This is a genomic window from Nocardia sp. NPDC058658 (assembly GCF_042716665.1).
Lineage (GTDB): Bacteria > Actinomycetota > Actinomycetes > Mycobacteriales > Mycobacteriaceae > Nocardia.
In genome coordinates this window covers 1-115,343 of record NZ_JBHXRR010000019.1, presented here as the reverse complement: position 1 = coordinate 115,343, position 115,343 = coordinate 1, and the positions used below count along the sequence as shown (strand labels likewise).

The window sequence follows — 115,343 nt, the reverse complement described above, 5'->3', positions numbered from 1 at the left end:
AGTTGCGGTCGGTCAGGTACTTGCGTGCGGTTTCGGCCTCGGGTTCGTGCAGCATCGCCGCGTAGAACTCCTGCGCGGCGGCATTGGCGGCGACCAGGCGCGAGCGGGTGCCGCGATCGCGCTGCACCGAGGTGCCGCCACCCTCGTAGTTGATCTGGTAGCCGATGCGGTCGGCCATCTGCTCCACGGCCTCGACGAACCCGATGTGTTCCATCTGCTGCAGGAACTTGTAGACGTCGCCGCCCTCACCACAGCCGAAGCAGTGAAAAAGCCCATGGTTGGGTCGCACATGGAACGAGGGTGACTTCTCGTCGTGGAACGGGCACAGACCTTTGATCGAGTCAGCGCCCGCGCGCTTGAGCGCCACGTACTCACCGACTACATCTTCGATCCGGACACGTTCACGGATCGCCGCGATATCGCGATCTGGGATTCGTCCGGCCACGGGGCGAGTCTAGTCGGGTCTGCTCAGCGGCAGTCCAGCGAGGCGGCGACGCGTTCGAAGCGGCTCTCGGTGTAGGAGGCGATCTGGTCGATCACCACGCGCACACGGGCGGCCTCGGTGGTGGCGGCGTTGAACCAGGGCAGCATCTGATCGTCGAGGTGGGCGGGCGCGGTGGTGAGCAGGCGGTCGGCGACGGCCTGCACGCGCTCGCGCTGGGTCTGCTGGCGGGCGAGGTGGCCGGGGTCGGAGCGCACGTAGCGCAACGCCATGGTTTTGAGCACGGCGACCTCGGCGGCCACGATCGGCGGCACGATCAGATCGGCCTCGTAGCGGCTGAGCGGGCCTTCGCCGTAGCGCTCGTGGGTGGCCGAGATGGCGGCGGTGGCGAAGCGGCCGACCAGTTCGCTGGTGAGTCGTTTCAGGGCCACCGAGGCGGTGAAGCTGCCGTCGTAGTCGGCGGCGTCGCGCACGATGTCGAGTTCGGACAGGCGTTGCGCGGCGGCGGCGAGCGCGTCGATCGACTGGTCGGGGTGCTGGCCGTGGCCCTGTTCGGCCAGGGCGGCCTGTTCGGCGGGGTCGGCCAGGGAGCGCAGGTCCAGGCGGCCGACGATCACGCCGTCCTCCACGTCGTGCACCGAGTAGGCGACATCGTCGGACCAGTCCATGATCTGGCATTCCAGGCTCTGTTTGCGGTCGGGCGCGTCTTTGCGCACCCAGGCCAGCCGCTCGAGGTCGTCGTCATAGGCGCCGAACTTGGTGCCGGAACCGCTTCTGCCCCACGGGTATTTGAGGGTGGCGTCCAGGGCCGCGCGAGTCAGGTTGAGCCCGAAGCTCTCTCCATCGGGGCCGAGGATCTTGGGTTCGAGGCGGGTCAGGATGCGCAGGTTCTGCGCGTTGCCTTCGAAACCGCCGTAGGCGTCGGCGAATTCGTCGAGGGCGCGTTCGCCGTTGTGGCCGTAGGGCGGGTGGCCGATGTCGTGGGCAAGTCCGGCCAGGTCGACGAGATCGGGGTCGGCACCGACGCCGTCGGCGATGCTGCGCCCGATCTGGGCCACTTCGAGGGAATGAGTCAGGCGGGTGCGCGGGGTGTCGCCTTCGCGCGGGCCCATGACCTGGGTCTTGTCGGCGAGGCGGCGGAGTGCGGCGGAGTGCAGCACGCGGGCACGATCGCGGGAGAACTCACTGCGATGGCCCTTGCCCGCGGCACCCGGCCATGCGGTCTTGCCGGGCTCGTGGACCATGCGTTCCTGGTCGTGCGCGGTGTAGGTCTCTGTCATCTCACTGTCCCGCCTCATAAGGGAAATCCGCCGAGAAATGAGTGAGCTGGTACCAGAGCAGCGCGCCGGTTTCGCGGGCGATGCCGTGGAATTGCGACTCCCTCGTGTAGACGGCCGGTCCGGTGCGGGTGGGTGCGGTCCACGCCTGGAGGCCGGCGTCTCTGGCCATCGTTCTGGTTCGCAGTGAATGCCACGGATCGCTCACGAGTACGGCCGATGACATGTCGCGCTCCCCCATCGCCGCGGCGACGGCCTCGATGCTGCGCAGGGTGTCGGAGCCGGTTTCCACGGCGAGGATGTTCTCGCTCGGAACGCCTTTGCCCTCCAAATACGCTTTGCCCGAAGCGGCTTCGGTATAGAGATCGCCTTCCTGCTTGCCGCCGACGGTGATCACCATCGGCGCCACCCCGGCTTCGTAGAGCCGCCACGCCTGATACAGCCGCGCCTCGAACACCGACGACGGCGTCCCCGAATACTGCGCGGCACCGAGCACCACGATCGCGTTCGCCGGGGTGTAGTCGTCGATCCGCGCCACCTGCCACACCCGGAACGCCGTCCCGGCGACCAGCACCACCCCCATCAGCACCGCGCCGACGACCAACCGGACGAACCACACCGAGACCGTCGACACCAGCCCGCGCGGATGCCTGACATCCGGGGCGGGCGCAGCCGTTCGCGAGTAACCCGATTTCACCTTCGTCAGTCTGCCAGGTCGGTCCGACGTGTCGCGTGGTCAGCGGTCACCACCGGATTCCGTTCCGGTGAACGTGCGGTCGGGACGACTGGGCTGGACGGACTCCCTTTGTCGGCGCCGAGGTCGACGTGCGACGGGCCAGGACGAGGTTCGCCGCCCGCTGAGCTACCAGCCGCGCGCACGCCATTCGGGCAGGTTCGCGCGGTCGGCGCCGAGGGTGGTGTCGTCGCCGTGGCCCGGGTGGACGGTGGTGTCGTCGGGGTAGGCGTCGAAGAGTTTGGTGGTGACGTCGGTGAGGAGGGTGTCGAAGTCGGCGGGGCTGTGCGTTTTGCCCACCCCACCTGGGAAGAGGGAGTCGCCGGTGAAGAGGTGGGTGTGGCCTTCGTTGTCGGTGAGGGCGAGGGCGATCGAGCCGGGGGTGTGGCCGCGTAGGTGGATGACGTGGAGGGTGAGGTCGCCCACTTCGATGGTGTCGCCGTCTTCGAGGAGGCGGTCGGGGCGGACCGGGATGTGGTCGGCGTCGAGGGTGTGGGCGGCGGTGGGGGCGTCGAGGGTTTTGGTTACCTCGGTCAGGGCCTGCCAGTGGTCGGGGTGGCGGTGGGTGGTGACGATCTGTTCGACCTGGCCGGGGGTCTCGAGGGCGGTGAGTTCGATGATGCGGTCGGCGTCGTTGGCGGCGTCGATCAGGACGGTGGCGCCGGTGGTGGTGCTCTGGATCAGGTAGGTGTTGTTGTCCATCGGGCCGACGGACATCTTCACGATGCGGGCGCCGGGGACGTCGCGCTGCTGGGCGTCGCCGCCCGGGGTGACGTGGCCGGTGTAGTGGCGATCGACTGAGACCATGCCCCGATCGTAGAAGCCGCTCGTCGTGCTGTCGTGTTCTTGTCGGTCGCGACGGTTAGATTCGACACATGCCGCTGTCGAGGAAGCGATCGGCCGAACTCCGCGCGTTGACCGAGCGTCTGCGCATCGCGCGGCACAGCGGTGCGCCGGGCGGCCACCGAACGCACGCCGAGCAACACCCGCGTCGGCCGGGTCGGGGTGGTCAGCGGGGACTTGCGCTGATCGCCGCGATGATCACCGCGCTCGTCGTGCTGTGCGCGCCGAGTGCGGTCGCGGAGCCGCCGTCGCGGATGGGTCCGCAGGTGGTCGACTCCGCCGCGGTGCTGAGTGCGGCCGACGAGCGTCAGGTGCTTGAGGCGGCCGACACGTTGTATCGCGATCACCAGGTGAAACTGTGGGTCATCTATGTGCGCGACTTCGCCGGGATGGCACCGCAGGACTGGGCCGACCGCACCTCCGCCCTGTCCGGCTTCAGCGAGCGTGACCTGCTGCTGGCGATAGCCGTCGACGACCGCGGGTACTGGCTCGACGGCACCCTGCCCGAGGGGGTGAGCGATTCCGAACTGGACTCGTTGCTCGCCGGTTCGGTGGAACCCGATCTGCGCGACCAGAAGTGGGCGCAGGCTGCGGTCGACACAGCTGAGGGCCTCGGGTCGGCGATGCGCGGTGGTGGGGTGCCGTGGGGTGTGCTGGTTCTTATCGCGCTGGCCGTGATCGTGGTGGCCGGTGGTCTGGTGTTGTTCTCGCGCAAACGACGTGGCGACCGGAACCGTGCCGAACTGACCACCGCGCGCGAGCTGGACCCGACCGATTCGGCCGCACTGGCGCGACTGTCGCTGCCGACCCTGCACGCGCTCTCGCGAGAACGACTGGTCGAGATCGACGATGCCATACGCACCAGCACCGAGGAATTGACCTTGGCCACCAGCGAATTCGGTGACACCGCGGTGACCCCGTTCCGTACCGCGCTCGACGCCGCCCGAGCCGCCACCGCGAAGGCATTCACGATTCGCCAGCAACTCGACGATGCCATCCCGGAGACCCCGGACCAGCAGCGCGCCATGCTCATCGAACTCCTCGCCACCGCGGGCAAGGCCGATCGCGAACTCGACGCGCAGGTCGCCGATTTCGACGCGATGCGTGATCTGCTCATCGACGCGCCCGCCCGGCTCGACGCCCTCACCCGCGACATCATCGAACTCACCGCGCGCATGCCGGGTTCCGAAACCGAACTGGCCCGGCTCAATTCGACCTACCCGCCTTCGGTCATCGCGCCGATCCACGACAACGTGCGCATGGCGCTGGAACGAATCACCTTCGCCCAGACCAATATCGACAGCGCCCACACCGCGCTCACCCAACCCGTCGGGCAGCAGGGTGGGGCGGTCGCGGCGATCCGTGCGGCGGAGGGCGCGATCGGGCAGGCCAGGACCTTGCTCGATGCCGTCGACCAGGCCGCGACGAACATCCAGCAGGCGCGCGACGGTCTGCCTGCCGCCCTCGACGAACTGCGCACCGACCTGAGCGCGGCCACGAGTCTCACCGAGTTCGGCGGCGCTGACCTCACCGCCGCGGTCGCGTCCGCCACCGCGGCCCTGAACAGCCCGAACGCCGAGACCGATCCCCTCGGCACGTTCCACACGGCGGTCACCGCCGACGCCGAACTGGACCGGGCGATCGCGGCGGCCTCGGATCGCAAACTGGCCGTGGAGGATCTACGCCGTCGGCTCGATCGCACCCTCACCGACGCGGCTGCCCGGATCGATGCGGCGTCATCGTTCATCACGACCCGGCGAGGCGGTGTCGACGCCGAGTCGCGCACCCGGCTCTCGGAGGCGCAACGTCACCTCGCCGAAGCACGCGGGCTCGCGGGCAGTGACCCCGAACGAGCACTCGTCAGCGCGCAGACCGCAGCCGAGCTCGGCGGTCGGGCCATGCAGCAGGCGCAGGCCAGCGTGCGGGCATGGGAGACACGTCAGCCGATGTCGGGCGGTTCGCAGTCCGGTGCGGTGCTGGGTGGAATCCTCCTGGACGGGCTTCTCCGCGGTGCGATGAGTGGCGGTTCGCGGCGCGGAGGTTACGGCGGAGGTGGCGGTGGATATCGGCCGGGCTCCTACGGCGGCTCGTCGGGATCGCGACGAGTCAGCCGGGGCGGCAGGTTCTGATCCCGGTCGCGGGACGTCCTGGCGTCCGTCGCGGCGGGTGGCCGGTGGCCGGTGGCCGGTGGCCGGTGGCCGGTGGCCGGTGGCCGGTGGCCGGGACATGATCACCACCGATGTGACAGCACGACAGGTTGCGCTTGACCCTCTCACTGTGTGAGGCCGTACACCGGAAGGCGTCATGTTCAGTATCGGAGATTTCGCCAGACACGGTCAGGTGTCGGTGCGCATGCTGCGTCACTACGACGCGGTGGGTTTGTTGCGACCTGCCAAGGTCGACGCCGCCACCGGGTACCGGTTCTATACGGCGCCGCAGTTGGCGCGGCTCAATCGGCTCGTCGCTCTCAAAGAGCTCGGGTTCACCCTGGAACAGGTAGGCAGGCTGCTCGAGCCGGGGCCCGACGCCGCGGAACTGCGCGGCATGCTCACCCTGCGCCGGGCAGAGTTGGAACAGCGGATCGCGGCCGACCGTTCGCGGTTGACCGAAGTCGAAGCGAGACTCCGAATCATCGAGAAGGAGGGTGTCATGTCCGCTAGAGATGTGGTGGTCAAGTCGGTGCCTGCGGTGCGGGTGGCCGAATCATCCAGTTGGGCCGCGGGTTTCGGGCCCGAGGCGATCAGCCCGGTGATCGGGCCGCTGTTCAGCGAGCTGTCGGATCGGCTGGCGAAGGCCGGTATCCCGATCGCCGGGCCCGCTATCGCCTATTACGACCCGCGCGACGACGGGACGGTCGGCGTACACGCGTGCGTGCCCGTGAACGTGGAACCCGATGCAGCGCCGGACTTTTCGATCGTCGACCTGCCCCCGCTCGAACAGGTGGCCTCGACCGTCTTCCACGGGAATGTTTCCGGGATCGGGGAAGCCTGGCAGTCGTTGGGCCAATGGGTGGAGGACAACGGCTACCGCACCGGCGCGCCCTGTCGCGAGGTCACCCTGGCGTGGACACCCGACCCCAACGGTTGGGTTACCGAGCTGCAGGAGCCGCTCGCCCCGCGCTGATCCCGTAGCGACGACACAACCGCACCCCGCTGAAGCCACGGCGACGGCACAAACGCACCGCTGATCCCACGGCACCGGCACAAACGCACCGCGCTGATGCTGCGGCGGCAGGGTGCCGGCGGTCGGGGTCCGTGACGACCCAGTGTTCAGTGGGCGGGTGACTGCAGGCGAGTCCGGCAGCGGACCCGATGCTCGGCGGCGGCCGGCGAAACTCAGGCGGTTGCAGCTTCCCGATCTGCGGGTGCCCAGGACAGTTCCGCGGCGACGGCATCCAGGAGCTCGGCGGCGAGTGCACCGCCGCCCAGCCGGCCGATGTTCAGTTTGCCGAGGTAGGTGTAGACGAGGAAGGTGACGGCCGCGGACGCCCCCGTCGACGGGCGGGGGTGTGCGGAGAGGTAGACGATTTCGTAGTCGTCGAGGATCAGGCCGGCGGGGGCGCGGAAGGTGGGGACCGTTCCGGTGTTGGTGAGGGCGATGTGGCCTGCGTTGGAGTGGATTCGACTCGGGCCGTAGAAGTCCGGGAAGTGCAGAACGGACTGTTCGATCACGCCGTCGGCCAGGTCGTTGTGCAGGCTGGTGCCGATCCGGCGGGCGAGGACGATGAGGTCCTCGGTGTCGGCGGCCGTCGCGGCGAAGGCGGCCAGGCCGGACACATTGGTGCCCGCTTCCGCCGCCACCGGCGGGTCGAGGCGTCTGCGCAGGTCGACGGGATACACGCACGTGACGCGATCGGCGCCGGAGAGATCGGCGTAGGCCCGCAACACCGCGGCGGTGACCAACCCGTTCACGCTCACCGCATGCGCGCGTGCCAGCTCGAGTACGCGCGCGGTCGCGACAGGATCGAGCTGTACTCGCGCGGGCCGAGCGAGCGTGGGCATCGCCGGATCGGTTCGCTCGGCGCGAGCTTGCTCGGCGACCACGAGCGGCCTGGTCACCAGCTCCAGCCCCGACCGTTCCCCACGCTCGATCCCCCGCTGGGCCAGTAACGCTTCCAGCGACGCCGGATACTCCGGGGCCGTGCCCGGTCGAGTCTGTTCCTGAGCCGCAGTCGTTTCCATCGCCGTCACGTCCGCGCGGGTCACGATCGCGCCGGTCTCGACATAGTCGGTGTAGTACCCCCACAACCGCGCGAACAACTCGACGCAATGCCCCGCGTCGGCCACGCTGTGGTGCACGAACAACGTGACCCGGGCCCGATCCTCTTCGGCGAGAACCACATCCAGATAGGCCAGCTGATCACCGGGGTCCACCGATTCGGCGGGGATCGGCACCTCGTCGGGATCACCGAAACTCACCCAGGCACCCACGGCGTCGATGTCCCCGGGCCGCAACAGGATCCCGTTGCCGTCGTCGTCCTCGACGATCCGGCACACCAGAATCGGAAACGCCCGCTGCAGTGCCGCGAACGCCGCCCCGAGGGCAGCCGCGTCGAGTTCACCGAGCACCGTGACCGACCGTCCCGTATAGGTCGCGTGCCGCACGAATCGTTGTTCCGACGGATCAAGCGCCCGCACCACATCATCGGTTTCCCACAGCACAACGAAAATCGTGAGCCAAACGCCCACCCAACGCAAACCGTCAGCTACGCAGTGTGATCAACGCAGCTCGATCAAGATCAACATGCACTCACGCAGGTGCCCACTCGACCGATGCTCGCACGGTTACATGGTGATCAACCGTCCAGACCGTGTATGCGAAGGAACCCGCATCGGGTGGTCGATGCGGGTTCCTTCGCGCTGGTTGGTCAGGCGCCGATGAGGCGGGCTGCCAGGTAGGACTCGACCTTGTCCAGGGCGATGCGCTCCTGCGCCATCGAGTCGCGCTCGCGGATCGTCACCGCGTGGTCGTCGATGGTGTCGAAGTCGACCGTGATGCAGAACGGGGTGCCGATCTCGTCCTGACGACGGTAGCGACGGCCGATGGCACCCGCGTCGTCGAATTCCACGTTCCAGTTGCGGCGCAGCTGGGCGGCGAGGTCCTTGGCCTTCGGGGTCAGGTCGGCGTTGCGCGAGAGCGGCAGCACCGCGGCCTTGACCGGCGCCAGGCGCGGGTCGAGGCGCAGGCTGATGCGCTCTTCGGTGGTGCCCTTGGCGGTCGGCACCTGGTCGACGGTGTAGGCGTCGACCAGGAAGGCCATCAGCGAGCGGGTCAGACCGGCGGCAGGCTCGATGACGTAGGGCGTGTAGCGCTCACCCGAGGCCTGGTCGCGGTAGCTCAGGTCGACGTTGGAGTGCTCCGAGTGCGTCTTGAGGTCGTAGTCGGTGCGGTTGGCGATGCCCTCGAGCTCGCCCCATTCGCTGCCCTGGAAGCGGAAGCGGTACTCGATGTCGGTGGTGCCCGCCGAGTAGTGCGACAGCTTTTCCTTCGGGTGCTCGAACAGGCGCAGGTTCTCCGGGTCGATGCCGAGATCGGTGTACCAGGACAGACGCGTGTCGATCCAGTACTTGTGCCACTCCACGTCCTCGCCGGGCTTGACGAAGAACTCCATCTCCATCTGCTCGAACTCGCGGGTCCGGAAGATGAAGTTGCCGGGGGTGATCTCGTTGCGGAAGCTCTTGCCGATCTGGGCGATGCCGAACGGCGGCTTCTTACGCGCGGTCTCCTGCACGTTCTTGAAGTTGACGAAGATGCCCTGCGCGGTTTCCGGGCGCAGGTAGTGCATGCCCTCTTCGTCGTCGACCGGGCCCAGGTAGGTCTTGAGCAGGCCGGAGAAGTTGCGCGGCTCGGTCCACTTGCCGGGCTGGCCGGTGTCGGGATCGTTGATGTCGGCCAGGCCGTTGGCGGGCGGGTGGCCGTGCTTGGCCTCGTAGGCCTCGATGAGATGGTCTGCGCGGTAACGCTTGTGCGTGTGCAGCGACTCGACCAGCGGATCGGAGAAGGTGGCCACGTGGCCCGACGCTTCCCAGACCTGGCGCGGCAGGATCACCGACGAGTCGAGGCCGACGACATCGTCGCGGCTGGTGACCATGGTCCGCCACCACTGCCGCTTGATGTTGTCCTTCAGTTCGACGCCGAGTGGACCGTAGTCCCACGCCGACTTGGTGCCTCCGTAGATCTCACCGCACGGGTAGACCAGACCCCGGCGCTTGGCGAGGTTGGCAACGGTGTCCACCTTCGACTTGGGTGCCACGCGAGATTTCTCCATCCACTGCGAGTCGGAATTGTGCGGTAGGTCGTGCCCGCATTCGACGCGGCCTACCGTACGTAAGTGGGTCCAGCGTATCGGGACGGGTCCAGTGGGTTTGCAGCAGCCGAGCTGTCCGCGCGGCGCGTCATTTGACATGCGCAATTATGCATATCAAAATGGAATCTGTTTCCATTAAGGAGTTGGTTCATGACCACCGAGGCTGCGCCCGCGCATCCGCACAACCCGTACCACTCCCCCGCCCCCGCCGCCGTGCCCTCGCGCACGGTCCTCGAGGACGCGGGCGAACTGCTGCGGGCACTGGCCGCGCCGGTCCGCATCGCCATCGTGCTGCAGTTGCGTGAGTCGCCGCGTTGCGTGCACGAGCTGGTCGACGCGCTCGGCGTCACCCAGCCGCTGGTCAGCCAGCACCTGCGCATTCTCAAATCGGCGGGCGTCGTGCACGGCGAACGCTCGGGTCGCGAGGTGCTCTACGAACTCGTCGACGATCATCTGGCGCATATCGTGGTCGATGCCGTCGCCCATGCCGAGGAAGGGTAAACCGTTGGCAGACAACGCCTCCGCGAAGCAGGTCGGTGTTCGCAGCACCCGTCAGCGCAGTGCCATCTCGGCGCTGCTCAGCGATATCGACGAGTTCCGCTCGGCGCAGGAACTGCACGACGAACTGCGCAAACGCGGCGAGAACATCGGCCTGACCACCGTCTACCGCACCCTGCAGTCCCTCGCGGACGCGAGCATGGTCGACGTGTTGCGCACCGACACCGGTGAATCCGTCTACCGCCAGTGCTCGAGCGGTCACCATCACCACCTGGTCTGCCGCCAGTGCGGACGCACCGTCGAGGTCGAGGGCCCGACGGTCGAGGCATGGGCCGAGTCCATCGCCAGCGACCACGGCTTCACCGAGGTCAGCCACACCCTCGAGATCTTCGGCACCTGCCGCGAATGCGTGCGCAACCGAGCCGATATCGAATCCGCTTCCGTGTGACTCACATCACATGATGGAACCTTCGCTACGCGAGCCCCGTCCAACCTTCACGAAGGGACCGGTCCGCACGGACGCGTAGTCCTTCGGCATCGAAGGAGGGGCATCGTGAGTGGAACTCTGGGCGTCGAGCCCGATCAGTTGAAGACCATGGCGACGACGTGGCGTCGAGAGGCAGGCGAGGTCGACGCGCTGAGCTGGGCGACTTCGGCCGAGGCGACCGGCGACGGCAGTGACGTGCTCGCCGCCGTGCGCGGACTTTCCGACCCCGCTTCGCAGGCGATGGACTCGATCGCGACCCGCTACACCACGCTGGCCGACCTCGTCGACAAGTTCTCGGCCGACATCCAGGCGCGCGACGTCGAGACCGCGGGTGAAATCGGGAAGCTCGGTGCCCGCTGATGCGCCCCACGATCCCCCAACTCGACACCTGGAATCTCGAGGGTCTGCAGCGCGCCGCCGAAGCCGCTCGCGCCAATGCCGATGTTCTCTCGGCCTCGGTCGACGACTGCTCGCGGGCTGTTTCCGCGGCTGGTGGCTGGCACGGGCAGACCAAGGACGCGGCCGCACGGCGCATCGACGAGGAAGTCGATCACGGGTACGAGGTGCGCACCGTGCTGCTGCGGATCGCCGACGACGCGGCGGACGCCTACGCGGGCTTGAAGCACTCCAAAACCTATGTGCTGGACCAGAAGAACCTCGCAGTCGCGCAAGGGTTCGCGGTCGCGGACGATGGTCGGGTTACTCATCCCGATCCCGAAAAGGAAGGCGACGCAGGGGTTTTCCAGCTCAATCTGATGAGCGGGTTGGACGAACTCGACCGTCTCGACACGCTGTTCGGTGCGCGCCTGCGCGAGTCTGTCGGCGACCTCGGCGCGATGCGGGATGGACAACCCGACATCACGCTCGCCGACGGTTCGGTCCAGGATCCGGATGCGGTGGCGATCCAGTTGGCATCGATGTCGGGCGACGATCGGGCGACGTTCCTGGCCGGGTTGAGTCCCGAAGCGCAACGTCAGTTGGTGATCGCGGCGCCGGAGAAGCTGGGCAACCTGAACGGGGTGCCGTTCGTGATGCGGATCGATGCCAACGAGATCAATATCCGCAATGCGCTGACGTCGGAGAAGGCCAAGCCGAATCGGGACGAATCCCGGGTCAAGCAGTTGGAGGCGATGTTGTCGCCGGTGCCGAATCCCGAAGTCGCTGATGCTCATACGCATACGGCCACCGCGACCGGCCAGAACGCGACACCGCAACTGGGCATGGTCGACCGCAAGTTCGTCATGTTCAGCACCGAAGGCAACGGTCGGATGATCGAGATGATCGGCGACATCAAGTCCGGCGCGCCTGGTGTCGGCGTCTATGTGCCCGGCACCAGTACGAACCTGAACGGTTCCGGTTCCAATCATGTGGCCGCCTGGAACCTGGCGGACAAATCCGGGAGCCCGGTATTCCTGTACATGGAAGGTGACTTCCCACAGAGTCTGACCGGTCTTTCCGATGGTGCGCCGAGCCCGCGTTTCGCGGCCGATATGGCGCCTCGACTTGTCGAGTTCGGTCGCGAAATCGATCGGGAAGTCGCGGCATCGGCGCCGGGAACACCGGTTTCCTATGTCGGCCATTCCTACGGCGGTTCGATCGTCGGGTCGGCCGAGCAGTTGGGCCTGCGGGCCGACCGGGTGCTGCATGCGTCATCGGCGGGAACCGGTGTGTTCGACGGTGGTTGGAACAATCCGAACCCGAACGTTCAGCGTTATTCGATGACAGCGCCCGGCGATCTGATCGGCGTCGTGCAGTCCTATCCGGAGGGCGGACTGACCATTCCCGGTGGGATTCATCTGCCCGGCAACCCGCATGCGTCGGAGGTTCTCGGTGGTGATCCGGATGAGGTACCCGGCGTGACCCGCCTTGACACCGGCTTCTACGGCGACAAATTCGAGGAGCACCCCAGCGAGGTCGTCTTCGGATCCGATGGGCACGGCAAATACTGGGACGATCCGACCTCGACAGCGTTCGAGAATATCGTCGGAGTCATCAATGGATCGGACGCAACAGCCTACGTCGAGCGCGGGATCGAAACACGGTATGTCGATATCGGTTTGGGCGATAACGGCGACGGTCGCAACGAAGGATTCGATGCCTCGAAGGCCGCCGCAGCAGCGGCTCTCGCGGACGCATTCGGCAACCCGAACCTCGACCCGTACGCGAACCCTCGCATCACCGACAACCCTCGACTCGGCGAAAAGATCGACATCAAATGAGGATCATGACCGTGCTCGCAGTGCTCGCCATCGCGACACTGACCGGATGTAGCGGCCTCGTCGACCGAGGTCCGACCAACCAGGAAATCAAGGACACCACCGGGCTGACCGTCGACGAGGCGACTCCGATTGTCGAGCGCAATCTCGAACTCGTCTGGCCGGAACAGGTGACGGTCAAACGAGCCCAGCTGCCCTATTCCGGCCTCGGCTGTCGGACCAACGACGAGATGATGTCGGACGGGCCGCCGTGGCATATCCGCGTCACGCTGGAGGAGGTGAACCCGTCCCAGGAGTTCATCGACCGTGCGGTGGCCAACCTCGAGGCGATGACCACACGGGGATTCACTCTCAAACCGAACCAGCGGCCGGATGCCGACCCGGCGGATCGGTTCTACCGCGATTCGCGCGGCTACACCGTCTCGTCGTCCCTCGACATCGCTGATGGGCCGAAAAAGGAAGTGCGGTTCTCGATGACCGCGACCTCACCCTGCGCGGCGGAGTAGGACGGACCTGTCGCGATGGGCATTGCAGTGACTACGATCTCGGGAGCGGGGACACCATGAACGAGCACCGGTTCTGTGGGAGGGACGAAGGTATGGCAGTTCGAGGCAGCGTGGTTCGGATGGTCGGTGCGGTCGTGGCGGTGGGGTTGGCCGTCGCGGGGTGTGGGGGTGGGGAGCAGGGGACGGCTGGGCCGCAGACGAGTGCGGTGAGTGTGGCGGCTAGTCCTACTTCGGTGGATCCTGAGGCGAAGGTGTGGGATCCGTGTTCGTTGCCGGATTCGGCTATTGGCGACGTTGGGCTCAAAACCAGCAGCAAGGAGCCCGGCGCAGCAGGCGTCGACTTCGCCGGCTGGAAGGTCTGCAACTGGACGGATCAAGCGAAGCAGTACGGCCTCGCCGTCATGTCGTCGGAGAACACCCTGTCGTCTGTCAGGCAGCGCACCGACTACAGCGAATGGAACACGCTCACAATCGGCGGTCGCGCCGCCCTCGAGTTCCGCCCTACCGGTGCCACTCATGATCAGACGTGCTTCGTCGTGGTAGAGGTCCCGGCCGGAACGGTCGCTTTCAAGGTCCAGAACCGCTACAGCGCCACAGCTGCTCCGCCACCGTGCGCTGAGGCGCAACGTGTCAGTACGGCAATGTCCAGCTTCCTGCCTGCGGCATGAGGGGTTCACATGCCATTGGGAGTTAACCCTTCTGAGTGGAGCCAGCTACTTGCCCAAGCAGAGGCCGGCGAGCTGTCGCTCGACCCTGCGGTCGGCAAAGACCTCGACAGCGTGTGCGACCACCACCTCGACAACCTCGAGGAAATCCTCGGCAAGATCGGTACCGTGAACTTCATTTCCGGGTTCGGCACCTTGAACTCGGGCATCACGTTGGAGAAGAAGTTCTCGCTTACCGCATCCGGCGGCGAACGAGCCCTCGACATCGTCATCCAGCAGCACATCGAGGCTGTCAAAACAGCGAAAGAGGTTGTCGCAAAAGCGATTGCGAACTTCGTCGCTCAGGACGAAGCGACCGGCGCCAAGATCTCCGCGACAGGAGAGCAGCTGTGACGTACGAGGATTACAAGGCGAAGGTGATCGCCGCGCAGGAGCAGTGGAACGCCGAGCGGACCAAGATCTACGACCGCCAGCGTGCGGGAAACTACTCCACGATCTTCGACGGCGATACCCAACCGCCTCACATCACCACACCCGACAGCTACGACAACATGAACCTCGAGCAGATGCAGGCAGCGGTCGCGGCGATGAAACCGCAGCTCGTCGATGACGCGGTCACCGCGTGGGCGAATATCGGCGGCGCGTTGATGGGCACGTTCGTCGGGTTCAACCAGCAGTTCGCGCGCACCGTCACCGGCGCCAACGGCCACAGCGGCTGGACCGGCGCGGCTGCCTCCGCAGCTGTCGCCGCCGTGAACAACTATGCGCAGCAATCGCTTCCGCTATCCCAGGCTGCCACCGCGATCAGTCTGAAGCTGAACGAGATGCGCACCGGAATCGAACAGACCCAGGCGTTGATGCCCGGGCTCACCGAACGTACCAACGTCACCGGCAAGACGCTGCCCGCCGACGGCGTGATGAAGGTCGACGATCACAATCGTAACGAAGCCACCGAGGAAGGCAGGCGAATCCTGCGCACCGTGTACGCACAGGTCGCAGGCCAAACCGACAACGGTGTCCCATTCCTTCCGACCGCCCCGACCATTACCGGCGGCGACGGCAGCCAAGGGGTCAACGGCGATACGAATTCCGGTGGCACCCAAGGTGGTTCGACCGACGGCGGCACCAGCACCGACGATCAGTCAGCGGGCACACCGGGAGACGGCACCACCGCCGAGGATCCGGGCACCGAAACCCCCTCGACCACACCGACTTCCACCGACCCGAGCTCGACCACGCCCCAGAGCACGACACCGCAATCCACGACACCGACCGCCGCAACACCGACCGCCACCACGCCGACCAGCCCAGGTTCGGGGACTCCCGGCAGTCCTGGCGTCGGCAGCCCCACCGTCGGCGCACCCGGTGGCGGCGGCCGGGGGGGAAGCGGTCAGGGCGGGAGCGGCACTCCTCGCGGAACGGGCGCTCCGACCGGCGCAACACCGGGCAAAGCCGTTCCAGGAAGCCAGTCCCCCGCAGCGGCGGCAGCGGCCGGAACCCGTTCGGGCACAACAGCTTCAAGTGCGGGACGCGGTGCGGCGGGCATGGGTGGTATGGGCGCACCGGGCGCACGGGGCGGCTCGGATGACGAACGCACCAAAGGCATCCCGGACTACCTGATCACCCAGGAAAACGGCGACCTCCTGCTCGGCACCAACGAGATCCGAACCGTACCCCCAGTGATCGGCGGAGACGACGACAGTGCACCGAGCTGAATTCACCGGCACCGAATTCGACATCCTGTGGTCCGGTTACGGCCGCGACCGCCTCCCCTACCCGCTCCAATACCGCACCGACATAGTCGAATTCGACGAACTGAAGCGGCATCGTGAGGCAGCCGTGGAGAGCCTGCTCGGCAAATACGATCCGGCGATCGAACGCGCCATCGCCGTGCTGCTCGACCCCGAAGCCAGAGTCGAATCCAAAGGCTATGTCGGCCAGGACAATTCGAACGTCGTGCGATTCCACGGCGCGATCCGCGGCGAAGCGGGCGCCACCTTGCAGCAGGAACCCGGCCTCGATGACGACACCGGCGGCAACGTCACCCTCACCTACTGCACCCCCGCCCAGGTAGCCGCCCTCACCGTCGCCGCCCTCCCCCGCACCCAGCCTGGCACGAAACCACCGATCGAGGTCCGCCGAGACCAACTCGCCGAAGAGGAAGTCCACTTCGAATACCGAGCAGGCCGCCTGAGCTCCGCCGACCAACTCAACCGCATCTTCCACCGCCCTCGCCGAGCCTTCGGCGAGATCTCCGCCCACTCCGGCCCCGCGACCGACGCCCGCCCCACCACCCCCACCCGCTCCTTCTGGTGGATGGACTACCCCGACGGCCGCTACTACGTGAAAACCGGCGACCCCATCATCGCCGAGCCCCTCCCCACCGACCGCATGATCGCCGGCATCCACCGCATGCTCACCCGAGCCCAGCGCTACCACCAGGAGTTCCCCTCCTGAACCCTAGCCAGAGACGGAGGATTCAGATAATCTGATTTCATGACCACGATGTCTGCCGCCGAGGCATCCAGAAACTTCTCCGCAGTTCTACGCCGGGCCGAACACGGTGAGACGATCCAGATCGTCCGCCACGGGCGGACGGTAGCGACCATCTCTCCGCCGACGAAGAAGACCGGACTAGCACTTCGGCGCGCGCTGGAGGCCTCTGACGCACCACCCTTCGACGACGACTTCGCTTCTGACATCAACGAGGCGCTCGCCATGGTCACCGACGATCTGGAGGACCCGTGGGGCGACGACTGATCCTCGATACCGGTGTGTTGATCGCCTATGAACGTGGAACCATCGATCGCACAGCGTACGACGAAGACGAATTGGCAATAGCTGCAGTGACAGTCGCCGAGTTCCGTGTCGGTATCGAACTCGCTGATACAGCGGAGCGTGCTGCACAGCGTTCCCGTCGGCTAGCCGTACTCCTCGACGACATAGACACCCTCGAGTACACCGAGCAGACGGCGAATCGTCACGCACAGCTACTCGCGCACGTCCGCCGATCCGGCAGACCACGTGGTGCCCACGATCTGATCATCGCGGCACACGCGGCGGAGTCGGGTCGAACTGTCGTGTCCCTCGACACGAAGGCCAAGTTCGGCGACCTGCCCGGAGTCACCGCGATCACTCCGTAAAACCTACTCGTCGGCCGGTGGATGCAGCGATCGTCCGCTATTCGCTTCATATTGTGCAGCGAATAGCGGGTGTTATCCAGCACCGAGTTGTCCAGCAATGAAGGTGTCCGAGGCAGACAGCAAAACGCTCCGCGCGAAAGTTGTTCGCGCGGAGCGTCTTTTCGTCGAACGTCAGGCAGGAACGGCAACCGGTTCAGCCGTGGCTACCGGTTCGATCGCGCCGCGCGACCGCACCGCGCCGACGCCGAGCAGGGCGAGACCTGTTGCGGCCCAGACGAGGAGCACCGTGAGGGGCCCTGCCGCGCCCGCGCCGTTGAAGTAGGCGGCGGAGCGCAGGAGGGAAGCTGCTGCGCCGGGCGGGAGGAGTTGGCCGATGGTTCCCCAGGGCTGGGGCAGGAGTTCGGGGGCGGAGGTGGCGGCGGAGAACGGGTTGCCGATCAACAGCATGGTGAGGGTGCCGAGGCCGATGCCGGGGCGGCCGATGGCGGCGGCGAGGCCGACGATTGTTGCCGCGACGGCGAAGGAGGCGAGGCCGGCGATGGCGGCCAGTTCGAGGTAGGAGCCGGGCAGGATCGAGAGCCAGGTGTGGGAGACCAGGGTGCTGAGCAGGCCGCCTGCGACGGCGAAGGTGGCCAGGCCGGCGAGACGGGCGCCGAAGGAGGAGACGAGGAGGGTGAGCAGGACGCCCGCGGCGATGCCGGACATGACCAGCGGCAGGACCATCGAGCCGAAGCCTGCGCCGCGCGGGTCGTCGGGGTCGGTGGCGATCACGTCCTGGGGCGTGACGGCGGGGACGCCGCTGAGCTGTTGGGCGACGGCGGTGAGTTGCTGGGCGACGGCGGGTGCGGCGGCGGAGGCGACGAGGACCTGCGGTGCGCCGTTGCCGGTGACGATGGCGCCGTAGATCTCCCTGTCGGCCAACGCGTTTCGTGCCGCGGATGCGTCGGGGAGGGTGGTGATCTCGAAGGCTTCGGGATCACGCTGCTGGAGTTGCTGGGTGAGTTGGGCGGAGGCAGGGCCCGCGACGGCGATCGGTAGGTCGCGCGGGGCCAGGTTGACGGCGGGCCAGGCGAAGGCGATCAGCATCAGGGCCTGGATCGCGGTGGCCGCGAGACCGAGAGCGACTGCTCGGCGGGTGATCGTCATGGCGGTTTCCCCTTAAAGCGAATGTTCGTTCTTTTTGGTGGTTCTACGGTGACACCATCGAGCCTCGCTTGTCAAGAACGGATATTCGTTTTACGTTTGACCCATGCCCCGAGTCAGCGAAGAACACCTGGAACGCCGCAGGCAGCAGATCCTCGACGCCGCGCAACTGTGCTTCGCCAGGAAGGGCTTCCACGAGACCTCGATGCAGGATGTGTTCGCCGAGTCCGGGATGTCGGCGGGCGCGGTGTATCGGTACTTCACCAGCAAGAACGAGATCATCGGCGCGCTCGTGAACCGCACGATGGGGCCACTGCGCGAGCGGCTCGCCGACATCATCCGCACCGAGCCCCTGCCTCCCCCTTCGGAAGTCGTCCGGTTACTGACCACCGAGATCGTCAAGCGCAGTGGACCCGACGGGCCGCTGCGGCTTGCCCCGCAAGCGTGGGCACTGGCGCTGGTCTCGACCGAGACGGCGGTCCCGGTGAGCGGCGCCATCGCGGCGATGCGCGAGCTGTGGTTCGAGTACGCGGACCGGCTGTGCGAAACCGGCTGGCTACCTCCCGGCACCGATTCCGAGGCGATGGCCAAGACACTGATCGGGTTGCTGCCGGGGTTCATCCTGCAGCACCTGCTGCTCGGTGACGTCGATCCCGATGACTTCGCCCGCGGTCTCGAGATCATGCTGCCAGGACCACCGCACCATCCGCGGTGAGCAATCCCACTGTTGCCACCGACTCCCAACGGGTAGGTTCGGGTGCGGCACCGGAGGGGGTCCCGAGCGCCGGACATCGCTGAATACCGATCCGACCAGGGAGTTTCCTGTGACACATCACCGTCGAACACGCTTGGCCGTCCTCGCGGCCGCTACCGTCGCGGTCATCGCGCCCGCAGCCATCGCAGGCACCGCGCAGGCCAGGATGATCGGCGGATTCGAGGTGGGCGGCGCGATCGAGATCGAATACGACCAGGCGGGCGGCCCGGCACTGGGCGAGCCCACCTCCCCCGAATCCGACGCGGCGGCCGGTGGCAAGTACCAGACCTTCGCCAACAACGTGGCCATCTACTGGCATCCCGACACCAACGCCAACACCGTCGCGGGCCAGATCCGGGACAAGTTCGCTCAACTCGGCAACGAATCCGGCCAGCTCGGCTATCCGGTCACTCGCGAGCTACCCGTGGCAGGCGGTCGCTTCAACCACTTCCAGAAGGGCTCGATCTACTGGTCCGTCGGCACCGGCGCGCACCAGATCAGCGGCCCGATCCGCGACAAGTGGGCCGCGCTGGGCTGGGAGTCGAGCCCGCTCGGCTTCCCGCTCACCGACGTGTCCGCGGCGGGCAAGGGCGACGGCCAGTTCACCATGTTCCCGACCGGCGCCATCTACTGGTCGTCGAAGACCGGCGCGCACGCGGTGTGGGGAAGCATCCAGGCCGACTGGATCCGCGCAGGCGCCGAGGGCGGCCGCTACGGCTACCCGACCAGCGACGAATACGACTTCCAGGGCGGCAAGGCCCAGGACTTCCAGGGCGGCAAGATCACCTGGAAGCCCTGACACGTCACGGCGCGAGCAAACCCTGCCGGGCCTTGTTCGCGCCGGACAGCGCCAGCAGCAACATGGTGGTCAGCGCCGAATCGTCGAGACCTTCGGCAGGGAACGTGTAGCGCAGGATGACGTCGCCGAGCTTGCCGCGCGCGATCAGGGTGACCGAGCCGAACTGGATCTCGTTGTTGCGTTCGGCGACGCGCTTGTGCAGTTGCGGCTTGAGCGGGCGATCCCAGGCCAGCACGCTGGTCAGCGACAGGACGGTGAGTCCCGGCGCCAGGGTGACGGCGCGGATCGAGCACAGGGCGCCGTTGTATTCGAAGCCGAGCGAGCCGTCGGCGTCGACTCGGACGTCGATGTCCTGCATCTGCAGGCAGGCACCGGTGCGGGCTTGCAGGTCCAACTCGGGGGTGACCACGTCGGCTCCATCACTCATTTGGCACCGCCGAAGCGGCGATCGCGCTTGGCGTATTCCAGGCAGGCGTCCCACAGGTTACGCCGGTCGAAGTCGGGGAAAAGCGTGTCCTGGTAAACGAATTCGGCGTAGGCGGCCTGCCAGATCAGGAAGTTCGAGCTGCGGAACTCACCGGACGGGCGAAGGAACAGGTCGACGTCGGGCATGTCGGGTTCGTCGAGGTACTTCGCGACGGTGGCCTCGTCGACCTTCTCCGGGTCGATCTCGCCCGCGGCCACCCGGCGCGCGATTTCCCTTGCGGCGTCGGCGATTTCGGCACGACCACCGTAGTTGACGCACATGGTCAGCGTCATCACGTCGTTGTCCTTGGTGAGCTCCTCGGCCACCTCGAGTTCCTTGATCACGCTGCGCCACAGGCGCGGTCGGCGCCCGGCCCAGCGCACGCGCACACCCATCTCGTGCATCTCGTCGCGGCGGCGGCGGATCACGTCGCGGTTGAAGCCCATCAGGAAGCGCACCTCGTCGGGGCTGCGGCGCCAGTTCTCGGTGGAGAAGGCGTAGGCCGACAGCCACTTGACGCCGATCTCGATGCAGCCTTCGACCGAGTCCATGAGCACGGCCTCGCCGCGCTCGTGTCCGGCGGTGCGCGGCAGGCCACGCTCCTGGGCCCAGCGGCCGTTGCCGTCCATCACCAGTGCGACGTGGTTGGGCACGAGCTCCGGTGGGATCGCGGGTGGGCGCGCGCCGGAGGGATGCCGGGACGGCGGGCGCACGGTGCGGCCGGCCTTGCTCGCGGGGGCGGGGTCACGACGCAGGATCACGGCGTCCATCCTGCCTGATCGCCGGTGCGGGCCGGAGGGCGGTCCAAGACCGGCGTAATCACGCAATTCGCGGCCGAATAATCAATATTTCGACCGAACGCGTCCAGAGTGCGTGATTACGCCGGGACCTGTGCGTCCGGCCGCGATCAGCTGGCGACGACAGGCTGGGCGGCGGACCGTTCGATCATCGACAGCGTGCGCAGTTGCCGTTCCAGGTGCCACTGCAGGTGGGCGGCGACCAGACCACTGGCCTGGCGGCGGACATTGTCGGGGACGCTGTCGATGTAGGCCCACTCCCCCTTCAACAGTGCGACCAGCAGATCGAGCACCCCGGTGACCGGCGTACTCGAGCCCGGCGGGCGACAGTGCACACACACTGCGCCGCCCGCTGCCACGTGGAAGGCGCGGTGCGGGCCGGGGGTGGCGCAGCGAGCGCATTCGTCGAGCGCGGGTGCCCAACCGGCGAAACCCATGGCGCGCAACAGGTATGCGTCGAGGATGAGTTCGTGGGGGCGTTGTTTGGCGGCGATGGCGCGCAGGGCGCCCGCGGTGAGGACGTGCAGTTTCGGGGCGGGTGCGCGTTCTTCGCCCGCGAGGCGTTCGGCGGTTTCGAGGATCGCGCACGCGGTGGTGTAGCGGCCGTAGTCGTCGATGATGTCGGACGCGAACGCCTCGACGGTGATGACCTGGGTGACGATGTCGAGCGTGCGGCCCGGGTGCAGCTGCACGTCGATGTAGGAGAACGGCTCCAGCCGCGCGCCGAACTTCGATTTGGTGCGGCGCACCCCCTTCGCCACTGCACGGACGAGGCCGTGTTGCCTGGTCAGGAGCGTGACGATGCGATCGGCCTCGCCCAGCTTGTGCTGGCGAACCACCACCGCCTCATCCCGATACAAACGCACGGGGCCAGTCTTCCATGCGGGCCCGACAGTGCGGTCGCGACCCGCGTGCGCGGTCGTTGCCATCAAGTCCCGCACGAGCGCGCAAACGGTCAGTCCTGGCGGAGTAGTCCGCCGATCAACAGCAGCAGGGATTGCTGGGTTTCGGCGCGGGCGCGGTCGGGGTCGGCGGCATGGGCGACGATCAGCGACGCTTCGGTGATGGCGCTGAGCAGCAGTTGCGCGAGCACCGGAACGGGGGCGACCGGGATCAGGCCCGCGTCGGTGGCGCGTTGCAGTTCGGCGGTGATCAGGCCGAGGCCGTGGCGGGCCTCGAACTCGCGGAAGGCAGGCCAGCCGAGCACGGTGGGGGCGTCCATCAGCACGATACGCACCATTTCCGGGCGGCCGCAGAGCTCGAGGAAACGCGCCAGACCCGCGGTCATGCCCCCGATGACGTCGGCACGGTCGACAGCGGCGACAGCGGCCTCGATCTCCGCGGTGGCCTCTGTTTCGATCTGTTCGAGGACGGCGAGGAACAATCCGCGCTTGTCGCCGTAGTGATGGTGCAGGGCGCCGCGGGTGACCCCGGCGGCAGCTACCAACTGCTCGGCCGACGTACCCGCGAAGCCGCGCTCGGCGAACAGGGTGCGACCTGCCAGCTCGAGCGCGGCTCGGGTGGTGCGGGAGCGATCCTCCTGACTACGGCGCTGCATGCAGCCGAGTGAACTCCACGATCAGTTCGGTGAGCAACTCCGGGCGGTCCTCGGACAGGAAGGTGTAGGAGTTGTCGACGGTGCGCAGGGTCGCCCGGGGTAGCTCGGCGACCAGCCGTTCGGCCAGGCTCATCGGGAACAGTTTGTCCTCGGTCGACCAGACGACGAGCACCGGGAGGTCGACCTCGGCGAAGTGTTCGGCGGCGGACAGGGTGCATCCCTTGTCGGCGGTGGCGGCGAAGCGGCGCAGGTCCGCGCGGATCGCGGCGCTACGCCGAGCCGGCTGGAGAAAAGACTCCACGATCTCTTGCGGCAGATCATGTTTGGTCAGCCAGCCGAAGCCGAGCGGCAACCGCTGCGCGAACCGCCACCGCATCGGAGCCAGTAGCGGGGCGATCGTGCCCGGGATCTTCGCGATCTTCAGCAGGGTCGTGAAAGGCTGCGGCCAGATCTCATAGCAATCGACGGCGGCCAGGACGACGCGGCCGATCCGTTCCGGTCTGCGCGTCATCAGGATCTGGGTGAGCGCACCGCCGGTGTCGTTGGCGACGATCGTGACATCGGTGAGGTCGAGTGCGTCGAGGAACTCGGCGATGAGGTCGGCGAGGCCGGTGGGCGTGAGGTCCGCGTCGGGTACTGGGATCGAATGCGAACCGAGCGGCCAGTCCGGTGTGAGGCAGCGATGTCCGGCCGCGGCGACGCCGGGCACCACACCACGCCACAGATCGGCGTTGACGAGCAAGCCGTGCACGAACACGACCGGCGATCCCGTGCCGGTGTCGTGATAGCGGATCCGGCCGGATGACAGGGCGATTTCGTGCGCCGGGCCGAGTGCTGAGCTGATTCCCATGGGGTCCTCCCCTGGTCGAATGCTGGGCCCATTCACTGTTACATACATGCCGTATGTATGTCTATACCCACCCTAGGGGATGTGGACGAGTGACCAGTTTCGCGTTACGGTCGAGCCAACCACCTGCAGAGACGGAGCTCACATGTCCGCGCCCGACCCCATCGCGCCGAATTCCCCGGCCGATCTCGGACTCACCGAACTGTCCGCTGCCCTCGCTGGGCGCAGCGTTTCCTCGGTTGCGGCCGTGACCGACGCGCTCGACCGGATCGAGGCGTCGCAGCCGACGCTCAACGCGTTTCGGGTCGTGCGTCGCGCGGCGGCGCTGAAGGAGGCCACCGAGGCCGATGCCAGGTTGGCCGCGGGTGTGCGACTGCCGCTGCTCGGCGTGCCGATCGCGGTCAAGGACGACACCGACATCACCGGCGAGGTCACCGCGTTCGGCTGTGGCGGGGAGTTCGCGCCGAAAACCACCGACGCCGAATCGGTGCGCCGGTTGCGGGCGGCGGGCGCGGTGATCGTGGGCAAGGCCAATACCTGCGAACTGGGGCAGTTGCCGTTCACCAGCGGCGATGCGTTCGGGTATACGCGCAATCCATGGGATCGGGCATATACGCCGGGGGGATCATCGGGCGGGTCGGCGGCGGCGGTCGCGGCCGGATTGGTCCCTGCCGCACTGGGTTCCGACGGTGCGGGGTCGGTGCGCATTCCGGCGGCGTGGACGAATCTGGTCGGGATCAAACCGCAGCGTGGGCGGATTTCCACCTGGCCGCTGGCGGAGTCGTTCAACGGGCTCACCGTCAACGGACCACTCGCGCGCACCGTGCGCGACGCGGCACTGCTGCTCGACATCGCCGCCGGACCGCACGACGGCGACCGGCACAAGCCCGCGCCGATCGACGCGAGCGCGGCCGTCGGGCGCGACCCCGGCAAGCTCAGAATCGCGCTCTCCCTGACCATTCCGTACACCGCGACCAAGACCGCGCTCGATCCACAGATCGCGGCGGCGGTACACGCGCTCGCCACCACCCTTCGCTCGCTCGGCCATAGCGTCACCGTGACGGACCTGCACTACGGGCTGATGATCGGCGCGTCCTTCCTGCCGCGCTCGCTGGCGGGCATCAGCCGGGTGCACCGGAACATGCCGGGGTCCGTCGTCGACCCGCGGACCACGGCCAACGCACGCATCGGCCGCGTTCTCGGCGGGCCCGTTCTCGCCGCGGCACGGCGCGCGGAACCGTTGCTGCACAAGCGGATCGGTTCGTTCTTCGACGACTACGACCTGGTGCTGGCGCCCACCACCGCGACCCCTCCCCCACGCGTGGAGGAGATCGACGGAATCGGTGCCGGTGCGACCAACAACCTGATCACCGCGGCGTGCCCGTACACCTGGCCGTGGAACGTGCTGGGCTGGCCGAGTGTGAACGTACCTGCCGGATTCACCGACACCGGACTGCCGATCGGCGCGCAACTGATGGGCACGGCGAACACCGAGCCGCTGCTGATTTCGCTTGCCGCGCAACTGGAATCGGCGTTGCACTGGGATCGGGAACGACCCGCGCAGTGGTGGTGAGTCACAGCGGTGCGTTCGGCCACCAGCGGCGAATTCCGCGCCTTCGGTAATACTCACCCGCCGGTCTCCCACAGTCCAACGCGCCGCCGGGACCCTTCCGGCGGCGGCCGGAAATCGCTGCTCCCGGCCGCTTTCGAGCGACTATTACAGCACGAATCAGGCTGTGCGGTGGGCAAATTGCGAGGTTCGAGCCCTACCGCCCCGGTTCGGTCCACCCTTCGAGGTTGCTCTTCGTGCCCGACGGACAGCCGTCCTGGCCGGGCTGCCGGGGGAACATCATCAGGCAGCGCTGTGGACCACCGCCGCCGACCGCGGTGGTGACCAGGACCGCGATCGAGGAGCCGTCGGCGACGCGACTGGTCGAGAAGCCGAGGGTGCCGGTGATGCCGCGGAAGTCCGACTCGCGCAATTGGACTGCGATGGCGGTGCGGTTCGGCTCGGCGAGGACGCCGCGGCTGTTGCGCACGGCTTGCAGGAACAAGCCGCTCACGTCGAAAGCCAGGCCGGTGCGGTCGCCTGCCCAGGTGGGCCGGTAGTCGGTGAGGCCGGGGTAGCCGCGGAGATCTTGGATCAGCCTGGCCAGTTCGGTGCACAGCTGTTCGTGTTCGAACGGCACCGGCTGGTCGCCGAGTTTGCCGATGCCGTTGACGCAGTCGGCGCCGCCGAGCATCACCGTCGACGCCTTGGACACGTAGCGAACGGTGAGGTTGGCGGGCAGCGCGCCGGTGGCCTTCGGGTCGGTGATCAGCCGGGTCACCGCGTCGTTGCCGAGGATCGCCGGGCCCGCGCCGCTCACGCAGCCGCGACTCACCGATTTGGCGAAGGTCGGGAAGTCGTCGTTGCGGCCTGCGAAGAACAGCAGGGTGTTGCGGTCGAATTCGGCGGTCTCGCAGGGCGCGGGGAAACGGTAGAGCTGCTGTTGTTCGCGCCAGCTCTTACTCTCCTGTGCCACACCGCGTTTGGTGAGTTCTTTCTGCAGGTCCTCGACCAGCGTGGTCACATACAGGTCGCCCGGGGCCTCGGGGTGATAAATCGCCACCTTGTCGTAGCGGGGCGCGCCGTTGAGATCGCGAGCACCCTGGACGTAGTCGGCGACTAGGCGGGCCTGCACGCTATTGCTCGGTGCCGCTTGGAAATACAGCGGCGACGCCTGCTCTAGTCCGTCGGCGGACAGGGTCGTCGCCACCGCGGGAACGCCGAGCTCGCCGAGACGGGTGATGGCACTGCGGGTTTCGTCGTTGCTGCGATCGATCCCCACCACGCCCAGCACGCTGGGGTCATCGGCAATGAGCTTGCGCAGCGGGTTGTCGACCACCCAACCGGCATGGCGCATATCGGAACCACCGTTGGCGATGATGATGCGCAGCAACGGTTCCGACTTGTCGGAGGCCAGCAATGCGCTGCGCTGCTGCACCGCCAGTCCGGCCAGTTCCTCGACCTGGGCGTGCGGGTAGCGCACATTGGTGTCGACGTAGCTCAGGCCCGCGAAATAGACCAGCGAGATCAACGGGCGGTTCGGGTTGCTCTCCCGTGCCCGGACCGCATCGGCGTTGAGCCGGAACACTTCTCGCTGCATCGCCGAGAGTTCGGGGTCGTCGGCGAAGGTCTGGCGGGGGTTGTCGCTGTAGCCGACGCATTCGCCGTCACGCAGACTCACCGAGACACCGCCGGTCCACGGCCAGTGCGAACATGCGACGCCCCGCAGCGGCGGGAAGTAGACCAGTGTCGCGGCGACGGCGAGCGCGATCGGGATCAGCACACACAGGCCGACAAACCAGCTGCGCGCGGCCAGCGGCGGTGCGGGCGGTAATGCGAGACCACGGAATCGGCCATCGGACACCAGCGGCGTGCTACCGGGCGGGATGATGGCGCGCAACGGCAGGAACCAGGCGTCGGCGCGGCGGTGGGTGCGCCGGTTGTCGATCTCGCGGACCCACTCCTGCAGCGGGTCGTGCGGCTGCGGAGTCGGGGCGTCGGCGAGACTTTCCAGGGTACGGAAGTGGCGCAGCTCGCCGATGTGGGAGAGCTCGCCCACCTCGCGGTTCGGCCCTTCCTCGCGCAACGCCAACACCACCAGCGGATCGAAAAGGCCGGTCTCGTTGCGTATTTCGTTGATCCAGGTGAGGATGCGGGCGCCGTCACTGCCCTCGGTCAGACCGCCGATCAAGGCCACCGGGTAGGCGGTGCGCCGCCAGCTCGACGGACGCCAGATCCGGCGCTTGTAGGCATCGCGCAGGTCCTCGAGAAAGGCGTGCACGAGGAGCTTGCCGACCTGATCCTCGTTCTCGTCGACCCGGTGCGGCAGGGTGAGCCGGGACGCGAAACCCAGGAAACTGCCCGATAATTCGGGTGCCAGGTAGCGCTGATGCAGAAACCACCGGGTCACCTTCGACATCCCGGGAATGCGCCCGGACACCCACAGCCACAACCGCAGCACCGGCCACAGCGCCAGCACAGCGAAGACCACGCTCGAGAACATGCCGCCCGCAACGCCTTCGGTGGCGTCGGAGCGGTTGGTCGACGAACCGCTGCGGAGCAGCTTGGGGAGCCTGCGGCGCAGTTCGTCGGCCGCCTCGGACTCGTCGGAGGTCACCCGCTGACGGGTGAGCCAATCGGCGGTGCGGTAGCGCGGAAACTTGATCGCGCCCATCGCGGTGTCATCGGCGGCGAAATTCGCCACCAGATGCTGAACGATCGGCAGACAGTGGCCTGCGATCTCCGAGTCACCGGCGGTCGGGCCCGAGTCGATCGCGGCGAGATCGGGGGTGAGCACCATGGGTGGCAGGGCGTGCGGGTCGATCCTGGCACGCGGCGCCGCGCGGCTACCACCCGTTTCGCTGAGCCAGTTGTAGATCTCGCCGACCAGCGCCGTGTTCCCGGCCACACCGACCACCTCGACGATCGGGCGTGGCAGCGCGCGCCGCCCGTGTACCAAGGTGCGCAGCACGCGCGGGCGGGTGTCGGGAATCTCGAGCGCCCGCAACAGCTCCAGCAGCTTGCCGACATCATTGGCATCGGGCACTTGCACGGCCTCCCCGGGCGATCAGCGAAGCACGCCGAATGAACCGACGTGTTCGCCGAACGATACCCCGACGGACCGACAGTCAAACGGTCAAAAGCCCAGCTTCCCCATCTGTTTCGGGTCGCGCTGCCAATCCTTGGCTATCTTCACGTGCAGGTTCAAGTAGATGCGGGTGCCCAGGATCTTCTCGATCTGCGCGCGGGCGTTGGTGCCGACCTCCTTGAGGCGGGCCCCGTTCTTGCCGATGATGATCGCCTTCTGACTCGGGCGCTCCACATACAGCAGGGCATGCACTTCGAGCATGTCCTCGTTGGCCGCATACGGCTCGATGTCGTCGATGACCACGGCCAGCGAGTGCGGCAGTTCGTCGCGCACGCCTTCGAGCGCGGCCTCGCGGATCAGCTCGGCCATGAGGGTTTCCTCGGGCTCGTCGGTGATCTCGCCGTCGGGGTAGAACGCCGGGCCCTCTGGCAGCTGCGAGGCGATCAGGTCGACGAGCACCTCGACCTGTTCGCCCTTCACGGCCGAGACCGGAATGACCTCGGACTCGGGGCCGAGCAGCTTCGACAGCGCCATCAGCTGGTGGGCGATCTCGTCGCGGCCAACCTTGTCGATCTTGGTGACCACGCCCAGGATCCTGGTCTTGGGCGCCATCATCCGGATCTGCTCGACGATCCAGCGGTCGCCGGGGCCGATCTTCTCGTCGGCCGGAATGCACAGCGCGATCAGGTCGACCTCGGAGTAGGTGTCGCGCACCAGGTCGTTGAGGCGTTGGCCGAGCAGGGTGCGCGGGCGGTGCAGGCCGGGGGTGTCGACCAGGATCAGCTGGGCGTCCTCGCGGTGCACGATGCCGCGAATGGTGTGGCGGGTGGTCTGCGGGCGCGAGGAGGTGATCGCGATCTTGGTGCCGACCAGGGCGTTGGTCAGCGTCGACTTGCCGGTGTTGGGGCGGCCGACGAAACAGACGAAGCCGGAATGGAATTCCTTGCCGGAGTCAGCCACCGTGCACCTCGCTCAGGACGGCGCCGGTGCGGTCGGTACGAACGATCGAGGCCGAAGGTGAGACCTCGCGGACCGCTTCGATACCCGCGTCATCGGAGTCACCGCCGACGACGACTGCCGCCTCGAAACCCTCTGCGCCGCTCGAGATCGCGGCGGCCACGGCGGCCTGCAGTGCGGTCAGGCGCAACGCGGTCAGCGTCACCTCGCCTGCGGCGTAGGTGCGGCCGTCGGTGTCGCGGATCGCGGCGCCGCTCGCGCCCCCGGTGCGGCCCAGCGCACCACGCGCCAGTACCAGCAGTTTGTTGTCCTCGGCGTCCAGTTCACTCATGGTTTTCTCCGTTGTCGTCAGGCACGCGCACCTGGTCGGTGTCGGCGGTTGCCTCGTCGGTAGTGCCCTTGCGGGGCTTGTCGGTCTTCTTGTCGGCTTTGTCGGAGGCTCGGCGCACCAGCACGGTGTTGACCCGCATGCGACCGCGTGCGTCGGCGCCGCCTTCGCCGCGCAGCACCAGCCCGTGGACGGTCACCTTGGAGCCGGGCAGTGGGACGCGGCCCAGTTCGTGCGCGAGCAGCCCGCCGACGGTGTCGACGTCGTCGTCCTCGATCTCGAGGCCGTACAGCTCGCCCAGGTCTTCCACCGACAGCCGCGCGGAGACCCGGTAGCGGCCCTCGCCCAGGTCCTCCACGGGTGGGGTTTCGTCGGTGTCGTACTCGTCGTTGATCTCGCCGACGATCTCCTCGAGCACGTCCTCGATGGTCACCAGACCCGCGATGCCGCCGTATTCGTCGACCAGCAGCGCCATGTGGTTGCGGCGGCGCTGCATTTCGTCGAGGAGTGCATCAAGGGGTTTGGAATCGGGGATGAAGATCGCGGGTCGCATGACATCGCGCACCGACACCTTGCGGGCTCGATCGGCGTAGGGCACAAGGTCTTTCAGGTAGACCACGCCGCGCACGTCGTCGACGTTCTCGCCGATCACCGGGATGCGGGAATGGCCCGAACGCACAGCTAGGGACATCGCCTGGGCGGCGGTCTTGTCGTCTTCGATCCACACCATCTCGGTGCGCGGCACCATCACCGCGCGGGCCGGGGTGTCGCCGAGTTCGAAGACCGACTGGATCATCCGGCGTTCGTCGTCGGCCACCACGCCGCGCTCGCGGGCCATGTCGACCACCTCGCGCAGCTCGATCTCGGAAGCGAAGGGGCCGTTGCGAAATCCCTTACCGGGCGTGATCGCGTTGCCGAGCAGAATCAGCAGCCGGCTGACCGGGCTGAGTACCGCGCCGATGATCTGCAGCGGCACGGCGGCGGCGAGGGCGATCGAGTACGCGTGCTGACGGCCGAGGGTACGCGGGCCGACGCCGATCACGACATAGGAGACAAGGACCATCAGCGTGGCGGTGACCAGCAGCGCCGTGCTCTCGGACCACAGTTCCAAAGTCGCGGCGGCCAGCAGAACTGTGGCGGTGATCTCGCACAGAATGCGCAGCAGGACAACGAGATTCACATAGCGCGGACGGTCGTCGACGATCTTGCGCAGGCGCGCGGCACCGGGACGCTCCTCGCGGACCATGTCGTCGAGCCTGGCTCGTGACACCGTGTTCAGTGCCGAGTCCACGCCCGCGAACACCCCGCCGATACCGATCAACACGATCGCCAGCGGGATCAGGGTCAGTGCGCTCACGCGGGTCCTTCACCGGGTGCGGTGAAACCTGCCTTGCCGAGTAGTCGGTCGTCGCGCTCGGCCAGCTCGGCGAGGCGCTGCTGTTCGCTCAGGCTCACATACCACTCCTCGAGCAGCTGGCCCTGCAGCGCGAACATCTCCTTCTCCTCCTCCGGCTCGGCATGGTCGTAGCCGAGCAGGTGGAGCACGCCGTGCACGGTGAGCAGGGCCAGCTCGTGATCGAGCGAGTGCTCGGCCTTCTGTGCCTGACCCATCGCGAACTCCGGGCACAGCACGATGTCGCCGAGCATGGACGGGCCGGGCTCCGGGCTGTCGGGGCGACCGCCGGGCTCTAGCTCGTCCATCGGGAACGACATCACGTCGGTGGGGCCGGGCAGGTCCATCCAGCGCACGTGCAGATCGGCCATGGTGTCGAGATCGACGAGCACCATCGACAGTTCGGCGGCCGGATGCACATCCATCCGGGCGATCACGAAACGTGCGACGCTGACCAGGTCTTCTTCGGGAATGTCCATACCCGATTCGTTGGCGATCTCGATGCTCACCTGTTCAGGGTACGTACCATCCTCGGTACCGACGAAACCGCCGTCGCTCCAGCGTGGCGGGGGTATCGCGTGGACCACTGAGTCTGCGGAGTTTCATGCATGAAACTCCACGTCGCATGCATGAAACTCCACGGAAAGCTCTACCGACGATCCGCTCGGTCCGCGGCGCGCCGCTGAGCCCGGTTGCCCGGGTAGTGCGGGCCGGGGAGCGCGCGAGTCTCGGATTCGAAGCGGTCGTAGGCGTCGACGATGTCGGAGACGAGCCGGTGGCGGACCACATCGGCGCTGGTGAGCTCCGAGAAGTGGATGTCGTCGATGTCGGTGAGGATCTCCGCGGCCGCCCGCAGACCCGAGCGCTGCCCGTTGGGCAGGTCGACCTGCGAGATGTCACCGGTGACCACCATTCGCGAGCCGAAGCCGAGGCGGGTGAGGAACATCTTCATCTGCTCGGCCGTGGTGTTCTGCGCCTCGTCGAGAATGATGAACGAATCGTTGAGGCTCCTACCCCGCATGTACGCCAGCGGCGCGACTTCGATGACGCCCGAGGCCATCAGCTTGGGAATGGCTTCGGGGTCCATCATGTCGTGCAGGGCGTCGTAGAGCGGGCGCAGGTACGGGTCGATCTTGTCGTTGAGCGTGCCGGGCAGGAAGCCGAGCCGCTCGCCCGCCTCGACCGCCGGCCTGGTCAGGATGATGCGGGTGACCTGCTTGGATTGCAGGGCCTGCACCGCCTTGGCCATGGCCAGGTAGGTCTTGCCGGTGCCTGCGGGGCCGATGCCGAACACGATGGTGTTGGCGTCGATCGCGTCGACATAGCGCTTCTGGTTCAGCGTCTTGGGGCGGATGGTCTTGCCGCGCCGCGACAGGATGTCCAGGCTCAGCACCTCGGCCGGCGATTCGGAGATGCCCTCGTCGGTGAGCATCGAGATGGTGTGGCGCACCGTCTCCGGGGTGAGCACCCGGCTGCGGCCGGTCATCGCCACGAGCTGCTCGATCACGCGCTCGGCCAGCGCCACATCGCCCGCTTTACCGGTGATGGTGACGGTGTTGCCGCGCACGTGGATGTCGGCGGGGAGGAGTTTCTCCAGCTGACGCAGGTTCTGGTCGGCCGAGCCGAGGAAGCCGAACACCGACTCGGGGGCGAGTTCGATGCTGGAACGCACGGAACGCGGCGCGGGACCAGCACTGTTACCGCCTGCGCCGATGTCTGTTACGGGGTTGGTGGGGTTGCCGATCTCGCCTGAGTTCTTCAAAAGTGGCTACAGCCTGCTTCCGGTTTCGACCTGGTGTTCGATGAGATCAGTTTACCGCTGGGTACCGACACCGCACAGCGGTTAAAAATCGGCCCGTGGTATGCCGTTCGCGACCCCGTGGGAATACCCGATCCCGGAAGGTCCACTCCTGCTCACCAGCGTGTGGTCAACGCTCCCAGCGCACCGAGCGCGACCGCGGCCGCGGTCGAGGTGCGCAGTACCGTCGGGCCCAGGAGCACGATGTCGGCACCGGCCTCGGCCAGCGCGGCCAGTTCGGCGTCGTCGAGGCCACCCTCGGGGCCGACGATCAGGACCACTTCGCTCGCCTTGTCGAGGGGAAGTTCGGTGAACTTGCCCGCGCCGGATTCGTGTAGGGCGGCGACAACCGAGCCGTCGGCCTTGGCTTTTCGCACCAGTTCCACCAGGTCGCGAGTGCGATGCAGTCCCGCGATCTCCGGGATGTAGGCGCGACGGGACTGGCGAGCCGCGGACTTGGCCGCCGCACGCCATTTCTCGATCCCCTTGGCGGCCTTGGCTTCCCAGTTGGCGACGCACCGCGCTGCCTGCCACGGGACGATCAGGTCCGCGCCCGCCTCGGTCATCAACTCCACGGCCAGCTCGGAGCGATCCGATTTCGGCAAGGCCTGCACCACGGTCACCTGTGGGGTGGGTGGTGTGGCGGTACGACGGTTGCGCACCGCCAGCTCCAAGCGGTCTTTCTGGGCCGCGACGACCTCGGAGTCGGCGAGCACACCGTGTCCGTCGGACAGCGTGATCGGCTCGCCGACCTTGATCCGGCGCACGGTCGCGGCATGGCGACCTTCCGGACCGTCGAGCACCGCGATGGCGCCCGGCTCTGGCACCTCGTCGAGGTAGAAGACCGTCGCGGCCACGGGCTCAGCGTCCGCTGAACGACGCGCGCAGCCGGGCGAACAGGCCGCTGTTGTGCTCGGACTGGGTCGACATCACCTCGGCGCGATCCTTGTCACGCAGGCCCTTGAACTTGCGCAGCAGGTCGGTCTGCTTGCCGTCGAGCTTGCTCGGCACGACGATGTCGAGGTGGGCGAGCAGGTCGCCGCGCGCACCCGAACGCAGCCGCGGCATGCCGTGCGCGCGCAGCTGGATGACCTCGCCGGGCTGGGTGCCCGCCGCGATGGTGAGTTCGGTGGGGCCGTCGAGGATGGTGTCGACGACGACGGTGGTGCCCAGGATCGCGTCGACCATCGGCACCCGGACGGTGCAGTGCAGGTCGTCGCCGTCGCGCACGAAGGTGTCGTGGGGCTGCTCGACGACCTCCACGTAGAGGTCACCGGCGTGGCCGCCACCGGGGCCGACCTCGCCCTGCGCGGCAAGGCGAACCCGCATGCCACTGGCGACACCGGCCGGGATGGGCGCGGCGATCTCGCGACGAGCGCGCACCCGGCCGTCGCCGCCGCACTTGCCGCAGGGGTCGGGGATGGTCTCGCCCGCGCCACGGCAGGTGGGGCAGGGCCGCGAGGTGAGTACCTGGCCGAGGAACGAGCGCTGCACCGACTGCACTTCACCGGCGCCGTCGCAGGTCTCGCAGCGGACCGGCTTGGAGTTGCCGTTGGTGCCAGAGCCGACGCAGACATCGCACAGGATCGCGGTGTCGACGGTCAGGTGCTTGGTGACACCGACCGCGCATTCGGCCAGGCTCAGCCGGGTGCGGATCAGCGAGTCGGCGCCGGGCTGCACGCGGCCGCGCGGCTTGCGCTGGCCACCGCCCTGGCCGCTCATCCCGCCGAAGAAGGCTTCGAAGACATCGCCGAGACCGCCGAAGCCCGCGCCGTTGAATCCTGCTCCGCCGCCGCCGTTTTCGAGCGGGTCTCCCCCGAGGTCCACGATCCGGCGCTTCTCGGGATCGGTCAGCACCTCGTAGGCGGTGGAGACTTCCTTGAAGCGGGTCTGCGCACCCTCGTCCGGGTTCACATCGGGGTGCAGTTCGCGTGCCAGCTTGCGGTAAGCGCGCTTGAGCTCCTGGTCGGTGGCGTTCTTGCCGACGCCGAGCAGTCCGTAGTAATCCCGTGCCACGTGAGTTCTCTAGTCCTTGGTCGGTGTGGGCCGGCCGAGCGCCGGGCGCATCCTTTAGTCGAATCCACTCAACTTTACCGGCCGAAGTCTCGACCTTAACAGTCCGGTACCCGTGGTTCCCGAGCTGGCTTCACCTTTCGGCGAGCACCTCGCCGATATAGCGGGCGACGGTCGCGACCGACGCCATGGTGCCGGGGTAGTCCATGCGGGTGGGGCCGAGCACGCCCATACCGCCCAGTACGGCACCGGCCGCGCCGTAACCGGTGGAGACCACCGAGGCACCACGGATCTGCTCGACCTGGGTCTCCTCGCCGATCTGCACCATCACCTGGCCCGGCTGCTGCGCGGCAGCCAGCAGTTTGAGCACGATGACCTGCTCTTCCAGGGCTTCCAGCACGCTGCGCAGGGAGCCTGGGAAACCGAAATCGGCGACATTGCGGGTGAGGTTGGCGGTGCCGCCGAGCACCAGACGTTCTTCGGGGTGTTCGACCAGCGTCTCCACCAGCACGGTGGAAACGCGGACCAGCACGTCGCGGATCTTGGCCGGTGCGCGTTCGGGCACACCCGCCACCGAGGCGCTGGCCACCGACAGCAGTTTGCCGTCCATCGCGTTGCCGAGCACGCCGCGTACAGCCGCGAGATCCTCTTCGGAGATCACCGCGCCCAGGTCGACGATGCGCTGGTCGACGCGACCGGTGTCGGTGATCACCACCAGCAGCAGCTTGGCCGGATTCAGCGCGACGACCTCGATGTGGCGCACGATCGACGCCGAGACCGTGGGGTACTGCACGACGGCGACCTGGCGGGTGAGCTGGGCCAGCAGGCGCACACCACGGCGCAGGACATCGTCGAGGTCGACGCCGGATTCTAGGAATTCCATGATCGCCCGCCGCTCGGCGCCGGAGAGCGGCTTCACCTCGGCGATCCGGTCGACGAACTCGCGATAGCCCTTGTCGGTGGGAATGCGGCCCGAACTCGTATGCGGCTGGGTGATGTAGCCCTCGGCCTCGAGCACCGCCATGTCGTTGCGGATGGTGGCGCTGGAAACACCCAGGTTGTGCCGCTCCACGAGAGACTTGGAGCCGATCGGTTCCTTGGTGGCGACGTAATCCGCGACGATCGCTCGCAGGACCTCGAAACGCCGATCCTCGGTACTCGACGCCATCGACCCCACCTTCCTCGCTCGTGCCTGAATGTCATGCCTACCCGTTGGCACAGGGTCGCACGCCGACGCTCTGGGCGTCGTGTTGTCCAGTCTAATTGTCTTGATCCTGATCGCCGGACCGCAAGGTCGTCCGGCATCGAACTGTCATGCGGGGGAAATCCGGCTTCGGGGGCGGTGTTCGGACCGTCGGCACAGTGCGGCTCGGCGAAAAGTTATCCACAGGCCCGAGTTATCCACAGGTGGGATTTCGGGGGTTGTCGCGCTCGGGTGGTCGGCGTAGGTTCGGAATCGAATCAGGGGGTTTACCAGCACTTTTCAAGCATCGAGGGGGAACTGTGGCGCATTCGAGTGGCGAAACGTGGAATCTCGGGTCGGGTGCACTCGCGGTGCGGCCGGCGGAGTTCGCGGGGATCGATGATGCGTGTGACGAATTCCTGCGGGCGATCACGCGGATTCGGGCGCTGGCCGTCGGGATCGGCGATCACACGCAGTGGGGGCTCGGTGAGGGCAATGCGCGGCTGATATCCGCTGCCACGTTGGTGACGCGATTGCGTTGTCTGGCAGGGGCGCAGGAGAACAGCATCGCTGCCACCCTGGACGCGCATTCGCGGATTGTCGAGGATATTCGGCAGATGTTGCGCGGCGCGCGTGATCGGATCGTGCATGCCGACGAGGAGTGGGGATTTCAGTTCGATTCGGTGGAATCAACTGCGGGACAATCCTTTTCATTCGCATTGGGGTCGATATGACCGGACGTGAGACGCCGAGACCGCCGCAATGGAGTGTTGCCGGCGGTGGGGAGAACACTCACTCGTGGCGACACAAGGAGATCGTCGCGGCATTCACGCCGCTCGAGGTGACCGGCGCGGTAGCGCAGGCTGAGGTGTTCGAACAGATCGTGCGGTGGTGGGACGAGGGTCTGCGCGCCTTCCAGTACGCGGTGGGCGAGTCACTCGCGCAGGCTTGGTCGAGTGCGGGTGGCGTGGCGGCGAGTTCGGCTGTCGACGCTTACGTGGCGCAGGCGCGCGAGCTGGGTGTGGTGCTGGAGAAGCTCCCGGAGGTCGTTCGGTCGGCGGCGGAAGCAATCGTGGCTACCAAGTACGCGATTCCGCCGCTGGTTGCGACCGAGGTGGGTACGTCGACGCGGGTGGTCGACGCGGCGCGTGCGGCCGGGCAAGGGACGGCGTTGCCGACGGGCGGCTTGGCGCATGAGGCGCGGTCGGTGTCGTCGGCGGGCGGCATGGCGCTGGACGCGGGCTCGGCCGCTTTCCACGGTGCGGCTGCGACCACGGAGGAGGACGCGCGGGCAGAAATGCGGCGGCGATATGTCGTGCCATTCGGTGAGCTGATCGACCGAATTCCTTTGCTGCCCATGCCGACTCGACGTTTCGATGCAGTGGGCGAATCCGGCGATCGACAGATGCTCGGCGACAAGGTCGGGCAGCTGCCGGGCGAAAGGCGTGGACCGGCAGCGATCGATGCGGACGACTCCACAGAGATCGGGCCGAACGGGTCCGTCACGGGTGGGGAGGTCTCGACACTCGCCGAATCGGCAGGCGACGCAGTATCGGCAGGTGTCGGCGTGCACGGCACTGAAGATCCGCCGCCTGGCACGGATACGTTCGCCGACGATGCAGCCGAAACTGACCGCGAGCCCGGGCCGATGGAACCTGACCACGAGTCGACGGAATCTGACGGTGATGCATCGGAGCCCGACGGCGACGCGACAGCCTTCGATGACGACGCGGCAGCTCGGTCGACGGGCCTTGACGGTGGTGCGGTGGGTGAGGCCGGCCAGCACAATGGTGGCACGGTGGCCGCGTCGGTGGCACCGGATCGCGTTATGGCCGGCGGGGCGCAGCCGGGCAGCGCTTCGGCTTTCACCCCAGCGCCCATGGGTGCGACCAGTGGGATGGCGGCGCCGGGTGGCACAGGGATTTCGGTGCCGGGCGGCGTAGGGATTTCGGCGCCGGGCGGCGCAGGTTCGGTCACACCACCGTGGGGCAATTCCGCTGCGGCTGCCGATCCGTCTACCGCCTCCGCCGGGCGCACTTCACCGACGAACCCGCCGTACACCGGACTCTCGTCGCCTACAGAGAGCGTCGGATATCGGACGCCGGACGGTCGCTCGCGCTACCAGCTGCCCGGTCCGAACGACGCGCAACGGCCAGGGATTGGGCACAGTGTCGCCGGCACGGCGGGGTCGGCTATCGGTGCGAATCCGTCAACCACGCACGCCGCGAGCCGGTTGGTAGAGCGCTACTTCCACTGCGCAGGCGCAGCACCGACAACATGCGCGGCGGGCGAGGATGCCGCGCGAGATCTACCGGAGTACTTGATCACGCTGGCCAACGGCGAGGAACTGCTCGGCCGACAGCGACCGGCGGTAGCCGGCGGGGTGATCGGGGGTGAAGATTATGGCTTGCCCGGCGCGTAGCACTCGACGGCGACCCGGGCTGACGGTGAGGTCAGCGGGTCGGCGAAGGGATCGGCGGTGGCCGCCCGTGACGGGCGGCCGGTGCCGGATCAGACGCGGGCAGCCGCGCCACAGCGGGCGGCGGAGTCGGGGGCGCCGACTTCCTTGCCCGCGAGGGCGTCGAGACCGAGCATCGCCAGCAGCGACGTGCAGTCTTCGGCGTCGTTCGAGTGCGAGGCGACCGTCCGCGCGGCGACCGCGCACTGACGAGCGTTCTCCGCCTTCTCGGCAGAGCGCGCTTCGGCGAATTCGCTCTGCTCGTGGACGAGGGTGATGTGCCGTTCGGTGGACATATAACTCCCTAGGATCGAATCGAAGCCTACGCCCCTAATCGTTATCTTCCACCCCGAACCCACCGAACATACCCTTAGAGCACCCCACTGCTCCAAGGCTCTCACCAGGTGTGCATAGGTCGAATACACCACAATGACCGGGCATTCTTTGTTTCCGATCCCAAGCCGAAAAAGCCTCGAAATTCAGATCACGATGACATCACCGCCCGCGCGATTCGAACGCGTCCACGCCCGTGGTGTTCACCGAACACGTGCGCCGGGGGTCAGGTCAACAGATCGCGGACAATGCCGTCGGCGAGGAGGCGGCCTCGGTCGGTGAGGACCAGGTTGTTGTCGGTGATGTGGGCGAGGCCGTCGGCGAGGGCGCGGTCGAGCGCGGGGGTGGCCGACGGGGCCAGGTCGGCGAGGGGAAGGCCGGTGCGCAGGCGGACGGTGAGCATGAGGTGTTCGGTGTAGCGCTCGTCGTCGGTGAGGGCTTCCCAGCCCGCGGCGGGTAGGCCGCCGAGGGCGACGCGGTCGGCGTAGCGGGCGGGGTGTTTGACGTTCCACCAGCGGACGCCGCCGACGTGGCTGTGGGCGCCGGGGCCCGCGCCGAGCCAGTCGCCGCCGTCCCAGTAGCCGAGGTTGTGGCGGCAGCGCGCGGAATCGTCGGCGGCCCAGTTCGACACCTCGTACCAGGACAGACCGGCATCGGCGAGACGGGCGTCGATGCGCTCGTAGCGGGTGGCCAGCACATCGTCGTCGGGAGCGGGGAGCTCACCGCGACGGACCTTGCGCGCCAAGGCAGTTCCATCTTCGACGATCAGAGAGTAGGCGGACACATGATCGACACCGGCGTCCAGCACGGCGTCCAGGCTCAGATCGAGATCGGCATCGGTCTCGCCGGGCGTGCCGTAGATCAGATCGAGGTTCACGTGCTCGAACCCCGCCGCGCGCGCTTCTTTCGCCGCGGCGACCGCGCGGCCGGGGGTATGCGTGCGGTCGAGCACCTTCAACACATGCTGCGCGGCGGACTGCATGCCGAGCGAGATCCGGGTGTAGCCGGCCGCGCGCAACCGCTCGAAGAACTCCGGCGAGGTCGATTCCGGATTCGATTCGGTGGTCACCTCGGCATCGACGGCCAGGGTGAAGTTCGCGCGCACGGCGTCGAGCACCGAGGCCAACCCGTCCCCACCGAGCAGCGACGGGGTTCCGCCGCCGACGAAGATCGTCGACACCTCGGGGGTCGCGCTCGGCAGCGCACCGAACTCCGTCGCGGCGGTCGCGAGCTCACCGCGCAACGCCTCGAGCCACGACTGGGGCGAGGCCGAAGTCCCCAACTCCCCCGCCGTATAGGTGTTGAAATCGCAGTAACCGCAGCGGGTCGCACAGAACGGCACGTGCACGTACACGCCGAACGCACCGCCTCCGAAATCGCGCAGCACCGGCCGATCGGCGTCGGCCGGTGTCACGCCGGAAGCCCCGGAAGCAGCGCTGGTAGTCACCCCTCCAGTCTCCCCGGGCACGGTGCGCCCGCCCCGCCCGGCCCCTTCACCGACTCCGACATGCCCGATTCGCCGGCTCGCCCGCGCTCACGCCGCGGGTCCGGCGATCGGTGGCACCTCACGAGCAGTCACGTCCGCGGGCCAGTCGCACCCGTCCGCATCGACCCCGGCGCGCACGCGGGTCCACTGACGTCGGACTGGGTGCGCGGCCGCTGGTGGCCGAACGCGTCAATCCGTCACTACGGGTGTGTTCTGGTTGGCGGTGAGTACCCACACGCCGTGTTCCTTGGTCATCACGTACATCGGCGTGCCCTGGCCGGACAATTCGCCGTCGAGGGTGAAGTAGCTCTGCCGGATCTTCACCGCGGCGACATCGGGCCGGAGGAACAGCACGTGTTCGACCTCGTAGGTCGCCGAACCGTGGGTCGTGGCGCCGGGCAGTACCTGTGCGGTGAACTCGGCGATGGCCGGGCGGCCGAACAGGCGCTTGCCGTGGCCGGTGGTCCAGATCGCGTCTTCGCGGAAGACCGCGACGAATTCCTCGGCCAGTTCGTTGGCCTGGGCGTGTGCGATGGTGTCGACAACCGCACGGATGGCCGCGAGTTCGGTGTCGAGATCGGCAGGGGTTTGACCGGTGACGGTGGCGTCGTTGCTCATGGCACCACTGTGCAACCTCAACAACAATCGAGGTCAATCGGCTGTGCCGTACCGCACACGCGCGCCAGCGTGCGTATCACGGGTCGCTTTCGTACGGCGTCCTATGACCCCCGTCACAGAACGGGACGACCGTCCAGGGAATTTCCCCCAAAAGTGCGGGAAATATCTCCTTGCGGTCGGAACGACCCGGTTGACGTGGCACAATAGGCACATGCACGCAACTGGAGTACGACTCGTGGCCCGTCGCCACGTCGACTTCCAGCGTGTCTGTAGCGCCTGTTGTCGGCCCGGTTTCCACCGGTAGCGCAGCGGCGTCCACGCCCGGGTATCCCCCGGTGCCTTCGACTTTCCTCGGCCCGCTGACTCCCTGACGCGAGCCAGCCCCTCGCGCCTTCAGTACGGACCCACCACCCCGCAGGAGCGACCCCACATGACGTCGAGCACCGACGCCGGTTCGACCGAGCAGGCCGGCGCAGCCAAGCGCCCCGTCCGGCCAAGCGCCGAGGCGCCGGTCGCGCCGCGCGCCCGCACCGGCAAGCCGGTCCGCCGCCGTTCCGAAGGCCAGTGGGCCCTCGGCTACCGCGAGCCGCTGAACCCCAACGAGCAGTCCAAGAAGGACGACAACCCGCTCAACGTGCGTTCGCGCATCGAGAACATCTATTCCAAGGGCGGCTTCGACTCGATCGACAAGGCCGACCTGCGTGGCCGTTTCCGCTGGTGGGGTCTCTACACCCAGCGTGAAGAGGGCTACGACGGCACCTACACCGACGACGACAACATCGACCTGCTCGAAGCCAAGTACTTCATGATGCGGGTCCGCTGCGACGCCGGTGCGCTGAGCGCCGCGCAGCTGCGCACGATCGGCCAGATCTCCACCGAGTTCGGCCGCGACACCGCTGACCTGTCCGACCGCGAGAACGTCCAGTACCACTGGATCGAGGTCGAGAACGTCCCGGAGATCTGGCGCCGGCTCGAGTCGGTCGGTCTGCACACCACGGAGGCGTGCGGCGACTGCCCGCGCGTGATCCTCGGTTCGCCGCTGGCCGGTGAGTCCCTGGATGAGATCATCGACCCGACTCCGGCGATCGACGAGATCGTCAAGCGCTACATCGGGAAGAAGGAGTACTCCAACCTTCCCCGCAAGTTCAAGACCGCGATCTCGGGCCAGCAGGACGTGGTGCACGAGATCAACGACATCGCCTTCGTCGGCGTGAACCATCCTGAGCACGGTCCCGGTCTGGACCTGTGGGTCGGTGGCGGCCTGTCGACCAACCCGATGCTGGCCCAGCGCGTCGGCGCGTTCGTGCCGCTCGACGAGGTGCCCGATGTGTGGGAAGCGGTCGTCGCGCTCTACCGCGATTACGGCTACCGCCGCCTGCGCACCAAGGCTCGCCTGAAGTTCCTGATCAAGGACTGGGGCATCGAGAAGTTCCGTGAAGTGCTCGAGACCGAGTACCTGAAGCGCAAGCTCATCGACGGCCCTGCCCCCGAACAGCCCGCCAAGCCGATCGACCACGTCGGCGTGCAGAAGCTGCGCAACGGTCTGAACTCCGTGGGCTTCTCCCCCATCGCCGGTCGTGTCTCGGGCACCATCCTGAGCAAGGTCGCCGACGCTGCAGAGAAGTACGGCTCCGATCGCATCCGCTTCACCCCGTACCAGAAGCTGATCGTGCTCGACATCGCCGACGACCAGGTCGACGCGCTGATCGACGAGCTCGAACCGCTCGGCCTGCAGGCCCGTCCGTCGGTGTGGCGCCGAAACCTCCTCGCCTGCAGCGGGATCGAGTTCTGCAAGCTCTCCTTCGTCGAGACCCGCAAGCGTTCACAGGTGCTCGCACCCGAACTCGAGCAGCGCCTCGCCGACATCAACGCGGAACTCGATGTGCCGATCACCATCAACATCAACGGGTGCCCGAACTCGTGCGGCCGGTCCCAGATCGCCGATATCGGCTTCAAGGGCCAGCTCGTCGACGACGGCACCGGGAATCAGGTGGAGGGTTTCCAGGTTCACCTGGGAGGCAGCCTCGGTCTGGACAGTGCGTTCGGCCGGAAGTTGCGCCAGCACAAGGTGACCAGTGTCGAGCTCGGTGACTACATCGAGCGCGTGGTGCGCAACTTCGTCAAGAACCGGGAATCCGGTGAACGTTTCGCGGTGTGGGCTGTTCGCGCCGATGAAGCCGACCTCCGATAGTCGATGAGGAGATCCCCACTGTGACAACGAATCTCGCGGCGAAACTGTCCGAAGACGAACTGCGCGCGCTCGCCGAGCAGGGCGCGGCCGAACTCGGCCCCGACGCCTCGCCCGCCGACCTGATCGCCTGGACGGACCGCACTTTCGGCAACAACTACATCGTCGCGTCGAACATGCAGGACGGTGCGCTGGTCCACCTGGCCGCGCAGACCCGCCCCGGCGTGGACGTGCTGTTCCTCGACACCGGCTATCACTTCGCCGAGACCATCGGCACCCGCGACGCGGTCGAGGCCGTGTACGGCGTGAACGTGATCAACGTGCGTCCCGAGGCCAGTGTCGCCGAGCAGGACGAACTGCTCGGCAAGGATCTGTTCGCCCGTGACGCCGCCGAATGCTGCCGGCTGCGCAAGGTCGTACCGCTGAAGAAGTCGCTGAGCGGCTACAACGCGTGGATCACCGGCATCCGCCGCGTCGAGGCGCCCACCCGCGCCAACGCGCCGCTGATCTCGTTCGACGAAGCCTTCGGCCTGGTGAAGATCAACCCGATCGCACCGTGGTCCGACGAGGAGATGGCCGCCTACATCGAGGCCAACGGCATCCTCGTCAATCCCCTGGTGGAGGAGGGTTACCCGTCCATCGGCTGCGCACCGTGCACGCGCAAGCCCGAGCCGGGGTCCGATCCGCGCAGCGGCCGCTGGGCCGGTATCGCCAAGACCGAGTGCGGATTGCACCAATCATGACCATCACCACCACTGGGAGTGAGCCTGTGAGTACCAACACCACCGAACGCGAACTCGGCCTGTCCGAGTTCGACACCCTCGCGGCGCTGGAATCCGAGGCGATCCACATCTTCCGTGAGGTCGCGGGCGAATTCGAGCGCCCCGTGATCCTGTTCTCCGGCGGCAAGGACTCCACCGTCCTGCTGCACTTGGCGCTCAAGGCCTTCTGGCCGGCGCCGCTGCCTTTCACGCTGCTGCACGTGGACACCGGCCACAACCTCGACGAGGTGCTCGAGTTCCGCGACAAGGTCGTGGAACGGTACGGCCTGCGCCTGCACGTGGCTTCGGTCGAGGAGTACCTGGCCGACGGTCGCCTGACCGAGCGTCCCGACGGCATCCGTAACCCGTTGCAGACCGTGCCGCTGCTCGACGCCATCACCGAGCACCGCTTCGACGCGGTCTTCGGCGGCGGCCGTCGCGACGAGGAGCGTTCGCGCGCCAAGGAGCGGATCTTCTCGCTGCGCAACGCCTTCGGACAGTGGGACCCGAAGCGTCAGCGTCCCGAGCTGTGGAACCTCTACAACGGCAAGCACGCTCCCGGTGAGCACGTGCGCGTGTTCCCGCTGAGCAACTGGACCGAGCTCGACATCTGGCGCTACATCGCCCGCGAGGACATCGACCTGGCGTCGATCTACTACGCGCACGAGCGTCCGGTGTACTCGCGTGATGGCATGTGGATGACGCCGGGCGTGTGGGGTGGCCCGAACGAGAACGAGGTCCTCGAGACCCGTTCGGTGCGCTACCGCACCGTCGGCGACGGTTCCACCACCGGCGCCATCATCTCCGACGCCGCCGACAACCAGGCCATCCTGGCCGAGGTCGCGGCATCCCGACTTACTGAGCGTGGCGCCACTCGCGGCGACGACCGTGTCTCGGAAGCCGCCATGGAAGACCGCAAGCGAGAGGGTTATTTCTGATGTCCGACCTATTGAGGCTGGCCACCGCCGGTTCTGTCGACGACGGCAAGTCAACGCTGGTCGGACGGTTGCTCTACGACACGAAGTCCGTGCTGGCCGATCAGATCGACGCGGTCACCCGCGCCTCGGTCGACCGTGGGCTGTCCACGCCGGACCTGTCGCTGCTCGTCGACGGCCTGCGCGCCGAGCGTGAGCAGGGCATCACCATCGACGTGGCCTACCGCTACTTCGCTACGCCCAAGCGGTCTTTCGTGCTCGCCGATACGCCGGGGCACGTGCAGTACACGCGCAACACGGTGTCGGGTGCGTCCACCGCGCAGCTGGTGATCCTGCTGACCGACGCGCGCAAGGGCGTCATCGAGCAGACCCGTCGGCATGCCGCGGTGCTCGCGCTGCTCGGTGTGCCACGGCTGGTGCTCGCGGTGAACAAGATCGACCTCGTCGACAATCCGGCCGAGGTGTTCGCCGAGATCTCCGCCGAGTTCAACGAGCTCACCTCGAAGCTGGGCTGGGCCACCGAGGACGTCATCGAGATCCCGGTCTCGGCGCTGCACGGCGACAATATCGCCAGCCGCTCCGAGAACACCCCGTACTACGACGGCCCCTCGCTGATCGAGCACCTGGAATCGGTTCCGACCGATGCTGACTCGACCGGCACGCACGCGCTGGGTCTGCGCTTCCCCGTGCAGTACGTGATCCGTCCGCGCACCGCCGAATACCCCGACTACCGGGGTTACGCTGGTCAGATCGCGGCCGGTTCGGTCTCCCCCGGTGACGAGATCGTGGTGCTGCCCTCGGGCAAGAAGACCACCGTCGAGCGCATCGACACCCCCGACGGTGAACTGGCCGTCGCGCAGGTCGGGCGCAGCGTGACGCTGATTTTGGCCGACGAGGTCGACATCTCGCGCGGCGACATCATCGCCTCGGTGCACGACGCACCGGAGTCGATCGACACCTTCGACGCGACCGTGTGCTGGCTCGGCGACAAGGGCCTGCGTCCCGGCGCTCGCCTGCTGCTCAAGCACGGCGCCAAGACCACCCAGGCCATCGTCGGCGCGCTCGTGGAGCGGTTCGACGAGCAGACGCTGACCGCGCAGCCGAGCCCGGAGTCGTTGGAGCTCAACGACATCGGTCGCGTCTCGCTGCGGCTGGCCGAGCCGATCCCGGCCGACGACTACCGCACCAACCGGCACACCGGTTCGTTCCTGCTGATCGACCCCGCCGGTGGCAACACCCTCGCGGCCGGCCTGGTCGGCGACGTGCTGACCTCGGTCGAGGTCGGTACCGCGGTCTGATGTATCGCCTGCCCGCCCCGCCGCGTGGTGCCGTTTCGGTGCCGCGCGGCGGTGGTGGGCCCGCGTTGATCGCGGTCGCGCACGGCAGTCGTGATCCGCGCTCGGCCGCGACAATGGCGGCGGTAGTCGACGAAGTGGCCGCTGCTCGGCCGGACAGCTGTGTCCGTCTCGCATTTCTGGATTTGAGCGAACCCTCTGTCGACGAGGTGGTCGACGAACTCGCCGCCCAGGGTCACGTCGACGTGATCGTCGTTCCCCTGTTGCTGGGCAACGCTTTCCACGCCCGCGTCGACCTGCCCGCCCTGCTGGCCGACGCCACCCGCCGCCATCCTCACCTGCGCCTCACCCAAGCAGCGGTACTCGGCCCCGATCCTCTACTCATCTCGGCCCTCGCCGACCGAGTCGCGACGGCCCGCCCAGCCCCGCTGATCGCTTCTGATTTCGACCTTCTGAGTGGCCCCGGGACTGCATCCGATTCCCTGACGCCAGTTCCTTCCGGTCTCGCACCGCTGAGCGTGGTGACACCTGCGAGTAGATCGTCGGGCGATCCGCTGCTGGGAATCGCCGTCGCCGCTGTCGGTTCCCGCGATGCCGCGGCCAATCGACGGACCGCGGTGGTGGCGCGACGACTGGCGACCCTGACCGGTTGCCCCACCGAAATCTGCTTCACCACAGTCGAACCCGGTGTTTCGCGGGCCGTCGAGCGTCTACTGACGCGCGGAGCCGAACGCATCGTGGTCGCGCCGTGGTTCCTGGCGCCGGGGCTGCTCACCGACCGGTTGGTCGCCGCCGCCCCCGAGGTCGTCCATGCCGACGTCGTCGGGGCGCACGCCGCGCTGGTCGACGTGATCTGGGCGCGGTACGACAACTCCGTCGCGACGGATCTCGAACTCTCCGCCTGATCCTGTTCAACCAGGTAGATCACCCCTGCTCGGCTCGCGGGCGGACAGATTCTCCGCGCCGTCCATCAGAGATATCAGTGATGTAGCTCACGCGGACCTTCCTCTTTACTGAATACCCCCTAGGGGTATATGTTCGCATCAGCGCAGAGCGATCCGAGAGAGGCGAACCGATGACCACCAACGCCCACGCCCACCACACCACCGACACGGTCGAGCACACGGCCACCGACAATCACCTGAACCACGCCGCCACCGGATTCGATGCCAATGGGCATGCGGCACACCAGGATCACGAGCGTCATCACGCCACCGGCAGCGTCACCACGCTCGAGGCGCACGCAGGTCACGCCGAACACGGCGGCGCACATGCAGGCCACGCTGGACACAGTGCCGCGCACGCAGATCACTCCGAACACGGCACCGCACACGCAGGTCACGACGAACACGGCGGTGCGCATGCCGGGCACGGGGCGGGTTTGCCTGGGGGCCTGCAGATTTCGCAGGACGGGTACACCCTCGACCTCGACACCACGATCGCCGAGCCCGGCCGGATCGACTTCCGGTTCCGAATCCTCGGACCGGACGGGTCGGCGGTGACCGAGTTCGACGCGATTCACGACCGGGAACTGCACCTGATCGTGGCGCGGCGCGAGTTGACCGGCTTCTGGCACGTACACCCGCGACTAGAATCGGACGGCACGTGGGTGATCCAGCTGGATCTGCCCGAAGCCGGGGCCTACCGGGTCTTCACCGACATCGCCCCCCGCGCACTCGGCCGCACCGTCACCCTCGGCGCCGATCTGGCGATCTCGGGACACTATGCGCCACAACCGGTTCCGCCAGTGAACCGCGCGACCGAGGTGGACGGCTACGAGGTGACCGTGGACGGCGAATTGCGCGCCGAGGGAGATCTACTGACGCTCACCGTACGCAAAGACGGCGAGCCGGTGACAGATCTACAGCCCTACCTGGCAGCTTTCGGCCACCTCGTGATCCTGCGCGCCGGAGACCTCGCCTACGTCCACGTCCACCCCAACGGCGAACCCGGCGACGGAATCACGCCCGCGGGCCCCGAAATCACCTTCCACACAGCGGTTCCCGGCCCCGGAACTTACCGCCTGTTCCTCGACTTCGAACACAACGCAGTAGTGCGAACCGCAGCATTCACCCTCACCGCTCCCCAGCCCGGCCACGGCCGTCATCACTGATCCGAGGGGAATCACCTCGACCCCGACCTCACACCTCGGCGCCGCTACCCATACCTGGTAGCGGCGCCGTTCTTGCCCCAACCACCGGGCAGCTGAACCACCGCAAGATTCGGCCGCCGACGACGTGCCGTCCCGCCGGGACGTCCCAGCTAAGCCTCAGTCGGTGTGTCCGACAACAACCGCCGCACGATCGTCTGAGCCGCTTCCACGCGGGCCGAATCACCAGTCTGATAGGCGATATTGGCCGCACTCACGATCGCGTCGAGTTCGAATACCAACAGGTCAGCCTCGGAATCGGCGAGTTCGCCCATCGCTTGCGCCTTGCGGACCTCCCCCGCGAGGAAGGTCAGCCAGCCGTCGTGGTCGGCGACGACAGCGTCGCGCACGGGGCCCGGTTTGCTGCTGAATTCGGTGAGGGTGGCGACCCGGAAGCAACCGCCAGGGAAGGGCGGATTCTCGATATGGGCGAACCAGCCGTCGACCATCGCGCGAACCCGGGCGCCGCCGCGTGGAACGCGCAGGCCAGGGGCGATCACTCGTTCGATGAAGATATCGCGGCCCGCTTGGACGGCGGCGAGCTGCAGGGCCTCCTTCGTACCGAACAGGGTGGCGATGCCGCTCTTGCTGATGCCGAGGTCGGTGGCGAGTCGGCCGATGCTCAGACCGTCGAGACCTTCGACGGAGGCGAGTTCGGCGGCGCGACGGGCGATGGTGGCGCGGGCACGGGCACCCTTGGCCAACCGTTGGTCGCTCGGCTCCGTCAGCTGGGTCATGTGAATCATTGTTCCACCTCCGGGTTGCCAAGGCGAACGATCGGTCGTACTTTAATTTACGAACGATCGTACGTTCTTATTTCTGCTCCCGAAGGAACCTCGCATGACCGATGTGTCAGCTCGGCCCGAAGATCCACTCAGCACAGCCGACTCCGGCGCCGCGGGTCGCACCCTCGCGGTGGCCGCGGGCGCGGCATTCATCGCCTTCCTCGACCTCTCCGTCGTCAATATCGCGTTCCCGACGATCGCCGAGAGCTATCCCGGCACCGCCACCGGCACCCTGACCTGGATCGTCAGCGGCTACGCCATCGCGTTCGCGGCGCTGCTCACCCCGGCCGGGCGCATCGCCGACGCCTGGGGACGTCGTCGTCTGTTCGCCGTGGCGCTGGCCGGATTCGCCGTCACCTCACTGCTGTGCGGGCTCGCACCCAGCGCGGACTGGCTCATCGCGGGACGTGTCCTGCAGGGCATCGCGGCGGCGTTCATGGTGCCCGCGGCGCTCGGTTTGGTGCTGGCGGCCACACCACGGGCGAAAATCGGTGCCGCCGTCGGCGCCTGGTCCGCGGCCGGCGGGTTCGCGGCGGTGGTCGGCCCGGCACTCGGCGGGGCGCTGGTCGAGGCGTTCGGCTGGCGGGCGGTATTCCTGATCAATGTGCCGATCGCGGTGGCGCTGATCGTGCCGGGCCTGCGGCTGCCCGGCGGCGACAAGGCCACCGGTGACACCGCACTGCCCGATCCGCTCGGCACGCTGGCTGTCGCGATCGGCCTCGGGGCGATCGTCGCCGCCGTCACCGAAGGTCAGTCCTGGGGTTGGACCGCGCCCGGCACACTCGTCGCGTTGTTCGGCGGCATCGCGCTGACGGTGTTCGCGCTGGTTCGCTCGCGACGGCACGCCAACCCGGCGGTCGCGGTCTCGCTGTGGCGTGAACGGCAATTCGCGCTCGCGAACGCGGGGTCTTTCCTGTTCGGTGCGTCGATGTTCGCGTGGCTGCTGGCCGGGCCGCTGTTCCTGAATGCGATCTGGGAATACTCCGTGCTCGAGTCGGCGGCGGCGTTGACCGTCGGCGCGGTGGCGTCGATGGTGACCGCCGTTGTCGCCGGCCGGATCACGACACCGAACGGGCAACGGTGGGTGGGCGTGCTCGGTGGACTGATGTCGACCGCGGCCCTGGTCTGGATGAGTACCAGCGCCTTCGGTCCCGAACCCGCGCTATGGACGGCCTGGGTGCCTGCCGGTCTGCTCGGCGGGGGCGGGATCGGCATCATCGTCACCGTCCTCGGCACCGCGGCGGCGAGTTCTGTTCCGCCACAACAGTTCGCGGCGGGCATCGGCATGAATCTCACCGCCCGACAGGTGGGTGGCGCACTCGGCATCGCCGTGCTGGCGGCGCTGTTCTCCGCGATCTCCGACGACCCGCTGCGCGCGTTTCACACTCTGTTCGCGGTGTGCGCGGGGATCAATATCGCCGTCACCCTGCTGCTCGCACTGCCCCGTTCGACCGACTGAATCAGGAGCGACATGTCTTCCAGCACACCACTTTCCGTGGACTTCCCGACGGAAGCCGACGATCCGCTGGTACTGCCACCGGAGCAGCTCACCGCACTGCTCGCCGGGGCGCCGTGGCACCGTTTCGCGGTGCTCGGTGACTCCATCGCCGCAGGCACCGGCGATCCGAGTCCCGGTTACGCCCCGACCGGCTGGGCCGACCGCGTCGCGGCGAACCTTCGCTCGGTGAATCCCGCACTCGCCTACCGCAATACGGGCCGGATCGGTGCGACCAGCGCGCAGGTGATCGACCGGCAGCTCGCCGAAATCCTGGAATTCGAACCGGATCTCGTGCACGTCAGCTGCGGTGGCAACGACCTGTTCACGGCGGGCGGTGATGTCGATCGACTCCACGCGAATCTGTCGACCATCCTCACCGCCCTGACCGCCGCCGGAGCACAGCTGTCGATTTTCACGATGGCCGACGTGTGGTCCGTCGAACGGATGGCGCCGATGCGGGCCATGCGGCCGCGGATGATCGAACTCAACGAGGTGCTGCGGGCGGTCGCCACCGAGTTCGACGCGGCACTCACCGAGCTCTGGGACCACCCGCTGCAGTCGCGACGCGAGTTGATGAGCGCGGACCTCATCCACTTCACCACGAGCGGACAGGCGGTGCTGGCCGGCGAGGTGGTCCGGACGCTGGCCGAGCTGATCGACAGGTCGTAGTGAGTGCGGGGCGGTCGAAGGGGGATCGCCCCGCACTCAGCTGTTATTCCGCACCAAGGCAGTACCGAGTGCTACCAATTCGGATCTGATCTCGGCAGGGCCGACGACCTCGACGTCAGCGCCCCAGCCCGCCAGTTGCCTGGCGAGCATCTTCGCGGTGTCGGCGGTGATCTGTGCGTGTACCCGGCCGTCCGGGGACGGGCCGAGCAGGGTGCAGTTGCGGCCCTGTTGGTCGGCCAGGATGGGGGCCAGTTGCGGGGAGACCACGACCGTTGCGGCGATGGCGGCGCGGCGACCCTCCATCTGCTCGACGATCTGCGACCACTCGGCGTGGAGGTCGAAATCTGTTGGTCTGTCGAATGTTTCATTCAGGATTTCGACATCTACGATGCGGTCGAGGCGGAAGGTTCGCTGGCCTCGGTCGGTTCCCGCGATGAGGTACCAGGCCGTTTCCTTTTCGACCAGGCCCCATGGATCGATCGTGCGAACGGTGCGGGCACCCTTGCTCGAATAGTCGATGCGGACGCGGCGGCGATCCACTACCGCCCGCTGGACTGCCTCGAGTACCGCGGGTGCTTGTGGATCCGGGCGGCCCCAGCGGGCCGGATCGACGACGACGGCGTCGGCCGCGGCGGCCGCATCCGCGCGGAAGGTGTGCGGCAGGGCCCGAACCAGTTTGCGCAGCGCCGACTTCAGTTCGGGGGCGGCTTGGGCCGCAGGGCCCGCGAGCAGGAACAGCGCCCTGGTCTCCCCCGCCGTGAGGCCGGACAGGTCGGTGCGGGCGCCGCCGATCAGCGACCATCCGCCACCGCGACCCGACTGCGGGTAGACCGGGATGCCCGCGGCCGACAAGGCCTCGAGGTCGCGCCGGGCCGTCGCCACCGACACCTCGAGTTCGGCGGCGACCTGGGCGGCGGTCACGCGCCCGCGCGCCTGCATCAACAGCAGGGTGGCTACCAATCTGTCCGCTCGCATACTCGGTGATTCTGCCGAACAAAGTGCTCATTCGGTGAGCACTTTGGCTGGCATCGTCGTTCTCGACACCATCGACCGACCTTCAGGAGCTGACATGCTGCGCGGAATGGCAACCACCACCTACTACGCCGACGATCTGACCGCCGCCAAGGACTGGTACAGCGAATTTCTCGGCATCGCACCGTATTACGAGGTGCCGGGCGGGTACTACGAGTTCCGGGTCGGTCCGATGCAGGCCGAGCTGGGGATCATCAACCGCGCCTATGCCCCGTTGGGGGCACGGAACGCGCCGGGCGGAGGCGGAGTGGTTTTCTGGCAGGTCGACGATCTGGCGGCGACCTTCGCCCGGCTGCTCGAGCTGGGCGCGAGCGAGTACGAGCCGATCACCGAACGCGGGGAGGGTGCGGGTTTCGCGACGGCGGCGGTAGTGGATCCGTTCGGCAATGTGCTCGGGATCATGTCGAACCCGCATTTCGTGGCGATGACGGCGCGGGTGTCGGCCTAGGCGTTCCGCGCGGTCTCGGGTGCCGACACCGGCGAGGCGGCGGTGAGCGGCGTTGGGGTCTAGGCGAACCAGCGTTCGAGGACGGTGGCGACGCCGTCCTCGCTGACGTGGCCGGTCACCTCGTCGGCCAGTGCGAGGACGTCTTCGGGCGAGCCTGCCATGGCGACCGAGTGTGCTGCCCAGCGCAACATTTCGCGATCGTTGAAGCCGTCGCCGATGGCCAGGGTCGACTCGGGTTCGACGCCGAGCAGGAGCCGGAGTTGTTCCAGCGCCCAGCCTTTGGAGACGCCGCGGCGGGAGACGGTGAGCCAGGGGCCGTACTCGCCGTGCACCCAGGAGGCATCGGGGACATCGAAAGTTTCGAGCAGACGCAGCATTTCCTCAGCACTGCCAGCGGGCCACCAGCCATTGAGGCGTGGGGTGGGCAGGCTGCTCAGCGTCCGATGGTCGACGAGCCGGAAGTCGCCGATCGAGTACTCCCCCGGCCCGTGCCCGGTCGCCCAGATCCCGACGCCGACCTGTTCGGCGGCGAAGACCATCTCCGGGAACAGCGCGCGCAGGGCGAGGACGGCCGGTCCCGGATCGAACGATTGGATCGCGACCGGTTCGCCGCGCGCCACATCGACGTGCACGGCACCGTTGGAACACAACGCGTGCCCCTCGGACAGTCCGAGCTCGGACAACACCGGGCGCGTGGTGAGCACCGTGCGCCCGGTTGTCACCACCACGTGCGCCCCCGCCGAGACCGCCGCCCGCACCGCCGCACCCACCCGCGCACTGATCCCGACCCCCGTCGACAGCAGGGTCCCGTCCACATCCAGCGCGATCAATTTCGGCGCGCCCCCACTTGAAGCCACCGCCCCATTCTGCCCGCCCGCACCGACACCCACCTCGGTTCCCCACCAGCCCGACCACGTCACCAACCGAACCGGCCTGCTCCACAGCGAATTCGGACGACTCGACCACTGATGACAGACGCCATCCAGACCGGCCGCACGGAGCTGAACCGCACCGAACATGGCATAGCGCATGTGAGGCCCGCCTGGCCGTTGCGCCGGCACGTCACCGAATCCGGTTGCAGCACAGTGCCGTCGGCCCGCAGACGTGACGGCGCCGGTGTGCGTGGCGATCGGTCAGCGACCGGATTCACCTGCCGCCCCAGTCACTGCGCCGGTGCCGCCGACTCGGCGAAAGCCGCCTTGCCACCGTCGCCGATCGCCCGCAGATGCGACGGCGCCGGGCGGATCGGTCAGCGACCGGATCCGCCGCCACCGCCACCGCTGCCGCCACTTCCACCGCTACCGCCGCCGCTGGAGCCGCCTGACGAGCCGCCGCTGTCCGATCCTCCGGAGGACGTGCTACCACCGGACGACGCTCCACCGGAGGAGGCGCCGCCCGAGGATGCACCGCCGCCTGACGTACCACCGCTCGACGCACCACCACCTGAGCCACCGCCACTGGACGTACCGCCGCCCGATGTCCCCCCGCCCGACGCACCGCCATCGCTACCACCGCCCGACGCACCACCACCACCTGATGCACCACCACCCGACGCACCGCCGTCACTGCCACCACCCGACGCACCGCCACCGGACCCACCGCCGTCGCTACCACCACCCGACGCACCGCCACCGGACCCACCGCCGTCGCTACCACCGCCCGATGCACCACCACCGGAGGCCCCGCCACCGGTAGCACCGCCGGAAGTGTCGCCGCCGGTAGCTCCGCCGGATGTGTCCGTGCCGCCGGTCGAACCTCCGGTCGCACCGCCGTCGGTCGTGCCTCCGGTCGGCGTCCCGCTCGATCCGCCGGTCGAGGTACCGGTGTCGGAAGGCGTTGTACCCGTGCCGGATCCACCTGTCGGGGTCGATCCGCCGGTGTCGGTCGAGACGCCGCCTGTGCTCGGCGCCGACGTGCCGTCGGTCGGCGCAGTGCCAGGCGCGGGAGCTGTGCCTGGCAGCGTGCCTGGCGCGGTGGCGCCGGGTGCGGTGGGAGTGCCGGGCGCTTCGGGAGTCCCGGGGACCGGGCCGGGGGCCGAGATCGGGCCGCCGCTCGGGAGTTCGGGGGCGCCGGGGTTGGTCGGGGTGTTCTGGGGTTGGCCGATCTGCAGGTCGAACGGTAAGGGGTTGATGAAGCGGGCCGGGTCGCCGTAGGTGGCGCGGGCGAGAAGTGTGGACTTGCAGTCGTTGCGAACGTCCTGATGACCGGGGCCACCGCGGTCGGCACCGGCGCCGGTGTAACTGCCGGTGCGGGATTTGGGGCCGGGAGTGGTCGCGGGGGCGATGAAGTTCTCGTAGGCGCTGCGGACCGCGGCCGCGCCTGCCAGCTGGATGCGGCCGGTGACGGGGTCCACGTCGGTGATTAGGCCCGCGTTCTTAGCGGCGAGCAGGTCGGCGCTCATGTCGTAGAGCAGCGCGTCGACGGGGGCGCCGAGGGCGGGGAAACGGTCGAGGACCGGCATCAGACCGGGATCGAAGGGGCTGCCGAAGACCGTCATCGCCGACATGGCGAGCGCGGAAACCACGGCGGCGCTGGAGAACACCGCCACGTGCGGCACCGTGCCACCGCTCTGCTGTTCGGGCGCGAACGTGCGAGCGGCCAGTCCGGCGGCACCGGCGGCGATCACCTGACCGGGGTCGGCGACGGTGACCAGCGGTACCCCGAGTTCGGCGAGGGTGCGCGCCACTTCGGGCGGGCGGGAGGCACCGCCGACGACGAGGATGCGCGACAGGTCCGCCAGCCGCAGGCCCGCCGCGGCCACGCTCTTGCTCACCAGCGGGAAGGTGTCGCGGATGTGCTCGGCGCGCAGCGCGTCGATGTTCACCATGGAGGTGAGGGTCTGGGTCGCGCGACCCTGGCCCGGTTCGCCCGCGTACCGGGCGACCATCTCGCCGAGCGGCTTGCCACCGAAATCGCTGGACCGCGTCGGCGTTCCGATCATCGGGTGGTGTGGCCAGTCGGGGCCGACGCGCAGCACGGTCAGGTCGAGGCTGGTGGCTCCGAGGTCGTAGACGAGCACGAAGCCCGATTCCAGTGGGCCGCTGTCGATCTCCAACCATTCCGCGGCCGCGACCGGCTCGGGGACCAACAGGACCTCACCGGCGCCCGCGAGGTGCAGGGCCTGGCCGAGTAACGAGACCTGTTTGTCGGAATAGACAGCGGGATAGGTCAACACGATCCCGGCCGGTGGTTCGGCCAGCTCGATCAGACCGGTGACCACCGCGGCGATCAGGTTGGTCGCCGAATAGAACCGTCCACCCATCACCATCGGTTCCGTCTCGCGGGTGAGGTCCGCGAAATCGGTGATCGCCGAGGCGAAGTCGTTGATGGCGCCGATGCGGGGCCTGCCCGCGTCGTCGAATGTCAGTGCGGTGCGGCGTGTGCGCACCGTCGGCTTGGCCGGATCGTCGGCGACCACCGCCGAAATCGCATTGACCGCACCGATACTCAAGCCCAGACCTCTGGTCATGTTTTGCTATCCCGTCAACGCACCGTGACCACGTCCAGCACGCGAGCGCACCATGTGGCCGCGGTCGTCTTCCAAACAGCTCGCCTAGATTAACTGGCACGTCCGCGAATTGCTGCCTGATTGATACGAAAAGCGCAACCATGCGTCGCCACAAGAGCATTCATGCAGGTGACATGGTTGAAGGTTAAATATCCACCCCCCTGAACGTCGCATTAGGGGATCGCAGACTCCGAGAGGCAGCTACCTGCGAGTAATCAGGCGAGGGTTCCAGTAAATACATTCTTGGAGTTTGTTATTGCCGCCAATAGTCCACTTACCGACCGGTAACCAATTCATTTTCTACCTGCCGGATTTCACTGACGGTGAATTGCGTTCCCGCATATCGCAGTAGGCCTGCTTTTGATGACACATCAACGCAGTGACCGATTCCCGCCAGCACCGCCGAGTGCCCGCCGGTTGACTGAAAGAGCGGAGAGGAACCGGCTCCCGAACTCGCGAAACTTCCAGGGAAAGAAGGCACTACGCATGTCCACTCGATTCGCCGACCAGGTCGTTCTCATCACCGGCGCGAGCTCCGGGATCGGCAAGGCGGTCGCACTGCGGGTCGCGTCCGAAGGCGCCGCCGTAGTGCTCGGGTCGCGCGGCAAGGACCAGGGCGAGCAGGTCGCCGAGCAGATCAGGGCGGCGGGCGGACGCGCGCTGTTCGTCTCTACCGATGTCACCGTCGACGCCGACGCCGAACGACTCACCCAGGCCGCGCTCACCGAATACGGCCGCCTCGACGCGGCATTCAACAACGCGGGGGCGGTGAACGCCTTCGGACCGATCGCGCAGATCGACGACGTGTCATGGCGCTCCGACATGGACCTCAACCTCGACAGCGTCTTCTACGGTCTGCGCCACCAGGTTCCGGCCATCACCGCCGCCGGCGGCGGCGCGATCCTGAACAACGCCTCCAACCTCGGCGTGGTCGGAATGGCACAGGTGGCGCCGTATGTGGCGGCCAAGCACGCCGTGATCGGGCTGACCAGGTCGGTCGCGCTCGAGACCGCGGCGGCGGGCGTTCGGGTCAACGCGCTGGTGTCCGGCGCGGTCGACACCCCGGCCTTCCGCGCCTCGATGGGCGCGACGCCCGAGGGCGAGGCCGCCATCGCGGCACTGCATCCGATGGGCCGGATCTCCCAACCCGACGAGATCGCCGCGGTGTGCGCGTTCCTGCTCAGCCGGGAAGCGTCGTTCGTCACCGGGGCCGCCATCGCCGCCGACGGCGGCTTCACCGCGCAGTAGAAACGAGCAAGGCCCGCAACGTCTCCCAGTGACGTTGCGGGCCTTGTCCGTTGTGCGAGTCAGCCGCGAGTGAAGATGCTCTTGAACGAGCGCTCGTGCCGCGGCGCCACGGCGCCACCGGCCACCGCCTGCGGACGACGCGCGTGCACGAGCCGGTCGAACTCGGCCGCGTCGCGCACCGGCGCACGCAGCTTGCCTGCGTTGAAATCATCGGCGAGCTGCTGCACGGTTTCCTGCGCACACGACTTGTTGGTCCCGATGAAACCGGTCGGGCCGCGCTTGATCCAGCCGGTCACGTACGTGCCGGGGAAGACCTCGCCACCGGGCGCGGTGAGCACCCGGCCCGCCTCGTTCGGAATCACCGCACGGGCGTCGTCGAACGGCAGATCCACGGTCGGCACCCCTCGGTAGCCGACCGAGGTGAGCACGACGCCTGCCTCGAGCAACGCGGTGTCGCCGGTCGGCGTGGCAACCACGCGACCTTCGGCATCGGCGACGAGTTCGTTGCGCTCCACCCGCACCCCGGTCACCGTGTCGGTGCCGACGATCTCCACCGGCGAGGACAGGTAGCGGAACACGATGCGCTTACGCGCACCGAACGGACGATTCGCGACGCTGTGCAGCAGGCGCAGCTTCTGCTCGACCTTGTACGGCAGGTCGGGCGTGACCGCGGGCAGTTCACCCTCGATCGCGATGTCGATATCGGCGGCCAGCAGGCCGACGAACTCGGGCACCGTGAACGCCGACTCCGCCGGGCCACGACGGCCCAGGATCACGACCTCTTCGATCTTGCTCTCGTGCAAGGCCTTCAGCGCGTACGGCGCGATATCGGTGTTGGCGAGCAAGGCCGGATCGACGGTCAGGATGCGAGCCACGTCGAGGGCGACGTTGCCGTTGCCGACGATGACGACCCGCTTCTGGTTCAGATCGAAGGTGTCGTCGGCGTGGTCGGGATGGCCGTTGTACCAGGCGACGAAGTCGGTGGCCGACACATTGCCCGCCAGACCCTCACCCGGAATGTTCAGCTTGCGATCCGAGGACGCGCCCACGGCGTAGATCACGCCGTGGAAGTGCTCGAGCAGCTCGGCGTGGCTGATGTGCTTGCCGATCTCGACATCGAGGTAGGTGCCGAAATCGTCCTGCTTCGACATGATGTCGAACAGATCGGCGACCTTGCGCGTGTGCTTGTGATCGGGCGCGACACCGAGCCGGGCCAGACCGTAGGCCTGCGGCAGCCGGTCGAACATCGTGACCGCGACGCCGGGCTGGGTGAGCAGCTCGTCGGCGGCGTACATCGCCGACGGGCCCGAACCCACGATGGCGACGCGCAGCGGGGAACGCTGCGTGTCGATCGCGGGCGGCATCACCGGTGCGGCCAGCGTCGGCCGGTCGCGTTGGACCCGGTAGAAATCAGCGTTGATCTCGATGAACGGCTTCTGCTCCTCGGTCAGCTTCTTGGAGGAAGTGATCGCGTCGACAGGGCACGCAGTGGCGCAGGCGCCACAGTCCACGCAGGCGGCCGGATCGACGTACAGCATTTCTGCGGTACGGAAATCCGGCTCGTCCGGCGTCGGATGAATGCAGTTGACCGGGCATGCGTAGACGCACGAGGCGTCACTACAGCATGACTGGGTGACAACGTATGGCATATATCTATCGTCTCAGGCAGCGTGCTTCGCAGAGCGCTTGGGCTCCGAGCGGTACCGGCTGGACGGGCCGTCGATACCGAGCAGCTTCCACACCTTGCGGGCGACCGGGTTCATCAGACCGATCTCCTCGGCCAGCGCGCGCACGTCGACGTAGTAGTCGGCGAAGGTCCGCTTGGCTTCCTTGGAACCGTAGAACAGGTCCTTGCGAACTTCGGTCGGCATGTCGAACTGCTTGAAGAACGACTTCGGCGGGGTCGCGATCGCACGGCCGAGGACGAACATGATGATCGGCATGGCGATCGACAGCACGGCCTTGTTGAGCGCGGGCTGAGCCGGGACGTTCTTCTTCAGGAACTCGTGGGCGAAGGAGATGTGGCGCGCTTCCTCGGCCACGTGGATCGCCATCACGCCGCGCATGATCGGGTGGATGTCGTCACCCGAGCGCAGGATGTCCTTCTGGATGTGGTCGATCGGCTCCTCGCCGGCGAGCACGGCCATGAAGAAGAAGTTCGGCATGAACGCACCGACGGGCGCGGCCAGGTGGCGCAGCGAGCGTACGAGCGGGTTCATGCCCGGCACGTCGGCGACGCGGTTCACCATCTCCTGGAACATCAGGGTGTGATTGTGCTCTTCGATCATCTCGTGCGAGCAGTACCGGAACTCCGGGTCGTTGTTGGCCAGGTTGAATATGTGCTGCATCATGCCGATGATCAGGATGGCCTCGAACTGCAGGCCGACCTTGGCGACATTGGCCTGGCGGACCTTGCCGATGGCGATCTTCTGCTCCAGCGGCAGCGCCTGGTACCAGGGGTGGCGACCGATGGGGTCGGCCGAGGTGACCAGGACCCAGCGCTCGGGCTTGCAGTCGGGATCGAAGTCGGGGGCGTCCCAGTCGATGTCCTCGAACGGGTCGAAGTGGCGATCGACCGATGCCTCGGACAGCATCAGCAACTTCTCGGCGTACGCCTGAGCCTCTGCGACTACAGGATCGACGTCAGGGGTGGTGGGCGCAGACATCGTCGTCACTGCCTCTCCTCTAGGGACGTTTACTGTTTCCAATGGTTACACCTACGACGAGTCACGTCAACTCCGTGAATCACCGAATTTCGGGTGTCCGGCCCGTCAAAAGTGCAGTTGAGAAAGCTACTGGCCAGTAATAGTGGCTCTACCTGTGACACTGCGTCATGCACAGTTGCCGCGAGGCGGCGGTGAGACACCCGAAATTCGTCTCGATTCGAGCGCGTCGCGGCGGTCCGCGAACCTCCGGTACCGGTTAACCTGCGCCGATATCTTCACGCGACACCGACGCACCGCCGGCAGCCGACGACAACGGGGCCCGTCGACGCTGTGTCGACGAGCCCCGTGCGGAAGCGGGAGATCAGTCCTGCGGCAGATCCGGGATACGGGTGGCGCGGGCGTAGACGGTCTCGCCCTCCGCCAGGTGCAGGGCCGCAGCATCACCGCGAGTTACCTGCGCGGCGAACTGGTCGCCGGTGGCGGCGTTGCGCAACTCGAGGCGCACCTCGAAGCCGAGGCGCACGATCCGTTCGACGGTGGCCCTGGTGACGCCCGCCGATTCCGCAGTGCCCTCGTGCTCGGCCATCGCCATGGACGGATCGCGGCCCACGCGGATGTCGTGCGGGCGGACCAGGTGGCCGTTGAGCCGGGCGACCGCGCCGAGGAACGACATCACGAACTCGTTGGCGGGCCGGTCGTAGACCTCCTCGGGCGAACCGACCTGCTCGATGCGGCCCTTGTTCATCACCGCGATCCGGTCGGCGACGTCGAGGGCTTCCTCCTGATCGTGGGTGACCAGGACGGTGGTCACGTGGACCTCGTCGTGCAGTCTGCGCAGCCACTGGCGCAGATCGGTGCGCACCTTGGCGTCCAGGGCGCCGAACGGCTCGTCCAGCAGCAGCACCTGCGGGTCGACGGCCAGCGCGCGGGCCAGTGCCATGCGCTGACGCTGACCACCAGAGAGCTGTGCCGGGTAGCGGTGCTGGAAACCGTCGAGGCCGACGATGCCGAGCAGTTCGTCGACGCGCTTGTCGATCTCCTTCTTCGGCCGCTTGCGGATGGTGAGGCCGAAGGCGACGTTGTCACGCACGGTCATGTGCTTGAACGCGGCGTAGTGCTGGAAGACGAAGCCGATATCGCGCTTCTGCGGCGACACGTGGGTCACGTCGTTGCCCGCGATCATCACCACGCCCGAGTCGAGGGATTCCAGCCCGGCGATCGAGCGCAGCAGCGTCGACTTGCCCGAGCCGGACGGGCCGAGCAGGGCGGTGAGTTCGCCGGACGGGATGTCGATGCTGACGTCGTCGAGGGCGGCGAAAGAACCGTAGTTCTTGCGCGCGTTGGTCACGGTGATCATTCGGTGCCCCGCTTGCGTTCGAGGAGAGTCATCAGGAGGAGCACGACCAGGGCCATGCCCATGAGGAGAGTGGCCGCGCTGTAGGCGCCGAAGGTGTTGTGGTCGTTGATATAACGGCCGTGCACCAGCAGGGTCAGCGTCTGGGACTTGCCGGGCAGCGCGGTGGAGACCATGATCACCGCGCCGAATTCGCCCAGCGCGCGGGCCACGGTGAGCACGACGCCATAGGTGAGGCCCCACCGGATGGCGGGCAGGGTGATGCGCCAGAAGGTCTGCCAGCGCGAGGCGCCGAGGGTGGCCGCGGCCTGCTCCTGATCGTCACCGATCTCGTGCAGCACCGGTTCCACCTCACGCACCACGAACGGCAGCGTGACGAAGATGGTTGCGATCACCATGCCGGGCAGGCTGAAGATCACCTTGAAGCCCAGTGATTCCAGCCCGCCGAACCAGCCGCCCGCACCCCACAGCAGGATCAGCGACACACCGACGACCACCGGCGACACCGCGAACGGCAGATCGACGATGCCCTGCATCAGGCTGCGCCCGGGGAACTTGCTGCGCACCAACGCCAGCGCGGTGACCACGCCGAAGACCACGTTCAGCGGAACGACGATCGCCACGATGATCATCGACAGCTGGAACGCCGAGATCGCCGCGGGCGTGGTGATCGAGTCGATGAACGTGCCGATCCCCCGCTCGAAGGTGCGCACCAGGATGATCACCAGCGGCAGCACCAACAGGATGAGCAGGTACCCCAGCGCGACGGTGCGCAGCGAGATCCTGGTCGATGCGGACAGTTTCATCGGGCCGCCTCTTCCTTACGCGAGGAACGTTCGGCGAGAATCCGCAGCACGAGCAGGCTGACGAACGAGATCACCAGCAGCGCCACCGACACCGCCGCCGCGTTGACCGGCCGGTCGACCTCGATCTGCTGCTGGATGTACTGCGAGGTCATCTGGGTTTCGCGCGGGATGTTGCCGCCGATCAGCACCACCGAGCCGTATTCGCCGATCGCCCTGGCGAAGGCGAGGCCGCCGCCGGAGATGATCGCCGGCGCCAGCGTGGGCAGCACGATGCGGCGGAAGGTGATCCAGTTACTCGCACCCAGTGACAGGGCGGCCTGCTCGACTTCCTTGTCCACCTCGATCAGCACCGGCTGCACCGAGCGCACCACGAACGGCAGCGTGACGAAGGCCAGCGCCACCACCAGACCGGGCTGGGTGGCGTTGAGATGGATGTCGACGGGGCTGTTCGGGCCGTAGAGCGAGAGCAGCACGATCGAGGCGACGATGGTGGGCAGGGCGAACGGAAGGTCGATCAGCCCGTTGACGATGCCCTTGCCGGGGAACTCGTCGCGTACCAGCACCCAGGCGATCAGGGTGCCCATCACCACATTGATCACGGCCACGACCACCGAGACACCAACGGTGATGCGCAACGAGTCGAGCGCCGCGGGCGCGGTGACCGCGTCCCAGAAACCCGACCAGCCCTCTTCGAAGGAGCTGACCGTGAGCGCGGCCAGCGGCAACAACACGATGACGCTGAGCCACAGCACCGCGACGCCGATACCGAAGGGTCCGACCGAGCCGGTGACGCGTAACCACGACCAGCGAGGTCCGCGCGAGGTCGGCGGCTTTTTGTCCAGTTTCACGGCACCGCCAGGATCGGAGGCATCTCCGGTCCCGGCGGGCCCACTGCTGTCAGTCACAGTTGTCCAGTATCGCGTGTGATCGGGGTCACCGACTACTTGGTGGCCGCGTCGTAGATGACGGCGACCTTGCCGGTGCCCTGCGCGAACAGGTCCTTGTCGACGGCCTTCCAGCCACCGAGGTCGTCGATCGTCCACAGCTTGGCCGGGGTCGGGAAGTCCTTGGCGAACTCGGCGGCGACCTTCGGGTCGACCGGACGGAAGCCGGCCTGCGCCCACGACTTCTGGCCCTCGGGGGTGAACAGGAAGTCGCGGAACGCGGTGGCCTTCGGCAGGTTCTTGGAGTTCTTCAGCACCGCGACCGGGTTCTCGATCTTGAAGGTGGTCGGCGGGTTGATGTGTTCGATCGGGTCGCCGTTGCGCTCGGAGAAGATGGCCTCGTTCTCGTAGCTCAGCAGCACGTCACCGGTGCCCTGCAGGAAGGTTTCGGTGGCTTCGCGGCCGGACTTGGGCTGCACCTTCACGTGCTCGGGCGAGATGAGCTGCGTCAGGTAGTCCAGGCCCGCCTGCGGGTTCTTGCCGCCGTCGCTCTTCGCGGCGTAGGGGGCGAGCAGGTTCCACTTGGCCGAACCCGAGCTGAACGGGTTCGGGGTGACGACCTCGATACCCGGCTTGAGCAGGTCGTCCCAGTCCTTGATGCCCTTGGGGTTGTCCTTGCGGACGACCAAGGTGACGACCGAGCCGAAGGGGATGCCCTTGGTGGCGTCGGCGTTCCAGCTCTCGTCGACCAGGCCAGCGTCGACCAGGCGGGTGATGTCGGGTTCGACGGAGAAGTTCACGACGTCGGCCTCGGCGCCGTCCTTGACCTTGCGCGACTGGTCGCCCGAGGCGCCGTACGAGGCCTGAACCTGCACGCCCTTGCCCGCGTCGGTCTTGTTGAACTCGGGCACGACCTTGTCGAAGCCCGGCTTCGGGACGGCGTAGGCGTAGAGATTGAGGGTGCCCCCGCTGCCGTCGGCCACGCCTGCGCCGCCGTCGGTCGAGTCGCTGGCGCCACCGCCGCAGGCGGTCAGCGCGACCGCGGCGACAGCAGTGACGGCGATGGCGGCGGCGCGGCGGCGCGAGCCGATCCAGGTGTTGCGAGACATCGGGATGAACCTTTCGGGAAAGGACCTGCGGCACAACGGCTTTCGTGGCGGCAGGGACTGCTCGTGTCGATCGGTAGACCTGTCGTGTGAGGATGCACGACAGTTGGCGCGACTCGGGCTCGATGGCCCCCGGAGTTACGGACTACGACTGCGAAAGGAAAGCGCGCGCCAGTCTACTGGGCAGAAACGCGCAGACGAGTCCGGTGGCCGATCATCGACAGAGGATGTCGGCGACGGCGAGGTTGCCGACAGCGATCAACGCCAACTCATGGCGGATCTGCGGGGCGACACTCGACGACACAAGGCAGACTGTAGCAGATCGGTACATGATGATCGCAATCAACGAGAGTTCCACAACCAGGGGGGATTTCATCCTATGACCATGGCTCCAGACCGGGTCCGCACGCGTTTTCCGGAGATCAGCACGCGCGCTTGGGAACACCCGGCCGACCGCACCGCGCTGGTGGCACTGCGCTCGCTCAGCGGGTTCGACACGGTACTGAAGGCACTGTCGGGGTTGCTGCGGGAACGTCAGCACCGGCTGATGTACCTGGCGACCGCCGTGCGGGTCGACGACCGCCAGTTCCGCACCCTGCACCAGCTGCGCGCGGACTGCGTCGGCGTACTCGACGCCCAGTCCACGCCGGAGATGTTCGTGCTGCAGGACCCGTCGGTGAACGCGTTCACCATCGGCATGGACAAGCCGTTCATCGTGCTCACCACCGGCCTGCTCGAACTGATGGACACCGAGGAGCTGCGCTTCGTCGTCGGCCACGAACTCGGCCACGCCCTGTCCGGGCACGCGGTGTACCGCACGATGCTCATGCACCTGATGCGCCTGTCGGCCTCGGTCGGTTGGATGCCCGTCGGCGGCTGGGCGCTGCGCGCGATCGTGGCCGCGCTGATGGAATGGAGCCGCAAGTCGGAACTGTCCGGCGACCGCGCGGGCCTGCTGTGCAGCCAAGACGTAGAGGCCTCGGTGCGCGTCCACATGAAAACCGCCGGTGGCGCGTGGCTGCACGAGATGAACCACGCCGCCTTCCTCGACCAGGCCGACGACTACATGCGCTCAGGCGACCTCCGCGACGGCGTCCTCAAGCTCCTCAACCTGGAACTACAGTCCCACCCCTTCTCGGTCCTACGCGCCGCCGAACTGCGCCGCTGGATCCAGTCCGGCGACTACGACCGCGTACTCGGCGGCACCTACCCCCGCCGCGAACAAGACCGCAACGCCAGCATCACCGAAGAGGTCAAAGAAGCCGCCCGCCACTACCGCGAATCCTTCGACCAGTCCGAGGACCTCCTGGTCCGCACCGTCCGCGACCTAGGCCGCGACGTAGGCTCAGCAGTCAACACAGTCGGCCAAGAATTCGGCCGCACAGTAACCGACCTGGGCAAACGCTTCGAAGACTGGCGCAAGAACTAGCCGCTGCGACGGCGCGGGCTGAAGCTCGCGCCGATCAGCGCGTGAAGAACCAGGCGATGACGACCAGAACGAGCAAGGCGATGAGTGCGAGCTGAACGCGAGAACGTGGCATCAGCGGGCACCACTGCCGACAGTCGGGCGCTCGGCGGCAGTCACCGGCACCGGCTCGACACGCTCATCCCGCCCCAACGCCCGGAACACCGCCCGCAAACTGCGATCGAGCAGGAAGGCGATGGCAAAGCTGATCGGCACCATCCCGACCAGCACCACGAGGAACTGCGGAATGAAGGGCAGCCCCGCTACCCAGAGTTCGAATCCATCCCACCAACCTGCGATCTGCTGCACGCCGCCCAGCCTAGTCGGTCGCCGTGAACACCCGATCCACGCGCATCCCCGGCCGACCGATTCTCCCACCACGACCAGCGGATCCGCTGAGATCGTCGCTCGCAGCGGTGGACGCGGGCCCGAACCACCGTGATCATGGGGTATGGAGTCTTCCAGCGCCGACAGCCTGCCGATTCTGAGTCCGGTCTCCTCGAGCGGTCGTCGCGGCCCGTTTCCGCCGATCGACGACTACGCCTTCCTGTCCGACTGTGAAACCAGCTGCCTGATCGCCAGCAGCGGTTCGGTGGAGTGGATGTGCGTGCCACGCCCCGACTCCCCCAGCGTGTTCGGCGCGATCCTCGACCGCAGCGCAGGCCATTTCCGGATCGGCCCCTACGGCAAGAACGTGCCCGCGGCGCGGCGGTATCTGCCCGGCGGGATGATCCTGGAAACCACGTGGCAGACCGAAACCGGTTGGCTGATCGTGCGCGACACGCTCGTTCTCGGCCCGTGGCACAACAACATCGCCCGATCCAAGACCCACCGCCGCACCCCGATGGACTGGGATGCCGAGCATGTCCTGTTGCGCACGGTGAAGTGTGTGAGCGGCACCGTCGAACTCGAAATGAGCTGCCAGCCCTCGTTCGACTATCACCAGGGCGGAGCCAAGTGGGAGTACACCGGCAAGGTCTACGAGCAGGCCACCGCACGGGCATCGAGCGATCCCGACGCCGGGCCGTCGCTGGTGCTCACCACCGATCTGCGGCTCGGTTTGGAAGGCCGGGAGGCGCGGGCGCGCACGAGAATGTCGGAGGGCGACCAGGTGTTCGTCGCGCTCACCTGGTCGGAACTGCCCGCGCCCGCCACCTACGACGAGGCCGCGCAGAAGATGTGGGCCACCACCGAATGCTGGCGGCAGTGGATCACCCAGGGCGATTTCCCCGACCATCCGTGGCGCAGCTACCTGCAGCGCAGCGCGCTCACCCTCAAGGGCCTCACCTACGCGCCGACGGGCGCGCTGCTCGCCGCTTCCACCACTTCCCTACCGGAAACCCCTGGCGGAGAACGGAACTGGGACTACCGCTACACGTGGGTGCGGGATGCCAGCTTCGCTCTGTGGGGCCTCTACACCCTGGGCCTGGACCGTGAGGCCAACGACTTCTTCGCCTTCCTCGACGACGTGACCACCGGCGAGAACGGCGACGCGCTGCCACTGCAGGTGCTCTACGGGATCGGCGGCGAACGCCAGATCACCGAATACGAGCTGCCGAATCTGTCCGGCTACGACGGCGCGAAACCGGTCCGCATCGGCAACGCCGCCTACGACCAGGACCAGCACGACATCTGGGGCACCATGCTCGACGCGGTGTACCTGCACGTGAAATCGCGTGGTCAGGTCCCGGAATCGTTGTGGCCCTTGCTCGAACGCACCGTGCACGCGGCGATTGCCAACTGGCGCAAGCCCGATCGTGGCATCTGGGAGGTGCGCGGCGAACCGCAGAACTTCACCTCGTCGAAGGTGATGTGCTGGGTGGCCCTCGACCGTGGCGCCCGCCTGGCCGAGTTGCACGGTCAGCACGAACGCGCCGCCGAGTGGTTCGAGATCGCCGAGGAGATCCGAGAAGACGTCCTGGAATTCGGTGTCAGCGAAGACGGCATCTTCACCCAGACCTACGGCGGGGACACCCTCGACGCCTCACTGCTGCTGGTGGTGCTGACGCGTTTTCTGCCGCCGGAGGACCCGCGCATCCGGGCCACTGTGCTCGCCATCGCCGACCATCTCACCGTCAACGGCCTCGTGCTGCGCTATCACACCGACACCACCGACGACGGCCTCGAAGGCGAGGAGGGCACCTTCACGATCTGCTCGTTCTGGCTGGTCTCGGCCCTGGTGGAGATCGGCGAACTCGAACGCGCCACCAACCTGTGCGAACGCCTGCTGGGCTTGGCAAGTCCACTGCGCCTCTACGCCGAGGAGATCGACTCACGCACCGGCCGCCACCTCGGCAATTTCCCGCAGGCCTTCACCCACCTGGCCTTGATCAACGCGGTCACCCACGTGATCAGGGCCGAGGACCAGCGCAACGCGGGTCAGTTCCAGCCCGCCCACACACCGGCCAACCGGGCGTAGGCACGCTCAGCGGGCGAGGCGTTCCGCGCGTTGGCGCAGGCCCGCCACGGTGCGCAGGCCCGCGTCGATCTCGGTGATGCGCAGTTCGCGGTGGTCGCCGTAGCGCAGGCCGGTCTCCTCGGCGGCGCGCAATGCCTCGTCAGCGGTGCGGCCCACTTCGGCGGCGATCTCGGTGTAGTGGTCGCGCAGGACGCGTTGCAGCGAGCGCAGGCGATTGCGAGATTCCTTGCCCACCTGGAAGATCACGTCGTCGGCCAGCCGGGCGACGGCCACCTTCGCCTCGGCCTGCCTGCGCTGTTTGCGGTTCTTGCGGTCGTCCCACAGTGCGTTCACGCCCAGCAGCACACCCGCGCCCGCCGAGTACCAGTTGACCAGCGACATGCCGAGCAGGCTGGTGGCAAGACCGACCATCAGGATGCCGCCGTAGGAACCGCGCAGCGCGGTGAGCAACTGTTGCCCCACACCGGCTTTGGCGCTTTCGAGTGGTTCCAGCGGCTGCACCGGTTCGAGGACGTCGCCGGGATTGGTCAGGCGCAGTTCCGGTAGCGGCGGGGTTCGGTTGTCGGGCGGGAACTTCGAGGCCACCTGCTCGGTGAGCTCGACGGCGCGATAGTGCGCCATCACGAAGTTCTCCTCGACCGCCTCGCAGATCCGCGCGTCGAGTTCGGTGGCGAAATCGGCCCACTTGCGGGCGGGATCGGTCCGGGTGATCTCGGCCTCGGCCTCCCGGACCAGGCTGCGTAACCGGTGCCGCAGATCGTGTTCGATATCGGCGCTGAGCTCGGAACTACCGTCGACGAGGGTGACCTGCCAGGTGGCGGTGCGCTGACGGAGCTGATCTGCGGTGGTCCGCGCGGCGGCGAGGCGCTGGGTGATCTCGGCGCGTCGGCGCGGATCACGCAGCGTGTCGGACTCGGCGCGCAGGGTGACGGTGAGCTGGTCGGTGATCAGCACGATATCGCGCACCGCAGCCGCCACCGCCACCGAATCGGCTTGGGCGACAACGTAGTCGCGCAGGTGATCGAGCAGCTGGGGCACGCCCGACTCGGCGTCGCGCTGCTGGTCGCCGCGCTCGGTGGCCTCCCGGTGCAGCAGACCGGACACCGGCGCGACCGCGAAGTTCAGCCCGGCCCCGTCGAGCAGGGCGCGATTGCGTCGCTGGGTGAGCGACCAGTGCGGGTTGCGGTCGATCTTGGTGAGCACGCAGACCACCGACGGACACACCCGCTCGACCCGGCGCAGGTAATCCAGCTGGGCTTCGGTGAGTTCGGCGGCGGCGTCGGCGGCGTAGAGGACGACGTCGGCGGCGGCGATCATCGACCACGCCGCGGCCTCGTGGGCGGTCGTACCGGGGGCGTCCATCACGACCAGACCGTCGGCGAGCAGTCGGCTCGGCTCGGCGAATTCGGCGCGGAGCACACCGAGCGTGGTCAACGCCTGCAACGGATTCAGTGGGTCGACGGGCACCCGTTCGACCCGGCCACCCGGCGCCGACTTCACCAGCGTCGCCTTCGGCGCCTGGCCGTATTCGACGATGACGGGAACACTGGGACTGCCGTCGGTGGCACTCACGGGCGAGCCGACCATGCTGTTGACCAGCGTGCTCATCCCCGCCTGCGGTTCACCGACGACGACGATCCGCACCCGCGGATCGCTGAGCCTGGCCCGCACCATGCCGAGGCGGGCGTCGAGGTCGTTGCGGCCACCCGATCGGACCAGTTCGCGCAGTTCGTCGACCAGCGCGATCACTGGCGCCATCGCATCCGGATGCTTCACCGTCGCGGTCTGCAGTCCGGCTGCGGCAGACAACTGTTCCTCACTCTCGCTACATCAACACGGCCGACTTCGTCGTGCTCAGACCACGAAGTCATACCCATGGTGTTCGACGGGAAACGCGCCGGTGAGCACATCGCCACCGCCGAGACCCGAATCGAACAAACCGGCCGAAACGCCATGGTAACCGCCGTGGTGCTGGTCGAACTCGGCCGCGATCGGCTTCGTCTCGACGACCAGGGGTTTCACCGGCGCCACGGTCGGCGCGACGGTGGGCGGCGGGGTGACGACCGTCGGCGGATCGATGTCGACCGTCGGCTGCTTGGTCGGCGCGGTCGGCTGCTGGCTGACCGTCGGCGCGGTCGTGTTGGGTGCGGTCGGGCTCGGCACGTCGACGGTCGGGGTGGTCGCGCCGGTCGAGGGTGTGGTCACGCCGCCGGTGCCCGGCTTGGTGGTGAGATCGTCGGGGGTGGTCGGTTGGGTCGGTGCGACCGTGGTCGGCACCTTGGTGACATCGGGGGTGTTCGGGACCGTCACCGTGGGCACCTTGACGGTCGTCGGAGTGTCGATGTCGACGGTGGGGGCCTTGGACGGCACCGTCACCGGCACGGTCGTCGGCGTCTGCCCACCGGTGACCTCGGGCAGCACAACGGGTTTCGTCGGCGTGGCCGGGGTGAACAGCGCGGGCACCGCGGCGGCGGGCGCGGTCAGCGGCGAAACCGCCTGCTGGCCGAAGACATTCGCGATTGGGGTGGAGGCGGCGTCGGGCTGGATGGTGGTCTGCAACGGCGTGGCGACCACGGGGTTGACCGCGACCGGCGCCGGGGCGGCGGGGGCGATCGGCGCGGGCGCGGGGGCGATCGGGGCCGGGGCGGGGGCTGGGGCGAACGGCGTCGCGGGGGCGGGGGCCGCGAGCGCCGGGGCGGCGGGCGCGGGCGCACCGGGCAGACCGACGCCGGACGGGGACGAGCCGGGCACGCCTGATGACGAGTTGCCGAGACCGGTACCGGGCGCGGAGGTGCCGGGCGCCGTACCCACCGAATCGCCGGGAGCCTTCAACCCGCCGCTCGCGAGCCACTCGCTGTAGTCGTCGAGCGCGTCGCCGACCTGGCCGACCTGCACGTCGACCTTCATCTGCGAGGTGGCCCACACGCCGTCGAGGCCCACGTGGACGTCGACCTCCCAGTTGGTGGTCACCATCGCGCCGACACCGTCGAACATGCCACCGACACCGTCGAATGCGCCGTCGAAGTCGGGGTAGGAACCACCAGGCAGACCGACGCTGTCATAGCCGGGGATGCCGATGCCGTGCCCGGGCAGACCGTCGTAGCCCGGAATGCCGATGCCACCGCCGGGCATGCCGTCGAAGCCGGGCAGGCTGCCGCCGGTGCCCGGCAGGTCGAAACCGGGCAGGTCGCCGCCCGCCCCGGGGATGTCGAAGCCGGGACGGTCGCCGTGGCCGGGCAGGCCCTCGAAGCCGGGGAGGTCGAAGCCGGGGTCCGAGCCCGGCCGCGGGATGTCGTTGTATCCCGGCGCGGTCGGGATGGTCCCGTAGCCGGGCACGCCGACGCTGCCCGAGGACTCGTCGCTACCGGGGATCCGGATCTCCCGATCAGTGTCGGAGCCGGGAATCTCTGGGCGCCAAGCGGATTCGTCGGATTGGGCGACCAGGACGACGTCGGGCTTCGGCGCGGGAGCGAACGGCGGGTACGGCAGCTCCGGCGCGGGTTCGGCGGCCAGATCGGGGAAGGTCACGATCGGGTTGGGTGCGTCCGGGCTCGGATCGGTGGGGACGGTCTGCTGCGACCAACCGGCGTAGCGGCTGTCGGCGTTGCTGGTGCCCGGCTCGCGCGCGGTCCCGTTGGCCGCGACCAGCGCGCCACCGGTGACGTAGGCGCCCGCCCGTGCCACCCTGGCTACGCCGTTGGCGACCCGGTAGGCCATGTCGGAACCCTGCGGTTCCTCTGTGCGCGCGGCACCGTCATCGAAAGGCAGATCACGCGTCATCAAAGCTCCAACACTCGCATCGCTGTGGTCCCCCACCACATCCAGCGGCGAGTTCAGGCCCATCCAACACTATTTTCCGGACACCGACCTGTCATTTCGTGCAGGGCAGTCGGTACTCACCTTATGGCGAACAACATCTTTCGGCGAGCCCGGGGAACCGGGGGCTCCACAGTTCGAAGAAAACTCTAACGATTGCTCAACAGAGCGTGAAGATCGGCGCCATAGCGTCGGGCACACCGACCGAAGAGGTCGGTCCCCGCACCAGTAAGGAGCCGCTCATGATCGCTCTTCACCGCACCAAGGCCGTCGCACTGCTCGGCGGTGCCGCCGTGCTCACCGCGACGGTCACCGGCGTCGCCACCGCCGACCCCGGCACCCCGCCCGACGACGGCAGGGCGACCACGATCATCTGCACCGCGCCGGGTGGCGCCGACGTGCCGGGACAGCCCCCGCTGGCCACCGAGCCCGGCGTCCACTTCGAGCACGCCGTTCCCGCGCAACCGGGCCGGGAGCCCCGTCGGATCCATATCGAACGCACGGCGCCGGGGCAGCCCGCACCGCCGCTGGACGGCCCGGTGGAATGCCGCCGGATCAACCCCGACGGTGAGAACGTCCTGGTTCCCGCGCCCGGTGGCTTCGGCGAGGTCGTCCCGGCACCGGCCACCGGTTCCGCCGACACCGTGCCCGCACGACCGTTCTGACCAGCGAAAACTATGAAAAACACTAGGGTGAGTGCATGACGGGACAGCAGATCTTGGTCGTCGACGACGAGGTCCGCGTGCTCGCGTCGCTGCGGCGCGGCCTCGAGCTCTCGGGCTTCGAGGTGATCACCGCGAGCGATGGCGCCCAAGCACTCACTCTGGTGGGGTCGGCCGCGCCCGACGCCATGGTGCTCGACGTGAACATGCCCGAGCTCGACGGCGTCGGCGTGGTCACCGCACTGCGCGCGATGGGCAACGACATCCCCATCTGCGTGCTCAGCGCGCGCAGTGCCGTCACGGACCGGATCGCCGCGCTCGAACGTGGCGCCGACGACTATCTGACCAAGCCGTTCGATCTGGGCGAGCTGGTCGCGCGGCTGCACGCACTGTTGCGGCGCAGACCGGTCACGGCGACTTCTTCGAACGACACGATCCAGGTCGGCGAGGTGGTGATCGATCTGGCCGGGCATCGGGTGCGCGCGGGGTCGTCACCGGTCGATCTCACCAAACGCGAGTTCGAGCTGCTGGCGATGCTGGCGCGCAATGCCGGGATCGTGCTCGGGCGCGAGCAGATCCTGTCGACCGTGTGGGGTTACGACTTCAGTACCGACACCAATGTGGTGGACGTCTTCGTCTCGTATCTGCGGCGCAAGCTGGAGGCCGACGGTGTCGCGCGGGTGGTGCACACCGTGCGCGGGGTCGGGTTCGTGCTGCGGGATCAGCCGTGAAGGCGTCGCGGTCGTTGCGTTTCCGGGTGGCGCTGGTGTCGGCCGTGGTGGCGGCGCTGGTGGCGGTCACCTTGGGCCTCACCTATGGGGCGCTGCTGAGGGTCGCGGGTACCAGCCAGCTCGATCAGACAGTGTCGAACATGCGGGTGCAGGTCGCGCAGCCGATCGACGGTGATCCCGTGGATCCGCCGCCCGACCCCGCGACCTCAGCCGTTCCCGGGTGGCCAGTGCCCCACGAGCGCACCATCGTGGTTCCCGCCGCCCCGGCGACCGAGTTGCTGGCGCCGGTACAGGGCGGGCGGGGGCTGATGGTCCGGCTCGACCCCGATCGCGAACTCGTCGACGCCGCCATCACCCGCAGTCAGCTGATCGGACTCGGCATCGGCCTGGCCGGGGTGCTCGTCGCCGCCGGATTAGGTTGGATACTGGCCGGTTTCGCCGCGCGGCCTTTGCGCCGGCTCGCCAACGCGACCCACGAGATCGACACCCTCGACGAGCTACCGCCGCTGTCCGGCCGAGGAGCGCGCGAAGCCGAGGAACTCTCCGACGCGATCAACCGAATGCTGGCGCGCCTGGAAACCGCACACGGCGAGACCCATCAGGCCCTGGCCAGTGCCCGCGATTTCGCCGCCGTCTGCGCCCATGAACTGCGCACCCCACTCACCGCCATGCGCACCGATCTGCAGGTTCTCGCGAGCACCGAATTGCCCGATGACCAGCGCGGCGCCGTTCTCACCGATGTCCTGGCCGCCGAGGGGCAGATCGAACGCACCCTCTCCGATCTCGAACGCCTCGCTGTCGGCGAACTCACCGATCAGGACGCGTTCGAACCGTTCGAACTGTGCGAAACCCTCGATCGCGCGGTGCAGAACGCCCGTCGCGCCAACCCCGGCGTCGACATCACGCTCGCCGCCTGCGATCCGGTTCCGGTGCACGGGTTGCCCGGCGGGATCATGCTGATCGTGACCAACGCGGTCGCCAACGCGGTCCTGCACGGGAAGGCCACCGAGGTCACCGTCGCCGCGCGGACCACCGACAACGGCGTCGAGATCACCGTCGACGACAACGGCACCGGCATCCCGGAAGCCCTGTCCCCCACCGCTTTCGACCGTTTCGCCAAACGTCCCGGCTCCCCCGGCTCCGGCCTCGGCCTCGCGCTGGTGCGCCAGCAGGCCGAATTGCATTCCGGCACCGCCGAACTCGACCACAGCCCGCTCGGTGGCGTCCGCCTGCGGGTGGAAATAGCTCAGGCGCCGGTGCGTACCGGCGCCTGAGGCTTTACTTCTTGGGCTTGTCCGAATCCGAGGACAATGCCGCCACGAAGGCTTCCTGAGGGACTTCCACGCGACCGATGGTCTTCATGCGCTTCTTGCCCTCCTTCTGCTTCTCGAGCAGCTTGCGCTTACGGCTGATATCGCCGCCGTAGCACTTGGCCAGGACGTCCTTGCGGATGGCCCGAATATTCTCGCGGGCAATGATCTTCGCGCCGATCGCGGCCTGGATGGGCACCTCGAACTGCTGGCGCGGGATCAGTTCGCGCAGCTTGGTGGTCATCTTGTGGCCGTATGCCTGCGCGGCGTCCTTGTGCACGATCGCGCTGAACGCGTCGACCGCCTCGCCCTGCAGCAGGATGTCGACCTTCACCAGATCGGCTTCCTGCTCGCCCGCCTCTTCGTAGTCGAGGCTGGCGTAGCCGCGCGTGCGCGACTTGAGCAGGTCGAAGAAGTCGAAGATGATCTCGGCCATCGGCATGGTGTAGCGCAGCTCGACGCGGGTCTCGGACAGGTAGTCCATGCCGCCCAGCTCGCCGCGACGCTGCTGGCACAGCTCCATGATCGCGCCGATGAACTCGCTCGGCGAGATGACGGTGCACTTCACGATGGGTTCGTAGACGTGGCGCGACTTGCCTTCGGGCCAGTACGAGGGGTTGGTGACGACGTGTTCGGTGCCGTCCTCCATCTCCACCCGGTACACCACGTTGGGCGCGGTGGAGATGAGCTCGAGGTCGAACTCGCGCTGCAACCGTTCGCGGGTGATCTCCATGTGCAGCAGACCGAGGAAGCCGCAGCGGAACCCGAAACCGAGCGCCACCGAGGTTTCCGGCTCGTAGGTGAGCGCGGCATCGTTGAGCTGCAGTTTGTCGAGCGCGTCGCGCAGGTCGGGGTAGTCCGAACCGTCGACCGGGTACAGACCCGAGTAGACCATCGGGCGCGGTTCGCGGTAGCCGGTGAGGGCTTCGGCGGCGCCGTTGCGCGCGCTGGTGACGGTATCGCCGACCTTCGACTGGCGAACGTCCTTCACGCCGGTGATCAGGTAACCGACCTCGCCGACGCCCAGACCCTGGGTGGGTTTGGGTTCGGGTGAGACGATGCCGACTTCCAGGAGCTCGTGGGTGGCACCGGTGGACATCATCTTGATCTTCTCGCGCGGGGAGATCTTGCCGTCGACCACGCGGATGTAGGTGACCACGCCGCGGTAGGTGTCGTAGACGGAGTCGAAGATCATCGCGCGGGCGGGTGCGTCGGCATCGCCCACCGGCGGCGGAACGGCCTCGATCACCTTGTCCAGGAGTTCTTTCACGCCGACACCGGTCTTGCCCGAGACCCGCAGCACGTCGTCCGGTTCGCAGCCGACGATGTGGGCGATCTCGGCCGCGTACCGATCGGGATCGGCGGCGGGCAGGTCGATCTTGTTCAGCACGGGAATGATCGTGAGATCCTTCTCCAGCGCCAGATACAGGTTGGCCAGCGTCTGCGCCTCGATGCCCTGTGCGGCGTCGACCAGCAGGATCGCGCCCTCACAGGCCTCGAGCGCGCGGGAGACCTCGTAGGTGAAGTCGACGTGGCCCGGGGTATCGATCATGTGCAGGACGTACTCGGTGCCGTCGACCTGCCACGGCAACCGCACGTTCTGCGCCTTGATCGTGATGCCACGCTCACGCTCGATATCCATCCGGTCCAGGTACTGCGCGCGCATGGCCCGCGCCTCGACCACACCGGTCAGCTGCAGCATCCGATCGGCAAGGGTCGACTTGCCGTGATCGATGTGGGCGATGATGCAGAAGTTCCGGATCCGGGACGGATCGGTGAACGTCGTATCGACAAAACTGGAAGCCACTCCACTCCTCGCGGGGTATAGGCGAACTGGCCCCATCGTCCCATGCACGCGACCCCGCCCTCGCCACCGGTGCGCCCGAGGCTCGATTTCGCCGAACCCGTACCGACGTCACGGATGCGCTCCACGGGTGGGTCGGCGTTATATTTCACTGCATGGCCAGCAGTTGGAACAGTCTCGGCAAGCAGCTCGGCGTCATCGCCAAGGAGCAGGGGCCCAAAATCGTGCGCAAGCAGGGGCCACGACTGCTCGAGAAGCTGGTGGACGCACTGGCGAACAAGCCCGGACCTGCCGTCGCGGTACGCCCGACGGCCTCGACCCCCGTACCGACCGCCCATCGCGCCCGCCAGATCGTCTACTGCCCGCAGTTGGACGGGCGTGCCGATCCGGGCGAGATCGTGTGGACCTGGGTGCCGTTCGAAGAGGACCCGACCAACGGTAAGGATCGGCCGGTGCTGGTGGTCGGACGTGACCGCAAGACGCTGCTCGGGCTGATGCTGTCGTCCAAGACCGACCGCGCCCACGATCGCAACTGGGTCGGGATCGGCACCGGACCGTGGGATCACGACGGCAGGCCGAGCTGGGTTCGCCTGGATCGGGTCATCGACGTCCCGGAGGACGGCATCCGGCGCGAAGGCGCGATCGTCGAGCGCAAGACCTTCGACCTGGTCGCGCACCGGTTGGTCGCCGAATACAGCTGGAGCTGAACACGCGACGAGGCCCCGATCCGTCCGGGATCGGGGCCTCGTCGCGCTCGGTTAAGTGATCTCCTTCGAGCGTCCGAAGATCAACGCGTAAATCAACGCGCCCAGCGCCCCGCCGATGAGCGGGAACACGATGAACACCCAGAGCTGACCCATCGCCCCGTCCTGGAACGGCGCGGGCCCGAGGCTGCGGATCGGATTCGCCGAGGCGTTGTCGACCGGGATCGCGAGAATATTGACCAGTGCCAGCGTGGCGCCGATCGAGATCCCGGCCAGCGGCACATCCGAGATCTGATCGGTCGAGGCCAGCACCACGAACACCAGCAGCGCCGTGATCATGACCTCGACGATGATGGTCGCGACCAGCCCGTACCCGTTCTGGATCACGACTTCACCGAGCGGGCCGGTGACCGCCGACGGACTGTGCGCCCCGAAGCCGTTCGCGCCGAGCCCATCGGCCGGGCGGTCGTAGGCGGGCAGGTTCTTGGCCACCGCGAACAGCACAAGACCGGCCAGCAGCGAGCCGATCGCCTGGGCGATCACGTAGGCCACCGCGTTCTTCGGCGAGATCCGGCCGAGCAGTAGCTGCCCGAGCGTGACGGCCGGATTCACATGGCAGCCCGAGATCGGGCCGATCGCGTACACGAGCAACAACAGGGACAAGCCGAAGGCCAACCCGACGCCGAGTGCTCCCACCTGCTCACCCGCCAGCACCGCGGTGCCGACACCACCGATCACCAGGACGAAAGAGCCGAGTCCTTCGGCCGCCCATTTCTTCGTATCGGGAATTACCTGATCGGTCACTTCTTGCGCTGTGGAAGACATCGGCTACCGCCTCTCCGAGAGGAACCATCCCCGCGGCGAGCGGGGTCCGCACGAGCCTTTCGGACATTACGCGAGGCGGGTGACCTCTACAACGACCTCGAGGTCCGTCGAGCCGCCGCCGGAGAACACTCCTTTCAGTGGCGGCACGTCCGCGTAGTCGCGGCCGACACCGACCGATACATGCTGCTCGTTGACGGCGAGATTGTTGGTCGGGTCGTAACCCCACCACTGCCCGGTCCACGCCTCGATCCACGCGTGCGACTGCCCCGCCACCGTCTCGCCGATCTCCGCGCCCGCCTTGGGGTGCAGGTAGCCCGACACATAGCGGCTCGGAATCCCCATGCTGCGCAACAACACCAGCGTCAGATGGGCGTAGTCCTGGCACACGCCACGCCGCTCGGCGAAGGCCTCGAGCGCCGAAGTGTGCACCGAGGTCGTGCCCGCGATGTAGTCCATCTCCTTGTGCACCCACTCGGCCGCGCGCACCACCGCCTTGGCCGGTTCCTCCCCGCGCGCGAGCTGGCGGGCCACCGTCGAGAGTTTGCGGTCACGCGGCACATAGGCGGTGGGACTGAGCATTTCGTCGAATCGGTCGACGACCCGTCCGCCCCGTAGATCGTCCCAACTCAGTTCCTCGGTCGGTTCGGCGAACGGCTCGGTCTCGACCACCGAGGACCCGGTCACCTCGAGTTCGGTGTGCGGGGCGTGCAGGTCGAAGGCGGTGACCGCGGTGCCCCAGTAGTCGGTGTAGCGGTAAGACCTTGTCGCGGGCACGGTTTCGACGCGATTGAGGATCACGTTCTGTCTGCTGTCGGCGCGCGGAGTGAGCCTGGCCTCGTTGAACGAGCGCGTCACGGGCGCGTCGTAGACATAACCGGTGGTGTGCACCACCCTGATCCGCCAACTCATAGCTCTCCCTCTACCTGCACGCGGCCGTCCTGGCTGCTGCGCACGTCGGTCCAGGCCACCCACGGGGCGGCATGGAAATACTGGCGTGACACGGCTTCACCGAGGTCACGGCACGATTTCTGCAGGGCGAGCAATCGCGCCTGCAGGTCTTCCAGCAACACGCCCGGCGGCAGGAACTCGAGTTCACTTCGGGCGCGTCCGAGCACCCGTTGCGCCTCGTGCCGCGCGCCGACCCGACTGCCGGGGCGCTGATCGAGTTCGGTCAGGCAGGCCTCGGCCACGCGCAGTGTGTGGAACACCGAACGCGGGAACAGGCGGTCGATCAGGATGAACTCGGCAACCCTGGCCGCGTCGAGCGCACCGCGGTGGGTGCGCAGGTAGGTGTCGTGGGCGCCCGCCGAGCGCAACACCGTCACCCAGGCGGGCGAGGACGTCTTGTCCCCGGCGCGCGAGAGCAGCAGGCGCACCATCATGTCGACACGTTCGATCGAGCGACCCAGCAGCAGGAAGCGGTAGCCGTCGTCGCGACTCAGGGTGGAGTCGGTCAGTCCGGTGAACATCGCCGCCCTGCCCTTGATGTAGGAGAAGAACTCGTGCGGGCCGAGTCCACGCGCGGCCCGCTCCGCCGCGGCCATGCCGTTGTAGGTGGCATTGAGGCACTCCCACATCTCACTCGAGGTGACTTCCCGTGCGCCGCGGGCGTTCTCGCGGGCCTTGGTGATGGAGTCACTGATCGAGACGCCGTGGTCGTGGCTGTAGGCGACGAGATCGGTGACCGACCACACGTCCAGCCGCAGGCCCTCGGGCGGTTCGATCCCGAGCACCTTGAGCAATACGCGCGACGTGCGGTCCGCGTCGACGGTGGCGTCTTCGAGCAGTTGGTGCACCGCCACGTCCAGGATGCGCGCTGTGTCGTCGGCGCGCTCGACGTATCGGCCGATCCAATAGAGGGATTCGGCGTTTCGAGCAAGCATGTCTGTTATTCCCCGATCAGCCGCTGGGTCTGCTGTTGTTGCTGCTGTTGCTGATTGGCCTGCGGCGTACTGAGCTCACGACCGAGTTCGAACGAATCCGCTTGCGGCGGTTCGCTGACCAGCTCCGGTCCGGCCAGCTCCCGGTCTTCGGTGCCCGCGCGCCCGGCCAGCACCCAGGTGTCCTTGCTGCCACCGCCCTGACTGGAGTTCACCACCAGCGAGCCCTCCGGCAGCGCCACCCGGGTGAGCCCGCCGGGCAGCACCCAGATGTCCTCACCGTCGTTCACCGCGAACGGACGCAGGTCCACGTGGCGCGGCGCGAGATCGTCGCCGATCTTGGTCGGCACCGTCGACAGCTGCACCACCGGCTGGGCGATCCAGCCACGCGGGTCGGCCTTGACCTTGCGCTTGATCGCCTCCAGCTCGCGCGGCGAGGCGTCGGGCCCGATCACGATGCCGTAGCCACCCGACCCCTCGACGGGCTTGATCACCAGTTCGCCGACCCGGTCGAGGACTTCCTCGCGTTCGTCGTCGAGCCAGCAGCGGAAGGTGTCGACGTTGGGCAGGATCGGCTTCTCGCCGAGGTAGTACTCGATGATCTTGGGCACATAGGTGTAGATGAGCTTGTCGTCGCCCACGCCGTTGCCGACCGCGCTCGAGATCACCACATTGCCCGCGCGCGCGGCGTTCAGCACGCCCGCGACGCCGAGTACGGAGTCGGGGCGGAAGTGCATCGGGTCGAGGAAGGTGTCGTCGATGCGGCGGTAGATCACGTCGACCTGACGCTCGCCCGCGGTCGTGCGCATGTAGACCACATTGTCACGGCAGAACAGGTCGCGCCCCTCGACCAACTCCACGCCCATCTGCCTGGCCAGCAGCGAATGCTCGAAGTAGGCCGCGTTGTGCACGCCCGGCGTGAGCACCACCACGGTCGGATCGACCTCGTTGGGCGCGGCCGAGGCCCGCAGCGCGCGCAGCAGGTGACCGGGATAGTCGCCCACCGCCCGCACCCGGTGCGAGGAGAACAGATCCGGGAAGACCCTGGCCATCGTGCGCCGGTTCTCCATCACATAGGAGACGCCCGACGGCGAGCGCAGGTTGTCCTCCAGAACCCGGAAGTCGCCCTTCTCGTCGCGCACCAGGTCGATCCCGGAGACGTGGATGCGCACGCCGTTGGGCGGGACCAGCCCGGCGGCCTCGCGGTGGAAGTGTTCACACGAGGTAACAAGGCGCTTGGGGATCACCTGATCGCGCAGGATGTTCTGTTCGCCGTAGACGTCGGCCAGGAACAGCTCCATCGCGGTGACCCGCTGTTTGATGCCGCGTTCGAGTTTGGCCCACTCGGCGGCGGCGATCACCCGGGGCACCAGGTCCAGCGGGAACGGCCGCTCCTGCCCGGACAGGGAGAAGGTGATGCCCTGGTCGATGAACGCGCGGTCCAACGCATCGGAGCGTTTGGCCAGGTCGTCGACGTCATTGGCCGCCATCGCGGCGTGGATTCCCTTGTACGGTGCCCGAACTTTTCCCGACCCGTCGAACATCTCGTCGAACGCGTCAGCGAAGCGGCCCGGCCCGTATCCCTCGAACAATCCGGTGTGTGTGGAAGCCGGCTGCCCGTTCTTTCTCACCATCGCCGGTGATGCAGATCGAGCCGTACCCGGCGCAGTGGTGGAGGTCATGGGAAAAACTGTGCCCCACCCGGCAGCAGCGTCGTGTGTGAGACAGGTAAATTCTTTGCATCACCTGAAACGGGTGAAATCGGGCGCCGTCGTCTCGGATGGGTGGATGAGGGCCGATTTCGTCGGGGCGGTGCCGAGCTGGTAACCTCGATCTTCGGCGCGGTGTTACCCGTAGTTCAGCACCATCTGCTGCATCGTGGGCGCGCGCCCGACGAGCTTTCACCGAACATCACCCAGCGACAGGAAACCAGAGGATACAGGCGTGGCCAACATCAAGTCTCAGATGAAGCGGATCCGTACCAACGAGGAAGCGCGTCAGCGCAACCAGTCGGTCAAGTCCGCGCTGCGCACCGCGATCCGCAATTTCCGTGCGGCTGCCGCCAGCGGCGACAAGGAAAAGGCTGCCGAGCAGCTGCAGTTCGCGAGCCGCAAGCTCGACAAGGCCGCGTCCAAGGGCGTCATCCACGCCAACCAGGCGGCCAACAAGAAGTCCGCGCTCGCGCTGGCTCTGAACAAGATCTGATCGTCGGCGAGCCTGGTGCTCGCTGGTAGTACATCGCAAGACGCAGCCGCCGTGGCCTCGATGACCACGGCGGCTTTTGTCGTTCCTGTAGAGGGGCTACCATTCGCGCCATGTTGACGGTGTACGCGAATCAGACGGTGGTACGAGGCGATGACCTGGCCGAGGTGATCCGCGCGGCGGAGATCCTGGGTATCGGTCTCAAGGTCGAGAATGTGATGGTGCCCGACGAGGACGGTGGCTACGGCGCCGCCTGGATCGTCACCCGTGAGGACGAGGTTCCCCTCTACGACGAGTGGGAGGGCCGCTACGACGACATCGACGAGGACGAGGACTCCGACGTCTCGCTCGTCGTCGCCGGCGAATAGTCAGTTCACGCAGGGCACCTGCCCCGAGGTGATGTCGCCGCGGACCGGCTTGCCCGCGTCGGGAGTCTCGAGCTCCGATTCGGTCGTTCCGGTCTGCCAGGCGCCCTCTGCGGTCTGCGACGACCAGGCGGCCGGGGGTTCGGTGCGTTGTCCGGTGCGCCTGGTGGTCGAAGTCGGTATCGGCATACCGAAGGCCGCGGCGATCTCGCGGCGGATCGCCGACCGGTCGACGATGTTCACGTCCTGCCCGTTGATCACGTCGTAGCGCAGCACCGGCAGGGTGCGGAATTCCACCTGCGGATCCTCGGCGTTGCCGAGCGTGCGGACGAATTCGGTCATGTTCCAGCCGTCCGACAGCACGATATTGCGGTGCGCCACATCCATCAGCGCCGAGAGTCGGCCCGGATCGGTGAGGGTGCCCGCGCTGCGGAGTTGCCTCGCGACCGAGGTCAGGAATGCCTGCTGACGGTGGGTTCGGTCCAGGTCGCCGTTCTCCAGTCCGTGCCGTTGCCGGACGAAGGCCAGCGCCTGTGCGGGATTCAGATGCTGGCGACCGGCGGGGAAGTCGGCGCCGGAGAACTCGGTGTCGCGCACCGGGGCGTTCAAGCAGACCTCCACGCCGCCCAGTGCGGCGGCCAGATCGTAGAACCCGGCCAGGGTGACCTCGGCGAACCTGTCGATCGGCACCCCGGTCAGATCCCGGACCGCGGCCACGGTCGCGGCCCGTCCCGCTTCCCTGCCTGCCTGTTCCAGCTTGCGCTGATCGGTGACGCCGCGCGCGATCAGCTGGTCCTGCACGGTCGCCTTGCGCAACCCGTATGTCTCCTTGATCTTGGCGTGGGTGTAGCCGGGGATGCCGGTGACCGGCACGTAGTCGTCGCGGGGGATCGATACCGCCACGATCTTGTCCATCGCGGCCGGAATGTGCACCAGGATCAGGGTATTGGCGTTGTAGCCGCCTTCGTCACCGTCGCCGGCGTGGAGTTGATCGAGGACTTCGGTGGGCAGTTCGTTGCCGTTCTGATCGCGTCGAGTGTCCAACCCGATCAGCAGGATGTTGAGATCGCCGCCGAGTGAGTGTGGTGCGTCGTCACCGATCGCCCCCGACCGCAGGAACCCCGCATCGAAACTCCCCGCCGTCGACCATCCGTATGCCGTCACCCCCATCACCGCAGCGGACAGAAGCGCGACGAAACCCTTGACGAACTGCCGTGTTACTCGCCCCGCCGAGCCCCGAGCGCGTCGACCGCGCCCGCCTTTTCCATCCCGGCTACCACTCGGCTCAACCATCTCATGATCAACTGTGCCAGCCGTGACAGCGATCCAGCATCGCGATTCGATCCCGATTGGATGGAGGTGCGGCGCGCCTCGTCAGCGGAAACGGGTACCGAGGGCCCGCGAAATCCGTAGCGGATTTCCGGGCGAGGAAGCGGTACCGGCCCGGTCGAGGACGGGCCGGAGTACCTTGTTCAGCCGGTGGCGCGGAGGTCGAGGATGCGGGCCAAGGCGTGTTCTACAGCGTAGGTGGCGTCGGCGGCGCCGCCTTTGACGTCGGCGTTGAGGGTGGCGACCACCTGGAGGGCGGTGCCGATGGTGGTGGGGTTCCAGCCGCGGGCTTGTCCCTGGGCCTTCTTGACCTTCCAGGGGGGCATGCCGAGTTTCTGGGCGAGGGCGAACGGGTCGCCGCGGCCCGCCGAGCCGACTTTGGCGATGGTGTGGACGGAGTCGGCGAGTGCGTCGGCCAGCAGGACGTGTGGGACACCGCGGTCGGTGGCCCAGCGCAGCGCCTCCATCGCACCGGAGCGATCGCCTGCGACGGCGAGGTCGGCGACGTCGAAGCCGGTGACCTCGGCGCGGCCCGAGTAGTAGCGGCGGACCGCGTTCGCGTCGACCTTGCCGCCGGTGTCGGAGACCAATTGCGAACAGGCCGCGGCCAATTCGCGCAGCTCCGAACCGACCGATTCCAGCAGCACCTGGACCACCTCGGTCGGCACCTTCACCCCGAGCGCACGAAATTCGCCCCGCACGAACTCCGCCCGCTCGCCGCCCTTTCCGAGTTTCGCGCACTCGTGGACGGTCGCGCCCTTCTTCTGCAGCGCGGGTGCCAGCGCCTTGGCCCGTCCGCCACCCGAGTGCAGCACCATCAACACCACGCCGTCGGGTGGATCGGCCGCCGCCTCGGTGATCACTGCGACCGCGTCCTTACCCGCCTCCGCGGCCGATTCGAGCACGATCACCCGGTCTTCGGCGAACAGCGACGGACTGAGCAACTCCGCCAGCTCTGCCGTGCTCGCGTCACCCGCGCGCAACCGATCGACGGGGACCGAGTCCGGGTCGGGCGCACAGGCCCGCACCTGCGCGGTCACCTTCGCAACCGCACGTTCGACCAGCAGTTCCTCGTCACCGAGGACCAGATGCACCGAGGCAGGGCGTTCGCTCACCCTGCGATCCTACGTACGCCCACCGACAACCCGGCCGGGCGGTGCGCGCCGACGAGAGGTGACCGTTCGCAGGTCGGCGGCGGTGCCCACGATCACGACATCGCCGTCGAGGTCGGTCCGCGCCACGGTGGTGCCGAGCGCGGCAAGGGCGGTGGTCACCGTGGGGTGCGGGTGGCCGAAGGTGTTGTCCGACCCTGCGCTGACCAAGGCCAGGCGTGGGCCGACGGCGCGCAGGAATTCCGGTGTGGTGGTCCGTGATCCGTGGTGCGGCACCTTGAGGATGTCGGCCCGGACGTCCCCGCCGCGCACCAATCGCCCCTGTGCCTGCGCCTCGATATCTCCGGTGAACAGGATGGTTCCGGCCGGTGTCCGAGCCCGCAGCACCAGCGACCGATCGTTGGCCTCATCGGCCGCCAGCGAAGTCGGCACCTTCGCGCTCGGCGCCAGCACCCGCAATCCGACTGTCCCGAACGTTATTTCGTGCCCGGCGTGGAGTTCCATCAGCGGAATTCCCGCAGTGCCGGCAAGCTGTGCGACTCGTTCGACTCCCCCGGTGTCGCCGTCATGACTGTGCGATTCCCGCTGTGCACCACCATGTTCCGATGTCCCTGCCGCAACCCTCGCAACCCGCTCCCCCGGTGTCCCACTCGGACACACCGACCTCTCGCCCGTCGATGTGACCTCGGCGCTCGTGTTCGATGGCGCTCTATCCTCGTGATCTGCACCCGCCGAGTTCGATTTTCCTGCAGCCACTCCCAGCGGCGAAGGCTCACCGGACTTGTCCGCCTCCACTGCGTTCATGTGGTCCGGCCCGGCGCCGGTGTCCTGGGTCTGGTGGGTCGTAGTCCGGGTGGATGGATGTGCAGGGGTTCGGTTCGCCGCCGCGCAGGTGTCGGCGATCGCTGCGCGGAGTTCGCCGGGGGCGGTGGCTATCGCGTCGACGGTTCGGCCGCGGAGGGCGCCGGCGAGTCCGTTGATGTGGTCGGCGTGGGGGTGGGTGAGGACGAGGAGTGGAATGTGGGTGATTTCGAGGCGGTCCAGGCAGGACCGGATCGGGCGCGGGTCTGGGCCGACGTCGATCACGACCGCGGCACCAGGGCCGACCGACAGGGCCAAGCCGTCTCCCTGGCCGACGTCGCACATGGCGAGGACCCAGCCCGATGGCGGCCACCCCGGTTGCAAGAAGCGCACCGGGAGCAGCACGATCGCCACCCCCAACGCAACCGCAGCGAGGAGCCTGCGAGTGTGGGACCAGCGCAATGCCGCCACGACCGCGACGACGATCGCTGTCGCCACCGATCCGCCGACAGCACCGCCCGGCACCGTCATCGTCGCGCCCGGCACGGCGGCTGCACGATCGGCGACGCCGAGCAACCACCACAGGGGTGGCCGCGCGCACCACAGCACCCACACCGCGGCATCGCCCCACACGCAGGCCACGACCGCCCCCACCGCTCCGATCACCGTGATCAGCCCGACAACCGGTGCGACAAGCGCATTCGCCACAATCGCCACCAAGCTCACCCGCCCGGAGAGAGCCACCATCAGCGGCACGGTGACGACGAACGCAGCCGCCGACACCGCGACGATCTCCGCGGGTGCGCGCCACCAACCCCGCTCGCGCAGCCAGTCCGCCCAACTCGGCGCGAGCAGGATCAATCCCGCCGTGGCGAGCACCGACAGTGCGAACCCCGCGCTCACCGCCAATTGCGGTGCGACAGCCAGCAATCCGATCACCGCCGCGCACAGTGCGGGTAGCGCCTGTTTACGCCTTCCGGTGAGCAGGGCCAGTACCGTCACCGACCCCATGGCCGCCGCGCGCAGCACACTCGGGTCGGGGCGCGCGATGACGACGAACAACCCGACCACCACTGCGGCCGCCGCGGCACTGGTCCGTGGACCCGCGGTGAGCAGTCGGGCGAGCGCGAGCAGAGCGGTCAGAATGATGGTGAAGTTCGCCCCGCTGACCACGCAAAGATGTTGCAGTCCAGCGATTTCGAATGCGTCTCGCACACCGCCGGGCAATGCGGCGGTGTCGCCGACAACGAGTGCTGGCAGCAGTCCAGCGGCGTCCGGGGGTAGTGCCCGAGCCGAGGCCTCGACCAGATCCGATCGCACACTCGCGGCGAGCCGCTGCCACCACGGCGGCTCACCGATCCGCTTCGGCGCATCGGTGGCGTGCAAGGTGGCAACGGTCAGGTCGGCGCGGTTCGGTTCGCTCACCTCGGCTCGGAACCGCACCACCTGCCCGGGTGACAGCTCGGCCCATTCACCACCTTGCGCCAGGACCACCAGCGATCCGCCGGCTTCGGTCCGCGCCTGACCCTGACCGAACTCGCGTAGACCCGCACGAACGATCCACCGCCGCTCGCCACCGAACCCACCGGCGCGCATGGGTTTCGCATCGTCGGTGACGACCGCGACCACATTCACCGATCGACCGAACGACTCCCGCAGCGGGTGCGACTGCACGTGATGCTCCTGCCAAGCCCCCGCCGCCCCGAACCCCGCCCCGAGCAGCATCGTCGCCATCCCGGTCACCGCAACAACCCGCCACCGCTCCCGCCGATGCGCCATCGCCCACAGCAACACCACCCACAACCCGATCGCCACCACCACGGCACCAACCGCCACCACCACCCCCGCAACCCACCCCACGGTCACCGCGACAATCGTGGCCACCCAACACCCCAACGCCGCAGGCACCAACCGCATATCGAGCACCTGCGGCTCCGCCTCCTCCGGCTCCCGCCCGACGGCCACCCGCAAACCGGGATCCGCCCTCCTGGATCCCTGCCCGAACTGCGCTATCCGCGTCCATCGGCGCCCCCATGCTGACCCCGACGAATGCTCACGAGTCGGTAGTGCTCGCGACCCCACATCGCGTAGCGCCACGCTCGCCCGCCCACCTCCGTGCTCCGCCCCAACACGCCGCCCCACGATCGTTCCCCGGCGCTGCGCCGACTCTTCCTGTACCGCTCCCTCGCCCGACCCTGACCTCATCCACTCACCCTGCCCGCCTCGATGCGCCGCCCCCACACGCCTTTCCCCCCGGGTCGGTCACCGACGATCCGACTCCGCCGCACTGCTGCCCGCCCAGCGCTACTCCCATCCGCCGACCCGGTCGTCACGTCTGCGTGTGTCCCTGTCCGCGTTCTCCACGGGTGCATCTGCGGCACAGTGCATTTCGCCGAGCCCGTTCGCACACGCCGGACGGGTGTCGCCCGATGTCGGCGCGCAGTCATCCGGTGTCCCCTCGGATCGGTCTGTGGTGCGCCGACTTTCCTTCCGTGCACACGGCCACACTGGGCAGTTCATGTGGTCACCTCCGTCAACGCGGGTTCGATCGCGGCGCAGTCGACGACACCGGTCGCCCGAGGGGCATCGACTGCGGGCCAATTGATTTCGCGCCGACTGCTACGCCACGGCGGCGGGATCATGTCGTCACCAGGTCGCGAAGTTTGGCAAGGCGGGCGGGGCCGATGCCGTCTACCTCACCGAGTTGGGCGACATCGGTGAAGCGGCCGTTGGTGGTGCGCCACGCGAGGATCGCGCTGGCGGTGACCGGGCCTACACCGGGTAGCGCGTCCAACTCGGCTTCGGTCGCGGTGTTCAGATCGACGCGGGCACTGCCGGTCGACGCACCGGCACCGGTGCTCGAACCAGCCGGGCTCGAACCAGCGGTGGTCGGGCCCGCCGGCTTCGAACTCGAGGTGGTCGAGCCTGCGGCACCCGGCGGGGTCGCCGGTGCGCGACCCGCGCCGATCATGATGCTGCCGAGGCGTGGTTGGCCCTGCTGGGGGTCAGTTGCTCCGACGATCACCTGGTCGCCGTCCGCGAGTCGTTGCGCCAGGTTCAGGCCTGCCAGGTCGGCACCCTCCCTGGTTCCGCCTGCCTTCTCCAGGGCGTCGGCGATCCGCGAACCGTCCGGCAATCGGTGCAGCCCGGCTCGTTCCACCAAGCCGACCACGCTGACGACGACATCGGCGCTCGGAGTCGTGCTCTGACCGGACATCGCTGCCGCCACGGTGGTCGGTCCGGGCTGTACCGCAACACTTTCCGCACGCAGCACCGGAACCGGGGGCACTGCGCGCGCCACCGGCTGATCGCGCAGCACCATCACACCGGTCAGCACCACGGCGATCACCCCGACCAGACCGAGTACCAGCGCACCACGACGGCCCGGGTCCAACCGCGCATCCCGAAAGCGCACTGGCACCAGTCTGTTTCGCCTGTTCGATGCGCCGTCATCGAGCCACCCTGGCGTCCCGACCGCACCCGTGGGGCCGGACGGCGGTGCGAGTTCGTCGTCGTCCCAATGTCCCTCGCTGTCGTCGAGGCGCGAATCGTCGTTCCCGGACTCGCGCAGCGGCGGACTGCTCGGTCGTGCTCGCTCGCGGACCGCCAGACCACCCAGCCGCTGCCGTACTCGCTCGTGCTCTTCGTGTCGTGACATGGCAGCGACGCTAGGCCAACGCCCACCGAGACAACCTTCGCTGACCTGGGCTTCGAAGAAACCTGTGGATAACTCTGAGCCTGTGGATAACTCGGCCTTCAGCGGCCTCGAGCCCGCAACCCCGCCTGTCCGAATAGATACCGTGCGCTCATGACCGAATCGAAGTACTCATGGACCCATGGAACTCGCACAACGATTCCGCGACTTCGCACTTCGCGAAGCAGGCGACAATTCCCCGCTGTACCACCAGCGGGCGCTGGACATCAGCACCGACCACGAAGTGCTGGCGTTGATCAACCGATTGCCCACGGACAAACAGCAACCCAACCTGGTCCTGGCTGCCGCGCGAGTCAACGGCGCGACCGCGGTTCCCTACAGCGAGTTCCGCGACCAGCTGCGCGCGAACTGGCAGGCGATCTCGGCGACCGCGCTGCGCCGACGGACACAGACGAACGAGGCGGGCCGGGCGGCCACCCTCCTGCCGGTGCTCGCACGCCTGCCCGGACCCCTGTCACTCATCGAGGTCGGCGCCTCGGCCGGACTGTGCCTGTACCCGGACCGTTTCAGCTATCGATACGACACGGTCGCGCTGGATCCGTCCGACGGTCCATCACCGGTTGTGTTGACCTGCAAGACAACCGGGCCGGTGCCGATCCCGGACCGGCTCCCCCGAGTTGTCCATCGGGCAGGTGTGGATCTGAACCCGCTCGATGCCGGCGACAGCGAGGACCGGCAGTGGTTGTCGGCGCTCGTGTGGCCAGGTCAGGACGAGCGACTGACACGGCTGCGTGCGGCCTGCGAGATCACCGCCGCGGATCCACCGACCCTCGTCTCGGGCGACCTGAACGAGCAGGTCACCGAGCTCGTACATGCCGCACCGAAGGACAGCACGGTGGTGGTGTTCCACAGTGCTGTGCTCACCTATCTCTCGCCGCAGGCACGGGCGGACTTCCGGGCGACGGTGCGAAACCTGCCCTGCCACTGGGTTTCGCAGGAGGGCACGGGTGTACTCACCTGGCAGGCCGACAGGCTGCCCCCGCGCGAGGGTGCGGCGGCCCGGATGGTGCTGGCCCTCGACGACGAGCCGTTGGCGTTCGCCGGGCCGCACGGCCAGTCGCTGGACTGGTTCGGCCCGGCGTAGCGACCTCAGAGTCGGCGCATCACCGACACGACGCGGCCCAGGATCACCGCTTCGTCGCCGTCGATCACGGCGTAGGCGGGGTTGCGCGGTTCGAGGTGGACGTGGCCGTTGCGGCGGCGGTACACCTTGACCGTGGCTTCCTCACCGATCATGGCGGCGACGATATCGCCGGAGTTGGCCTCGCGCTGGCTGCGGACGACAACGAGGTCACCGTCGCAGATCGCGGCGTCGATCATCGAGTCGCCACGAACCCGCAGGCCGAAAACCTCTCCGCGCCCGACCAGTTCACGCGGGAGGGTCATGACGTCGTCGGGGTTGTGCTCGGCCAGGATCGGGGTGCCCGCGGCGATGTCACCGACGACGGGCACCGAGACCGAGGCGTCGGAATCGGCGGCGGGCGCACCGCGCAGGAACAGGCGCACGTCGATGGGGCGGCCGAGGGAGGCCGAGCGGCGCAGGAACCCGTCGTCCTCCAAGGCTTTCAGGTGTTGGGAGACCGTGGAGGTGGAGCGCAGGCCTACCGCGTCGGCGATCTCGCGCGTGCTCGGCGCGTAGCCGTTGGCCTGCACCGAATCCCTGATCACGGCGAGGATGTGTTGCCTGCGTGCGGGCAGGTTCGCGGCGTCGAGGTGGTCGAAGTCGTCGTATCCGGTCATCGGGGAATCGTAGAGCCCCACCCGATCAGCGCTTCAGTGCAGGTTCCTCGCGAAACAGTTCGATTGCGGCAGGGCGTGATACGGCGCGAACAGCGGAATCCGGTGGTAGCCGCTGCGCTCGTAGAAGCGCACCGCGTCGGGCTGCAGGTGCCCGGTCTGCAGGATCAGCCGGGGCCGACCGGCCGCGCGGGCAGCAGCTTCGGCGGCTTGCAGCAGTGCCGTCGCGGTGCCGGTGCCGCGGTAGTCGGGTCGAATGAACATCCGCTTGAGTTCGAGGTCGTCGGCGTTCCATCGCACCGCGGCGTGGCCGACAGGTTCGCCGCCCGCGTACGCGACAAAAGTTCGGTGCACGCTCGCGCTGTCGACCACATGGGGTGCGAGCCCGCGGGCGGCGAGCTCGTCCTCGAGGTAGGCGTAGCGCGGGCGGACCTCGTCCGACATCTCCGCGCGCAGCGTCTCGGCATCCGAATGGTCCCAGTCGACGGTGAGCACTCGCACGGGAAGGGCGGTGTGAGGAGAAGTTTTGCCTGCCATGGCGTCTACGGTAGGCAACGCGTCAAGGTCAGCGAACGGTTTGTCCGCACTCCGATTCTGAACCGACCGGCGTCAGGAACATCCACCGGGCAACACCGCGACGCCGAGCGCCCCGACACCGAGGTGCACACCGAGCGTGGGACCGAACTCGGCGACGTAGAGCTCCCGCACCTCGGGCAGCTGTTCGCGCAGTTGTGCCGCGATGGTCTCGGCGGCCTCGCGCGCACCGAGGTGCTGGATACCGAGGGCGGCACCGTCGGACGCGGCCGCGTCCACTGCGGCTGCCACGAGCTTCGAGTACGCGCGCGATCTGGTGCGTACCTTCTCGCGCAGTTCGAGCTTGCCCTCCACCAACTGCAGCAGTGGCTTCGTCACCAGTTCGCTGCCGAAGAACGCGGCGGCACTGCTCAGCCTGCCGCCCTTGCGCAGTTGTTCGGTGCGGTTGACCAGGATGAACGTGCGCGCACGGGCCGCCGCCGATACCGCGCGCTCATAGACCGCGTCCAGCGCATCGCCTGCCACCGCCCTGCGCGCGGCGGCCAGCACCGGCAAACCGGTCGCCAGGCCGGCGCCGAGCGAATCGACAAGGCGCACACGGTCTTCGGCACCCATATCGCGCACCGCCTGGCGGCCCGACTCCCAGGTCGAGGACAACCGGCGCGAGAGATGCACGGCGACCACGCCGTCACCGTCGCTGTGGGTCAGCGCGCGTTCGTAGGCTTCGCGCAGCTCACCGGGCGAGGCCGCCGAGGTGGTGACCGAGTCCGTCGTGTAGTCGATCTCGATGGGGTCGAGGCCTTCGCGGATCGTCCGGTCGCCGACGAGCACATGCAACGGCACCACTTCGATACCGAGCTCGGCGACGATATCCGCGGACAATCCCGCCGCCGAATCGGTGACCACCACAACGGCCACGGACTACCGGACCTCCTGCAGCGCCTTGGTCATCGCGGTCGCGACCGCCGCGTGCCCGGCCCAGCCCCAGTGGATGCCGTCCGGGTTCGCCGACCCCGACTCGATGTCGTCGCGCACGGCCTCGCCGAGGTCGACCAGCGGCACCGAGGTGCGACCGGACCACGCCTGCAAGGCCTTGACCGCCCGCGCCCTGCCCCGGTGCACCCGCCCGTACGCATCGCAGGTGTGCACCGAGGGGAGCACCGCGACGATGGGCAGTTCCGGACGCAGATGGTTCAGCGCCTCGCGCGACTGCTCCAGGTAGTTCACGCTCACCTTCGGCGGAAGAGCTACTCGGCGACCGATTTTCGACAGCTTCGGCTGCAGCCAGTTGTACGACGAGCGCACGCCACGACGCAGACGCGGCGGGCGGATGTAGCGGATCATCTCCCGCAGCGCGGTGGGCAGCGGCGAGGGCAGGGTGTCCATGCCGCCGACGGCGAACACCACCGCCCCGGCACGCGGCACCGAGGCCCAGACCCGAGGGTCGCCGATCAGCGCCCAGTAGGCGTCGCGGCAGGTCCAGCCGATCCGGGCGATCAGTTCGACATCCCAGTCCAGTTCCGCGGCAACCATGTTCGGCCAGATCCGCGGGTCGTCGGCGGGGAGTCCGCCCTTCGGGCCGTAGTAGGCGAGGGAATCGGCGATCACCAGCAGCACGGGACGCGGTGCGGCCGACTCCGCCGGTCGCGGCGCCTCGGCTTCCGCTACGAGCAGAGAACCGGCAGGTGCCTCGACCGATTCACCTTGCAGTGCAACAGCGTTGACGGATGCCGCAGGTACGAGGTCTGCTTCTACGGCAGCCGGAGAGGTCAGCGCGACAGTGGCGGGCTCGACATCCACATCTGCGGCTTTTGCGGAATCGGCGGCGGCGGCTTCGTCGGCCGAAAGGGAATCGTCGGCCACGGGTGCGGCAACGGCGCCCGAGGACCCCGAACCGGACGTTTCCGGTCGGAGTGGTTGCGACTCCACCGGATCGACCGATCCGGTGGCCTCCACGATCGACTCGTCGACGACCGCGGGATCCTCGACGGCGATACCGTTGTCGGCGCCCGAAACGGCCTCGACTTCGGCGACATCCGCTTCGGACTGGACGGTATCCACCTGCCCGACAGCGGCATTCGCGTCGGCGGATTCATCAGCCGACTCCGCGACACCGGAGGCCGCGCTGTCAGCTTCCGGCACAGCCGAACTCGATGCGATGTCGACCGCGTCGGGTTCGCCCGCAGCAACGTCACCGACCGAGGTCGCCGCACTATCGGCGGCGCCGCTGTCGTCCGAGGAGTCAGCATCGACCGACGACGCGGAACCAGCTGTCCCCGAGCCGGACTCGACGGCCTCGGCCGCCGAGTCGACCGGCTCGGGTTCAGCGACGGCCGGCGGTGGAACCGGGCCGAACAGGGCATCGGGCAGCGATCGAGTGCTGCGCGCGGTGACCTGTTTGAAGAGTTCGTCCGGTACCGAACGGATCGGCTCCTCACGCTCACCGCGTGCGGGCTTGGCAGGGGGCGGACCGAACAGCGCGTCCGGCAATTGCCGTCCGGCTTTGGCCGTCACCTGCTGGAACATCTCATCGGGTACCGATCGGACGGGCTCTTCATTGGACATCGGGAGCTACCTTCGCCGCTGCGTTCCAAACATCGAGGCGCCAGCCGGGTCGATCGACATCAGGGCCGTGACTGGAAAGCTGCACCCAGCTGGTATTGGCCAGCCCACCGAGGATCGGCCAATTCTCTGGTGGCAGTTCCAGTAACGCGGCCGTCAGAGCAGCGATCAGCCCGCCGTGCGCAACCAGGATGATAGTCCGACCGGGCCAATCCTGTCGCTCGTTGTACAGTTCGCGCACTACGGGCAGGGCCCGCGCACCTACCTCGAGCTTGCTCTCGCCACCGGGCGGTGTGTAGGTGGCGTCGAGCCGCCACTGCACCCGCGCACCGGGGTAGTCGGCGTCGACCTCGAGGTGGGTCAGGCCTTCCCAGTCGCCCAGGTTGGTCTCGCGCAGCCGCGGATCGGTGATGACCGGCAGATCGCTGATGTCACCGAGCGCCTGCGCGGTTTCCTTGGCGCGCCGCAGATCGGAGGCGTGGATCGCGATGGCATTGCGTGAACCCAGTTCGCGCGCAGCCTCTTTGGCCTGCTGGCGACCGAGTTCGGTGAGATCGGTGTCGATCTGGCCCTGCATCCGGTCGGCGGCGTTCCATTCGGTCTGCCCGTGCCGCAACAGGATCAGGTTGCGCACATGGGCGTACTTGCTCACTCGTCGATTCCCTGTTCCTGCGCGTCGTCGTCGGCGGCCGGAGTCGGCACAGCGGCGATACCCTCGACGGGAACCGCCGGGCAGTCACGCCACAGGCGCTCGAGCGCGTAGAAGTTGCGCTCGTCGTTGTGCTGGACGTGCACGACGATGTCGACGTAGTCGAGCAGCGCCCAGCGACCCTCGCGGGTGCCTTCGCGACGGACCGGCTTGTGCCCTGCTTCGCGCAGCTTGTCCTCGATGTTGTCGACGATCGCGTTGACCTGGCGCTCGTTGGGCGCCGACGCGATCACGAAGCAGTCGGTGATCACCAGCTGCTCGGAGACGTCGAGAACGACGACATCGGTGGCGAGCTTGTCGTCGGCCGCGAGTGCGGCGACCGTGGCCATCTCGATGGCTTCGGTAGAGGCAGTCATACGGTTTCCTCCTGTGTGGTCGCAACCATGTGGCTCAACTACCTTCCGTTCCTGCGGGCACGTAGAGGTGCCGCTTCGATATGTACTGCACCACGCCATCGGGGACGAGGTACCAGACCGGCCGACCCTCCGCGGCGCGGCGGCGGCATTCGCTCGACGAGATGGCCAGCGCGGGGATCTCGACCATCGTCACGGCGTCGGCGGGAAGGTCCCGCAGATGCTCCTCGAGATGATCGGTGTTGAGTTCGTAACCCGGTCGGCTCACCCCGACGAACTTCGCCAGTTCGAACAGTTCGGTCCAATCCTGCCATGTCAGGATGTTGGCCAGCGCGTCCGCACCGGTGATGAAGTACAGCTCCGCGTCGGGGTGGGTGTTCTGCATCTCCCGCAGGGTGTCGACGGTGTAGGTGACCTTGTTGCGTTCGATGTCGGCCCGGCTGACCGAGAACCTCGGGTTGGACGCGGTGGCGATGACCGTCATCAGGTAGCGATCCTCGGCGGGGCTGACCTGCTTGTTGACCTTCTGCCACGGCTGTCCGGTCGGCACGAAGATCACTTCGTCGAGCTCGAACCGGTTCGCGACCTCGCTCGCCGCGACCAGGTGGCCGTGGTGGATCGGGTCGAAGGTGCCGCCCATGACGCCAAGTTTGCGGCGCGGCCGAGCTGTCTCGTGCATGAGGTCTGAGCTTAATCCGGCCGCCGTGATCGGGGCGGACCGGACTACTCACGCTCGAGCGAGGCCGACGCCTGCGCGCACATCTGGGCGAACTGGGCGCGGGTGCGCTCGAGCTCTTCGACGAGGTGCGCGGCCGGTTCTGCGGCGACCCGGCGATGGAGTTCGGCCATCAACACATCGATCGTCACCCACCAGGGCCCGCGCGCACGACCCCCCGGTCCGCGCAGCTGCAGCCAGGCGGCAGCCCGCAGGCAGCGGGCCCGCGGCACGATCTTGTCCTGTTCGCCCCACAGCCCCGCTGCGCGCAGGTACCCGCCGAGGGCCTCGGATTCCTGCCCACAGCACTCGCGGGCGACCGCGGCCGACCACACCAGGTCGGCGTGGTGGCGGCGCTGTGCCGGCGAACGCTCGATCAACCGCGCCGCCTCGGCGAACTGCCAGGCGGCCTGCCGGTAGCGGCCGAGGTGGTTCAGCGATTCGGCGAACTGGGCGCGGACCAGCGCGAGCTCGGCGGGTGGGTAGCCGACCGTCGCGGTCAGCAGGGGGCGGTCGAAGGCCGATACCGCCTCGGCATGCTTGCCTGCTCGATGCCAGGCGCGCCCGGCGACCAGCCACAGGTGGATCGAATCGGCCTGCGAGATCGGCTGCCAGCAGGCCGCGGCCAAGGCGGCGGCCCTGGCCACATCACGGTCACGACCCCGCTGGGCGGCGACAGCGGTGACCAGTCGGGTGCGCATCGTGGCGAGTTCTCGACCACCCAGTTCACCCGCACCGACGACGAGTGCCCGACGCAACTGTTCCTCCGCGGCGGCCGGAGCATCCGCCAGTCGCGCCGCGGCGATCCCGGCCAGCCGCCGCGCCGCCCGCGCACCTGCTCCCGGTGCCGAATGCCGGGCTCCGATCTGCTGTCCGTCAGCCATCACCATGGACGGCTGATCAGCGGGGCCATTCCCCGAACCGAGCACGGGGCCGTCTGCCGCCGCCAGGTTCCACCATGCGGCGGCACCTGTTCTCGAACCCGATGCGAACTGCCGGACCGGCTCGTCGGCCGATTCCGCCACCGGGAGACAATCCGGACCCGCCACCGTGCCGACGACGGCGGGTTCTGTTCGGGGGCAAGTCTTCTCGTTCGCGAGAGGGTCGGTCACCGGATGGACCACGTCCAACGTACGAGCGCACGGCCCGCCCGCATCATCCCTACGTCCGATATCCGTCGTTCGGATCGCTCATCGTCGTGCGACGCCCCTGCCAGCATGACGTGATCTTGGTTGCCGTCCCATGTGAGGCGCTTAACGTCGGCTGAAGTGGTCAGACGGTAGGGCGTTTAGCCTTCGGGAGTTTGGCGACGACCGCGTCGTAGGAGGCGTCGATCAGTTCGCGCAGTTCGTCGTCGGGGACGGCGCCGCCGAGGCGGATACTGTTCCAGCCGTAGCGGCCGATGTAGGCCGAGACGGTGACATCGTCGGGGTAGACGGTGACCAGTTCGTCGGCTTCGGTGCGGTCGCGGCCGCATTTGAGGCCGATCGAGGTGCCCGCCCCGAGGAACGCGAAGATCTTGTCACCGACCTTGGCGACGACGTCGCCCTCCCACGGCTCGTCTTCCCAGGCGCCGGGCTTGGCAAGGCAGTAGGCCAGCACGTCCACACTCATGGTCCGAACTCCTTCAGACGGGCAACAATCGGGAGACCACCTCGGTGAGCTGTCTGGCTGTTCGGCATTCGTGCATCTCGATCACCGAGGCGTAGTCGTGGGCTGCCGAATCGCCTGTCCCCCACAGATTCTTGGGTTCGGGGTTCAGCCAGTGGGCGTGCCGGGCGGTGCCGACCAGTTCGCGCAGGGTGTCCAGTTGTGGATTGCGGTAGTTGGTGCGGCCGTCGCCGAGTACCAGCAGTGAGCTGCGACTGGTGACGGCTTCGCCGAAGTTGTCGGCGAAGCTGGTCAGCGCGTAGCCGTAGTCGGAGTGTCCGTCGGAGTCGATGATCCGGGATTCGGTGAAGATGCGGGTCATCACGTCGTCGAGGCCCGCGTACGGCTCGAAGAAGCTGGTGACCTCGTCGGTGCGGTCGACGAAGGCGAAGATCCGCACCCGAGAGAACTGCTCGCGCAGCGCGCTCACCAGCAGCAGGGTGAAGTTGCTGAATCCGGCCACCGAGCCCGAGATATCGCACAGCAGCACTAGTTCCGGGCGGCCGGGACGAGGTTTGCGGTTCACCAGGTCGATCGGGACGCCACCGGTGGACATCGAGGCGCGCAGGGTTTTGCGCAGGTCGATCTCGCCGCGCCGGGCTCGTTTGCGTCGCACCGCCAGCCGGGAGGCCAGGATGCGGGCCAATCGCTGGGTGCCGCGCCGCAATTCGGTGAGTTCGCGTTCGGAGGCGCGTAAGAAGTCGGCGTCCTCGGCCTGACGGGCGACACCGTAGGTCGCGACGCGTTCGCGCCCGATCTGTTCGGCCACGCGCCGGTTGGTCTCGGCTTCCACGCTCGCCCGGAACCCGGCGATGCGTTCCCTGGCGACGCGGCGGGCGACCTCGGTGTCCCGTTCGCTCGCGTCCGGTGGCAGTGCGAGGCCTGCGAGAATCTTGGACAGCAAGGACTGGGGCGCAAGATCTTTGAGTGCCTGGTATGCGGAGAAGGACGGCCCGCGCGCGGACTGGTACTGGCCGAGTTGCTCGACCACCTGCCCGGCCAGCATCTGCAATTGCTCGCCGCCGTCCTCGGCCGCGAGCATTTCGGCCAGTTGCTCGCGCAGCGCCGCCAGGTCGACTTGACCGTCAGGGGTGCGCGGCAGGTCCGGTGCATCCGCGCTGCGATCACCTACGGCGACCGGAAACCACAGATCGAACAGTCCGTCGAAAGTGGCGCGATGGGTGGGTCTGCGCAGCAACGCACAGGCCAGGCCCTCGCGCACCGCCTCACGATCGAGCAGGTCGAGCACGGTCAGTACCCGGCCCGCGTCCACAGTCTCCGACGGTCCGACCGGCACCCCACGGGCCCGGAGCGCACCGACGAAACCGGCGACGTGGCCGCCGATTCCGTGCGGCGCGGGCGCGGTCACGATCAGACCAGTTTCAGCTCGGCCAGCGCGCGCTGGTGATCGCTGCGGTGCTTGAGCACGACGCCGAGCGTGGCACGCACCGTCGCGTCGTCGAGGTCGGCGGCGCCGAGCGCGAGCAGCGTGTTGCCCCAGTCGATCGTTTCGGCGACCGAGGGCAGCTTCTTGAGTTGCATTCCGCGCAGCACATGCACGACTCGCACCAGCTGCTCGGCGACGGTGCTCGGGAGTTCCGGTACCCGGCTGGCCAGGATCCGGCGCTCGAGATCTTCGTCGGGGAAGTCCAGGTGCAGGTACAGGCAGCGGCGTTTGAGCGCCTCCGACAGTTCCCTGGTGGCGTTCGAGGTGAGCACCACGAACGGCTTGCGGGTGGCGGTGATGGTGCCCAACTCTGGCACGGTGACCGCGAAATCGCTGAGCACCTCGAGCAGCAGGCCCTCGATCTCGACGTCGGCCTTGTCGGTCTCGTCGATCAGCAGCACCGTCGGCTCGGTGCGGCGGATGGCGGTGAGCAGCGGGCGCGAGAGCAGGAACTCCTCGGTGAAGACGTCGGCTTTGGTTTCGGCCCAATCGTTCTCACTCGACGCCTGGATGCGCAGGATCTGCTTGGCGTGGTTCCACTCGTAGAGCGCACGTGCTTCGTCGACGCCCTCGTAGCACTGCAGGCGCACCAGTTCGGCGCCGGCGACCTGGGCCACCGCGCGCGACAGCTCCGTCTTGCCGACACCGGCCGGGCCTTCGATGAGCAGCGGTTTGCCCAGCCGGTCGGCGAGGAAAACCGAAGTGGCCGTGGCCTTGTCGGCCAGGTAACCGGTGGTGGCGAGCCGGTCGATGACATCGTCGACCGAGGTGAAGATCGGTTCCTGTACGAGCGTCACGATCACACCGGCCGAGTCTGGCCGTCGCCCCACACGATCCACTTCGTGGAGGTGAGTTCGGGCAGGGCCATCGGGCCGCGGGCGTGCAGCTTCTGCGTGGAGATGCCGATCTCGGCGCCGAAGCCGAACTGCTCGCCATCGGTGAACGCGGTGGACGCGTTCACCATCACCGCGGCGGCGTCGACCCGGGCGGTGAACTCGCGGGCCGCGGCCAGGTCGGCGGTGACGATGGCCTCGGTGTGGCCGGTGCCCCAGGTGTTGATGTGGTCGACGGCGGCGTCGAGGTCGTCGACGACCCTCAGCGCGATGTCCATGGTGAGGTATTCCTCGCCCCAGTCGGCGTCGGTGGCTGGCACCTGGCCCGGCAGGTCGCCGTGGATGGTGACGCCTGCGTCCTCGAGTGCCTTGCTCAGGCGCGGCAGCGCGGTCTCGGCGACAGCGGCGTCGATGAGCACGGTCTCGGCGGCATTGCAGACGCTGGGGCGGCGGGTCTTGGCATTGAGCACGATGGCCTCGGCCATGTCCAGGTCGGCGGCCGAGTGCACGTAGACGTGGCAGTTGCCGGTGCCGGTCTCGATGGTGGGCACCTGGGCGTCGCGCACGACAGCGTTGATCAGGCCGGCACCGCCACGCGGGATCACCACGTCGACGAGGCCGCGAGCCTGGATCAGGTGGGTGACGCTGGAGCGGTCGTGGCTGGGCAGCAACTGCACGGCGTCGGCCGGAACGCCCTGGGCGACAAGGGCTTCGCGCAGTACCTCGACCAGAGCGGCATTGGAGTTCGACGCCGAGGAGGAACCGCGCAGCAGCGCCGCGTTGCCCGACTTGAGAGCGAGGCCGAACGCGTCGACGGTGACATTGGGTCGTGCTTCGTAGACCATGCCGACCACGCCGAGCGGGACGCGGGTCTGGCGGATCTCGAGGCCGTTGGGCAGCGTGGAGCCGCGCACGATGACACCCACCGGGTCGGGCAGGGTGGCGACCTGGCGCAGGCCCGAGGCGATGCCGTCGATGCGGGACTTGGTCAGGCGCAGCCGGTCGAGCAGGTTCTCCTCGGTATCGGCGGCCTGCGCGGTCGCGATGTCGTCGGCATTGGCCGCCAGCACGCGATCGGCGGCGGCGAGCAGGGCGTCGGCCGCCGCGTGCAGGGCGTCGTTCTTCTGCGCCGTGGTCAGCTGAGCCAGCACACGGGACGCGACGCGAGCCATGCGGGCGGCGTCGTGCACCGCTGCGCGGATGTCGAGCTCGGGGGTCACTTCTACCGTCATGGGTATCAGCGTACGCAGTCCGCCGCACGCGACCGCCGCCACCCGGGGCCCGGAATACCCCTCCGACCGGCGGCGCGACCGAGTTGTCCACAGGTTCGGCGATGCTCTCGACAAAGTTGTCCACAGGCCGGGGACGCAGGTCGCGCGCCCCGGACCCGACCGCCACCGAGACCAGTGGACGCATGCCGCGAACCCTGGGGCCTGCTCGCCGCTAGATTCAGGACCATGGATCGCCTCGATTCGCCGACCGTCGTCGTCCTGGGCAGCGTCAACATGGATCTGGTCACCACCACCGCGCGCAGGCCCGCACCAGGTGAGACGGTGTTGGGGTCCGGGTTCGCGACGGTGCCCGGCGGGAAAGGTGCGAATCAGGCGATCGCGGCGGCACGGTCGGGCGCGCGGGTACGGTTTCTCGGCGCCATCGGCGCTGACGCGTTCGGCACGGAATTGCTGGCCACGCTGTCGGCCGCGGGCATCGACACCACCTTGGTACGCAGGGTCGACGGCCCCAGCGGGATCGCCACGATCGTCGTCGACGACACCGGCGAGAACAGCATCATCGTGGTGGCAGGAGCCAACGGCCGGGTGACCGACCTGACCACCACCGAACTCGCGGCGATCGCGGATGCCGACATCCTGCTGTGCCAGTTGGAGATTCCGATCGAGACGGTGCTCGCCGCAGCACGCCACGCCCTCGCCTCGGGGACGATCGTCGCGCTGAATCCTTCGCCGGTTGCACCGTTGCCCGACGAACTGTGGGCCGCCGTCGACCTCGCGATCGTGAATTCTCTGGAATCCGAACAGTATTCGACCGAGCTGGCACAGGTCGCGCACGTGGTGCGCACGCTCGGCGCAGACGGGGCGACCTATCTCGGCGAGGACGAGCTCTCCGTCGCGGGACTCGCAGTCGATGTGATCGACACGACCGGCGCCGGTGACGCATTCACCGGCGCCCTGGTCGCAACCTGGAATCAGGGCGCGCCCACCGCCTTGAACTGGGCGAATACCGCCGGCGCCCTGGCAACCACCCGCCTCGGCGCAAGCTCGTCCATCCCGGCGAGCGCACAGATCGCGGCGGCACTCACCACCGACTGACCTCGCCACCACGGTGAAAATCAGATGCGCCACACCCGTCACCCCCATACCGTTGGTCCTTCATCCAGGAGAGGACCGATCATGTTTCCCGTCGAGCTGCGCGGTACGCGAGCGCAGACGCTCATGTGGGCCAACGAGCACGAGATCGAGCAGTCCGCGCTGCGCCAGCTTCGCAATATCGCGAATCTGGAATGGGTGCACGGACTGCGCGTGATGCCCGATGTGCACCTGGGTAAAGGGGCGACGGTCGGTTCGGTGATCGCGATGCGTGACGCGGTGGCGCCTGCCGCAGTCGGGGTGGATATCGGTTGCGGGATGGAGAGCGTGAAGACCGATCTCACCGCCGCTGATCTGCCGGATGACCTGCGCTCGCTGCGCAGCCGGATCGAGCAGGCGGTGCCCGTCGGCTTCCAGGCGCACAAGGATGCCGTGGACGTAACCAAGCTCGGTGCCGAGCTGGCGGGCTCGCACGGGCAGGCCGCGTTGCACGCCAACGGGTGGGCGCGGTTCTGGCGTTCGTTCGGCGAGCTACATCCCGGGGTTGCCCAGCTGGAATCCAAGGCGCACAAGCAGATCGGGTCGCTCGGGTCAGGGAACCACTTCATCGAAGTCTGCCTCGACACCGACGACGCCGTCTGGATTCTGCTGCACTCCGGTTCGCGCAATATCGGCAAGGAACTGGCCGAGCGGCACATGGCGGTGGCGCGGGCACTGCCGCACAACCAGTCGCTGCCGGATCGGGACCTGGCCGTCTTCGTCTCCGGCACTGCGGAAATGGATGCCTACCGCCGCGACCTCACCTGGGCGCAGGAGTACGCCGCGCGCAATCGCGCGGTGATGCTGTCGCTGGTGTGCCGTGCGGTGCGCGACGAATTCGCCGGGCGCGAAGTGCGTTTCGACGACCCCATTTCCTGTCACCACAACTTTGTGGCCGAGGAGATCATCGACGGCGTGCCGATGCTGGTGACCCGCAAGGGCGCCGTGCGGGCGGGCGCCGGTGAGCTGGCGTTGATTCCCGGTTCGATGGGGACGCGGTCGTATGTGGTGCGAGGCAAGGGGAATCCTGCTTCGTTCCAGTCGGCCTCGCACGGTGCCGGGCGGCGGTTGAGCCGGTCGGCGGCCAAGCGGCAGTACACCGTCGCGGATCTGGTCGCCCAGACCGAGGGCGTGGAATCGCGCAAGGACGCGGGCGTGGTCGACGAGATCCCGGCCGCGTACAAGGACATCGACGAGGTGATCGCGGCCCAGGCCGACCTGGTCGACGTGGTTGCGACCCTGCGTCAGGTCCTGTGCGTGAAGGGCTAGAAGTTCGAGAGGAAGCGCCCGACCAACCGCTGATTTCGCACGAACATGGGTAACTCGCCGGGAACGGGCCGACGGTATCCGCTCAACCACCGTCGGACGCGTGCCTCGATCTCCCCGCGCCTACGTCTGGCTAGAAGACGCGGGAAGGCGGGCAGGCGTCGAACCTGTCGGTGGGGTCGGGCACCATGGGGCCATGACCTCAGCGACCGGCAACGATGTGCTCGACCTGACGGCTCCGGACCTGCGCGAACGCGCCGAAGAATTGTTGCGTGAGCTCGCCGGTCCCGATGCGCGGTTGCGGGAGGATCAGTGGATCGCGATCGAGGCGCTGGTGGTGCAGCGCAGGCGGGCGCTGGTGGTGCAGCGGACCGGGTGGGGAAAGTCGGCGGTGTATTTCATCGCGGCCAAGTTGTTGAGGGGGGCGGGGCGGGGGCCGACGGTGATCGTGTCGCCGCTGCTGGCGTTGATGCGCAACCAGGTGGCGGCCGCCGAGCGGGCCGGGGTGGTGGCGGCCACGATCAACTCGGGCAATGTCACCGAGTGGGACGAGATCCATCAGCGGGTGGCCGATGGCGAGGTCGACGTGCTGCTGGTCAGCCCGGAACGGTTGAACAATCCCGACTTCCGCGATCAGGTGCTGCCGCGACTGGCCGCCGACGCCGGTCTCGTCGTGATCGATGAGGCGCACTGTGTGTCGGACTGGGGTCACGACTTCCGGCCCGATTACCGCCGCATTCGCACCCTGATCGCCGATCTGGGGTCCGAAGTGCCGGTGCTGGCGACCACCGCGACCGCCAACGACCGGGTGGTCACCGATGTGGCCGGGCAGATCGGCACCGACACCCTGGTGCTGCGCGGCACGCTGGATCGCGAATCGCTGCATCTGTCGGTGGTGCGGTTCGACGACGCGGTCCAGCGCACCGCCTGGCTGGGTGAACAGCTGAATCGGATGCCGGGCTCGGGCATCATCTACTGCCTCACCGTCGCCGCCGCCAACGATCTGGCCGACCTGCTCAATTCGCACGGCCACACCGTCGCCGCCTACACCGGCCAAACCGACCCGGCCGAACGCGAGATGCTCGAAGCCGCGCTGCTGAACAACGAGGTCAAAGCGCTGATCGCGACCTCGGCGCTCGGCATGGGTTTCGACAAGCCCGATCTCGGCTTCGTCGTGCACGTCGGGGCGCCGTCCTCGCCGATCGCCTACTACCAGCAGGTCGGTCGCGCGGGCCGTGGCACCGAGCGCGCCGAGGTTGTACTGCTGCCTGGCCCCGAGGACGCGCGGATCTGGAGTTACTTCGCCTCCGTCGCCTTCCCTCGCGAGCACATCGTGCGCTCGGTGCTGGCCGCCCTGGACACCGACCGTGCAATGTCGACGGTGGCGCTCGAACCTCTCGTCGAGCTGAACCGGTCACGCCTCGAGATGGTGCTCAAGGTGCTCGATGTCGACGGTGCCGTGCGGCGGGTGCGCGGTGGCTGGCTCTCGACCGGGCAGGACTGGGCCTACGACACCGAACGCTACGAGGGCTTGGCCGCGGCCCGCGACGCCGAACAGCAGGCGATGATCGACTACCAGTCGACCGCCACCTGCCGGATGACCTTCCTGCGCCGCCAACTCGACGACCCGGGCTTGGACGGACTCGCAACGTCAGACCTCGATTGCGGCCGATGCGACAACTGCACCGGCACCCGCGCCGACACCAGCGTCGACGACGCCGCGATCGCCGCCACCCGAGCCCGCCTCGACCGCCCCGGCCTCGATCTCGCCCCCCGCAAACAGTGGCCCAGCGGCATGGCGAAACTGGGAATCCCGTTGTCGGGCAAGATCTCCGGCGGCGCCGAGACTGGCCGCGTACTCGGTCGACTCACCGACCTGGGCTGGGGTATGCGCCTGCGCGCCCTGCTCGACGCCCCCGACGCGCCGGTACCCGACGCGGTCTTCGACGCCTGCATCGCGGTCTTGCGCGACTGGACCTGGGCCACCCGCCCGACCTCGGTGCTCGCCCTCGAATCCCCGCGCTATCCCCAACTCACCACCAGCCTCTCCCAACGCCTGGCCGAGGTCGGCCGACTCGACAATCTCGGCACTCTCCACACCAGACCCGACCGCCCCCCGGTCTCCGCGGCGAACTCCGCCCACCGCGTAGCCGGCCTGTTCGACTCCTGGGAGATCCCCGACCTCTCCGAGGTCAACGGCCCCATCCTGCTGGTCGACACCCTCACCGACACCGGCTGGACCATGACCGTCGCCGCCCACGCCCTGCGCACCAGCGGCGCCGACGCCGTACTCCCCTTCGCCTTGGCCACCCCCACCTGACAAACCCGGTCGGCCACCCGCCGAAACCCGGGTGGCCCTCGTCATCCACACCGCACCGAATCAACCGCCACAGTCCTTGACCCCGGGAGTCGCGGACATGTACGCCCCGGCACGCCGAAAACCCAGCCAACACGCCGACCGGGTTGTGTGCCGTCACCATCACCAGTGCTTGAATGCGCCTATGACCAGGACCACATTTGCTCGAACCCTGATGGCCGTTGCCGCGGGCTGTGCGGCCGGATTCACCCTTTTCACCGCGCCCGCCCAGGCGTCGAACGAAAACCCCCTCGACTGCTCGGGCGTCCCCGGCGCCCAGGCGGCCGCCGACCGCGAGAGCGCCGCCCGTGGCATCGCCATCACGCCACTGTGCTTCAGCGGCGGCCTCTACAGCGGTATCCACGCCGGCATCCCACTGGCGGTGTTCAACCCGCTGACCATGCCGGGGACCGCGAGCGTGTGCGTCGCCGAGCGCGAAACCGTCGAGGCGGCAGCGAAATTCGAATGGACCGAGCGGGTCCACGTGATGCCGATGTGCATCCAGAACCGGGCGTTCGGCGTCTACGAGCTGTAACAACGCACGAACCGACGCAGGCTCGCTTCCCGGCCGGGAGCGGGCCTGCTCGTCTATCGTTGAGCGGGTGGCCAAGTCTGCGGCGCCAGCGGTCGAACTGCCGGTGGGTGAGCACACGGTGCGGGTCAGCAATCCCGACCGGGTGTACTTTCCCGAGCTCGGCGTGACCAAGCTCGACCTGGTCGAGTACTACCTGAGCGTCGGGGACGGAATCGTCAACGCGCTGCGGGATCGGCCCTGCATGCTGCACCGATTCCCCAAGGGACTGCCGGGCGGCAAGGTGCACCAGAAACGGGTGCCCGCGGGTGCGCCGGACTGGATTCCGACGGTGCGTGTGTTCTTTCCGCGCTACGGCAGACATGCCGACGAACTCTGTGTGCACGAGCTCGCGGACGTGATCTGGGCCGTCCAGATGTCGACGGTGGAATTCCATCCCTGGAACTCCCGGGCCGCCGACACCGAGTCGCCCGACGAGTGGCGCATCGACCTCGATCCGATGCCGGACTGCCCGTGGTCGCGGGTACAGCGGGTCGCCGGGGTGGCCCATGAGGTACTCGACGAGCTCGGCGCGGTCGGCTGGCCCAAGACCTCCGGCGGGTCCGGCCTGCACGTGTATGTGCGGATCGCCCCGGAGTACGGGTTCGCGCAGGTCCGACGCGCCGCGCTGGCATTCGCACAAGAGGTGGAGCGGCGGGCGCCCGAGGACGTCACCACGGCCTGGTGGCGCAAGGACCGCGATCCCGCGCAGTTGTTCATCGACTACAACCAGAACGCGCGTGACCACACCATCGCCGCCGCCTACTCCGTGCGCGGCGTCCCCGAGGCCACCGTGTCGACCCCGGTGCGCTGGACCGAGATCGACGACATCGTGCCGCGCGACTTCACCATCCAGACCGTGCCCGCCCGCTACGCCGAGCTCGGCGACCTGCAGGCCGACATGGATGACGCGGTATTCGATATCGCACCGCTGCTGGAAATGGCCGACCGGCACGGCGTCGAAGAGCCCGTCGACCTCGACGAATCCTGAGCCGCCGACACCGCCGTGCCTCGACCCGGGCGCCCGCGCTCCGGCAGTCGCCGATCAGCGCCGCAGCCAGCTGATCAACCCGCGCACCCGGCCGATCAAACCCGCGCCCGGCCCACCAGCCCGTGCGCCCCGCCGATCAACCCGCGCGCCCGGCCCACCAGCCCGCGGACAGCCGTGCGACCGGGCTCGACCGCCGCACGCCGGGACAGGACGGGAGGGTGCGGCGGCGCAATCGGAGGCGACCAGGAAGAATCAGAGTTCCGGTGCCGCGCACGGTGCCCGACAACAGCGCTCGAGCCGCATACCGCGGCGCACACTCACCGATCGACCCAGGAGGTCTCTGTGCAGGAATCCGCGACCACGATCGCGATCGCCCCGGACCAGCCGGCGCCGCGCTTGCTCGAGAAAGCGGTCGTCGGAGCGGGCGCTCGGGTCGGTGCGATCGCGGAGGCGGACGCGCTGATCTGGCTGGGCAAGCCCGGCGACTTCCCGGCGACCCTGCCTCCGTCGGTGCGCTGGGTGCAACTGCCCGCCGCCGGGATCGAGGACTTCTTCGACGCGGGCGTCTTCACCGCACACCCGAACATCCAGTTCACCTCCGCGGCAGGCGCGTTCTCGCACAGCGTCGCCGAACACGCCCTGATGATGCTGCTGGCCGGGGTGCGGTATCTGCCGGAACAGTTGCGGGCGACATCGTGGCAGCAGCGCGAGTTCTTCCCGCACGTCGGGTCGCTGCGCGGAAAGACCGTGACGATCGTCGGCGCGGGCGGGATCGGGCGCGCGCTGATTCCGATGCTGGCGCCGCTGGGTGCGCATGTGATCGCAGTGAACCGCTCCGGGCGCAAGGTCGAGGGTGCGGGAATTCCGGCCGATGTGGAGACGGTGCCCGCCGAACAGCTCGGGCGGGTGTGGTCGCACACCGATCACGTCGTGGTCGCGGCACCGGCGACGGCACAGACCCGCCACCTCGTCGGCGCCGACGAACTCGCCCGGCTCAAGCCGTCGTCGTGGGTGATCAATGTGGCCCGCGGCAGCCTGATCGACACCGAAGCGCTGGTCGACGCGCTGACCGGCGGATTGATCGGCGGCGCCGGACTCGATGTCACCGACCCGGAACCACTGCCCGACGGCCACCCACTGTGGACCTTGCCGAACGCGATCATCACCCCGCACGATTCGAACCCGCCGCAGCTGCGGTTGGCGGCGTTCGCCGATCATGTCGGCGCGAATGTGGCGCGGTTCGTCGCGGGCGAGCCGTTGCAGGCGATGGTCGAGACCTCGCGGGGTTACTGAGAGCTGCTCACCCAGGCGGCGATCTGACTGCGCTTGGCGAAGCCGAGCTTGGTGAGAATGTGCTGGACGTGGTTCTGCGCGGTGCGGTCGGAAAGTACGAGGGCGTCGGCGATCTCGTGATTGGTGAGACCACGGGCGACCAGTTCGGCCACCTCGTGTTCGCGCGGTGTCAGTGCGGCGCAACTGATTTCGTGTGTTGCGACGGCTCGGAGACGCTGCGCCCACGGCCGCATTCCGAGCGAGATCGACTGCGGAAGTGACTTTTTCGCCAGCGTGACAGCCTCGACAGTAGCGCCGTGACTGAGCAGGAACTCGGCGAGTTCACAGTCGGCCTCGACGGCGAAACCGGAGGCTCCGATCGTGCGCGCGGTCTGCGCGGCGGCGTCCAGTTCTATCCGTGCGGTATCCGGATCATGCAGTGCCGCAGCGAATTTCCCCAGCCAGAGCAGCACCGGGCCGAGGTAGTGGGCATTGCCACCGCCGCCGGTGACGTGCATGTCTCGGTAGGGTCGCAGCTGCTCGCGGAAGTAGTCGACGTCGTCGACGATGCCGAGCGCGGCGGCACACGCCCCACCGACCACGAGCACATTGAGCCGGAAATACGGTGGTATCGACCACTTCTGGGGCGGTCCGAGGCTGCGATAGAGCGGCTCGGCTTCCGCGACGAGCCCACTGTCCACCATCGGGAACGCGGTGCCGAGCGCGGCGAACAGCAGGTTGCGCACCTCCCCGCGCACCGGCGCGCCGGGAGCGGTCAGCGCTTCGCGTCGATGACCGCGATGGTGGCCGACGACGGCCAGCAACGCCCGATAGGCGCCCTCGCCCGCCGGATGCCCCAGCTTCGCGGCCAGCGCGTGCGCCTGCCCGGCCAGGTCGATGGCATCGTCGAATTCCGCGTGCGCCTGGGCCAGCGCGGCCCGCGCGACGAGCAGGTGCCACCGCGACATCGGCCCGCCGGTCCGTTCCGAACACCAACCAAGACAGGACAATTCGCCGGTGATCTCGCCCAGCTCGCCCTGCTCCCACAGTGCGTCGATGCGCCACAACCGGCCCCACATCTCCACCGACGGATCACGCGCACGCTCGCCCGCTTCGATCATCCGGTCGGCGAGGACCCGGTGTTCGTCGCGATGCTCGGGGCCGCTGCAGGCGAGTTGACGTGCCCGCAGCGCGGCAGCCAGTACAGCGGGATCATCGCAACGCACCGCGGATTCCAATGCCGCCCTGCTGGATTCATCGACACCGTCGAGCCGACCGAGGTAGACCGCCGCCTCGGTGGCGCGGGCGAGCAACCGCGCCCGCAGCGACTCGGGCAGTACCTCGACAGGCGGCGAGGCGGATTCGGGACGGGTGTCGACCGCCAGCGCTTCGGCGCACGCGTCGGCGATATCGCGATCCCAGCTGCGGTCGCCGATCGGTTCCAGCACCAGTGCGGCCTCGGCGAGCAGGACCGCGGCGACGCGGCGGTGCTGCGCGGAATCGACCGCGCGCGCCACCGCCTGTGCGGCAACACAATCCGATCTCGCGGACGTCAGATCTCCGGCCCGGACGGAGGCGGCCGCGCGTTGCAGCAGCAGGCCGCCCCGGTCGATCGGATCGATGTCGGCAGCGTGCGTCAGGGCCAAACCGTACAGCCGCACCGCCTCCTCGAACGCCAGCTCCCGCGCGGCGACATCCGCCGCCCGGCGGGCCCAGCGAACGGCCGGTTCGTGCGCCCCACCCACCGCGGCGTTGGCCCAGTGCCAGGCCAGTGCCGCCGAATTCGACTCCACCGCATCGGGATACAGCTCCTCGATAGCCAGGGCCGCCCGTTGGTGCAGCACCACGCGCTGCTGGAGGGAGAGCCCGTCGAGCAGGGTGGCACGCACGAGCGCATGGGTGAAGCGCACCGCGCCGGGCTCGTCGCCCGGCGCCAGCAGTCCGGCCTCGATCGCCTCGTCGACGGCGGCCAGACAGTCCGGGATCGACCGCTCCACCAGACGGGCCGCGACCGCGATCGTGAACCGTTCGCCCAGGATCGACGCGGCCCGCAGTAACTCCTGTGTCGGCGTCGAGCGCGGTGCCATCCGGCCGCGCACCACCTCGCGCAAACTGGTCGGCAGACGTAACGCGTCATCGGTGGAACCGCGCAGCGAACGGCCGAGTTCGCGCAGGTAGAAGGGGTTGCCCGCGGTCATGTCGAAGGCCTCGCCGGTCAGCCGGTCCGGCAGCTCGCGCCCGGCCTCGATCCGCAAACAGTGCGCGGAGTCGGCGGGTGAGAGGCCGCGCAGCAGCAGCGAGCCCGCGACCGGTTCGCGCAGGAGCTCGGGTTTGATGGTGGCCCAGCCGGAACTCTCGGTGCCGGCGCATTCGTTGGCGCACACCATGATTCGGCGCTCGCGCAGCGCACGCACCACATACAGCAGCGCTTGCAGCGAGGGCTCGTCGGCCCAATGGATATCGTCGACGACCAGCAGGACGCCGCTTTTCGCGCCGTCGAGATCGGCGGCGAACCCGTCGAACAGGGCCACCCGATCGGCACCGGGTGCGGGCGCGCTGGTGCCGAGAGCTTGATGCCACAGCCAGAACGGCGGGGTATCGGGTAGTTCCAGGGCGCGGGCCCACAGGGTGCGCACGCCCGCGCGGCGCGCGCGAGCGGCCAACTCCGCGACCAGACGGGTCTTACCGACGCCCGCCTCTCCTGAGCAGATCACCAGTTGCGGCGCGCCGTGCAGGGCGTCGTCGAGCCGACCCAGCAAATCGGCCAGTTCGCGGTCACGTCCGAGCAGCTCGGTCGTCACACCTCACCTCCGAGTACCAGAGCATACTCGCAGGTGAGGGGCTATAACAGTGCTATGCGTCCGCTCCGGCCGTGCGCGGCCGTGACATCAGGAGGCGGTCCGTTCGGTCAGGCCGCCGACCGAGACCACGTACTCCTTCGCTTGATCGTCGAATCGGATCGAATAGGTCGTCGGGTAGCGGGTGGAGTGCTGATAGGCCACCGGTTGGGCGATGTCGCCGGTGAACGACGGCTTGGTGAGCAACCAGGCCTGGGTGAACATCGGTTCGGTGAAGATGTACCGGCCGTCCCACGCACCGTTGATCAAGACCTGGGTGAAGTCGAACTGGCCGGGGACCACCGGTTGGGTGCCGTCGACCCAGTGCACGCCCATCCCGGGCACCGCCTGCATCTCGATCGGCTCGGGCAGGGTGGTGTAGCCGGCAGGCATGTACTTCGAATCCGGCTGCACGGCGGCCTTGGCGAGGAACTGCGGGTCCTGCGGGTTGATCGCCTGCACCGCGGCATCGTCGATGAAGTAGAAATGCGTGTCGAAGTGCGGTTCGTCGAAGACGCCCACCGGTGGATGGCCGTGGGGGACCCAGTCGAAGGTGAGGTGGTTGATCACCGTGCCCTCGGCTTGTTCGGGAAACGCCATGCCGGGACTCGCCGGCGGTGGGCCCTCCGGCATCGTGGTGGGGACCGGCAGCCCGTCGAGCGCCGATTCCTGGATGCGCAGGCCCAGTTCGGTGGGATGACCGTCCTTGTCGGTGGTCACGTAGGTGCGGACCTGGCCGTTGCCCATGGATCTTTCGTCGCCGTAATAGGTCTTCGGGCCGGAATCGTCGCTGCACGCGGCCGCGGAGGCGAGGACCAACGTGGCCGCCAGCGCCGTGGTGAGTATTCGCGCGCGCCGCCTGATATCGGACATGACCGCTCCCTTCGATGGGTCAGTCATCAAGGTAGAAGGGTTTGCCGATCCGAGCGTCCGCCGAAATACTCATCTCAGGTACTCTTCTCATCAGTGGCAATCATTTCCATTCGGAGCTATGAGTGCCGATCACCGCGCCGGAATCAGACATAGCGGGTTAGGCTGTCTTCGTCCTGGTTCGGTAAGGATGGGATCGGCAATGAGATGGACCTTCACCGCTGACGAATTCGCGCACGTCTGGCGGGAATCGGGTCGCGATCGCATGCCGTTCCCACTGCGCGTGCTCGAGTCACCGCGCACCGAGGACGACGCGGCCCGATTACGCGCGGGCCTGCACGACCGACTACCCGGGGGCGACCCCGACCTCGCCGCCTGCCTGCGGATTCTCGCCGAACCGCATGCCAGGGTGGTGCTCGTCGGCGGCGCCCACACTCCCGGCAGTGAGATCCGGCTGCTCGCCTGCGCGGTATACGACCACGCGGTGCTACTGGTCCAGGAACCCAGCACCCGGCCCGATTACGGTGGCAGCGTGCGTGTTTCGATCGGGCACAGCGCGGGCATCGGCGCTCGCGTCGCCGCCTGCCTGCCCGATACCCCGCCCGGCCGTGAACCCGCGCGCGAGGCCGCGACCGAGGCGGTGCGCGACGAGGAAACCGTGCTCGCCACCCACCCCGCGGTGCCGCGCATCCAGCGATTATTGCGCAGGCCACACACCGCAGAGGGCCACATCCGCATCGAAACCGGACTCGACCGCGCGGTACCGAACCCACCGGTGCACTACAGCTGGATCGACGTGGCCAATGACGGTCGCTACCTGCTGCGCGCGGGCGAAACCGTGCACGTGGTGCCCGCGTCGACTGGTCAACTAGCCGCACAGTTGCAGCGAAGGTTGGTGCCCGCGCACAGTTCGCACAACCGAAGGTCCGGCTAACCTGGACTCCACCGCATCATCTGGAGGGGAGACGCGATGACGATCGAGAGCAGCAGGGCCGAGATCTCCCGGTTCCGCAGCGCCGCCGCGGCGGGGACGCTCACATTCGACCCCGACGCCGCGCGCCAGTGCGCCGACCTCTACGAACAGCAGGCAGAGCACCTCGCCGTGTTACGTCAGGGACTCGAGAACGCTGCCGAGACAACGGGATTCGGCGGATTCGTCTCCGCCCAGCAGCTCCAGGCCGGCTTCGCGCACAAGGCACGCGACGCCGCCGAACTGCTCGACCGCTACATCGAAGCGGCCTACCGGATGAAAGAGGCGTTCCTGCTCAGCGCCGGCCTCTACGAGGAAGCCGACGCCGCCGCGGCCGCCGCCCTTCGCGCTGTCGATACGCGGGTGCGCGGATGAGCACAGACCCCACCTACATCAGTGCGATGGAACATTTCGAATCCATGCCGCACGAACAGATCTACGCGCGGACCCAGCAGATCGACGCCGGTGCCATCCTCGGCGCCTCGCTGACCTGGCTGGACACCGCCACCACCCTCACCACCTCGATGCCGCTGACCAAATCCGGTGCCGACCGGGTGATCAACGAAACCGGCTGGACCGGTGCCGCCGCCGACGCCGCCGACGCGAGCACCCGCAGCTTCGCCGAATCCATCGACGAACTCGCCGCTGTGATGGCCGAAGTCGGTGCCCGCCTCGGTGGCGTCGCCGCGGCCGCCGAAGCCGTGAAGCTGGCCGTTGTCGCACCGGGCGGGTCGGGCCCGATCGGCGCAGTCGCCCGACTGCTCGAATCCGCGCAGGTGATCGACGCGCAGATGGCGGCCGAGGCTTTGCGCCAGGAGGCGGTGCTGGCGATGAACATGATCTACAAGCCCGCGTATTCGCTTGCGGGAACAGGTGTCCCAGCGCTGCCTATCGCACCTGGTGAGCCGGAATCGCCGTCAGATCGAGGAGGTTCCGCCCCGCAGAGCAATGGGTCGACCCCGAGTCCGTCCGCGCCACAAGGCAATTCGACACCATCGCCCCAGAGCCCGGAATCCGGCTCGACACCGGGCAATACCCCGTCACCCGGCGCCACTGTGACGCCAGGCGAACCCCAGTCCCCCGCACCAACGGAAAGCCCCGCGCCCCAGGGTCAGAGCCCGACACCACAGCCTCCGACATCGCAAACCCCCGCGCCCGCCACCGCGCCCCCAGCGCCCTCTTCCGAAGCTCCCACACCGACTTCCGAAGCACCCGCACCGCCCGTCGAAGCGCCAGCTCCCACCACCGAAGCGCCCGCGCCATCCACTGAACCGCCTGCACCCACTACCCAAGCGCCCGCCCCGTCCCCCGACGCGCCCGCGCCGTCCCCTGAAGCGCCCGCGCCTTCGACAGAGGCGCCCGCTCCGCAGAGTCAGGCACCAACCACTCCACCGACGAGCACACCCGTCGAGACGCCCACACCTCCACCCGCGCAACCGAACCAGCCACCAACACAGCAGGATTCGAACCCCCTGCCCCCGAAGCCACCAACCGTGGAGCCACCACAGCCGACAGAAACTCCCGCCCCAACTTCGGAACAACCCACACCACCACCGGTCTCGACCCCACCAGCACAACCCGCACCGACCGCGGAACAACCGGCCTCCCCCGCCCCTCCCGGACGCCAAGCCCCCCAACCACTTCCACTACCCGGCATGCCCGACATGTCCGACCCCGGCGGCCAACCCGGCGTCACCGGCCCCGTCCCCGGCACCGAGGTACCCCCCTCCCAACCCGCAACCCCGAAACCACCCCCCGCCGACACCGACCAGCCAGGCGTAGTACCGCAACAACGTTAGCGATACCCCACCGCGCCCCCGCCCCATCGCAAACCCGCCGCTGTACCGCACCCCAGCCCCTCCGTGCACCCCGTTCCACCACGACCGCACCCCCAGCCCCTCCCTACACCCCGGTCCAACACGACCGCACCCCCAGCCCCTCCCTACACCCCGGTCCAACACGACCGCACTCCCCAGCCACTCCGTGCACCCCGTTCCAACACGACCGCACCCCCAGCCCCTCCGTGCACCCCGATTCCGCCATGACCGCACTCCCAACCCCCACGCCCGACCCATAGGGAGGGCCGCCGCGAAGCGGCGTAGCGGCCCCAAGGGGGCCGCGCTCGAGCGCGCCAGCGCTCCAAAAACACC

Annotated in this window: 107 protein-coding genes (1 of these 107 running past the window's edge); 46 read left to right on the top strand and 61 right to left on the bottom strand. The window is 67.9% G+C overall.

From position 1 onward, the window contains the following. The 4 genes from dnaG to ACFWUP_RS23410 form a co-directional block, all read right to left on the bottom strand. Positions 1-445, bottom strand: partial view of a DNA primase gene (gene dnaG, locus ACFWUP_RS23425; RefSeq protein ID WP_379237618.1) — the start only. 1,481 nt of this gene lie to the left of the window's left edge; the window shows 445 of its 1,926 coding nt (coding positions 1-445); the start codon lies at positions 443-445; its stop codon lies off the left edge, out of view. Between the two features lie 23 nt (positions 446-468). Then, complete coding sequence (locus ACFWUP_RS23420) at positions 469-1,722, bottom strand: deoxyguanosinetriphosphate triphosphohydrolase (protein ID WP_379237616.1); 1,254 nt, start codon at positions 1,720-1,722, stop codon at positions 469-471. Position 1,723: 1 nt separating this feature from the next. Further along, entirely contained in the window at positions 1,724-2,302 is a 579-nt protein-coding gene (locus ACFWUP_RS23415; RefSeq protein WP_379237682.1) for a YdcF family protein, read from the bottom strand. A 279-nt stretch (positions 2,303-2,581) separates the two neighbouring features. After that, positions 2,582-3,259 carry an MBL fold metallo-hydrolase gene (locus ACFWUP_RS23410; RefSeq protein ID WP_379237614.1) on the bottom strand — a complete coding sequence of 226 codons (678 nt, stop codon included), beginning with the start codon at positions 3,257-3,259 and terminating at the stop codon, positions 2,582-2,584. Between the two features lie 68 nt (positions 3,260-3,327). Between ACFWUP_RS23410 and ACFWUP_RS23405 the strand changes: the two genes are divergently transcribed. Further along, complete coding sequence (locus ACFWUP_RS23405; protein ID WP_379237612.1) at positions 3,328-5,424, top strand: TPM domain-containing protein; 2,097 nt, start codon at positions 3,328-3,330, stop codon at positions 5,422-5,424. 175 nt (positions 5,425-5,599) lie between these two features. Further along, positions 5,600-6,418, top strand: a complete 819-nt coding sequence (locus tag ACFWUP_RS23400; RefSeq protein WP_379237610.1) for a MerR family transcriptional regulator — start codon at positions 5,600-5,602, stop codon at positions 6,416-6,418. A gap of 212 nt (positions 6,419-6,630) precedes the next feature. Here the strand turns inward: ACFWUP_RS23400 and ACFWUP_RS23395 are convergent, their stop codons facing one another. Together ACFWUP_RS23395 and ACFWUP_RS23390 are read right to left on the bottom strand one after the other, a co-directional pair. Further along, positions 6,631-7,956, bottom strand: coding sequence for an acyltransferase (locus tag ACFWUP_RS23395; protein WP_379237608.1), 1,326 nt, complete (start codon positions 7,954-7,956; stop codon positions 6,631-6,633). A 206-nt stretch (positions 7,957-8,162) separates the two neighbouring features. Further along, positions 8,163-9,563, bottom strand: a complete 1,401-nt coding sequence (locus ACFWUP_RS23390; RefSeq protein WP_379237606.1) for a glycine--tRNA ligase — start codon at positions 9,561-9,563, stop codon at positions 8,163-8,165. Between the two features lie 189 nt (positions 9,564-9,752). Here ACFWUP_RS23390 and ACFWUP_RS23385 point away from each other — a divergent pair, with 189 nt between their 5' ends. From ACFWUP_RS23385 to ACFWUP_RS23335, 11 genes are all read left to right on the top strand, one after another. Continuing rightward, positions 9,753-10,103 carry a helix-turn-helix transcriptional regulator gene (locus tag ACFWUP_RS23385; RefSeq protein WP_067456316.1) on the top strand — a complete coding sequence of 117 codons (351 nt, stop codon included), beginning with the start codon at positions 9,753-9,755 and terminating at the stop codon, positions 10,101-10,103. 4 nt (positions 10,104-10,107) lie between these two features. Then, positions 10,108-10,548, top strand: coding sequence for a Fur family transcriptional regulator (locus ACFWUP_RS23380; RefSeq protein WP_379237604.1), 441 nt, complete (start codon positions 10,108-10,110; stop codon positions 10,546-10,548). 105 nt (positions 10,549-10,653) lie between these two features. Beyond that, a complete protein-coding gene (locus tag ACFWUP_RS23375; protein WP_379237602.1) occupies positions 10,654-10,947 on the top strand; it encodes a type VII secretion target in 294 nt (97 codons plus the stop codon). Then, positions 10,947-12,806 (top strand): hypothetical protein, encoded by a 1,860-nt coding sequence (locus ACFWUP_RS23370; RefSeq protein ID WP_379237600.1) that lies wholly within the window; start codon positions 10,947-10,949, stop codon positions 12,804-12,806. The genes ACFWUP_RS23375 and ACFWUP_RS23370 overlap by 1 nt, the downstream gene beginning before the upstream one ends. 5 nt (positions 12,807-12,811) lie before the next feature. After that, complete coding sequence (locus ACFWUP_RS23365; RefSeq protein ID WP_379237598.1) at positions 12,812-13,309, top strand: hypothetical protein; 498 nt, start codon at positions 12,812-12,814, stop codon at positions 13,307-13,309. A gap of 56 nt (positions 13,310-13,365) precedes the next feature. Beyond that, positions 13,366-13,977 carry a DUF3558 domain-containing protein gene (locus ACFWUP_RS23360; RefSeq protein WP_379237596.1) on the top strand — a complete coding sequence of 204 codons (612 nt, stop codon included), beginning with the start codon at positions 13,366-13,368 and terminating at the stop codon, positions 13,975-13,977. Positions 13,978-13,986: 9 nt separating this feature from the next. Beyond that, entirely contained in the window at positions 13,987-14,367 is a 381-nt protein-coding gene (locus ACFWUP_RS23355) for a hypothetical protein (RefSeq protein ID WP_379237594.1), read from the top strand. Then, positions 14,364-15,689: a hypothetical protein gene (locus tag ACFWUP_RS23350; protein ID WP_379237592.1), complete on the top strand. Its 1,326-nt coding sequence runs from the start codon at positions 14,364-14,366 to the stop codon at positions 15,687-15,689. Before ACFWUP_RS23355 ends, ACFWUP_RS23350 begins: the two co-directional genes overlap by 4 nt. Beyond that, on the top strand, positions 15,676-16,431 hold the full coding sequence (locus ACFWUP_RS23345) for an ESX secretion-associated protein EspG (RefSeq protein WP_379237590.1): 756 nt from the start codon (positions 15,676-15,678) through the stop codon (positions 16,429-16,431). Before ACFWUP_RS23350 ends, ACFWUP_RS23345 begins: the two co-directional genes overlap by 14 nt. Before the next feature lie 39 nt (positions 16,432-16,470). Further along, complete coding sequence (locus ACFWUP_RS23340; protein WP_379237588.1) at positions 16,471-16,734, top strand: type II toxin-antitoxin system Phd/YefM family antitoxin; 264 nt, start codon at positions 16,471-16,473, stop codon at positions 16,732-16,734. Beyond that, the gene (locus tag ACFWUP_RS23335) at positions 16,719-17,117 is read left to right on the top strand and encodes a PIN domain-containing protein (RefSeq protein ID WP_379237586.1); all 399 of its coding nucleotides are present in this window, start codon (positions 16,719-16,721) and stop codon (positions 17,115-17,117) included. Before ACFWUP_RS23340 ends, ACFWUP_RS23335 begins: the two co-directional genes overlap by 16 nt. Before the next feature lie 171 nt (positions 17,118-17,288). Here the strand turns inward: ACFWUP_RS23335 and ACFWUP_RS23330 are convergent, their stop codons facing one another. Next, on the bottom strand, positions 17,289-18,263 hold the full coding sequence (locus ACFWUP_RS23330; RefSeq protein WP_379237584.1) for a hypothetical protein: 975 nt from the start codon (positions 18,261-18,263) through the stop codon (positions 17,289-17,291). A gap of 103 nt (positions 18,264-18,366) precedes the next feature. Between ACFWUP_RS23330 and ACFWUP_RS23325 the strand changes: the two genes are divergently transcribed. Continuing rightward, positions 18,367-18,975, top strand: a complete 609-nt coding sequence (locus tag ACFWUP_RS23325; protein WP_379237582.1) for a TetR/AcrR family transcriptional regulator — start codon at positions 18,367-18,369, stop codon at positions 18,973-18,975. A gap of 109 nt (positions 18,976-19,084) precedes the next feature. Beyond that, positions 19,085-19,813 (top strand): LGFP repeat-containing protein, encoded by a 729-nt coding sequence (locus ACFWUP_RS23320; protein ID WP_379237580.1) that lies wholly within the window; start codon positions 19,085-19,087, stop codon positions 19,811-19,813. Positions 19,814-19,817: 4 nt separating this feature from the next. On the opposite strand, the gene ACFWUP_RS23315 is transcribed toward ACFWUP_RS23320, so the two are convergent. The 5 genes from ACFWUP_RS23315 to ACFWUP_RS23295 all read right to left on the bottom strand — a co-directional run bounded on the left by ACFWUP_RS23315 (position 19,818) and on the right by ACFWUP_RS23295 (position 23,484). Further along, entirely contained in the window at positions 19,818-20,171 is a 354-nt protein-coding gene (locus ACFWUP_RS23315) for a YbjN domain-containing protein (protein WP_379237680.1), read from the bottom strand. A 65-nt stretch (positions 20,172-20,236) separates the two neighbouring features. Then, a complete protein-coding gene (locus ACFWUP_RS23310; protein WP_379237578.1) occupies positions 20,237-21,049 on the bottom strand; it encodes an isoprenyl transferase in 813 nt (270 codons plus the stop codon). 137 nt (positions 21,050-21,186) lie between these two features. Next, a complete protein-coding gene (recO, locus tag ACFWUP_RS23305) occupies positions 21,187-21,942 on the bottom strand; it encodes a DNA repair protein RecO (protein WP_379237576.1) in 756 nt (251 codons plus the stop codon). 89 nt (positions 21,943-22,031) lie between these two features. Further along, positions 22,032-22,634: a TetR/AcrR family transcriptional regulator gene (locus ACFWUP_RS23300; RefSeq protein WP_379237574.1), complete on the bottom strand. Its 603-nt coding sequence runs from the start codon at positions 22,632-22,634 to the stop codon at positions 22,032-22,034. Then, positions 22,621-23,484, bottom strand: coding sequence for an alpha/beta fold hydrolase (locus ACFWUP_RS23295; protein WP_379237572.1), 864 nt, complete (start codon positions 23,482-23,484; stop codon positions 22,621-22,623). The genes ACFWUP_RS23300 and ACFWUP_RS23295 overlap by 14 nt, the downstream gene beginning before the upstream one ends. Positions 23,485-23,626: 142 nt before the next feature. On the opposite strand from ACFWUP_RS23295, the gene ACFWUP_RS23290 reads away from it, so the two are divergent. After that, positions 23,627-25,054 (top strand): amidase, encoded by a 1,428-nt coding sequence (locus ACFWUP_RS23290; protein WP_379237570.1) that lies wholly within the window; start codon positions 23,627-23,629, stop codon positions 25,052-25,054. Between the two features lie 193 nt (positions 25,055-25,247). Here the strand turns inward: ACFWUP_RS23290 and ACFWUP_RS23285 are convergent, their stop codons facing one another. From ACFWUP_RS23285 to hrcA, 9 genes are all read right to left on the bottom strand, one after another. Then, positions 25,248-28,076, bottom strand: coding sequence for an ABC transporter substrate-binding protein (locus ACFWUP_RS23285; protein ID WP_379237568.1), 2,829 nt, complete (start codon positions 28,074-28,076; stop codon positions 25,248-25,250). A 90-nt stretch (positions 28,077-28,166) separates the two neighbouring features. Then, a complete protein-coding gene (era, locus tag ACFWUP_RS23280; protein WP_379237566.1) occupies positions 28,167-29,078 on the bottom strand; it encodes a GTPase Era in 912 nt (303 codons plus the stop codon). Beyond that, the gene (locus tag ACFWUP_RS23275) at positions 29,071-29,406 is read right to left on the bottom strand and encodes a cytidine deaminase (RefSeq protein WP_379237564.1); all 336 of its coding nucleotides are present in this window, start codon (positions 29,404-29,406) and stop codon (positions 29,071-29,073) included. The genes era and ACFWUP_RS23275 overlap by 8 nt, the downstream gene beginning before the upstream one ends. Then, entirely contained in the window at positions 29,399-30,760 is a 1,362-nt protein-coding gene (locus ACFWUP_RS23270) for a hemolysin family protein (RefSeq protein ID WP_379237562.1), read from the bottom strand. Before ACFWUP_RS23270 ends, ACFWUP_RS23275 begins: the two co-directional genes overlap by 8 nt. Further along, positions 30,757-31,305 carry an rRNA maturation RNase YbeY gene (gene ybeY / locus ACFWUP_RS23265; RefSeq protein WP_379237560.1) on the bottom strand — a complete coding sequence of 183 codons (549 nt, stop codon included), beginning with the start codon at positions 31,303-31,305 and terminating at the stop codon, positions 30,757-30,759. The genes ACFWUP_RS23270 and ybeY overlap by 4 nt, the downstream gene beginning before the upstream one ends. A 140-nt stretch (positions 31,306-31,445) precedes the next feature. Further along, entirely contained in the window at positions 31,446-32,510 is a 1,065-nt protein-coding gene (locus ACFWUP_RS23260) for a PhoH family protein (protein ID WP_379237678.1), read from the bottom strand. 200 nt (positions 32,511-32,710) lie between these two features. Next, entirely contained in the window at positions 32,711-33,451 is a 741-nt protein-coding gene (locus ACFWUP_RS23255; RefSeq protein WP_379237558.1) for a 16S rRNA (uracil(1498)-N(3))-methyltransferase, read from the bottom strand. Between the two features lie 4 nt (positions 33,452-33,455). Beyond that, positions 33,456-34,610 (bottom strand): molecular chaperone DnaJ, encoded by a 1,155-nt coding sequence (dnaJ, locus tag ACFWUP_RS23250; RefSeq protein WP_379237556.1) that lies wholly within the window; start codon positions 34,608-34,610, stop codon positions 33,456-33,458. 130 nt (positions 34,611-34,740) lie between these two features. After that, positions 34,741-35,775 carry a heat-inducible transcriptional repressor HrcA gene (gene hrcA / locus ACFWUP_RS23245; RefSeq protein WP_379237554.1) on the bottom strand — a complete coding sequence of 345 codons (1,035 nt, stop codon included), beginning with the start codon at positions 35,773-35,775 and terminating at the stop codon, positions 34,741-34,743. Positions 35,776-36,161: 386 nt separating this feature from the next. Between hrcA and ACFWUP_RS23240 the strand changes: the two genes are divergently transcribed. Beyond that, the gene (locus tag ACFWUP_RS23240; protein ID WP_379237552.1) at positions 36,162-36,524 is read left to right on the top strand and encodes a hypothetical protein; all 363 of its coding nucleotides are present in this window, start codon (positions 36,162-36,164) and stop codon (positions 36,522-36,524) included. Continuing rightward, positions 36,521-38,212, top strand: coding sequence for a hypothetical protein (locus ACFWUP_RS23235; RefSeq protein ID WP_379237550.1), 1,692 nt, complete (start codon positions 36,521-36,523; stop codon positions 38,210-38,212). The genes ACFWUP_RS23240 and ACFWUP_RS23235 overlap by 4 nt, the downstream gene beginning before the upstream one ends. Before the next feature lie 89 nt (positions 38,213-38,301). Here the strand turns inward: ACFWUP_RS23235 and ACFWUP_RS23230 are convergent, their stop codons facing one another. The 3 genes from ACFWUP_RS23230 to ACFWUP_RS23220 form a co-directional block, all read right to left on the bottom strand. Beyond that, positions 38,302-38,544 carry a hypothetical protein gene (locus ACFWUP_RS23230; protein WP_266298616.1) on the bottom strand — a complete coding sequence of 81 codons (243 nt, stop codon included), beginning with the start codon at positions 38,542-38,544 and terminating at the stop codon, positions 38,302-38,304. 263 nt (positions 38,545-38,807) lie between these two features. After that, a complete protein-coding gene (gene hemW, locus ACFWUP_RS23225; protein WP_379237676.1) occupies positions 38,808-39,995 on the bottom strand; it encodes a radical SAM family heme chaperone HemW in 1,188 nt (395 codons plus the stop codon). A gap of 261 nt (positions 39,996-40,256) precedes the next feature. After that, positions 40,257-40,685: an SgcJ/EcaC family oxidoreductase gene (locus tag ACFWUP_RS23220; protein WP_379237548.1), complete on the bottom strand. Its 429-nt coding sequence runs from the start codon at positions 40,683-40,685 to the stop codon at positions 40,257-40,259. 430 nt (positions 40,686-41,115) lie between these two features. Between ACFWUP_RS23220 and ACFWUP_RS23215 the strand changes: the two genes are divergently transcribed. From ACFWUP_RS23215 to ACFWUP_RS23190, 6 genes are all read left to right on the top strand, one after another. After that, positions 41,116-42,876: a nitrite/sulfite reductase gene (locus ACFWUP_RS23215; protein ID WP_379237546.1), complete on the top strand. Its 1,761-nt coding sequence runs from the start codon at positions 41,116-41,118 to the stop codon at positions 42,874-42,876. A 20-nt stretch (positions 42,877-42,896) separates the two neighbouring features. Further along, a complete protein-coding gene (locus ACFWUP_RS23210; RefSeq protein WP_379237544.1) occupies positions 42,897-43,616 on the top strand; it encodes a phosphoadenylyl-sulfate reductase in 720 nt (239 codons plus the stop codon). Continuing rightward, positions 43,613-44,572, top strand: coding sequence for a sulfate adenylyltransferase subunit CysD (gene cysD, locus ACFWUP_RS23205; protein WP_379237542.1), 960 nt, complete (start codon positions 43,613-43,615; stop codon positions 44,570-44,572). Before ACFWUP_RS23210 ends, cysD begins: the two co-directional genes overlap by 4 nt. Beyond that, complete coding sequence (locus tag ACFWUP_RS23200) at positions 44,572-45,867, top strand: sulfate adenylyltransferase subunit 1 (protein ID WP_379237540.1); 1,296 nt, start codon at positions 44,572-44,574, stop codon at positions 45,865-45,867. Before cysD ends, ACFWUP_RS23200 begins: the two co-directional genes overlap by 1 nt. Continuing rightward, positions 45,867-46,769, top strand: a complete 903-nt coding sequence (locus tag ACFWUP_RS23195; protein ID WP_379237538.1) for a sirohydrochlorin chelatase — start codon at positions 45,867-45,869, stop codon at positions 46,767-46,769. The genes ACFWUP_RS23200 and ACFWUP_RS23195 overlap by 1 nt, the downstream gene beginning before the upstream one ends. Positions 46,770-46,939: 170 nt before the next feature. Then, a complete protein-coding gene (locus tag ACFWUP_RS23190; RefSeq protein ID WP_379237536.1) occupies positions 46,940-47,977 on the top strand; it encodes a hypothetical protein in 1,038 nt (345 codons plus the stop codon). A 149-nt stretch (positions 47,978-48,126) separates the two neighbouring features. On the opposite strand, the gene ACFWUP_RS23185 is transcribed toward ACFWUP_RS23190, so the two are convergent. Then, complete coding sequence (locus ACFWUP_RS23185) at positions 48,127-48,750, bottom strand: TetR/AcrR family transcriptional regulator (RefSeq protein WP_379237534.1); 624 nt, start codon at positions 48,748-48,750, stop codon at positions 48,127-48,129. 103 nt (positions 48,751-48,853) lie between these two features. On the opposite strand from ACFWUP_RS23185, the gene ACFWUP_RS23180 reads away from it, so the two are divergent. Both ACFWUP_RS23180 and ACFWUP_RS23175 read left to right on the top strand, forming a co-directional pair. Continuing rightward, on the top strand, positions 48,854-50,257 hold the full coding sequence (locus ACFWUP_RS23180; protein WP_379237532.1) for an MFS transporter: 1,404 nt from the start codon (positions 48,854-48,856) through the stop codon (positions 50,255-50,257). 12 nt (positions 50,258-50,269) lie between these two features. Further along, on the top strand, positions 50,270-50,965 hold the full coding sequence (locus tag ACFWUP_RS23175; protein ID WP_379237530.1) for an SGNH/GDSL hydrolase family protein: 696 nt from the start codon (positions 50,270-50,272) through the stop codon (positions 50,963-50,965). A gap of 36 nt (positions 50,966-51,001) precedes the next feature. On the opposite strand, the gene ACFWUP_RS23170 is transcribed toward ACFWUP_RS23175, so the two are convergent. After that, positions 51,002-51,940, bottom strand: coding sequence for a helix-turn-helix transcriptional regulator (locus ACFWUP_RS23170; protein WP_379237528.1), 939 nt, complete (start codon positions 51,938-51,940; stop codon positions 51,002-51,004). Positions 51,941-52,034: 94 nt separating this feature from the next. Here ACFWUP_RS23170 and ACFWUP_RS23165 point away from each other — a divergent pair, with 94 nt between their 5' ends. After that, a complete protein-coding gene (locus ACFWUP_RS23165; RefSeq protein WP_379237674.1) occupies positions 52,035-52,445 on the top strand; it encodes a VOC family protein in 411 nt (136 codons plus the stop codon). 59 nt (positions 52,446-52,504) lie between these two features. On the opposite strand, the gene ACFWUP_RS23160 is transcribed toward ACFWUP_RS23165, so the two are convergent. Continuing rightward, positions 52,505-53,302: an HAD family hydrolase gene (locus ACFWUP_RS23160; RefSeq protein ID WP_379237526.1), complete on the bottom strand. Its 798-nt coding sequence runs from the start codon at positions 53,300-53,302 to the stop codon at positions 52,505-52,507. 392 nt (positions 53,303-53,694) lie between these two features. Beyond that, the gene (locus tag ACFWUP_RS23155; RefSeq protein ID WP_379237524.1) at positions 53,695-55,914 is read right to left on the bottom strand and encodes an Hsp70 family protein; all 2,220 of its coding nucleotides are present in this window, start codon (positions 55,912-55,914) and stop codon (positions 53,695-53,697) included. A 525-nt stretch (positions 55,915-56,439) separates the two neighbouring features. On the opposite strand from ACFWUP_RS23155, the gene ACFWUP_RS23150 reads away from it, so the two are divergent. Beyond that, the gene (locus ACFWUP_RS23150; RefSeq protein WP_379237522.1) at positions 56,440-57,201 is read left to right on the top strand and encodes a glucose 1-dehydrogenase; all 762 of its coding nucleotides are present in this window, start codon (positions 56,440-56,442) and stop codon (positions 57,199-57,201) included. Positions 57,202-57,260: 59 nt separating this feature from the next. On the opposite strand, the gene ACFWUP_RS23145 is transcribed toward ACFWUP_RS23150, so the two are convergent. From ACFWUP_RS23145 to ACFWUP_RS23115, 7 genes are all read right to left on the bottom strand, one after another. Continuing rightward, entirely contained in the window at positions 57,261-58,850 is a 1,590-nt protein-coding gene (locus tag ACFWUP_RS23145; protein ID WP_379237520.1) for an FAD-dependent oxidoreductase, read from the bottom strand. 12 nt (positions 58,851-58,862) lie between these two features. Next, the gene (locus tag ACFWUP_RS23140; RefSeq protein WP_379237672.1) at positions 58,863-59,867 is read right to left on the bottom strand and encodes a diiron oxygenase; all 1,005 of its coding nucleotides are present in this window, start codon (positions 59,865-59,867) and stop codon (positions 58,863-58,865) included. A gap of 361 nt (positions 59,868-60,228) precedes the next feature. Further along, positions 60,229-61,224, bottom strand: coding sequence for a sulfate/molybdate ABC transporter ATP-binding protein (locus ACFWUP_RS23135; RefSeq protein WP_379237518.1), 996 nt, complete (start codon positions 61,222-61,224; stop codon positions 60,229-60,231). Next, on the bottom strand, positions 61,221-62,027 hold the full coding sequence (gene cysW / locus ACFWUP_RS23130) for a sulfate ABC transporter permease subunit CysW (protein WP_379237516.1): 807 nt from the start codon (positions 62,025-62,027) through the stop codon (positions 61,221-61,223). The genes ACFWUP_RS23135 and cysW overlap by 4 nt, the downstream gene beginning before the upstream one ends. Continuing rightward, on the bottom strand, positions 62,024-62,875 hold the full coding sequence (gene cysT / locus ACFWUP_RS23125; protein ID WP_379237670.1) for a sulfate ABC transporter permease subunit CysT: 852 nt from the start codon (positions 62,873-62,875) through the stop codon (positions 62,024-62,026). The genes cysW and cysT overlap by 4 nt, the downstream gene beginning before the upstream one ends. A gap of 92 nt (positions 62,876-62,967) precedes the next feature. After that, positions 62,968-64,020, bottom strand: a complete 1,053-nt coding sequence (locus ACFWUP_RS23120; RefSeq protein ID WP_379237514.1) for a sulfate ABC transporter substrate-binding protein — start codon at positions 64,018-64,020, stop codon at positions 62,968-62,970. A gap of 211 nt (positions 64,021-64,231) precedes the next feature. After that, a complete protein-coding gene (locus ACFWUP_RS23115; RefSeq protein WP_019045829.1) occupies positions 64,232-64,321 on the bottom strand; it encodes an Ms4533A family Cys-rich leader peptide in 90 nt (29 codons plus the stop codon). Positions 64,322-64,396: 75 nt separating this feature from the next. Here ACFWUP_RS23115 and ACFWUP_RS23110 point away from each other — a divergent pair, with 75 nt between their 5' ends. Beyond that, positions 64,397-65,446 carry a M48 family metallopeptidase gene (locus ACFWUP_RS23110; protein ID WP_379237512.1) on the top strand — a complete coding sequence of 350 codons (1,050 nt, stop codon included), beginning with the start codon at positions 64,397-64,399 and terminating at the stop codon, positions 65,444-65,446. A gap of 111 nt (positions 65,447-65,557) precedes the next feature. Here ACFWUP_RS23110 and ACFWUP_RS23105 read toward each other — a convergent pair whose 3' ends face one another. Next, complete coding sequence (locus ACFWUP_RS23105) at positions 65,558-65,791, bottom strand: hypothetical protein (protein WP_379237510.1); 234 nt, start codon at positions 65,789-65,791, stop codon at positions 65,558-65,560. A gap of 142 nt (positions 65,792-65,933) precedes the next feature. Between ACFWUP_RS23105 and ACFWUP_RS23100 the strand changes: the two genes are divergently transcribed. After that, positions 65,934-67,901 carry a glycoside hydrolase family 15 protein gene (locus tag ACFWUP_RS23100; protein ID WP_379237508.1) on the top strand — a complete coding sequence of 656 codons (1,968 nt, stop codon included), beginning with the start codon at positions 65,934-65,936 and terminating at the stop codon, positions 67,899-67,901. Positions 67,902-67,907: 6 nt separating this feature from the next. Here the strand turns inward: ACFWUP_RS23100 and ACFWUP_RS23095 are convergent, their stop codons facing one another. Further along, on the bottom strand, positions 67,908-69,710 hold the full coding sequence (locus ACFWUP_RS23095; protein ID WP_379237506.1) for a hypothetical protein: 1,803 nt from the start codon (positions 69,708-69,710) through the stop codon (positions 67,908-67,910). A 45-nt stretch (positions 69,711-69,755) separates the two neighbouring features. Beyond that, positions 69,756-71,681, bottom strand: a complete 1,926-nt coding sequence (locus ACFWUP_RS23090) for a hypothetical protein (protein ID WP_379237504.1) — start codon at positions 71,679-71,681, stop codon at positions 69,756-69,758. A gap of 278 nt (positions 71,682-71,959) precedes the next feature. Between ACFWUP_RS23090 and ACFWUP_RS23085 the strand changes: the two genes are divergently transcribed. From ACFWUP_RS23085 to ACFWUP_RS23075, 3 genes are read left to right on the top strand one after another with little or no spacing between them, the layout of a single operon-like run. Beyond that, positions 71,960-72,382, top strand: coding sequence for a hypothetical protein (locus tag ACFWUP_RS23085; RefSeq protein ID WP_379237502.1), 423 nt, complete (start codon positions 71,960-71,962; stop codon positions 72,380-72,382). 35 nt (positions 72,383-72,417) lie between these two features. Beyond that, positions 72,418-73,110, top strand: coding sequence for a response regulator transcription factor (locus tag ACFWUP_RS23080; protein ID WP_379237500.1), 693 nt, complete (start codon positions 72,418-72,420; stop codon positions 73,108-73,110). Continuing rightward, positions 73,107-74,384, top strand: coding sequence for a sensor histidine kinase (locus ACFWUP_RS23075; protein ID WP_379237498.1), 1,278 nt, complete (start codon positions 73,107-73,109; stop codon positions 74,382-74,384). The genes ACFWUP_RS23080 and ACFWUP_RS23075 overlap by 4 nt, the downstream gene beginning before the upstream one ends. Before the next feature lie 4 nt (positions 74,385-74,388). On the opposite strand, the gene lepA is transcribed toward ACFWUP_RS23075, so the two are convergent. Continuing rightward, positions 74,389-76,263: a translation elongation factor 4 gene (lepA, locus tag ACFWUP_RS23070; protein WP_379237496.1), complete on the bottom strand. Its 1,875-nt coding sequence runs from the start codon at positions 76,261-76,263 to the stop codon at positions 74,389-74,391. Positions 76,264-76,379: 116 nt separating this feature from the next. Here lepA and ACFWUP_RS23065 point away from each other — a divergent pair, with 116 nt between their 5' ends. Beyond that, entirely contained in the window at positions 76,380-76,931 is a 552-nt protein-coding gene (locus tag ACFWUP_RS23065; protein ID WP_379237494.1) for a type II toxin-antitoxin system PemK/MazF family toxin, read from the top strand. A 51-nt stretch (positions 76,932-76,982) separates the two neighbouring features. Here ACFWUP_RS23065 and ACFWUP_RS23060 read toward each other — a convergent pair whose 3' ends face one another. The 4 genes from ACFWUP_RS23060 to ACFWUP_RS23045 form a co-directional block, all read right to left on the bottom strand. Beyond that, positions 76,983-77,753: an aquaporin gene (locus tag ACFWUP_RS23060; protein ID WP_379237492.1), complete on the bottom strand. Its 771-nt coding sequence runs from the start codon at positions 77,751-77,753 to the stop codon at positions 76,983-76,985. Between the two features lie 66 nt (positions 77,754-77,819). After that, entirely contained in the window at positions 77,820-78,662 is an 843-nt protein-coding gene (locus ACFWUP_RS23055; RefSeq protein ID WP_379237490.1) for a transglutaminase domain-containing protein, read from the bottom strand. Beyond that, the gene (locus ACFWUP_RS23050) at positions 78,659-79,636 is read right to left on the bottom strand and encodes an alpha-E domain-containing protein (protein ID WP_379237488.1); all 978 of its coding nucleotides are present in this window, start codon (positions 79,634-79,636) and stop codon (positions 78,659-78,661) included. Before ACFWUP_RS23050 ends, ACFWUP_RS23055 begins: the two co-directional genes overlap by 4 nt. Before the next feature lie 5 nt (positions 79,637-79,641). After that, a complete protein-coding gene (locus ACFWUP_RS23045; RefSeq protein ID WP_379237668.1) occupies positions 79,642-81,267 on the bottom strand; it encodes a circularly permuted type 2 ATP-grasp protein in 1,626 nt (541 codons plus the stop codon). A gap of 310 nt (positions 81,268-81,577) precedes the next feature. Here ACFWUP_RS23045 and rpsT point away from each other — a divergent pair, with 310 nt between their 5' ends. Both rpsT and ACFWUP_RS23035 read left to right on the top strand, forming a co-directional pair. Beyond that, positions 81,578-81,838, top strand: a complete 261-nt coding sequence (gene rpsT / locus ACFWUP_RS23040; RefSeq protein WP_379237486.1) for a 30S ribosomal protein S20 — start codon at positions 81,578-81,580, stop codon at positions 81,836-81,838. A gap of 110 nt (positions 81,839-81,948) precedes the next feature. After that, the gene (locus ACFWUP_RS23035; protein WP_379237484.1) at positions 81,949-82,203 is read left to right on the top strand and encodes a hypothetical protein; all 255 of its coding nucleotides are present in this window, start codon (positions 81,949-81,951) and stop codon (positions 82,201-82,203) included. On the opposite strand, the gene ACFWUP_RS23030 is transcribed toward ACFWUP_RS23035, so the two are convergent. The 4 genes from ACFWUP_RS23030 to ACFWUP_RS23015 all read right to left on the bottom strand — a co-directional run bounded on the left by ACFWUP_RS23030 (position 82,204) and on the right by ACFWUP_RS23015 (position 89,100). After that, entirely contained in the window at positions 82,204-83,370 is a 1,167-nt protein-coding gene (locus tag ACFWUP_RS23030; protein WP_379237482.1) for an LCP family protein, read from the bottom strand. A gap of 302 nt (positions 83,371-83,672) precedes the next feature. After that, positions 83,673-84,644 (bottom strand): DNA polymerase III subunit delta, encoded by a 972-nt coding sequence (gene holA, locus ACFWUP_RS23025; RefSeq protein WP_379237480.1) that lies wholly within the window; start codon positions 84,642-84,644, stop codon positions 83,673-83,675. 9 nt (positions 84,645-84,653) lie between these two features. Next, on the bottom strand, positions 84,654-87,407 hold the full coding sequence (locus ACFWUP_RS23020; protein WP_379237478.1) for a ComEC/Rec2 family competence protein: 2,754 nt from the start codon (positions 87,405-87,407) through the stop codon (positions 84,654-84,656). 673 nt (positions 87,408-88,080) lie between these two features. Continuing rightward, entirely contained in the window at positions 88,081-89,100 is a 1,020-nt protein-coding gene (locus tag ACFWUP_RS23015; protein WP_379237476.1) for a ComEA family DNA-binding protein, read from the bottom strand. A 178-nt stretch (positions 89,101-89,278) separates the two neighbouring features. On the opposite strand from ACFWUP_RS23015, the gene ACFWUP_RS23010 reads away from it, so the two are divergent. Continuing rightward, on the top strand, positions 89,279-90,241 hold the full coding sequence (locus ACFWUP_RS23010; RefSeq protein WP_379237474.1) for a DUF2332 domain-containing protein: 963 nt from the start codon (positions 89,279-89,281) through the stop codon (positions 90,239-90,241). 5 nt (positions 90,242-90,246) lie between these two features. Here the strand turns inward: ACFWUP_RS23010 and lexA are convergent, their stop codons facing one another. From lexA to ACFWUP_RS22950, 12 genes are all read right to left on the bottom strand, one after another. Then, the gene (gene lexA / locus ACFWUP_RS23005) at positions 90,247-90,897 is read right to left on the bottom strand and encodes a transcriptional repressor LexA (RefSeq protein ID WP_379237472.1); all 651 of its coding nucleotides are present in this window, start codon (positions 90,895-90,897) and stop codon (positions 90,247-90,249) included. 33 nt (positions 90,898-90,930) lie between these two features. Further along, on the bottom strand, positions 90,931-91,431 hold the full coding sequence (locus tag ACFWUP_RS23000) for a GNAT family N-acetyltransferase (protein ID WP_379237470.1): 501 nt from the start codon (positions 91,429-91,431) through the stop codon (positions 90,931-90,933). A 72-nt stretch (positions 91,432-91,503) separates the two neighbouring features. Then, entirely contained in the window at positions 91,504-92,346 is an 843-nt protein-coding gene (locus ACFWUP_RS22995; protein ID WP_379237468.1) for a DegV family protein, read from the bottom strand. Between the two features lie 3 nt (positions 92,347-92,349). Continuing rightward, positions 92,350-93,102 (bottom strand): diglucosylglycerate octanoyltransferase, encoded by a 753-nt coding sequence (gene octT / locus ACFWUP_RS22990; protein WP_379237666.1) that lies wholly within the window; start codon positions 93,100-93,102, stop codon positions 92,350-92,352. 880 nt (positions 93,103-93,982) lie between these two features. Beyond that, on the bottom strand, positions 93,983-94,642 hold the full coding sequence (locus tag ACFWUP_RS22985) for a histidine phosphatase family protein (protein WP_379237466.1): 660 nt from the start codon (positions 94,640-94,642) through the stop codon (positions 93,983-93,985). Next, positions 94,639-95,055 (bottom strand): ribosome silencing factor, encoded by a 417-nt coding sequence (gene rsfS / locus ACFWUP_RS22980; RefSeq protein WP_379237464.1) that lies wholly within the window; start codon positions 95,053-95,055, stop codon positions 94,639-94,641. Before rsfS ends, ACFWUP_RS22985 begins: the two co-directional genes overlap by 4 nt. 34 nt (positions 95,056-95,089) lie before the next feature. After that, a complete protein-coding gene (gene nadD / locus ACFWUP_RS22975) occupies positions 95,090-95,731 on the bottom strand; it encodes a nicotinate-nucleotide adenylyltransferase (RefSeq protein ID WP_084473077.1) in 642 nt (213 codons plus the stop codon). A 44-nt stretch (positions 95,732-95,775) separates the two neighbouring features. Beyond that, complete coding sequence (locus tag ACFWUP_RS22970) at positions 95,776-96,879, bottom strand: hypothetical protein (RefSeq protein WP_379237462.1); 1,104 nt, start codon at positions 96,877-96,879, stop codon at positions 95,776-95,778. A 160-nt stretch (positions 96,880-97,039) separates the two neighbouring features. Further along, entirely contained in the window at positions 97,040-97,381 is a 342-nt protein-coding gene (locus ACFWUP_RS22965) for an MmcQ/YjbR family DNA-binding protein (protein ID WP_379237460.1), read from the bottom strand. Positions 97,382-97,394: 13 nt separating this feature from the next. Continuing rightward, on the bottom strand, positions 97,395-98,792 hold the full coding sequence (locus ACFWUP_RS22960) for a VWA domain-containing protein (protein ID WP_379237664.1): 1,398 nt from the start codon (positions 98,790-98,792) through the stop codon (positions 97,395-97,397). Next, complete coding sequence (locus ACFWUP_RS22955) at positions 98,789-99,667, bottom strand: AAA family ATPase (protein ID WP_379237458.1); 879 nt, start codon at positions 99,665-99,667, stop codon at positions 98,789-98,791. The genes ACFWUP_RS22960 and ACFWUP_RS22955 overlap by 4 nt, the downstream gene beginning before the upstream one ends. Next, a complete protein-coding gene (locus tag ACFWUP_RS22950) occupies positions 99,664-100,929 on the bottom strand; it encodes a glutamate-5-semialdehyde dehydrogenase (RefSeq protein ID WP_379237456.1) in 1,266 nt (421 codons plus the stop codon). Before ACFWUP_RS22950 ends, ACFWUP_RS22955 begins: the two co-directional genes overlap by 4 nt. A 225-nt stretch (positions 100,930-101,154) precedes the next feature. Between ACFWUP_RS22950 and ACFWUP_RS22945 the strand changes: the two genes are divergently transcribed. From ACFWUP_RS22945 to ACFWUP_RS22920, 6 genes are all read left to right on the top strand, one after another. Further along, positions 101,155-102,024, top strand: a complete 870-nt coding sequence (locus tag ACFWUP_RS22945; protein ID WP_379237454.1) for a ribokinase — start codon at positions 101,155-101,157, stop codon at positions 102,022-102,024. 81 nt (positions 102,025-102,105) lie between these two features. Then, positions 102,106-103,329: an RtcB family protein gene (locus ACFWUP_RS22940; protein ID WP_379237452.1), complete on the top strand. Its 1,224-nt coding sequence runs from the start codon at positions 102,106-102,108 to the stop codon at positions 103,327-103,329. 193 nt (positions 103,330-103,522) lie between these two features. After that, positions 103,523-105,646: a RecQ family ATP-dependent DNA helicase gene (locus ACFWUP_RS22935; protein ID WP_379237450.1), complete on the top strand. Its 2,124-nt coding sequence runs from the start codon at positions 103,523-103,525 to the stop codon at positions 105,644-105,646. A 181-nt stretch (positions 105,647-105,827) separates the two neighbouring features. Further along, positions 105,828-106,217 (top strand): hypothetical protein, encoded by a 390-nt coding sequence (locus ACFWUP_RS22930; RefSeq protein ID WP_379237448.1) that lies wholly within the window; start codon positions 105,828-105,830, stop codon positions 106,215-106,217. Between the two features lie 67 nt (positions 106,218-106,284). After that, positions 106,285-107,244 (top strand): non-homologous end-joining DNA ligase, encoded by a 960-nt coding sequence (gene ligD, locus ACFWUP_RS22925; RefSeq protein ID WP_379237446.1) that lies wholly within the window; start codon positions 106,285-106,287, stop codon positions 107,242-107,244. Positions 107,245-107,586: 342 nt separating this feature from the next. After that, positions 107,587-108,537, top strand: coding sequence for a D-isomer specific 2-hydroxyacid dehydrogenase family protein (locus ACFWUP_RS22920; RefSeq protein ID WP_379237444.1), 951 nt, complete (start codon positions 107,587-107,589; stop codon positions 108,535-108,537). Here ACFWUP_RS22920 and ACFWUP_RS22915 read toward each other — a convergent pair. Both ACFWUP_RS22915 and ACFWUP_RS22910 read right to left on the bottom strand, forming a co-directional pair. Then, positions 108,531-111,317 carry an ATP-binding protein gene (locus ACFWUP_RS22915; protein ID WP_379237442.1) on the bottom strand — a complete coding sequence of 929 codons (2,787 nt, stop codon included), beginning with the start codon at positions 111,315-111,317 and terminating at the stop codon, positions 108,531-108,533. The two genes, ACFWUP_RS22920 and ACFWUP_RS22915, sit on opposite strands and share 7 nt — an antisense overlap. An 87-nt stretch (positions 111,318-111,404) precedes the next feature. Continuing rightward, entirely contained in the window at positions 111,405-112,226 is an 822-nt protein-coding gene (locus ACFWUP_RS22910) for a DUF5602 domain-containing protein (RefSeq protein WP_379237440.1), read from the bottom strand. A gap of 199 nt (positions 112,227-112,425) precedes the next feature. On the opposite strand from ACFWUP_RS22910, the gene ACFWUP_RS22905 reads away from it, so the two are divergent. Genes ACFWUP_RS22905 through ACFWUP_RS22895 form a run of 3 tightly spaced genes read left to right on the top strand, consistent with a single transcriptional unit; the run spans position 112,426 to position 114,992 of the window. Next, positions 112,426-113,157 carry an ESX secretion-associated protein EspG gene (locus ACFWUP_RS22905; protein ID WP_379237438.1) on the top strand — a complete coding sequence of 244 codons (732 nt, stop codon included), beginning with the start codon at positions 112,426-112,428 and terminating at the stop codon, positions 113,155-113,157. Between the two features lie 36 nt (positions 113,158-113,193). Next, positions 113,194-113,568 carry a hypothetical protein gene (locus ACFWUP_RS22900; RefSeq protein ID WP_379237436.1) on the top strand — a complete coding sequence of 125 codons (375 nt, stop codon included), beginning with the start codon at positions 113,194-113,196 and terminating at the stop codon, positions 113,566-113,568. Next, the gene (locus ACFWUP_RS22895) at positions 113,565-114,992 is read left to right on the top strand and encodes a hypothetical protein (RefSeq protein ID WP_379237434.1); all 1,428 of its coding nucleotides are present in this window, start codon (positions 113,565-113,567) and stop codon (positions 114,990-114,992) included. The genes ACFWUP_RS22900 and ACFWUP_RS22895 overlap by 4 nt, the downstream gene beginning before the upstream one ends. Positions 114,993-115,343 lie beyond the last annotated feature (351 nt).

What these genes read in the sequence shown, in the direction of transcription:
- ACFWUP_RS23420 (WP_379237616.1), bottom strand. Translation starts at nt 1,722, where the DNA reads ATGACAGAGACCTACACCGCGCACGACCAGGAACGCATGGTCCACGAG.
- ACFWUP_RS23415 (WP_379237682.1), bottom strand. Translation starts at nt 2,302, where the DNA reads ATGGGGGTGGTGCTGGTCGCCGGGACGGCGTTCCGGGTGTGGCAGGTG.
- ACFWUP_RS23410 (WP_379237614.1), bottom strand. Translation starts at nt 3,259, where the DNA reads ATGGTCTCAGTCGATCGCCACTACACCGGCCACGTCACCCCGGGCGGC.
- ACFWUP_RS23405 (WP_379237612.1), top strand. Translation starts at nt 3,328, where the DNA reads ATGCCGCTGTCGAGGAAGCGATCGGCCGAACTCCGCGCGTTGACCGAG.
- ACFWUP_RS23400 (WP_379237610.1), top strand. Translation starts at nt 5,600, where the DNA reads ATGTTCAGTATCGGAGATTTCGCCAGACACGGTCAGGTGTCGGTGCGC.
- ACFWUP_RS23390 (WP_379237606.1), bottom strand. Translation starts at nt 9,563, where the DNA reads ATGGAGAAATCTCGCGTGGCACCCAAGTCGAAGGTGGACACCGTTGCC.
- ACFWUP_RS23385 (WP_067456316.1), top strand. Translation starts at nt 9,753, where the DNA reads ATGACCACCGAGGCTGCGCCCGCGCATCCGCACAACCCGTACCACTCC.
- ACFWUP_RS23370 (WP_379237600.1), top strand. Translation starts at nt 10,947, where the DNA reads ATGCGCCCCACGATCCCCCAACTCGACACCTGGAATCTCGAGGGTCTG.
- ACFWUP_RS23365 (WP_379237598.1), top strand. Translation starts at nt 12,812, where the DNA reads ATGACCGTGCTCGCAGTGCTCGCCATCGCGACACTGACCGGATGTAGC.
- ACFWUP_RS23360 (WP_379237596.1), top strand. Translation starts at nt 13,366, where the DNA reads ATGAACGAGCACCGGTTCTGTGGGAGGGACGAAGGTATGGCAGTTCGA.
- ACFWUP_RS23355 (WP_379237594.1), top strand. Translation starts at nt 13,987, where the DNA reads ATGCCATTGGGAGTTAACCCTTCTGAGTGGAGCCAGCTACTTGCCCAA.
- ACFWUP_RS23340 (WP_379237588.1), top strand. Translation starts at nt 16,471, where the DNA reads ATGACCACGATGTCTGCCGCCGAGGCATCCAGAAACTTCTCCGCAGTT.
- ACFWUP_RS23330 (WP_379237584.1), bottom strand. Translation starts at nt 18,263, where the DNA reads ATGACGATCACCCGCCGAGCAGTCGCTCTCGGTCTCGCGGCCACCGCG.
- ACFWUP_RS23325 (WP_379237582.1), top strand. Translation starts at nt 18,367, where the DNA reads ATGCCCCGAGTCAGCGAAGAACACCTGGAACGCCGCAGGCAGCAGATC.
- ACFWUP_RS23315 (WP_379237680.1), bottom strand. Translation starts at nt 20,171, where the DNA reads ATGCAGGACATCGACGTCCGAGTCGACGCCGACGGCTCGCTCGGCTTC.
- ACFWUP_RS23310 (WP_379237578.1), bottom strand. Translation starts at nt 21,049, where the DNA reads ATGGACGCCGTGATCCTGCGTCGTGACCCCGCCCCCGCGAGCAAGGCC.
- ACFWUP_RS23300 (WP_379237574.1), bottom strand. Translation starts at nt 22,634, where the DNA reads ATGCAGCGCCGTAGTCAGGAGGATCGCTCCCGCACCACCCGAGCCGCG.
- ACFWUP_RS23295 (WP_379237572.1), bottom strand. Translation starts at nt 23,484, where the DNA reads ATGGGAATCAGCTCAGCACTCGGCCCGGCGCACGAAATCGCCCTGTCA.
- ACFWUP_RS23290 (WP_379237570.1), top strand. Translation starts at nt 23,627, where the DNA reads ATGTCCGCGCCCGACCCCATCGCGCCGAATTCCCCGGCCGATCTCGGA.
- ACFWUP_RS23275 (WP_379237564.1), bottom strand. Translation starts at nt 29,406, where the DNA reads ATGAGTGAACTGGACGCCGAGGACAACAAACTGCTGGTACTGGCGCGT.
- hrcA (WP_379237554.1), bottom strand. Translation starts at nt 35,775, where the DNA reads ATGGCGTCGAGTACCGAGGATCGGCGTTTCGAGGTCCTGCGAGCGATC.
- ACFWUP_RS23235 (WP_379237550.1), top strand. Translation starts at nt 36,521, where the DNA reads ATGACCGGACGTGAGACGCCGAGACCGCCGCAATGGAGTGTTGCCGGC.
- ACFWUP_RS23230 (WP_266298616.1), bottom strand. Translation starts at nt 38,544, where the DNA reads ATGTCCACCGAACGGCACATCACCCTCGTCCACGAGCAGAGCGAATTC.
- ACFWUP_RS23220 (WP_379237548.1), bottom strand. Translation starts at nt 40,685, where the DNA reads ATGAGCAACGACGCCACCGTCACCGGTCAAACCCCTGCCGATCTCGAC.
- ACFWUP_RS23215 (WP_379237546.1), top strand. Translation starts at nt 41,116, where the DNA reads ATGACGTCGAGCACCGACGCCGGTTCGACCGAGCAGGCCGGCGCAGCC.
- cysD (WP_379237542.1), top strand. Translation starts at nt 43,613, where the DNA reads ATGACCATCACCACCACTGGGAGTGAGCCTGTGAGTACCAACACCACC.
- ACFWUP_RS23200 (WP_379237540.1), top strand. Translation starts at nt 44,572, where the DNA reads ATGTCCGACCTATTGAGGCTGGCCACCGCCGGTTCTGTCGACGACGGC.
- ACFWUP_RS23195 (WP_379237538.1), top strand. Translation starts at nt 45,867, where the DNA reads ATGTATCGCCTGCCCGCCCCGCCGCGTGGTGCCGTTTCGGTGCCGCGC.
- ACFWUP_RS23190 (WP_379237536.1), top strand. Translation starts at nt 46,940, where the DNA reads ATGACCACCAACGCCCACGCCCACCACACCACCGACACGGTCGAGCAC.
- ACFWUP_RS23185 (WP_379237534.1), bottom strand. Translation starts at nt 48,750, where the DNA reads ATGACCCAGCTGACGGAGCCGAGCGACCAACGGTTGGCCAAGGGTGCC.
- ACFWUP_RS23180 (WP_379237532.1), top strand. Translation starts at nt 48,854, where the DNA reads ATGACCGATGTGTCAGCTCGGCCCGAAGATCCACTCAGCACAGCCGAC.
- ACFWUP_RS23175 (WP_379237530.1), top strand. Translation starts at nt 50,270, where the DNA reads ATGTCTTCCAGCACACCACTTTCCGTGGACTTCCCGACGGAAGCCGAC.
- ACFWUP_RS23170 (WP_379237528.1), bottom strand. Translation starts at nt 51,940, where the DNA reads ATGCGAGCGGACAGATTGGTAGCCACCCTGCTGTTGATGCAGGCGCGC.
- ACFWUP_RS23165 (WP_379237674.1), top strand. Translation starts at nt 52,035, where the DNA reads ATGCTGCGCGGAATGGCAACCACCACCTACTACGCCGACGATCTGACC.
- ACFWUP_RS23155 (WP_379237524.1), bottom strand. Translation starts at nt 55,914, where the DNA reads ATGACCAGAGGTCTGGGCTTGAGTATCGGTGCGGTCAATGCGATTTCG.
- ACFWUP_RS23150 (WP_379237522.1), top strand. Translation starts at nt 56,440, where the DNA reads ATGTCCACTCGATTCGCCGACCAGGTCGTTCTCATCACCGGCGCGAGC.
- ACFWUP_RS23145 (WP_379237520.1), bottom strand. Translation starts at nt 58,850, where the DNA reads ATGCCATACGTTGTCACCCAGTCATGCTGTAGTGACGCCTCGTGCGTC.
- ACFWUP_RS23140 (WP_379237672.1), bottom strand. Translation starts at nt 59,867, where the DNA reads ATGTCTGCGCCCACCACCCCTGACGTCGATCCTGTAGTCGCAGAGGCT.
- ACFWUP_RS23135 (WP_379237518.1), bottom strand. Translation starts at nt 61,224, where the DNA reads ATGATCACCGTGACCAACGCGCGCAAGAACTACGGTTCTTTCGCCGCC.
- cysW (WP_379237516.1), bottom strand. Translation starts at nt 62,027, where the DNA reads ATGAAACTGTCCGCATCGACCAGGATCTCGCTGCGCACCGTCGCGCTG.
- ACFWUP_RS23120 (WP_379237514.1), bottom strand. Translation starts at nt 64,020, where the DNA reads ATGTCTCGCAACACCTGGATCGGCTCGCGCCGCCGCGCCGCCGCCATC.
- ACFWUP_RS23110 (WP_379237512.1), top strand. Translation starts at nt 64,397, where the DNA reads ATGACCATGGCTCCAGACCGGGTCCGCACGCGTTTTCCGGAGATCAGC.
- ACFWUP_RS23100 (WP_379237508.1), top strand. Translation starts at nt 65,934, where the DNA reads ATGGAGTCTTCCAGCGCCGACAGCCTGCCGATTCTGAGTCCGGTCTCC.
- ACFWUP_RS23090 (WP_379237504.1), bottom strand. Translation starts at nt 71,681, where the DNA reads ATGACGCGTGATCTGCCTTTCGATGACGGTGCCGCGCGCACAGAGGAA.
- ACFWUP_RS23085 (WP_379237502.1), top strand. Translation starts at nt 71,960, where the DNA reads ATGATCGCTCTTCACCGCACCAAGGCCGTCGCACTGCTCGGCGGTGCC.
- ACFWUP_RS23080 (WP_379237500.1), top strand. Translation starts at nt 72,418, where the DNA reads ATGACGGGACAGCAGATCTTGGTCGTCGACGACGAGGTCCGCGTGCTC.
- lepA (WP_379237496.1), bottom strand. Translation starts at nt 76,263, where the DNA reads ATGGGGCCAGTTCGCCTATACCCCGCGAGGAGTGGAGTGGCTTCCAGT.
- ACFWUP_RS23065 (WP_379237494.1), top strand. Translation starts at nt 76,380, where the DNA reads ATGGCCAGCAGTTGGAACAGTCTCGGCAAGCAGCTCGGCGTCATCGCC.
- ACFWUP_RS23060 (WP_379237492.1), bottom strand. Translation starts at nt 77,753, where the DNA reads ATGTCTTCCACAGCGCAAGAAGTGACCGATCAGGTAATTCCCGATACG.
- ACFWUP_RS23055 (WP_379237490.1), bottom strand. Translation starts at nt 78,662, where the DNA reads ATGAGTTGGCGGATCAGGGTGGTGCACACCACCGGTTATGTCTACGAC.
- ACFWUP_RS23050 (WP_379237488.1), bottom strand. Translation starts at nt 79,636, where the DNA reads ATGCTTGCTCGAAACGCCGAATCCCTCTATTGGATCGGCCGATACGTC.
- ACFWUP_RS23045 (WP_379237668.1), bottom strand. Translation starts at nt 81,267, where the DNA reads ATGGTGAGAAAGAACGGGCAGCCGGCTTCCACACACACCGGATTGTTC.
- ACFWUP_RS23035 (WP_379237484.1), top strand. Translation starts at nt 81,949, where the DNA reads ATGTTGACGGTGTACGCGAATCAGACGGTGGTACGAGGCGATGACCTG.
- ACFWUP_RS23030 (WP_379237482.1), bottom strand. Translation starts at nt 83,370, where the DNA reads ATGGGGGTGACGGCATACGGATGGTCGACGGCGGGGAGTTTCGATGCG.
- ACFWUP_RS23015 (WP_379237476.1), bottom strand. Translation starts at nt 89,100, where the DNA reads ATGTCACGACACGAAGAGCACGAGCGAGTACGGCAGCGGCTGGGTGGT.
- ACFWUP_RS23010 (WP_379237474.1), top strand. Translation starts at nt 89,279, where the DNA reads ATGGAACTCGCACAACGATTCCGCGACTTCGCACTTCGCGAAGCAGGC.
- lexA (WP_379237472.1), bottom strand. Translation starts at nt 90,897, where the DNA reads ATGACCGGATACGACGACTTCGACCACCTCGACGCCGCGAACCTGCCC.
- ACFWUP_RS23000 (WP_379237470.1), bottom strand. Translation starts at nt 91,431, where the DNA reads ATGGCAGGCAAAACTTCTCCTCACACCGCCCTTCCCGTGCGAGTGCTC.
- rsfS (WP_379237464.1), bottom strand. Translation starts at nt 95,055, where the DNA reads ATGACTGCCTCTACCGAAGCCATCGAGATGGCCACGGTCGCCGCACTC.
- nadD (WP_084473077.1), bottom strand. Translation starts at nt 95,731, where the DNA reads ATGCACGAGACAGCTCGGCCGCGCCGCAAACTTGGCGTCATGGGCGGC.
- ACFWUP_RS22965 (WP_379237460.1), bottom strand. Translation starts at nt 97,381, where the DNA reads ATGAGTGTGGACGTGCTGGCCTACTGCCTTGCCAAGCCCGGCGCCTGG.
- ACFWUP_RS22950 (WP_379237456.1), bottom strand. Translation starts at nt 100,929, where the DNA reads ATGACGGTAGAAGTGACCCCCGAGCTCGACATCCGCGCAGCGGTGCAC.
- ACFWUP_RS22945 (WP_379237454.1), top strand. Translation starts at nt 101,155, where the DNA reads ATGGATCGCCTCGATTCGCCGACCGTCGTCGTCCTGGGCAGCGTCAAC.
- ACFWUP_RS22940 (WP_379237452.1), top strand. Translation starts at nt 102,106, where the DNA reads ATGTTTCCCGTCGAGCTGCGCGGTACGCGAGCGCAGACGCTCATGTGG.
- ACFWUP_RS22935 (WP_379237450.1), top strand. Translation starts at nt 103,523, where the DNA reads ATGACCTCAGCGACCGGCAACGATGTGCTCGACCTGACGGCTCCGGAC.
- ACFWUP_RS22930 (WP_379237448.1), top strand. Translation starts at nt 105,828, where the DNA reads ATGACCAGGACCACATTTGCTCGAACCCTGATGGCCGTTGCCGCGGGC.
- ACFWUP_RS22910 (WP_379237440.1), bottom strand. Translation starts at nt 112,226, where the DNA reads ATGTCCGATATCAGGCGGCGCGCGCGAATACTCACCACGGCGCTGGCG.
- ACFWUP_RS22905 (WP_379237438.1), top strand. Translation starts at nt 112,426, where the DNA reads ATGAGATGGACCTTCACCGCTGACGAATTCGCGCACGTCTGGCGGGAA.
- ACFWUP_RS22900 (WP_379237436.1), top strand. Translation starts at nt 113,194, where the DNA reads ATGACGATCGAGAGCAGCAGGGCCGAGATCTCCCGGTTCCGCAGCGCC.
- ACFWUP_RS22895 (WP_379237434.1), top strand. Translation starts at nt 113,565, where the DNA reads ATGAGCACAGACCCCACCTACATCAGTGCGATGGAACATTTCGAATCC.